77 protein-coding genes and 1 pseudogene (1 of these 78 running past the window's edge) are annotated in these 81,031 nt (G+C 62.8%); 50 read left to right on the top strand and 28 right to left on the bottom strand.

Annotation, left to right across the window (positions count from 1 at the left end; all coding sequences use genetic code 11):
* The 3 genes and pseudogenes from BX592_RS05990 to BX592_RS05980 all read right to left on the bottom strand — a co-directional run.
* A pseudogene (locus BX592_RS05990) lies at positions 1–260 on the bottom strand (alpha-ketoglutarate permease); the annotation flags it as partial.
* Positions 261–744: 484 nt separating this feature from the next.
* The gene (locus BX592_RS05985) at positions 745–1,308 is read right to left on the bottom strand and encodes a hypothetical protein (RefSeq protein ID WP_134190734.1); all 564 of its coding nucleotides are present in this window, start codon (positions 1,306–1,308) and stop codon (positions 745–747) included.
* Between the two features lie 157 nt (positions 1,309–1,465).
* Entirely contained in the window at positions 1,466–1,828 is a 363-nt protein-coding gene (locus tag BX592_RS05980; RefSeq protein ID WP_243849335.1) for a ribbon-helix-helix domain-containing protein, read from the bottom strand.
* 231 nt (positions 1,829–2,059) lie between these two features.
* Here BX592_RS05980 and sctC point away from each other — a divergent pair, with 231 nt between their 5' ends.
* From sctC to BX592_RS05910, 14 genes are all read left to right on the top strand, one after another.
* Positions 2,060–3,985: a type III secretion system outer membrane ring subunit SctC gene (sctC, locus tag BX592_RS05975; protein ID WP_243849334.1), complete on the top strand. Its 1,926-nt coding sequence runs from the start codon at positions 2,060–2,062 to the stop codon at positions 3,983–3,985.
* Positions 3,982–5,085 (top strand): FHA domain-containing protein, encoded by a 1,104-nt coding sequence (locus tag BX592_RS05970; RefSeq protein WP_134190732.1) that lies wholly within the window; start codon positions 3,982–3,984, stop codon positions 5,083–5,085. Before sctC ends, BX592_RS05970 begins: the two co-directional genes overlap by 4 nt.
* 187 nt (positions 5,086–5,272) lie before the next feature.
* Positions 5,273–5,518, top strand: a complete 246-nt coding sequence (locus BX592_RS05965; protein WP_134190731.1) for a hypothetical protein — start codon at positions 5,273–5,275, stop codon at positions 5,516–5,518.
* A gap of 115 nt (positions 5,519–5,633) precedes the next feature.
* The gene (locus BX592_RS05960; protein ID WP_134190730.1) at positions 5,634–6,041 is read left to right on the top strand and encodes a hypothetical protein; all 408 of its coding nucleotides are present in this window, start codon (positions 5,634–5,636) and stop codon (positions 6,039–6,041) included.
* The gene (sctJ, locus tag BX592_RS05955; protein WP_134190729.1) at positions 6,041–6,868 is read left to right on the top strand and encodes a type III secretion system inner membrane ring lipoprotein SctJ; all 828 of its coding nucleotides are present in this window, start codon (positions 6,041–6,043) and stop codon (positions 6,866–6,868) included. The genes BX592_RS05960 and sctJ overlap by 1 nt, the downstream gene beginning before the upstream one ends.
* The gene (locus BX592_RS05950) at positions 6,865–7,446 is read left to right on the top strand and encodes a hypothetical protein (protein WP_134190728.1); all 582 of its coding nucleotides are present in this window, start codon (positions 6,865–6,867) and stop codon (positions 7,444–7,446) included. Before sctJ ends, BX592_RS05950 begins: the two co-directional genes overlap by 4 nt.
* Positions 7,440–8,198, top strand: coding sequence for a FliH/SctL family protein (locus tag BX592_RS05945; RefSeq protein ID WP_134190727.1), 759 nt, complete (start codon positions 7,440–7,442; stop codon positions 8,196–8,198). Before BX592_RS05950 ends, BX592_RS05945 begins: the two co-directional genes overlap by 7 nt.
* A complete protein-coding gene (locus BX592_RS05940) occupies positions 8,195–9,178 on the top strand; it encodes a FliM/FliN family flagellar motor switch protein (protein WP_243849331.1) in 984 nt (327 codons plus the stop codon). Before BX592_RS05945 ends, BX592_RS05940 begins: the two co-directional genes overlap by 4 nt.
* Positions 9,175–9,822, top strand: a complete 648-nt coding sequence (sctR, locus tag BX592_RS05935) for a type III secretion system export apparatus subunit SctR (RefSeq protein ID WP_134190726.1) — start codon at positions 9,175–9,177, stop codon at positions 9,820–9,822. Before BX592_RS05940 ends, sctR begins: the two co-directional genes overlap by 4 nt.
* Complete coding sequence (sctS, locus tag BX592_RS05930) at positions 9,819–10,094, top strand: type III secretion system export apparatus subunit SctS (protein WP_134190725.1); 276 nt, start codon at positions 9,819–9,821, stop codon at positions 10,092–10,094. Before sctR ends, sctS begins: the two co-directional genes overlap by 4 nt.
* A gap of 2 nt (positions 10,095–10,096) precedes the next feature.
* Positions 10,097–10,819 carry an EscT/YscT/HrcT family type III secretion system export apparatus protein gene (locus BX592_RS05925; RefSeq protein ID WP_134190724.1) on the top strand — a complete coding sequence of 241 codons (723 nt, stop codon included), beginning with the start codon at positions 10,097–10,099 and terminating at the stop codon, positions 10,817–10,819.
* Positions 10,816–11,556, top strand: coding sequence for an EscU/YscU/HrcU family type III secretion system export apparatus switch protein (locus tag BX592_RS05920; RefSeq protein ID WP_134190723.1), 741 nt, complete (start codon positions 10,816–10,818; stop codon positions 11,554–11,556). Before BX592_RS05925 ends, BX592_RS05920 begins: the two co-directional genes overlap by 4 nt.
* A gap of 1 nt (position 11,557) precedes the next feature.
* Positions 11,558–13,648: a flagellar biosynthesis protein FlhA gene (locus BX592_RS05915; protein WP_134190722.1), complete on the top strand. Its 2,091-nt coding sequence runs from the start codon at positions 11,558–11,560 to the stop codon at positions 13,646–13,648.
* 11 nt (positions 13,649–13,659) lie between these two features.
* On the top strand, positions 13,660–14,976 hold the full coding sequence (locus BX592_RS05910; protein WP_134190721.1) for a FliI/YscN family ATPase: 1,317 nt from the start codon (positions 13,660–13,662) through the stop codon (positions 14,974–14,976).
* 552 nt (positions 14,977–15,528) lie between these two features.
* Here the strand turns inward: BX592_RS05910 and BX592_RS05905 are convergent.
* The 7 genes from BX592_RS05905 to argS form a co-directional block, all read right to left on the bottom strand.
* On the bottom strand, positions 15,529–16,404 hold the full coding sequence (locus BX592_RS05905; protein WP_134190720.1) for a hypothetical protein: 876 nt from the start codon (positions 16,402–16,404) through the stop codon (positions 15,529–15,531).
* Between the two features lie 237 nt (positions 16,405–16,641).
* Positions 16,642–18,249: an ABC transporter substrate-binding protein gene (locus BX592_RS05900; protein ID WP_134190719.1), complete on the bottom strand. Its 1,608-nt coding sequence runs from the start codon at positions 18,247–18,249 to the stop codon at positions 16,642–16,644.
* A gap of 231 nt (positions 18,250–18,480) precedes the next feature.
* Complete coding sequence (locus BX592_RS05895; RefSeq protein ID WP_134190718.1) at positions 18,481–19,308, bottom strand: helical backbone metal receptor; 828 nt, start codon at positions 19,306–19,308, stop codon at positions 18,481–18,483.
* Positions 19,309–19,344: 36 nt separating this feature from the next.
* Positions 19,345–20,118, bottom strand: coding sequence for an SDR family oxidoreductase (locus tag BX592_RS05890; protein WP_134190717.1), 774 nt, complete (start codon positions 20,116–20,118; stop codon positions 19,345–19,347).
* Positions 20,119–20,142: 24 nt separating this feature from the next.
* Positions 20,143–20,781 (bottom strand): thiol:disulfide interchange protein DsbA/DsbL, encoded by a 639-nt coding sequence (locus tag BX592_RS05885; protein WP_134190716.1) that lies wholly within the window; start codon positions 20,779–20,781, stop codon positions 20,143–20,145.
* 157 nt (positions 20,782–20,938) lie between these two features.
* Positions 20,939–21,682: an SPOR domain-containing protein gene (locus tag BX592_RS05880; protein ID WP_134190715.1), complete on the bottom strand. Its 744-nt coding sequence runs from the start codon at positions 21,680–21,682 to the stop codon at positions 20,939–20,941.
* Between the two features lie 151 nt (positions 21,683–21,833).
* Complete coding sequence (gene argS / locus BX592_RS05875; protein ID WP_134190714.1) at positions 21,834–23,618, bottom strand: arginine--tRNA ligase; 1,785 nt, start codon at positions 23,616–23,618, stop codon at positions 21,834–21,836.
* 592 nt (positions 23,619–24,210) lie between these two features.
* Here argS and BX592_RS05870 point away from each other — a divergent pair.
* Positions 24,211–24,537 carry a DUF1840 domain-containing protein gene (locus tag BX592_RS05870; protein WP_134190713.1) on the top strand — a complete coding sequence of 109 codons (327 nt, stop codon included), beginning with the start codon at positions 24,211–24,213 and terminating at the stop codon, positions 24,535–24,537.
* A 134-nt stretch (positions 24,538–24,671) separates the two neighbouring features.
* On the opposite strand, the gene BX592_RS05865 is transcribed toward BX592_RS05870, so the two are convergent.
* The 7 genes from BX592_RS05865 to BX592_RS05835 all read right to left on the bottom strand — a co-directional run bounded on the left by BX592_RS05865 (position 24,672) and on the right by BX592_RS05835 (position 32,932).
* Positions 24,672–24,866 (bottom strand): acid-shock protein, encoded by a 195-nt coding sequence (locus BX592_RS05865; RefSeq protein ID WP_134190712.1) that lies wholly within the window; start codon positions 24,864–24,866, stop codon positions 24,672–24,674.
* Between the two features lie 227 nt (positions 24,867–25,093).
* Complete coding sequence (gene metH / locus BX592_RS05860; protein ID WP_166676306.1) at positions 25,094–27,811, bottom strand: methionine synthase; 2,718 nt, start codon at positions 27,809–27,811, stop codon at positions 25,094–25,096.
* A gap of 77 nt (positions 27,812–27,888) precedes the next feature.
* Positions 27,889–28,956: a homocysteine S-methyltransferase family protein gene (locus tag BX592_RS05855; protein WP_134190711.1), complete on the bottom strand. Its 1,068-nt coding sequence runs from the start codon at positions 28,954–28,956 to the stop codon at positions 27,889–27,891.
* 210 nt (positions 28,957–29,166) lie between these two features.
* Complete coding sequence (locus BX592_RS05850; RefSeq protein ID WP_134190710.1) at positions 29,167–29,424, bottom strand: BTH_I0359 family protein; 258 nt, start codon at positions 29,422–29,424, stop codon at positions 29,167–29,169.
* 119 nt (positions 29,425–29,543) lie between these two features.
* Positions 29,544–30,332, bottom strand: a complete 789-nt coding sequence (locus BX592_RS05845) for an alpha/beta fold hydrolase (protein WP_134190709.1) — start codon at positions 30,330–30,332, stop codon at positions 29,544–29,546.
* Between the two features lie 154 nt (positions 30,333–30,486).
* The gene (locus BX592_RS05840) at positions 30,487–31,812 is read right to left on the bottom strand and encodes a DUF3108 domain-containing protein (RefSeq protein WP_134190708.1); all 1,326 of its coding nucleotides are present in this window, start codon (positions 31,810–31,812) and stop codon (positions 30,487–30,489) included.
* A gap of 244 nt (positions 31,813–32,056) precedes the next feature.
* A complete protein-coding gene (locus BX592_RS05835; RefSeq protein ID WP_134190707.1) occupies positions 32,057–32,932 on the bottom strand; it encodes an IclR family transcriptional regulator in 876 nt (291 codons plus the stop codon).
* 128 nt (positions 32,933–33,060) lie between these two features.
* Between BX592_RS05835 and BX592_RS05830 the strand changes: the two genes are divergently transcribed.
* From BX592_RS05830 to rfaE2, 5 genes are all read left to right on the top strand, one after another.
* Entirely contained in the window at positions 33,061–34,044 is a 984-nt protein-coding gene (locus BX592_RS05830; RefSeq protein WP_134190706.1) for a fumarylacetoacetate hydrolase family protein, read from the top strand.
* 189 nt (positions 34,045–34,233) lie between these two features.
* Positions 34,234–35,076 (top strand): enoyl-CoA hydratase/isomerase family protein, encoded by an 843-nt coding sequence (locus BX592_RS05825; protein ID WP_134190705.1) that lies wholly within the window; start codon positions 34,234–34,236, stop codon positions 35,074–35,076.
* Positions 35,077–35,349: 273 nt separating this feature from the next.
* Positions 35,350–36,168, top strand: coding sequence for a PhaM family polyhydroxyalkanoate granule multifunctional regulatory protein (locus BX592_RS05820; protein ID WP_134190704.1), 819 nt, complete (start codon positions 35,350–35,352; stop codon positions 36,166–36,168).
* A 701-nt stretch (positions 36,169–36,869) separates the two neighbouring features.
* Positions 36,870–37,745 carry a ferritin family protein gene (locus BX592_RS05815; RefSeq protein ID WP_134190703.1) on the top strand — a complete coding sequence of 292 codons (876 nt, stop codon included), beginning with the start codon at positions 36,870–36,872 and terminating at the stop codon, positions 37,743–37,745.
* 200 nt (positions 37,746–37,945) lie between these two features.
* Complete coding sequence (gene rfaE2 / locus BX592_RS05810) at positions 37,946–38,431, top strand: D-glycero-beta-D-manno-heptose 1-phosphate adenylyltransferase (RefSeq protein WP_134190702.1); 486 nt, start codon at positions 37,946–37,948, stop codon at positions 38,429–38,431.
* Positions 38,432–38,499: 68 nt separating this feature from the next.
* Here the strand turns inward: rfaE2 and BX592_RS05805 are convergent, their stop codons facing one another.
* From BX592_RS05805 to BX592_RS05795, 3 genes are read right to left on the bottom strand one after another with little or no spacing between them, the layout of a single operon-like run.
* Complete coding sequence (locus tag BX592_RS05805; RefSeq protein ID WP_134190701.1) at positions 38,500–38,739, bottom strand: hypothetical protein; 240 nt, start codon at positions 38,737–38,739, stop codon at positions 38,500–38,502.
* A 58-nt stretch (positions 38,740–38,797) separates the two neighbouring features.
* Complete coding sequence (locus BX592_RS05800) at positions 38,798–39,670, bottom strand: type III pantothenate kinase (protein ID WP_134190700.1); 873 nt, start codon at positions 39,668–39,670, stop codon at positions 38,798–38,800.
* Positions 39,667–40,572, bottom strand: a complete 906-nt coding sequence (locus BX592_RS05795) for a biotin--[acetyl-CoA-carboxylase] ligase (protein WP_134190699.1) — start codon at positions 40,570–40,572, stop codon at positions 39,667–39,669. The genes BX592_RS05800 and BX592_RS05795 overlap by 4 nt, the downstream gene beginning before the upstream one ends.
* A 252-nt stretch (positions 40,573–40,824) precedes the next feature.
* On the opposite strand from BX592_RS05795, the gene BX592_RS05790 reads away from it, so the two are divergent.
* From BX592_RS05790 to BX592_RS05750, 9 genes are all read left to right on the top strand, one after another.
* Entirely contained in the window at positions 40,825–41,961 is a 1,137-nt protein-coding gene (locus tag BX592_RS05790; RefSeq protein ID WP_134190698.1) for an MlaE family ABC transporter permease, read from the top strand.
* A complete protein-coding gene (locus BX592_RS05785) occupies positions 41,958–42,848 on the top strand; it encodes an ABC transporter ATP-binding protein (protein ID WP_134190697.1) in 891 nt (296 codons plus the stop codon). Before BX592_RS05790 ends, BX592_RS05785 begins: the two co-directional genes overlap by 4 nt.
* 24 nt (positions 42,849–42,872) lie before the next feature.
* A complete protein-coding gene (locus BX592_RS05780) occupies positions 42,873–43,889 on the top strand; it encodes an MlaD family protein (protein ID WP_134190696.1) in 1,017 nt (338 codons plus the stop codon).
* 18 nt (positions 43,890–43,907) lie between these two features.
* The gene (locus BX592_RS05775) at positions 43,908–44,549 is read left to right on the top strand and encodes an ABC-type transport auxiliary lipoprotein family protein (RefSeq protein ID WP_134190695.1); all 642 of its coding nucleotides are present in this window, start codon (positions 43,908–43,910) and stop codon (positions 44,547–44,549) included.
* A gap of 31 nt (positions 44,550–44,580) precedes the next feature.
* Complete coding sequence (locus tag BX592_RS05770) at positions 44,581–45,750, top strand: VanZ family protein (protein ID WP_134190694.1); 1,170 nt, start codon at positions 44,581–44,583, stop codon at positions 45,748–45,750.
* 260 nt (positions 45,751–46,010) lie between these two features.
* On the top strand, positions 46,011–46,334 hold the full coding sequence (locus tag BX592_RS05765; protein WP_134190760.1) for a (2Fe-2S) ferredoxin domain-containing protein: 324 nt from the start codon (positions 46,011–46,013) through the stop codon (positions 46,332–46,334).
* A 66-nt stretch (positions 46,335–46,400) separates the two neighbouring features.
* The gene (locus BX592_RS05760) at positions 46,401–47,027 is read left to right on the top strand and encodes an alpha/beta hydrolase (RefSeq protein WP_134190693.1); all 627 of its coding nucleotides are present in this window, start codon (positions 46,401–46,403) and stop codon (positions 47,025–47,027) included.
* A 485-nt stretch (positions 47,028–47,512) separates the two neighbouring features.
* Positions 47,513–48,733, top strand: coding sequence for a D-alanyl-D-alanine carboxypeptidase family protein (locus BX592_RS05755; RefSeq protein WP_134190692.1), 1,221 nt, complete (start codon positions 47,513–47,515; stop codon positions 48,731–48,733).
* Positions 48,734–48,821: 88 nt separating this feature from the next.
* On the top strand, positions 48,822–49,091 hold the full coding sequence (locus tag BX592_RS05750) for a DUF493 family protein (protein ID WP_134190691.1): 270 nt from the start codon (positions 48,822–48,824) through the stop codon (positions 49,089–49,091).
* Between the two features lie 45 nt (positions 49,092–49,136).
* Here the strand turns inward: BX592_RS05750 and BX592_RS05745 are convergent, their stop codons facing one another.
* Entirely contained in the window at positions 49,137–50,156 is a 1,020-nt protein-coding gene (locus BX592_RS05745; protein ID WP_134190690.1) for a transcriptional regulator GcvA, read from the bottom strand.
* A gap of 98 nt (positions 50,157–50,254) precedes the next feature.
* On the opposite strand from BX592_RS05745, the gene BX592_RS05740 reads away from it, so the two are divergent.
* The 13 genes from BX592_RS05740 to BX592_RS05680 all read left to right on the top strand — a co-directional run bounded on the left by BX592_RS05740 (position 50,255) and on the right by BX592_RS05680 (position 64,119).
* On the top strand, positions 50,255–50,581 hold the full coding sequence (locus BX592_RS05740) for a DUF2917 domain-containing protein (protein WP_134190689.1): 327 nt from the start codon (positions 50,255–50,257) through the stop codon (positions 50,579–50,581).
* Between the two features lie 118 nt (positions 50,582–50,699).
* Positions 50,700–51,518, top strand: coding sequence for a lipoyl(octanoyl) transferase LipB (lipB, locus tag BX592_RS05735; protein WP_134190688.1), 819 nt, complete (start codon positions 50,700–50,702; stop codon positions 51,516–51,518).
* Between the two features lie 13 nt (positions 51,519–51,531).
* Positions 51,532–52,536 carry a lipoyl synthase gene (gene lipA, locus BX592_RS05730; protein ID WP_134190687.1) on the top strand — a complete coding sequence of 335 codons (1,005 nt, stop codon included), beginning with the start codon at positions 51,532–51,534 and terminating at the stop codon, positions 52,534–52,536.
* Between the two features lie 301 nt (positions 52,537–52,837).
* A complete protein-coding gene (locus BX592_RS34305) occupies positions 52,838–53,119 on the top strand; it encodes a hypothetical protein (RefSeq protein WP_134190686.1) in 282 nt (93 codons plus the stop codon).
* A 2-nt stretch (positions 53,120–53,121) separates the two neighbouring features.
* Positions 53,122–53,646, top strand: coding sequence for a helix-turn-helix transcriptional regulator (locus tag BX592_RS05720; RefSeq protein ID WP_134190685.1), 525 nt, complete (start codon positions 53,122–53,124; stop codon positions 53,644–53,646).
* Positions 53,647–54,200: 554 nt separating this feature from the next.
* A complete protein-coding gene (gene ugpQ / locus BX592_RS05715; RefSeq protein WP_134190684.1) occupies positions 54,201–54,965 on the top strand; it encodes a glycerophosphodiester phosphodiesterase in 765 nt (254 codons plus the stop codon).
* A 91-nt stretch (positions 54,966–55,056) separates the two neighbouring features.
* Positions 55,057–56,169: an ABC transporter substrate-binding protein gene (locus BX592_RS05710; protein WP_134190683.1), complete on the top strand. Its 1,113-nt coding sequence runs from the start codon at positions 55,057–55,059 to the stop codon at positions 56,167–56,169.
* Positions 56,170–56,241: 72 nt separating this feature from the next.
* Complete coding sequence (locus BX592_RS05705; protein ID WP_134190682.1) at positions 56,242–57,180, top strand: ABC transporter permease; 939 nt, start codon at positions 56,242–56,244, stop codon at positions 57,178–57,180.
* Positions 57,177–57,977, top strand: a complete 801-nt coding sequence (locus BX592_RS05700; RefSeq protein WP_134190681.1) for an ABC transporter permease — start codon at positions 57,177–57,179, stop codon at positions 57,975–57,977. The genes BX592_RS05705 and BX592_RS05700 overlap by 4 nt, the downstream gene beginning before the upstream one ends.
* Positions 57,978–58,011: 34 nt before the next feature.
* Positions 58,012–59,079 carry an ABC transporter ATP-binding protein gene (locus BX592_RS05695; protein WP_134190680.1) on the top strand — a complete coding sequence of 356 codons (1,068 nt, stop codon included), beginning with the start codon at positions 58,012–58,014 and terminating at the stop codon, positions 59,077–59,079.
* A 363-nt stretch (positions 59,080–59,442) separates the two neighbouring features.
* Complete coding sequence (locus BX592_RS05690) at positions 59,443–60,723, top strand: dicarboxylate/amino acid:cation symporter (RefSeq protein ID WP_134190679.1); 1,281 nt, start codon at positions 59,443–59,445, stop codon at positions 60,721–60,723.
* A 3-nt stretch (positions 60,724–60,726) separates the two neighbouring features.
* On the top strand, positions 60,727–62,748 hold the full coding sequence (locus BX592_RS05685) for a sensor histidine kinase (protein ID WP_134190678.1): 2,022 nt from the start codon (positions 60,727–60,729) through the stop codon (positions 62,746–62,748).
* Positions 62,749–62,766: 18 nt separating this feature from the next.
* Positions 62,767–64,119, top strand: coding sequence for a sigma-54-dependent transcriptional regulator (locus tag BX592_RS05680; RefSeq protein WP_208327851.1), 1,353 nt, complete (start codon positions 62,767–62,769; stop codon positions 64,117–64,119).
* 67 nt (positions 64,120–64,186) lie between these two features.
* On the opposite strand, the gene BX592_RS34135 is transcribed toward BX592_RS05680, so the two are convergent.
* Together BX592_RS34135 and BX592_RS05665 are read right to left on the bottom strand one after the other, a co-directional pair.
* Positions 64,187–64,708 (bottom strand): M35 family metalloendopeptidase, encoded by a 522-nt coding sequence (locus tag BX592_RS34135; RefSeq protein WP_134190677.1) that lies wholly within the window; start codon positions 64,706–64,708, stop codon positions 64,187–64,189.
* Positions 64,709–66,366: 1,658 nt separating this feature from the next.
* A complete protein-coding gene (locus tag BX592_RS05665; RefSeq protein WP_134190676.1) occupies positions 66,367–66,891 on the bottom strand; it encodes a peroxiredoxin family protein in 525 nt (174 codons plus the stop codon).
* A gap of 161 nt (positions 66,892–67,052) precedes the next feature.
* Between BX592_RS05665 and BX592_RS05660 the strand changes: the two genes are divergently transcribed.
* The gene (locus BX592_RS05660) at positions 67,053–67,670 is read left to right on the top strand and encodes a hypothetical protein (protein WP_243849327.1); all 618 of its coding nucleotides are present in this window, start codon (positions 67,053–67,055) and stop codon (positions 67,668–67,670) included.
* A gap of 336 nt (positions 67,671–68,006) precedes the next feature.
* On the opposite strand, the gene BX592_RS05655 is transcribed toward BX592_RS05660, so the two are convergent.
* A complete protein-coding gene (locus BX592_RS05655) occupies positions 68,007–69,566 on the bottom strand; it encodes a YifB family Mg chelatase-like AAA ATPase (protein WP_134190675.1) in 1,560 nt (519 codons plus the stop codon).
* Positions 69,567–69,667: 101 nt separating this feature from the next.
* Positions 69,668–69,922 carry an accessory factor UbiK family protein gene (locus tag BX592_RS05650; protein ID WP_134190674.1) on the bottom strand — a complete coding sequence of 85 codons (255 nt, stop codon included), beginning with the start codon at positions 69,920–69,922 and terminating at the stop codon, positions 69,668–69,670.
* A 432-nt stretch (positions 69,923–70,354) separates the two neighbouring features.
* Here BX592_RS05650 and BX592_RS05645 point away from each other — a divergent pair, with 432 nt between their 5' ends.
* The 7 genes from BX592_RS05645 to ptsP all read left to right on the top strand — a co-directional run bounded on the left by BX592_RS05645 (position 70,355) and on the right by ptsP (position 77,895).
* Positions 70,355–70,693 (top strand): P-II family nitrogen regulator, encoded by a 339-nt coding sequence (locus BX592_RS05645; RefSeq protein ID WP_006048089.1) that lies wholly within the window; start codon positions 70,355–70,357, stop codon positions 70,691–70,693.
* Between the two features lie 27 nt (positions 70,694–70,720).
* On the top strand, positions 70,721–72,154 hold the full coding sequence (locus BX592_RS05640; protein WP_134190673.1) for an ammonium transporter: 1,434 nt from the start codon (positions 70,721–70,723) through the stop codon (positions 72,152–72,154).
* A gap of 223 nt (positions 72,155–72,377) precedes the next feature.
* A complete protein-coding gene (gshA, locus tag BX592_RS05635; protein WP_134190672.1) occupies positions 72,378–73,667 on the top strand; it encodes a glutamate--cysteine ligase in 1,290 nt (429 codons plus the stop codon).
* Positions 73,668–73,748: 81 nt separating this feature from the next.
* Complete coding sequence (gene gshB, locus BX592_RS05630; protein ID WP_134190671.1) at positions 73,749–74,705, top strand: glutathione synthase; 957 nt, start codon at positions 73,749–73,751, stop codon at positions 74,703–74,705.
* A 299-nt stretch (positions 74,706–75,004) separates the two neighbouring features.
* Complete coding sequence (locus tag BX592_RS05625; protein ID WP_134190670.1) at positions 75,005–75,493, top strand: PTS sugar transporter subunit IIA; 489 nt, start codon at positions 75,005–75,007, stop codon at positions 75,491–75,493.
* A 76-nt stretch (positions 75,494–75,569) separates the two neighbouring features.
* Entirely contained in the window at positions 75,570–75,839 is a 270-nt protein-coding gene (locus BX592_RS05620; protein WP_134190669.1) for an HPr family phosphocarrier protein, read from the top strand.
* Positions 75,840–76,140: 301 nt separating this feature from the next.
* Positions 76,141–77,895, top strand: a complete 1,755-nt coding sequence (gene ptsP, locus BX592_RS05615; protein ID WP_134190668.1) for a phosphoenolpyruvate--protein phosphotransferase — start codon at positions 76,141–76,143, stop codon at positions 77,893–77,895.
* 103 nt (positions 77,896–77,998) lie between these two features.
* On the opposite strand, the gene BX592_RS05610 is transcribed toward ptsP, so the two are convergent.
* From BX592_RS05610 to gpmA, 3 genes are all read right to left on the bottom strand, one after another.
* Positions 77,999–78,751 carry a HesA/MoeB/ThiF family protein gene (locus BX592_RS05610; RefSeq protein ID WP_134190667.1) on the bottom strand — a complete coding sequence of 251 codons (753 nt, stop codon included), beginning with the start codon at positions 78,749–78,751 and terminating at the stop codon, positions 77,999–78,001.
* A 244-nt stretch (positions 78,752–78,995) separates the two neighbouring features.
* Complete coding sequence (locus BX592_RS05605; RefSeq protein ID WP_134190666.1) at positions 78,996–80,594, bottom strand: S41 family peptidase; 1,599 nt, start codon at positions 80,592–80,594, stop codon at positions 78,996–78,998.
* Between the two features lie 348 nt (positions 80,595–80,942).
* Positions 80,943–81,031 carry the 3' portion of a 2,3-diphosphoglycerate-dependent phosphoglycerate mutase gene (gene gpmA / locus BX592_RS05600; RefSeq protein ID WP_134190665.1) on the bottom strand. It continues 658 nt past the right edge of the window, so the window shows 89 of its 747 coding nt (coding positions 659–747); its start codon lies beyond the right edge, outside the window; the stop codon is at positions 80,943–80,945.

The raw sequence follows: 81,031 nt of genomic DNA, 5'->3' as shown, positions 1-81,031 counted from the left end.
TTGTCGGCCAGACGGCCGAAGAACCAGCCGCCGATCGGGCGCATCAGGAAGCCCGCGGCAAACACGCCGGCGGTGTTGAGCAGCTGTGTGGTGGTATCGCCCTTTGGGAAAAAGGCCGGCGCGAAATACAGCGCGCAGAACGAGTAGACGTAAAAATCGAACCACTCGACGAGATTGCCCGATGAGGCGCCGACGATTGCCATTACACGGCGGCGCGTATCGCGTGCAGTTATTTCCGTGGGAATATTGAGATTAGTCATTGGCCTATGTGCTCCTACATGTTCCCCTGATTTTCTGATATGGATGCCGAATTATTAAGACGCTCTTCGGCGACTTGATTTGGCATTCTAAATGATAGGGAATTAAATGTTGGGAAAATATAGGTGCCTTTGTGAGGAAGGCGCGATCCGCATCGGACTTCAGCAACAGACTCCAATGATCTGTCGGAGCCTCTCGGGATGGTCGGCAGCATTGGAATTCTGGATGGCTTGCCGGGCGGCGTAATCCGACGATGACGTATCGTGGGCGCTCTACGCTATGTCGCGGTTCACGCGAAACGTATAAAACTAACGGGTGGGTCCGCGAACCTGCGCATGGAAGGGGCGGCAGGTACGTCACCATCCATTGCGACGGTTGCAGGCGAACGCCGACAACCGTCGGTTTGCTCAGTCGCAGTGGGCGACTGCTGGCACGTTTTCAACAATCTGACCGGCTTGGCGCCGGTCAGAGCGCGTTCCGGAGGTGTCAGCTCGATGCGCTGCCGCCAAGGCCGCCAAGCAGACCTGAAGCGGCGCCGCCGCCGCCCATCGCGCCCAACGCCTGCGAGATCATCGGGGCGATGATTCCCATCACCATCTGCATTATCTGACCGGGATCCGTCTTTTGGCCCGAGCCGCTCGCTTGCGCACCACCGCCGCCCGCTTGTCCATCGCCTCCACATCCGCCGGCACATCCTTGTCCCTGGTCTGCGGCGTCGGGTGTCCCTCCACTCTGCGACGCTTCCTCCGGAGAAATGATTTGAGGACCCGCGTTCGCGTGAGCACCGCTCATCGCATTGACTGCGTCGTATGCGCCTTGCTGCCGGCCGGAGTGATACGCGGCTTCTGTGCGATCAGCTCGTGAAAACCGGTCGCCGCCCGATGACATGAAGCTGTCGTTGCCGCTCATCGCGTTGATTGCTTCGTATGCGCCTTGCCGCCGGCCTGAATCATAGGCTGCTGCATGATTGCCCGATGCAAACCCCGCGCCGGACGACATCAAACCTGGTTGATTGAAAGAGTACGAAGTCGACGTACTTTGAACCTGCATGGATTTCTCCTTTGAAGATTGCCCTGGTTCCGCCAGGGAGAACTCGGATGGCCACGTAAGGCCACGAATGCAACGTGTATTTCTATTTACATGTAGACCTCCTGAGCGCGCGCTTCGGCAGTCTTTCGATCGGCCTTCAGGTTGTCGGCCTATCCATTCATTGAACGTCGCGCGTATCCGCCAGACCCGATGAACTCGCGGCTCCATCGACCGGCATCGACCCCGAACGCTTCATCAGCTGAACCACGCAGATCACTCGCACATAGCCTGTAAAGTTCCAGACATCTTCGTGTGCAAGATCCATCTCCAGCGCCCAGCGGGAAATCAGTTTTCCCACCGTCAGAGACTCTTCACGTGCGAGTTTTTCGATGATCGTCCAGTAGACCTCTTCAAGCCTTAGACATGTCGCGAGGCCATTGACGCGCACTGACCGCTGTCGCGGCCGCGCGAGGTCCGCGCTGAAATTGCAATACTGTGTAATGGGCATTTGAACCTGCTCAGAAATTTCGAAGCTGCTCAAAGTTATCGTTTGAATGCAAAGTGGAACTTTCTGCAATCCGGTTTCCAGCGGCAGTTAGTTAGGCATATTGATGAAATAAGCTAAAGAACATTTGCCTGCTGGTGTGTCGTCTATCGTCGCGCAGTTCGAGGCGGGCCGGTGATATATTTGTATGACCGTGATCCATGCGTGCACAACTAAAGTTTCGTCATGACGAAGCCGGCTTCTGCCGGCACAGGAGCTTCAATGTTCATGACGTGGTGCAACGCGGGCAAAGAGGGACGATGCCGTTATCGGCGGCGCTATTCGACAGGCGCCGCGGTACGTCGCCTTGCGTTTGCATGGGTCACCTTGCATGCGTGCACGACGCATGCGGGCGAGCCGCCCTGGCGCAATGCGCCGATGCATTACTTCGCACGCAACTCGCAGCTTTCAGAAGTGTTGAAGGACGTCGCAAGCGCCGGCGGCCTGACGGTCGATATCGCGAAGAATGTCAAAGGCGTCGTGAACGGCACGTTCGACGAACCGCCCGCGAATGTGTTCGCGAAGCTGACGGAGGCCTATGGCCTCGCATGGTATTTCGACGGCAGGACGCTGCATGTGTCCGCGGGTTCGGACGTGAAAACCAGAACGATCCCGATTGCGCCGATGAAGCGCGACGCCGTCGCCGGTTTGCTGCGCAGTCTCGATCTCGACGATTCACACCTGCCGGTGCGTTATTCGGACACGACGGCGAAAGCGACGGGCCCGTCGCGCTATGTCGAGTCGATTGCCGATGCAATCGAAAAGGCACGTCAGCAGGCTGCGATCGAAACGCCGTTCGATCAGACGCAGATCCGCGTATTCCGCTTGCGCTACGCGCAGGCGCAAGACATTACCTACACCAGCGGCTATCGCACGACTACGGTTCCCGGCGTTGCGTCGTTGTTGCGCAAGCTGATGGGCGATACTTTCGTGCCGCGGCCCGTCGCGCGCACGCCGCGGATGAAGGAAGCGCGCACGGCACGCAACGGTCCGCCGCCGTTGCCGAGTCTGCGTGGCCTCGGACTCGCGGGCAATGACAGTGCCGCCGAGATGCTGTCGCCTGATCCGGTTGCCAGCACGCAGGTCGAACTCACGATGCCATCGGACGTGACGTCATCGAGGCGCAACATCGTTGCAGATGCGCGCACGAATTCGGTGGTCGTCTATGACGTCCCTGAGATGATGGCCAACTACGAGCGCGCGATCGCGATGCTCGATCAACCACAGGATCTCGTCGAGATTACCGCCGCGGTGATCGATGTATCGACGGATGCGGTGCGCGAACTCGGCATTCGCTGGGGTGGGGGCACGTCAGGAAGCGATGGCGGCGCGCATGCGATGGTCAACGCGACACCCCCTGTGAGCCAGGCGGTGACCGCAGGGGTGCAAAGCGCGTTGCAGGGCGTGAGCCTGACGACGCTGATCGGCAACTCGGTGAACTACCTGTTTGCGCAGATCCGCGCGCTCGAAGAGAACGGCAAGGCGCGCATCCTGTCGCGGCCGCAAGTGCTGACACTGAACAACTCGGAAGCCGTCCTGTCTTCGCGCAACTCGGTATATGTGCGCGTTGCGGGTAATCAGGATGTGGATCTGTTCAATGTCGATACCGGACTCACGCTGAAGGTCACACCAACCGTTGAATCGGCCAATGATCCTCGCCGCAATATTCTGCTTAACGTACAGATAGAGGACGGCGGATTCGATTCGACACTGATGGTCGACGGGATCCCACGCGTCAATAACCATTCGATCGTCACGCAAGCCATCGTCGGCGACGGAGAGAGTCTGCTGATCGGCGGGTACGAGTACGAGCGTAGTGAAACGTCCCGGTCGCAAGTGCCGGTGCTTGGCGATCTTCCGTACGTCGGCGCGCTGTTCGGCAGCAATCAGACCAGGTCGCAGCGCCTCGAGCGTCTCATTCTGATCACGCCGCGTTTAAAGCGAATGGGCGGCGACGTCCCCGGCGGTGTTCCGGTCGATATGGCGTCTGCGCGGCCTGTCCCAGCGATCGAGGTTCCTGCCGGCACGCATGGGTCCGATTCCGCTGTCACGGGTGCGTTGCGATCGTTGTCGCGGCCCGGCGACGCGCCTCCACAGCCGCTGCCGCCTGACTCATCGGTCAGCGTGCCGCCTGCGCAAGGTCAGATGCGATGAGCGGAAATGCACTGATTCTCGTGACAGACGGGATTCACAAAGGAGCGAGCGTGTTGTTGTCAGACGGCCATGATCTGTCGATCGGTAGCGGCGACGAGGTCGATCTCGTGCTGATCGATGAAGGCGTCGCCGCTCATCACGCGACGATTCGCGTCGTTGGCGAGCGGCTGGCGCTCACTGCTTTGCAGGATCCTGTGACGGTGTTCGGTCATCCGCTGCACGCGGGCAAATCCACCGAATTGCGCTACGGCGGGACCTTTGTGCTGGGCGCGACGACGTTGCAGTTCGGTGGACGCGACGCGATAACGCCGCGCGCAGTGCGCAACGCCGAAACGTACTGGCTGCTCACGCATGCGCCATTGGCCTATGTGGCTAGACGCGGCGCGCTGATGCCGGTTAGCGCGAAGGTGGGCGTCGCGGCACTGATCATCGTGCTGGTGGCTGGAGCCGGTTGGCAATGGATGTCGCCGCTTTTTGGGGCGAAAGGCAAGTCCCAGGCCGACAACCCGGCGTTTCGTCTGGTGCGCACGCACGTCGATGCGAGGACCGGGGCGACGGTGTACGAAGGGTATGTGCAGAGCTACACGGATCTGGCTGCGCTTGCGATTACGGCACGCGGCACGTCGCGTACACCGGTGCTGCGCGTGATCGTGGTCGATCAGTTGAAAGACCAGTTGCATACGTTCCTGGGCAGGTACTACCGGCTTGCGGAACTTCGGCCCGGCGGCGAGGCAGGCTCGTTTGCGGTCGCGCCTCCGCCATTCGATGGTTTTCTGCAGCCGGAATCATGGGACTACGCGCGCATCGCGCGGCTCGCGCGGGCCGAGATCAACGGCTTGCAGACGCTTAGCTTCGTCGGACACGAGGTCAGCGACGGGCCTGTGCGTGTACCGCTCGAATCGATCGGAATGAACCTGATGCGGTCGTCGCACGGTGCGTGGCTGGTCGATCAGCAAGGCGGGATGTATTTCGCTGGCTCGCGGCTGCGGATTGGAAAGCTGATGAGGATTTCCGAGTGCGGCGCGGAAGTTGTGCGCGATGACGATGGTTCGGTTTACGAGTTCTTCACCAAAGGCGCGCAAGACGCGAACAGGTGTTGAGCCGTTGCGGAATCGCCGCTGACGCGCGAAGCAACGCATCTCGCCGTTTGCTGGTCGATGAACGGAAAAAACGGGTACGCCATGTCTGGCGTCCTGTTCCGCTTGCCTCGCGTGCGCGTCGCATGGCAGGCGGCAGATGGAGCACTTGCTCCGTAAAACGCGTGATCAAACTTTAAGGATCGAAATCATGGCTATAGGTGGAATTCCGGCGTACGGCGCAGGGCAAGGCGGCTACGACACCGGTGCGACGTACAACGCACTGGCGGACGCGAGCAGAAACGCCCAATCGACGGCCGCGCAATCGGCAAAGACCGGCTCCCCGCAGGACGCTCAAAAGGCGAAGCAGGCTGCCAATAAGGAGCAGGAAGCGGCGCAAACGGCAGCAATGGTTGAAGAGAAGCGTAACGGCTCAGTCATGGCGCTGCTGCGATAACCGGCTCGGGACCGCAAAGGATTGAGGCGCTTTCGACGCGCGCTTCAATGGCCCGCGCATTGGGCCAAAGTTCATGCGCGGGCCGAGTGTTCCTGTTTTCACTAAAGAACGTTACTTGAAAGAGAAGAAGATGGTGCCGCACATTTCCGCCGTCGCGATGAACATTCCGGAAGTTCAGACGGCGACGCCGCCGATTGAAGCAACGAGGTTCGTCGCAAACCGCTTTGCCGGTTCGGCTACTGAACCTTCGCCTGTTCCTGTCCCGTCTCACGAGGCCGTGTTCGCCAATGATGCGTCCTCACCCGTAACCGAGCTGATTGCACAAACCGAAGAACGCTCGAGGGCGTCACAAGCTGATCTGGATGGCGAATATGAACGTCTGCTCGGCAGCCGAACCCTTCGGCCGGCGGACACGTTCCGACTGCGTCGGCATGTGAACATACAGTCGGAGACGCTTCAGCTTTACAAGAAGGTAGCCGACCAGGTAACCAACGGCGTGCAAACCTTGGCGCGAGGCAATTGATGCGGCGCCGCTTGCTGATCGCCCTATCGTTCGTACTCGTTGCGGGCTGCAAAACGTCGTTGTTCGAAGGCCTCGACGAGGACCAGGCGAACCGCATCGTTGCCGTGCTGAGTCATCACGGCATCGAAGGTATCAAGCAACGCAACCCGGACAAAACATGGACCGTATCGGTCGACAGCAACGACGCCGTGGCCGCGACCGAACTGACCGGCGCCTACGCGCTTCCACGCAGCGGTCACGCGAACCTGGGCGAACTGTTCAGCCGGCAGGGACTGATCTCAAACCCGGACGAAGACCGCGTGCGATTTATCTTCGGCGTTTCCCAGGAGCTCTCGGACACGCTGGAGCGCATCGACGGGGTCCTCATTGCGCGCGTGCATATCGTGCAGCCGGAGCGGGATCCGGTAGTCGGTTTGATCACGCCGCCGTCCGCATCGGTGATGCTGCGCTATCGCACCGACTACAACCTCGAATTGATGCGCGACAAGATTCGCGCGCTGGTTGCGGGTGGTGTCGAAGGTCTGACACCTGATCGCGTGAATCTGACGCTGATTCCCGTCACGCCAGTGCTGGTCGCCGGCGACGCATGCAGCGGCAGCAACGCATGCGCGGACGGACGCGGACCAACCGGACACGCAAGCGCGACACTCGTGCTGGTTGCATCCGCCGTCGCGGTGATGTTGCTCACCGTCTCGGCCTGGGTTTGGCGAAGCGGCATCCGCTCGTTCTCACCGACATTTTTCAGGCGTAGAAAGCGGCGTCTCAACAATTCGCCAGGGTCAAACACCGATGCGCCGCCGGACGAAGCAAAAGGAGACACCCCGTGACCTGTCTGTCCGCACTATCGATCGGCCAATGGACGCATCACAGCTGGCTGATGCGAGCAAGGCCGGTTCGCGGCGAACGTGCGCTAGCCGACGCGAGTGCACGCCTCCTTGCCGAGTACCCGCAATTGACCCGCATCGATTTCACGAAAACGCTGCCCTGCGTAGGCGATCTGCCACGTGCCGCGTGTGCGCGGCTGTTTCGGGTCACCGCGGCGCTGGCCTGTTCCCGTTCTGTACGCCGGGTCGTGACACGGTCGGCTCATCTCGGGTTCGCGAGAAACGTCGCTCCGCACGTGCTGCGCGACATCCAGAAACATGCGCGTGGCGAGCAGGACGATCTCGCGGTGGGCGCGACGCCGAATTTCTTCGATCGCCGCGACATGACCGCGGCCGGGCTTGCGTTGGCCCTACGCGGACTGGGCGACAGCGGCGACGTGCAGCACACATGGTTGAGACTGCGCATGCCTCGCGACATCGTCGAAGCTGCCACACGGTTCAACGCGATCGATATTCCCGTCGACGCCGCACGCGCGTTGATCGACGACGCACGGCTATTGATGCGAGGTGAGCCGTGCTGATCTGCAAAAAGGGAAGCTGGCAAATTGAGTCAGATGGCTATCTGTCCGCAGCGGAACTCGTCGAACTGGAGGACTTGCGTGCACTCGATGATGAACGCGCGAAAGACGCGGCGCGTGACGCATCGCGTCTTGCCGAGCGGGTGCGCGCGATGAAGCGGCGCGCGTGGCGCCGCGGCTATGAAGCGGGACGCGCCGCCGCGGTACGCGATTTCGTGATGCCGCATGCGGCAGCGTCGTTTGTCGCGCGCTGCGTGGAGGAGCGCCTGGTGCGAATCGCGATGGATGCGCTCGTGCTGATCATCGGCAAGCTGCCGCCCGCGGCGGCGCTGCCAAATCAGTTGCGGCGCTGCATTGCCGCGTCGCGTTCGCAGCAGGTGATGTCGTTGCGCGTATCGAATGTGGACTATCACGAGGCAAAGCGGCTGATCGCCCGTCTCGAGCAGGAGCTGGCGGCACCGCTATTCACCGTATTGGCGGACGCCGGCTTACCGCCTCACTCGTGCATTGTCGAAACCGAGCGGGGCGTCATAGATGGCAGCCTCCGGATGCAATTGAACGCACTGGAGCGCGGCATCAGGGACGCGATCGACGCGATGCTCGGCGAGTATCGCGGCGTCGACGAGGCGGTCGATAGACAGTTTGCGGTGCTGGAACAGGGGCTACGCGACGTGATCGATGCGATCAACGTGCGTGCGCATGGCCCGGAGAATGCACCGGGTGCGCACGTGGCGCGCGACGGAGATACGCATTGAACCCGTGGACCGGCATGAGCCGTCTGTCGCACGCCGACGCGGAACGCCTGAACGTCGCGGCGCTTCATTTTGGCGCGCCATATCCGGTGACGGTCGGGGTGCGTCGCTATCTGCTGCAGTTTGACACGTGTCGGCAGCGCTATCCGCTAAAGCTGGCGGGCATCGCGTCGGGGCAACCGTTCACGGTCGATTGCGACGCGAGTGCGCTGCTGCCTTCGCTACCGTCGCGCGCATTGCCCCGCGAAGAGGCCGACATGCGCGAGCTGATCGAGGACGCACTCGAGGACTGGCTATCCGCGCTCGAAGGCGCATTCGGATTCTCATTCGAGCTCCAGCGGATCTTGTTCGATGCCGCGCCGACGGCCAGCCTCTACGGCCTATCGCTAACGCACGTGCAAAGCGGACGAATCGCGCATTTTGCGTTTCACTGCGAAGCGGTCGATCAATGGCTGCGGCGCCTTCCACCGCCGCCGGCCGGCGTTGACGCACTGCGACGGCGCCTGATGGTGCCGGTGCCCGTGTGCATGGCGGGCCCTTTGTTGCCGCTCGCGCGCTTGCGACGGATCAGGCCGGGCGACGCATTACTGCTCGATCGCATGTCGTACTACTTGCGCGTGCCGCTACGCGGCGGTGCGCGTCGCATATCGCTAAACCTGTCTGGAGAGCAGATCTTGGTAGACCACCCACTGATCGACGACGAACGCGATCAACCGGAAATGACAAGTGAATTCATCGCCGTCGATGCGCTGACCTTTGCGTTCGACGCGGTACTCGGCACGATTTCACTATCGGTCCACGATCTTGCGCATCTGCGAACCGGTTCGGTCCTGTCGCTGCGGATCCCGACGCGCGAGCGCGCGGTGACACTGCTATGCCACGGCGTACCGTTCGCGCGCGGCGAACTGGTCGATATCGACGATGCGCTCGGCGTGCGCATCACGGACATGACGCAGCGCACGAGTCCGGACGCCGATGCATGAACGCGCCGCTCGATCCGATCTCGATCATCGGCTTGATCACGATACTCGGTCTGATGCCGTTTATCGTCGTGATGGTCACGTCGTTCACGAAGTTCAGCATCGTGCTGACGCTGCTGCGTTCGGCGCTCGGCGTCCAGCAGGCGCCGGGCAACACCGCGATCGCGGGTCTTGCGATGGCTGCGACGCTTGTGGTGATGGCGCCGGTGATGTCGAAAATCGGCGCGGAGTTGTCGATTGACGAGCGCATTGAAAGCGGCACGATGCCCGGCCTCGCTGAGACGCTCAAGGCAGTGCGTGGTCCGCTCGGCGAGTTCCTGTTCGCCCATTCGAGACCCTCGGAGCGAGCGTTTCTCGTGAACGCGACGAAGCGGATCGACCCCACGCGCGATGCGCAGGAAACCGACTTCTCGCTGCTCATCCCCGCCTTTCTGATCAGCGAAATATCGAGCGGCTTTGAAGCAGGCTTTCTGCTCTACATCGCGTTTCTGGTGATCGACCTCGTCGTGGCGAACGTGCTCACGGCGATGGGGATGATGATGTTATCGCCGAGCACCGTGTCGATTCCGCTCAAGCTGTTCGTGCTGGTCTCGGTGTCCGGCATCTCGCGGCTGATTCACGGGCTGATCGTCAGCTACATCGCATGAACACTTTTCCGTCGCTTGCTTCGCTTTCTAGCGACGCACTATTGCTGGTGTTCTGGCTGTCGCTGCCGTCGCTTGCGGTCGCGACAGGGATTGGCCTGCTACTCGGTCTCGTGCAATCGATCCTGCAAATCCAGGATCAGAGCCTGCCGTACGGCGCGAAGATCATCGGCGTCGGCATTACGCTGATCGTCACGGCGCCGTGGGCCAGCCGCGAAGTGACGCGCTTTCTCGAACATGTGTTCGAGTTTGTTGCCGCAGGACGGATGCATTGACGATGGAAGTGTTCGGTTATCTCGAGGGGCTCGCGTTTTGCTCGATTCGTCCCGCTGTGGCACTGAGCCTCGTCCCGTTCGCATTTGGCGATTCGCTGGGTGCGAAATTGCGCGTTCCGCTGGTGCTGCTGTTTGCGGTGCTGCCGCTCAAAGTCGGCGCACCGGCGCCGCTGATTCTGTCGGCGTTCACTGAGGTGCTGATCGGTCTCGCGCTTGGATTGCTGCTTGGCGCGGTGTTTCATGTGGCATCGTGCGCTGGCGCGCTGCTCGACCAGCAAGGCGGCTACTCGATCGCGGCGGTGTACGACCCGAACTTCCAGCAGGAATCCGCGCTGTTCGAAACCTTGTTCACACAGTTCGCCGCGCTGACGTTCTTCACCGGTGCCGGCCTGCGCTTCGTGTGCGGATTTTTCGCTGACGCGTGGACACTCTGTCCGCCGGGCGCGACCCGTGTCGAGCTGTCGCAACTGTATCGGCAGATTTCCGTTGAGCATGTCGCCGAGTGGTTCACGCAAGGCCTACGCCTCGCGATGCCGCTAATCGGCCTGATGGTGATGGTGGACCTGTCTCTCGGCCTGATGTCGCGGCACGTGAAGCGGATTAATGCGTTTGCAACGGCGCGCACTGTGAAGGCGATGGTGATTTCGTTCGCGGCGATGTCCTGCGTGCCGGTTTTTATCGACCGTCTCGGCGTCATTTTCAGGCAAAGCCTGCTGCTGCGATGACTGACAAGACCGAGGCACCCACCCCGCAGCGGCTGATCAAGGCCACCCGGGAAGGCGATATCGCGAAGAGCGCGCATGCGAGCGTCTCGGCGAGCGGGCTGATCTGGTGGCTTTACCTGGTGATCGAGGCACCGCACCTGTACCAGCTCTTTCAGACATTGATCCGGGATGTCGCCGGCATCGATGAGGCGCGCACCTTCGCCGAACGCTTCACACAAGTCGTTTCGTCGTGTGGCGCGCTGCTGCCTGCGACGCTCGTGACAGTCGCGGCCGGCGTGCTGGCCGCCGCGCTGCCGGAAGTTGCGCAGACGCGAGGCGTGATTGCGTGGAATCGCGCGATGCCCGATCTGAAGCGTTTGAATCCGATGACCGGCCTGAAGAACCTGTTCAGTACGCGCGTGATCGTCGATACGCTGATCGCGCTCGCGCAGTTTGCGATTCTGCTCGCCGTGTTCTGGTACGCGTTCGTGAAATGGTGCGCGCACCTGATCCCTTCATTCACGCTGTCCCTGCCGATGATGCTCGCTGACCAAAGTGTGTCGGGCGCGTCGCTGCTCGCGATGATGTCGGCGTCGCAACTGGTTCCGGCCGTTGCCGACTTCGTGATGCAGCGCGTGCTGTGGAGGCGCCGTCTGAGGATGGACAAGGAAGAAATCAAGCGTGAATACCGCGACAGCGAAGGCGATCCTCATGTGAAGGGCCGGCGCCGCGCGCTACACCGGGAGTTGAGCCGCTAACATGAACAAACAGATTCAACGCCGTTCGATATTCGGCCGTGTGGATATTCCGGGCCTGCTCGGCCGCCATGCCGATGTCGCAGTCGGTCTCGGCATGTTGTTCGTGCTCGTGCTGCTGATTCTGCCAGTGCCTGCTTTTGTGCTCGACTTTTTCATTTGCGTCAGCTTTTGCGCGAGCTTCGTGATGCTGAGCACGACCATCTACGTGACGAAGGCCGCGGAACTGTCGAGCTTTCCATCGCTGCTGCTGGTGACGACTCTATTGCGGCTTGCGCTTGCGATCGCGTCAACCAAGATGATTTTGCTCTACGCGCATGCGGGGGACATCATCGGCGCGTTTGGCGAAATGGTGGTGGGCGGCAACGTCGCGGTCGGCATTGTGGTGTTTGTCGTGCTGTCCGCGATCCAGTTTATTGTCGTCGCGAAAGGGGCGGATCGCGTGGCCGAGGTGTCCGCGCGTTTCACACTGGACGGTATTCCGGGCAGGCAGATGAGCATCGACGCCGACTTGCGCAACGGGCTAATCGCACCGCATGACGCCGGGCGCCTGCGCGCCGAACTTGAACGCGAGACCTATTTCTATGGTTCGCTCGATGGTGCGATGAAGTTCGTCAAAGGCGACGCGGTCGCCGGGCTCGTCGTCGCGCTCGTCAATATCGCGGGCGGTCTTGCGGTGGGCATCGCACAGCGCGGCATGTCGTTTGGCGACGCGCTGCATACGTACACCATTCTTACGGTCGGCGACGGGCTGGTGTCGCAGGTTCCGTCGCTGATCGTGTCGATCGCAGCGGGTCTGCTCGTCACGCGTGTCTCGTCCGGCGGGCCGCCGACGAACCTCGGCGGCGACATTTTCCGCCAGCTTTCGCTACATCCTAAAGCGCTGGCGATGGCGGGCGTGGGCTGCTTTGCACTGGGTGCGATTCCGGGTTTCCCACATCTGCAGTTCGTGCTGGCGGGCAGCTCGTTGATCGGCCTGTCGCTGCTGATGATGCGCGAGGCGAGGAGCCGCGAGCGCATGCAACGGCCATTCATGCCCGCGATGACACGCGACGGCGGCAACTATACGCAGCGCATTCTCGACGATGTCGAACTGGGCACGAGCGCGATACTCAGGGTGCGGATCGGCAGCAAAGCCTATGAAGCATTGCGCCCGAGGCTGCTCGATTTGCAGCTTGGCAAGGTGCGTCGCGATCTGATGACCCGCCTGGGCTTACCGTTTCCCGGCCTCGCATTGCAGCGCGACGCACGCCTTGAAGAGCAGCGCTACATCGTCGACCTCGACGAGGTGCCGTATGCGAGCGGTTCGCTGGTGGCGGACCACGTGCTCGTGAGCGGCACCGACGAGCAGATCGCGGTCGAGGGCATCGCCGGTCGCAGTTCAGGTGCATCGAAGGCGGTATGGGTGAGCGCGGCCGTTGCAGCCGCGCTCGACGATCCGCAAATCGGCAAGGCAAGCGTCGAGGAAGCGCTATGCGAGCACCTCGCGGAAGTATGCGAACAGGCGGCGGCCGAATGCATCGGCACTCAGGAAACGCGCTTTCTGCTGAATCAGATCGGCATCGAGTTTCGCGAGCTCGCAGCGCACGTCGATCAGGCGGTCGGACCCGTGCTGCTCGCGAGCGTGCTGCGACGCCTGCTCGAAGAGCATGTGCCGATTCGCAATCTGCGCGCAATTCTGGAAGCCGTGATCCGGATTCCGGACGGTGAGCGCACGATCGAACGCATGGTCCGCGAAGCGCGCATCGCGCTTGGCATGCGCCTCGCGCGTCGTTACGCGGACCTCGACGCGTGGCGAATCGACGCGGCGGTCTTCGAGCCGTCGTGGGAAGCGGAACTCGAAGACCAGATCCGCGCGGGCCCGGACGGCGAGCCGTACTGCATGCCGGGTATCGACGAACTTGAGCGCCTGCAGCGAGCGTTTTCGGCAGCGTATGCGCAAGGTGTGCGATTGCTGATCACCACCGCCGTATTGCGGCCGCATCTGCGCCGGCATCTGAAGACCTTTGGCATTCGCATCGATACGCTGGCGATTGAAGAAATTCCGCTCGATACCTTCAGTGTGCGGACGCTCTTTACGCTTGCCCCGAACTGAATGGAGCGCGCATGAAAACGTTCCAGCATCTCATTCCCGTGCTGGCCGGTGAGCCGGCGCTGTATGGGCGTGTCGCGGAAGCGCGTGGCGTCGTCGTCCGCGCGGTCGGCGTGTCGCTGCGCATCGGGGAGATGGTGCGCCTTGTCCGGCCCGATACGCTCGATACGCAAATGGGCGAAGTGGTCGGCTTCACCGACGACGGCGCGCTCGTGATGCCGCTCGACGGTGTCACGGGCCTGTCGAATATCACGCAGGTTCACGGCTGTGGTCTCGCATGGGGGCAAGTCGATGCGCTCGAACTGCTCGGGCGCACCGTCGACGGATTGGGGCGCCCGCTCGACGGCGGTCCTGCATTGCAGGAAGCAGGCGGCGCGCGGCGCGCCGCGGCGCTTGCGAGCCTCAACCCGCTGGAGCGGCCGGTCATTGCACAGCCGTTTGCAACCGGTGTGCGCGCGATCGACGGCTTGCTCACATGCGGCGTCGGGCAGCGCGTCGGCATTTTCGCGCCGGCCGGCGGCGGCAAAAGCACGTTGATGGGGATGATCGCGAACGGCGCGCAGGTCGATGCGATCGTCGTCGCGCTGATCGGAGAGCGAGGCCGCGAGGTAGCCGAATTCATTCACGATCATTTGTCCGGGCGGCGCGATGCGTCGGTGGTCGTTGCGTCGACGTCGGAACGACCGGCGGCGGAGCGGCTCAAGGCGGCCGAACTGGCATGCGAAGTCGCGAGCGGGTTGCGAGCGACCGGACGACGGGTGTTGCTGCTATTCGATTCGCTCACACGTTATGCACGTGCATTGCGTGAAGTGGGGCTCGCAGTCGGTGAGCCGCCGGTGCGGCGCGGCTATCCGCCGCGCGTGTTTGCCGAACTCCCCAAGCTGATCGAATCGGCTGGATTGACCCGGCAAGGTAGCGTGACCGCGTTCTTTACCGTACTTGCCGAAGACGAAGAGCTGTCCGATCCGATCGCCGAAGAAGCACGCTCGCTGCTCGATGGGCATATTCAGCTATCGAGCAGGCTCGGCGGCGCGGGGCATTATCCGGCGATCGATATTCTGAAGAGTAAGAGCCGCGTGATGACCCGTGTGACGGATTCGATCCATCGAGCGCAGGCGGACCGTGTGCGCGGCTGGATGAGTCGTTATCAGGAACTCGAACTGTTGATCCAGATTGGCGAGTATCAGCGCGGTAGCGATCCGGCCAGTGATCTCGCGATCGAACGGCAGCCTGGCATTGTGCGATTTCTGCAGCAGCGTTATGACGAGCATTGCGCGGTGCAAGACACCCGTTCGATGCTGAATGCGCTGTGTAGTGCTCCAGTGCGATGAGTGACGCGAAGCGCAACGCGCAGTTGTGGCGACTGCTCGCGCGCGTGCGTGAGTTGCGCGTTGAGCGCAAGCGGCGCGCGCTCAACGCGGCGCGAGACGAATGGCGGCGAGCCGACGACGCGGTTGCACTGAGACAGGCGGAAATCGAACGGCATGCAGCGCAGCGCGACCGAATCCTGCAGTCGTGCGGTCACGATAGACCGACCGGGCGCCTTTGGCGTGATGCGTTGCGCTGGCATGATGTTCGCGCGATAACGATGCATCGAGCCCTCGCATCAGCGATACAGCAGCGAGGACGTGCGGCGGATGAAGTAGCCAACGCTTCGATGCAGCTGCAGCGCGAAAGTATTGGGCGCGACGACGCGCTCACGCGTGCGCGTCGCCTAAGGGCGGCGTTGACGGACATCGACTGACCAGGCAGGCAGTACGAATGGCGTTCAACCTGGCCGGTGGGTTTGGAACCTCCGGCCAGGCCTCGCTGAGTCGAAGAGATTGATCAATGCGAATACTGACCTTTCTCCTCTACCGGTCGCGTCTGCATTTAGTGCTTGCCTAGACGATCTTGGTGTCCGTCTTCAAGCCCTTTTCGGGATCCGCCTTCTGCGCGTTGTTGGCGACTTGCCTCAATTTGTCTTTCTCCTGTTTGTCTTTGACTTCGCGAAACGACACGTTGGATTTATCACTTGGGCTGAGGTGTTCACCCACAAAGACCTGCTTGGTCCCTTTCGGCTCATAGATGACCCGATCCATATGCGGCGGAGCGCCACTGCTTGACGCCTTTTGCTCCGGGTCCATCGTTACGCGCATCGAATTGGTGTCGAGACCAAGCGGTTTCGAGAAGTCAGCCTTTGTCTCTTTTCCGTCGATTTTGAGCACACCGTGAGGATCGCCCCACCCGGTGAATTCGTAGTTATGGTCACCGTCGTTAATCTTGGTCGTGGCCTTGTCTTTTGAGAGTTCGGCATGAGTGTTGCCCATGTCGACGTTTAGCTTGTTGCCGTTCTGCGACACGACTGGCGCCACCTTGTTCCGATCACACGCGTCCCACTGCGAGTCTTTGTGTGAACCGTGCGAACCCTTGCCGGGCACGTTGTTCCACGTGTTCGACGAGAATTGCTGGTAAGTCGAGTACGACGTCTTCATCGACATGCTGTCCGGCGTGCGCGAGATTTCCCGCTGAAATTGGGTCATCATGGTGCCGCTTTGCGCGCTGCCATAACCCGATTGCTTCGGCGAGTAGAAGGATGAACTCGACGGTTGCGCGATACCGCGGGACATCGACATGGACATCGGAGAATAAAGCGAAGGCGAGCCGAACGTGCTCGACGAGCCAGAAAAACTGCTCGCGCGGGACTGGTTAAACGTGTTGGCGAAATTCCATTGATTGTTGACGGTCTGAGCCGTGCGGCTGTCGAACGTAGCTTGCATGTGCGAATCCTCTAACAGGACAATGCGTTAAACGAAATTTATGATGTGCAGGACGCGCCGGCCGCACACACGTACGTACCGCCGATTCCGCAAGCAGAGTCTAGTTTTGGAGCGATGCACAAGGGCACTACATACGTAGTGCTACTGGATCGCACACGCTTTTACAAACTGAACGCACATAAAAAAGCCCGCGTTCTGGATGCGCGGGCCTGTTCTTTGGGATAGTTCGCGATTTCTCTACTGCACACTCACTGCCGCGAAATTCTGCCGCCCAAACGCGCTCACCTGATACCCGTTCACGTCTTTCGTCGTAATCGCCGTCGCAGTGGGATACCCAAGCGGAATCCACAGCGCCTCATCGTGAATGATCTGCTGCGCGGCCTCATACGCTTTCGTGCGCTTCGCCTGGTCGGGCGTGCGTTTGCCCTCGTTAATCAGCTTGTCGAGATCCGCATCGCAAAAGCGCGAGAAGTTGATGCCCGACTTCACGCCGTTGCAGCTAAAAAGCGGCGTCAAGTAGTCGTCCGGGTCGCCGTTGTCGCCGGCCCAGCCCATAAACAGCGTGTCGTGATGACCCTGCTTGGCTTCCTTGATCAGTTCGCCCCATTCGATCACCTTCACGTCGGCCTTCACGCCAATCTTCGCGAAGTCCGCCTGCAGCAGTTCCGCGCCGGCCTTCGGACTCGGATTCAATGAACTGCCAGTCGGGCGCACCCAGATCGTCGTGGAGAAGCCGTTCGGGTAACCCGCGTCGGCGAGCAGCTTCCTGGCCTTCGCGACATCGTAGGGCCACGGTTTGACCGCTTTGTCGTAGCTCCATGTATTCGGCGGATACGGGTTGGTCGCGGGCATCGCGGTATCGTTGAACACCACCTTCAGATAAGTCGCGCGATCGAATGCCATATTCAGTGCCGCACGGACTTTCTGGTTATCGAGCGGCTTCTTTTCGGTGTTCAGTGCGACAAACGCGGTCATAAAGGCCGGCGTTTGCACGATCCTGACCTTCCTGTCGTTCTTCGCGTCGGCGATATCCTGCGGCTTCGGCGACAGCGCGATCTGGCATTCGCCGGCCTTCACCTTCTGCGCGCGCACCGTCGGGTCCGGCGTGATCGCATAGATCAGCCGGTCGATTTTCGGCTTCGGGCCCCAGTAGGTCGGATTCACGTCATAGCGGATCACCGCGTCCTTCGTATAGCTCTTCAGCACGAATGGGCCCGTGCCGATTGGCTTCGCGTTCAGGTCGGTCTGTTTGCCGGCTTTGAGCAGCTGGTCCGCGTATTCGGCGGAGTAGATCGACGCGAAGCCCATCGTCATTACCGACAGGAACGGTGCGTCCGGCTCGGTCAGTTCGAACTTGACGGTATGGTCGTCCACCTTCGTGATCGACTTCACCAGCTTCGTCATGCCCATCGACTGCGCATGCGGAAAGCCGTTTGCGCCCGCCACCTTGTGCCACGGATTGCTGTCGTCGAGCATCCGGCTGAACGTGAAGACGACGTCGTCCGCGTTGAGCGGCCGGGTCGGCTTGAAGTAGTCGGTGGTCTGGAATGGCACGTTCGGACGCAGATGGAACGTGTACGTGAGCCCATCGGCGCTGACTTCCCACTTGTCGGCGAGGCTCGGCACGACCTTGCGCGACGCTTCGTCGAACGCAACGAGCGTGTTGAAGATCACGTCGGCGGACGCATTGGTCGTGACGAGCGAGTTGTACTGGACCACGTCGAAGCCGTCGGGGCTTGCTTCGGTGCAGACGGTGAGCGGCTTGGCTTGCGCGAGCGCGGGCGAAGCGAAAAGTACGGTGCCAAGTACGGCAAAAGCGGCGGCAGCGGACGGCTTGAAGCGCATGACATCTCCCGGAACGATCGTGGTCAGGTACGGCGGCGGGTGTGTTACCCGGTTCGAAGACGGTTGCGGCGACGGCTGCTAACGGTGGTGAACGGGGCGTGCGAGGCTTTTTGGCCGACACGTTGCTAATGGCGATGGATGTGCCACACCGCGTTGGCGAAAGCTTATCGAACGGTCGTTGCGGCGACAACCACGCGTTGCATATGTCGATATCGTCGCATGGCACGCCATTCAGTGCCGTGAAGCATACCGTTGCAGATAGCCGATGCCGTCGATCGCGCGCGAGCCGTACCACGACACCTGCTCGCCGTCGATCAGTTCGATTCGCTTGCCGGCCAGTCCGCCGGCGGCGCGCGGGTCCTGCGCGAGCCTGTCGCAATGCGCCTGAGTAAAGCGGTAAGGCTCGCTCGATAGCAGCACGCGGTCGACATCCGCGAGCCATTGCGCGTTCAGGTCGAACGCGGGATAGCGCTGTGCGCCCATCGGGCCGCCATCGATATCGGGCAGCGTGTGCCAGTTCACCAGCCGCAGCATCGCCGAGATATAGGTGTCGCGCGCGACCGTCATCCATGGGTCGCGCCAGATCGCGTAGAGCACGCGCTGGTGTGGCCAGTCGCGCGCGGTGACATTGTCGAGCTGCGTTTGCAGCGCATCGCTCAGGTGCTGTGCTGCATCCTGGCGGTCGAATATCGCGCCAAGCAGCGCGAATAACGCAAAGTTGTCGTCAGGTACGAGCGGATGCGTGACGACAATGTGCGGGACGTATGCGCGCAGCGCATCGACCGTCGAGCGTTCGTTTTCGTCGATGTTGACGACCAGATGCGTGGGCTGCAGCGCGCGCACGGCATCGATGCGTACCGACTTTGTGCCGCCCACTTTCGGCACCACGCGCACGCGGTCGCGCGGGTGCACGCAAAAGCCCGTGCGCCCGACGATCTGCCGGTCGAGGCCGAGCGCGAACAGCAGTTCGGTGATGCTCGGTACCAGCGAGACGATCCGGGGGCGCTCGCCCGCGCGTGGGTGTTTGACGCCTGCTGCATCGACTGTCTGCTCGCTCATCGCGGATTCCGTCGACGGTAGGAAGCTTTCAACCCTTCAATCGGTCGCCGCGCGCGGCTTGTGCGCGGCATTTTTCATCGCTGCATCGTAGAGCCAGCGCGGCACGACATGCAAGATCATCGCAACCACGCGCATCGGCCACGGCAGCACGATATAGCGCTTCTTCTGTTCGATCGCATCGGCCGCCTTGCGCGCGAAGTGGTCGACGTCCATCAGGAACGGCATCCGGTATGGGTTGCGCGCGGTCATCGGCGTGCGGATAAAGCCCGGTGCGATTGTCACGACCGCGACGCCGCGCGGCCGCATTTCGACGCGCAGCGCTTCCAGATAGGTACGTGCGGCGGCCTTCGACGCGCTGTACGCGCCAGAGCCCGGCAGTCCGCGCACTCCGGCGACGCTCGAAATGCCGACCAGTGTGCCCGCGCGCGCGGCGATCATCGCGGCCGCGAACGGCTCGAACGTCGCGACCATGCCGAAGTAGTTGATGTCCATCACGTCGCGGAAGGTCCGCAGGTCGCCGAGACCGGTGACCGCGCCGCGGCTGACGCCCGCATTCGCGATCACGACATCCGGGCAGCCGTACTGCGCGATGAAGTCGTGGGCGGCCGCCGCGAGCGCGTCGGCATCGCGAACATCTGCGGGATAGACGGAGATCAGGTGTTCAGGATGCGCTTGACGGAAGCGCTCCAGCGCGTCGCCGCGCCGCGCGACGAGGCCGAGAATCGCGCCGCGCCGCGCATATTCGGCGGCGATCGCGAGGCCGATGCCGCTCGATGCGCCGGTAATGAAGACCTTTAGCGGTGAACTCATACCGGCGCGTCGCGATGCCACGCGTTACATCTTCTTCGCGCGAACCTGGCTCACGAGGTAGTCGAGCACCTGGATCGTGCCCGGCAGCGTATTCGTCTGCGCAGGGCCGGTTTCATACTTGCCCTGGACTGCGAGGGTCGGCACGCCATCGATCTTGTAGTCGGTGATCAGCTTCGTGTCGCGCTGCAACGCGGTTTGCGTGGAGAACGAGTTGTACGCTTCCATGTACTTCTTCGGGTCCACGCCCTGCTTCGACAGGAAGGCCGTCTGAGCTTCCGGCGTCAGCAGGTAGTCCTTGTTGACGTGGATTTCGTGGAAGATCTTCGGCGTCAGTTCCTGCGCGAGACCGAGGGCGTCGATCGCGTGATACATCTTCGAATGCGGGATGAAGTCGTCGCGGAACGCAACCGGCACGCGCTTGAACACGACGTCCGGGCCCTGCTTCTTGATCCAGTCTTCGAGATACGGGTCGAATTCGTTGCAGTGCGGGCAGCCGTACCACATGAATTCGATTACTTCGATCTTGCCGGCGGGCACTTCGACCGGCTGCGGCGACGACAGCACGGTGTAGTCCTTGCCGGCGACCGGCGCGGTCGGGCTCGCGCTTGCCGCGGCGGTGATCAGACCCAGCGAGAGGCAAAGAAGGCTAAGCAGCTTTTTCATGTCTTGTGATCCCAATCGGGAAGTAGCGGTGACAGTTGAACGGCGGGCGTCATGAGCCTGTCACCGTGAACGCTGCGACGGACGGCAGGCTTTCGCCGTGCTTGAGACTGCGCGTGCGCGCCGAAGGTTCAGCGCGCGCACGATTTCGTACGGCAGATTACTGTTTGGTAAAGCGGATCACGGCGGTGTCGATGCCGGCGTCAGACAGGCGCTGACGCGTGGCGTTCATATCCTCGAACTTCGCGAACGGTCCGATCCGTACGCGATAGTACGTGATACCACCCGCATCGCGCTGCGTGACCTTCGATTCGAAACCCTGGAATGCAAGCCGCGCGCGCTGCTGCTCGGCGTCGGCGGACGTTTTGTATGCACCGACCTGCAGCAGATAGCCGGTGTTCGCATCGGCGGCCGACGGCGCCGCGGACGGCGTGCCAGGCTTGGCCGGCGGCGGAACATTGGCGACCGTCGCGCCGCTCGAAGCCGGCTTCTTCGCACCGGCGGCCGCGGCCGACGACGCATTGCTGTTCGGCGCGGGCGTGGGGCCGCTGGCGCCCGGCGGCACTTCGACGATTTGCGGTTCTTCGAGGATGCCCGACGATTGCGTCTGATTGTTGGTCTGCCCCGGCGCGGTATTGGGCGGCGCCGGCTGCGCGGCTTGCGGCACCGGCTGGCCCGGGCTCTTGCCCTGCAACGGCCGGTTCGGATCGTATTGCGGCTGGCTTGCGCCCGCGTCCGACGCGGCGGGCGGCGACACCTTCGCGACGAACGGCGTCGGCGCACGCGTGATGTACAGCGCGACCACGACGGCAATAGCCAGACCGACGATCAGGCCCAGCACGATGCCGAGAAACGTTCCCCCGGTTTGCTTCGACTGCTTCGTTGTGCGGCGTGGCTTTGCCATTGTCTGAATCACCTGCGAAAGGAAAGGCTTGAATGACGGTCGATTATAGCGACGGCAACGGGCTTTGCTGCCGCTGCCGCCGCTTTGTTACGACCGCGCGTTATGGTCGCACAAGCGAGTCGCATAAGCGAGCGCTGGGGGCGAATCGGATTTACATCTTGGCGGGGGCCGAGACGCCGATGATCGCGAGGCCGTTTGCCAGCACCTGGCGGGTGGCCGCGAGCAGTGCAATGCGAGCGTTGCGGACCGTTTCATCGTCGACCAGAACGCGCTCGGCATTGTAGAACGAGTGAAATTCGCTCGCGAGGTCGCGCAGGTAGAACGCCACCGCGTGCGGCGCGAGTTCCTCGGCGGCATGCGAAAGCATGTCGGGGAATTCCGCGAGCTTTTGCAGCAGCGCCATCGCGCGCTCGCTCGACAGCGGCGCGAGATCGACTGACGGCAACACCGCTTCGTCCGCATTGAAGCGCGATTTCCATTCGCCGAGCACCGAGCAGATCCGCGCATGCGCGTACTGTACGTAGTACACCGGGTTTTCGTCGTTCTGCTTGAGTGCGAGATCGATGTCGAATACGAACTCGGTGTCGGCCTTGCGCGAGATCAGGAAGAAGCGCACCGCATCGCGGCCGCGGCGAATCGTCTCTTCGTCGAGCAGGTCCGGCGCGCTTTCCTGACCGGGCGCGGCGCCACCCGACCATTCGATCAGGTCGCGCACCGTCACATAGCTGCCCGCGCGCTTCGAGATTTTCACTTCCTGGCCATCGCGCATCACGGTGACCATCTTGTGCAGCACGTAGTCGGGGTAGCCCTTCGGAATGCCGATGCCGAGACCCTGCAGGCCGGCGCGCACACGCGCGACCGTGCCGTGGTGGTCCGAGCCCTGGATGTTGATCACCTTCGTGAAGCCGCGCTGCCACTTTGTTACGTGGTACGCAACGTCCGGCACGAAATACGTGAACGTGCCGTCTTTCTTGCGCATCACGCGATCTTTGTCGTCGCCGTCGTCGGTGGTGCGCAGCCAGAGCGCGCCGTCTTCTTCATAGGTTTTGCCGGCGGCGATCAGCGCGTCGACCGTCTGTTCGACGCGGCCTTCCTTGTACAGCGACGATTCGAGGTAATAGTGATCGAATTCGACGCCGAACGCCTGCAGGTCCATATCCTGTTCGTGACGCAAGTACGCCACCGCGAAGCGGCGGATCGCGTCGAGGTTTTCAACGTCGCCCGCGCCTTTGACCGGCTCGCCGTCGCGTGCGGAGACCGTCTCGCCGTTCAGGTAGTCGCGTGCGATATCGGCGATGTACTCGCCGTTGTACGCGGAGTCCGGCCAGCCTGCGTCGCCGGGTTTGAGGCCGCGTGCGCGCAACTGCGTGGAGAGGGCGAGCGTCTGGATCTGCACGCCGGCGTCGTTGTAGTAAAACTCGCGATGTACGTCCCAGCCTTGCGACGCGAGCACGTTCGACAGCGCGTCGCCGAGCGCGGCCTGACGGCCATGGCCGACGTGCAGCGGCCCCGTCGGATTCGCCGACACGAATTCGACCAGCACGTGCTTGCCGGCTTCGCGCTGCGAGCGGCCGAACGCCTGCTGCTGCGCGAACACCTCGCGCACGACAGCCTGCTTCGCGGCCGGCGCGATACGCAGGTTGATGAAGCCGGGACCCGCGACCTCCGCGCCATCGATCAGACCTTGCGCCTGCGGATGCGCGAGCACCGCATCGACGATTTGCTGCGCGAGCTGCCGCGGGTTCGCGCGCAGCGGCTTGGCGAGCTGCATCGCGACATTGCACGCGATGTCGCCGTGCGCGGCGACCTTCGGACGTTCGAGCGTGATCACCGGGGAGACGAACGCGGCTTCGGACGCGCCCGCGGTGGCCGTGGCGATCTGCTTCACGGTGTCGGCGAGCAGGGTTTCGAGAGTGTGTTTATGTGCAGGCAGCATGCTTGTTGCGTGTCCAGTGAGGCAGTCGGGTAACACAAGATTGCGCCGGAATGCGGCAACTTCCAGTGCGGCAAATTGACGGTGGCTTAAGGCGGGTGGCGCGCCGCGGGCGAAACGCGTTCGATTGCCCGCGCATACGAAGTGCCGGGCCTGTATACGCGAAACCCGCGTGCTCCCGGAGCAAAACTCGCGCAAAGCCACGCGAAGTCGGCGTACCAGCGCGGATTGCAGCCCATCATGCGGTTCACAGCTTCATGTCGCGCCTCCGACCGCGTCGGCGCAGCGTGTACGCGCGCACCACGGCGGGCTTTTTCCGTCAGGACGGATTTTAGCAGGTGCTAATATGTCCAATGAGATGTCCAACGAGATGTCCAACGGGACGTGCGGTCCGGACGAGGCGGGCTGGCGCGGCCGGACTGGCTCCCCGCAACACCTGGAGCAGCGGGTGGAGCGCCCGCTGGCAAGTCCGGCTGGAAGTCGCGGTTGAGATCCCGGTCATCACTGCTGGAGTGGTCTTGAGAGCGCATTGCCGAAGGCCGCTTCGCGATTGACCGGCGAGGGAGAGGGTCAACAAAACGAAAAGGGAACAGTCATGCTGATTACTTTCAAATGTCGTGCCGCGCCGGACGTGATCATGTTGGAGAACCTGGCTCAATATCTTGTCGGGATTATTGGCAAGCGGCTGGGGCAACGCGGCGTCATCACGCATGACGAACTCGGCGACGCGATTACGAAGCTCGAAGCTGCGATCGTCACCGACAAGCAGGAACGCGCCGAACACGACGGCCATTTCCATGAGGGCGAAGAAGGGCACGATTCGCATGAAATCCCGATTGGCCTTGCGCAGCGTGCGTATCCGTTTCTCGACATGCTGCGCGTCGCGCAAAAGGCAAACGCCGATATCGTCTGGGGGGTTTGACACGCGGCGCGCGAATTATGATTCACGATTCGTGCGCGGTGTATCCGCGCTGAAGCGCAGCGGCAGTGAGTGCAATGAAGTATCGTGAGCCCGCCTTGCATACGAAGCAGGCGGGCTTTTTTGCGGCGCTCGCGCTATTGGCTCGCGCCTTGCGGCGTAGCGGCCGGCGCCGATGCACCCCGCTTCGCTTTCTTGTGTTTCTGCTTCTTCACGTGCTGCCCGGTTGGCGGCGAATACGAACTCACCGAGCTGGGCCCGCCTTGCGCAAACGCCGGTACGGCACCGGTGGCAAGCCATGCGGCCATCCACATCAGCGACAGCTTCTTCATACGATTTTCTCCGGCCGGTTGCGCGTCGACATGCCGAGCGTTCTTGATGACTGCATTCGGCGAGAGATCAGGCCGCTGCAGTTTACAAAGTCGAAATCTGCACCGCCGGAAATATTCGGCCTTTGAGTGCCGATATAGTGGGGGGAAAGAGCGGGGAGAAAGAGCGGGGCGCAAGCCGCGCCCGCTCGCGTGCTGCGCAGCGGGCGCGTGGGGAGTGGCCGCGACGGTTACAGCAGCGGTGCGAGCGCGCGTTGCGCATCGGTCTTCGATAAGGCCATGCGCCGCGCGTAGTCCTCCAACTGATCCTCGCCAATCTTGCCGACCGAGAAGTACGTGCTGTCCGGATGCGCGAGATAGAAGCCCGACACGCTTGCGGCCGGCAGCATCGCCAGCGATTCAGTCACGCTCATGCCGATCTCGCCTGCCTGCAAGACGTCGAACATATCGCGCTTCACCAGATGGTCAGGGCACGCCGGATAGCCCGGCGCGGGACGAATGCCGCGATACTTCTCATCGATCAGTTCGTCGTTCCCGAGGGTCTCGTTTGCGGCATAACCCCACAAGTCGCGGCGCACGCGAGCATGCATCGCTTCCGCAAACGCTTCCGCGAAGCGGTCGGCAAGCGCCTTCAGCATGATCGCGCTGTAGTCGTCGTGGTCCTTTTCGAACTGCTTTTCCTTCACGTCGACGCCAAGGCCTGCCGTGACCGCGAACAGGCCGATATAGTCGGCCACGCCCGAGTCTTTCGGCGCGATGAAATCGGCAAGCGACCGGTTCGGTCGCATCACGCCATCGACCACCGGCCGCTCGCTCTGTTGACGCAGGTTGCGCCACGTCATCGCGACTTCGCTGCGCGATTCGTCGGTATAGATCTCAATGTCGTCGTCGTTAACGGTGTTCGCCGGCAGCAGCGCGATCACGCCGTTCGCGGTGATCCAGCGGCCTTGAATCAGACGCGCGAGCATCGACTTCGCATCCGAGAACACGCGCCGCGCCGACTCGCCGACCACTTCGTCGTTGAGGATCGCCGGATAGCGGCCCGCGAGATCCCATGTCTGGAAGAACGGACCCCAGTCGATGTAGTTCGCGAGCTCGTTCAGATCGTAGTTCCTGAACACGCGACGCCCGATGAATTTCGGCTTGACCGGCTGATACGCGCGCCAGTCGACGGCCGTCCTGTTCGCACGCGCCTGCGCCAGCGTAACCATCGGCTGCGCCTTCTTGTTCGCGTGCTGGGTGCGGATGCGATCGTAGTCGGCTTTCAGTTCGTCGAGATACTTCGCCGCGCCTTCATCGGACAACAAGCTCGATGCAACCGATACCGAACGCGACGCATCCGGCACATACACGACCGGCCCTTCGTAGTGCGGCGCGATTTTCACGGCCGTGTGCACGCGCGACGTGGTCGCCCCACCGATCAGCAGCGGCGTCTTCCTGTCGCGGAAGTACTCGTCGCGCTGCATTTCGGACGCGACATAGGCCATTTCCTCGAGGCTCGGCGTAATGAGCCCCGACAGGCCGACGATGTCCGCGCCTTCCTCTTTTGCTTTCGCGAGAATGTCGTTACACGGGACCATCACGCCCATGTTGACCACTTCGAAGTTATTGCACTGAAGCACGACCGACACGATGTTCTTGCCGATATCGTGAACATCGCCCTTCACGGTCGCGATCACGATCTTGCCTTTCGCGCGCACATCGCCGCCGGCCGCGGCCAGTTGCTTCTTTTCTTCCTCGATAAACGGAATCAGGTGGGCGACCGCCTGCTTCATCACGCGCGCCGACTTGACGACCTGCGGCAGGAACATCTTGCCCTGGCCGAACAGGTCGCCGACCACATTCATGCCGTCCATCAGCGGCCCTTCGATCACATTGATCGGGCGGCCGCCATTCGCGGCGATCTGCGCGCGCGCTTCTTCGGTATCGTCGACGATGAAATTCGTGATGCCGTGCACGAGCGCGTGCGCGAGACGCTTTTCAACCGGCTGATTGCGCCACTCGAGGTTTTCTTCCTTCTTCGCCGCGCCGGTCTTGAACTTGTCGGCGATCTCGAGCAAACGGTCGGTCGCATCGTCACGGCGATTCAGCACCACATCTTCGACACGCTCGCGCAGTTCGGCGTCGAGATCCGCATACACGCCCAGTTGCCCCGCGTTGACGATGCCCATGTCCATCCCCGCTTGAATTGCGTGATAGAGGAACACGGTGTGGATCGCTTCGCGCACCGGGTCGTTGCCGCGAAACGAGAACGACACGTTCGACACGCCGCCGCTGACCTTCGCGTACGGCAGGTTCTGCTTGATCCAGCGCGTCGCCTCGATGAAGTCGACCGCATAGTTGTTGTGCTCTTCGATGCCGGTCGCGACCGCGAAGATATTCGGATCGAAGATGATGTCTTCGGGCGGGAATCCAGCTTCGTTGACGAGCACATCATACGAGCGCTTGCAGATCTGCGTCTTGCGCTCGAACGTGTCGGCCTGGCCCTGCTCGTCGAACGCCATCACGACCGCCGCGGCGCCGTAGCGGCGAATCAGCTTCGCGTGATGAATGAATGCGTCCTTGCCTTCCTTTAGCGAGATCGAGTTGACGATCGCCTTGCCTTGCACGCACTTGAGGCCCGCTTCGATCACGTCCCACTTGGACGAGTCGATCATGACCGGCACGCGCGCAATGTCCGGTTCCGAGGCGATCAGATTCATAAAGCGCACCATCGCCGCTTTCGAATCGAGCATCGCCTCGTCCATGTTGATGTCGATGACCTGCGCGCCGTTTTCGACCTGTTGACGCGCGACGGCCAGCGCTTCGTCGAACTGCCCGTTGAGAATCATGCGGGCGAATGCCTTGGAGCCGGTCACGTTGGTGCGTTCACCGACGTTGATGAAAAGCGTACCGGACGTGACGTTGAACGGTTCGAGGCCGGAGAGGCGCAGCGTATGATCGGTCATGACTTGCACTGGTGCGTGGGTTGGCGTCGGGTTTTGCGTGTTGAGCAATGGAAGGTGCGTGGCTGAGCGATGCAGGTTTAAGCCGCGTCGCGGTATTGCGTCGGCCACTTGCGCGGCTTGACGTCGGCCAGCGCTTTGGCGATTGCGGCAATGTGCTCCGGCGTCGTGCCGCAGCAGCCGCCGGCGATATTTACCAGCCCGGCCTGCGCAAATTCTTTCAGGAGCCCGGACGTATCGGCGGGCAGTTCGTCGAAGCCCGTATCGCTCATCGGATTCGGCAGACCCGCGTTCGGATAGCACGACACATAGGTGTCGCACAGCTTCGCAAGCTCGGCGATATACGGGCGCATCAGCGCCGCGCCAAGCGCGCAGTTCAAACCAAAAGTAAGGGGCTTCGCATGGCGCAGCGAATTCCAGAACGCTTCGACAGTCTGTCCGGACAGGATGCGTCCGGAAGCATCGGTGACCGTGCCCGAAACCATGATCGGCAACCGCTCGCCGGTGTCTTCGAACAGCTCGTCAAGCGCGAACAGCGCGGCCTTCGCATTCAGCGTGTCGAAAATCGTCTCGACGAGGAACAGATCGGCGCCGCCTTCGAGCAGCGCTTTCGCTTGCTGGTAATACGCGCTGCGCAATTCGTCAAAGGTCACGTTGCGTGCGGCCGGGTCGTTCACGTCGGGCGAGATGCTTGCCGTTTTCGGCGTCGGCCCGATTGCGCCCGCGACGAAGCGTGGCTTGTCGGGCGTCGAATACTTGTCGCATGCCGCGCGGGCGAGCTTCGCCGACGCAATGTTCATTTCCTCGACAAGGTCTTCCATGCCATAGTCGGCCTGCGCGACGACGGTGGCGCCGAACGTGTTTGTTTCGACGATATCGGCCCCCGCGGCCAGATATTGCTCGTGAATCTCGCTGATGATCTGCGGTTGGGTGATCGACAGCAATTCATTGTTGCCTTTGATGTCGCGGCCGTAGTCCTTGAAGCGCTCGCCGCGGTACTGCGCCTCGTCCAGCTTGTAACGCTGGATCATCGTTCCGGTCGCGCCGTCGAGAATCATGATGCGTGACTGAAGCAGAGCGGGCAGGGCCGCGCCGCGCGTATAGCCGGCGGCGCTGTTCGAAGCGACGGGAGAGGCAGGCTTGTTCATGGCAGAAAGACCTTGGCCGGTTTATCAGCCGGCTTATTCAGGAAACTCAACATTGTAGCCCGCGCTGTGCGGGACCGTCTGCGTGGCGCCGAAGCGACAGCATGGCGGCGCGCAGCGGGCCGGCGCGGCACGCCGCACATAATGAAAAACCCCGTCCGGCAAGCCGGACGGGGTTAGTAGAACGTTGCCTGGCGTGTCGCCGTGGGCGTTTTAGTGGAGCACGACTGGCTGGTGCATCAGACTGTCGAACTGGCCAAGGAACTCGTCCACTTCGTCGAGAGACGGTTCTTCTTCGATCAGCTTCTGTACATGCTCACGGAAGCTTGCCGCCATTGCACCATCGATGTAAATCTCACGCTGGGTGTTCTTGTCCACAATCTCGTAACCACCAGACTTCATCGCAACATGGCCGTCCTGAGGTGGAAACTCGACGACACAGTAGTTGGGGCTGTTGTAGATCATTTGCATGGCGACACTCCTTATTTCCGTTGGCTCCGGGCCAGTCCTGCACCCTACGTGGAGCGCTTGGCTTGGAATTCAAGGGGTGGGTCCGGCGTGGCGCTTGTAAATATTCCCGGACCTATCGGTTAGACCTGCGATTGCAAAAACGTTTCGAGCAACGCGGTAAAACGTTGTGACTGCTCGATCGGCGCGAGATGAGCCGCGTCCAGCACCTCGAATCGCGCCCCTCGGATTGCACCTGCTATCGCCTGTGTAGCAGCAGGAGGCGTGCCTGTGTCATGACGCCCGGCTATCGCCAGCGTAGGCGAGCGTATTTCCGCCAGTCTATCGCGCGCGTCGAAATCGCGCAGTGCGATGCACGCAAGCGCAAAGCCCTCAACGGTCGTATGGATGTACACGTCGCGAATCTGTTCGACGACTTCCGGATGCGCGTGGCGAAACTGCGGCGTAAGCCAGCGTTCGAGCGACGCCGGCATCAGCGACGCCACACCATCCCGCCGAGCCGCTTGCGCGCGTTGATCCCAGATACTGCGCGTTTCGGGCGGGGTATAAGCGAACGTATCGGCGAGCGTCAGCGTGTCTACCCGTGACGCATGATCGAGCGCGAACTGCTGCGCGATTGCACCGCCCATCGACATGCCGACCAGATGTGTGCGTTTTGCGCCAAGTGCGTCGAGCAGCGCGGCCAGATCGCTGGACAGATCGGCGATGGTGAACGGCGCGCTCGGCGCGGCGGTCTTGCCGTGGCCGCGCACGTCGTAGCGCAGCACGGTAAAGTCGTCGCGAAAGTAGCCGGCGAGCTGATCCCAGATCGACAGGTCGCCGCCCAGTTGATGGATGAAGGTGAGCCAGGGGCCACCTCCTTCGTTGCTCAGCACATAACGTGTGTCGATGCCGTTGACGTTCACTTGCATGCTTGCTCCTTTTATTCAGGTGATGCGGTGAGCGGTGCGTCGCGCGGGCCGTGCGAATTTGATATTGACGCGCGTGGCGCGGCGTGCAGAAGTTTCTAAAATCGAAACCCGATTCGACCGCGCAACGATCAGGGCCTTGTATCGGGGCTTCATCTCAGGGCCTGTTGTAATCGACGCCCGGTTGCTCTGCCGGTGCAGCCGCGGGTGGCGGGCTCGCTTGCATATCGGTTGCATCCGCGGGGTTTGGCCTCTGCGGGTTCGCATTTGCCGAGCCTGAGTCTGACGTCCCGGTCTGGCCATGCCATAGCAGTTCCACCTGCGTGCCGTTCGGTTCGGTTTGCACGAAGCGCACCGGCAACCAGCCGAGCGATGGCGCAAGCCATACGTCGATGCGACGCCGATCGCCTTCGTGGCGCGGCAAGCGCATGAAATGCCGCGCGTCGACGAAGCCTTGTTGCGTGCGCACCGTTTCGTCTCCAATCGTTTCGATCGGCCAGATTTCCCCGCTGTCGTTGTCCGTCACGTAGAACTCGCGCGTGACGCCGGAACGGTACGCGTCCGGCGCACCACGCACGAGGCTCGCGAGCTGCATGATCATGCTGAAGCGATCCTGCGCGCCGTCCTGTAGCGCGAGCGTCGCGGGTGTGCGCGTGAACGCGATCTGCTTCGTTTCGCGATTGAAAACGGTCACGTCTTCGCCGCGACGACCGCGCTTTTCGATGTATTGATCCGGCGCCAAACCGAACGCGTCGACATGGCCATGACTTTCGTAGCTGTAAGTGCCAACGAATGGCAGCGGCACCGATACGACGAGCCGATAAGTGTGGCCGTCGCTTTCCCAGTGGATCGTGCCGGGCTGATTGCGCACACCGTTATAAAACGTGTCGTATTCGAGGTCGCCGGACGGCGGAACGGAAAACTTGACACCCGGTGCCGCGTGCGCGGCATTGCCATTGCCGTTGTTTGTGCCGCTTGCCGTGCCTGCGCCGCCGGCAGCGCTCGGAACCGATGACGCCGCGCCCGCTGCGGCGCTGGCCGCAACCGCACTGGCAGCCTCGGTCGCGGCAGCGGACGCGTCAGGCTGAGCCGGCTCGGCGGTTGGTGCCGCCTGTGCGGCTGGTGGCGTTGCGGGCGGTTTCTTGCGTTTCGGCTCAGGGTTGACTGCGGTCAGCGCACGCTTATGTGGGGCCTGCGCCGCTCGTTTTTGTTGCGGCGGCGCTGTTGGTGTGGCACGCGGTGGTGTCGTGCCGGCCGCTTGCTGTTCGATGCGTTCGGGCTTCAGCAACGCGACCTGCACGGGCACCTGCATCGTGTCGACCGGTTTGAACGTGTCGCGATGGCGCTCGAACCATTGCGCGGCAACCCAGTGCGCACCGGCCACCGCAACCAGTACGGCCACCCAGCGCCAGCCCAATGAGCGGCGGGGCGCGGGCAAAGGCGGTGGGCGATTCGACGGAGGTGCGACAGACGGTGAAGACATCGAGGCGACGGGTTTGACTGGCGAAAGGTGATCAGGCAGCTAAAGTCGGGACGATTCGATACAAATGCATGCATCCCGAGTATCGCGATTCCATGAATACTGCGCGTGCGGGCCGGCGCAGTGTAATCCGGCGATAGCGTGTGCGCGCAATGGAGTCTGCACGCAATTGAGTCCGCCCGAATACGCGGCAATAGCTTTCGACTGTTCGTCTCTGACCGTGTTCCGCTGTGACCGGCAGACGACACTAGCGCGGCGTCGGACTGTAACCCAGTTCATACGACAGTTTCCTCGCGCATTCCCGTAGCGCGGTATCGACTTCGCCGCCCCAGCGAATATCGAATGCGCCTTCATGACCGAGCGCGATCAACCCGAGCGCCAGCTCGCCGGTCGAATCGAATACCGGCACGCAAAACGCGTGAATGGTCGGCAACAGCATCCCTTCAACACGCGCTGCGCGATGAACGCGTACCTCTTCCAGCAGGCGTTCGACATCTTCAGCGTCGCGCGGCCCGCCGGTTTGCGACGACCGGCGTGTATCGGCGAGTTCCCGATCGATCATCCCGGCTGTCTTGCCGCGCGGCAAATACGCGGCGAACAGCAGGCCCGTCGCCGAACTGAGCAGTGGCATCACATCGCCGAGCTTCAGCGACGCCTTCGCCGGATAGCTCGATTCCATCCAGTGCACGACCGTTGGCCCCTGATTGCCCCATACCGCGATACCGACGGTCAGATCGAGCTGGTCGCGCAACTCCGTCAACGCGATGCGTGCAAGTTTCACGCCGTCGACGCGCGCCAGACGCGCAAGACCGAGCTGCAGCGCAAAGCCGCCCAATTCGTAGCGACCTGTCAGCGGGTCTTGCGCCACCACGCCTAGTCGCAGAAAACTCACCAGATAGCGATGCGCTTTCGCGGGGCTCATGCCCGCACGTTGCGCGAGATCGCGTAGCATCATCGCGCGCGGCTCGTGGGTCAGCACGTCGAGCAGACGAAAGCCCACCTCGATCGACTGGATACCGGAACGCAGCTTTTCTTCGCCACCTTCGGGCAGATCGCCCGTGTCGTCATCGGTCATGGAATCGGGTGCTTCGGTGGACGTGCCGGAACGGGCTGCGGGTGACATGAGCGATATGCGCAATTCGGATATTGATGGGCCGCACAACCACTTGTGGATCACGGAGTTGCGGTGGCGGCGATTCACCATCGTAGAATACATTCCTTATATCGTCACCCCACACGCTTTATTTGCCCATGAAACTTGCGACGCTGAAGGACGGCACGCGCGACGGTCAGCTGATCGTCGTGTCGCGCGATCTGCAAACCGCCGCGGTTGCTGACACGATCGTCGCGACCCTGCAACGCGCACTGGACGACTGGACGTTTTACGCGCCGCAACTGCGCGATCTGTACGACGCGGTAAACCAGGGACGCGCGCGCAATGCGTTTGCGTTCGACGCAAGCGACTGCATGGCGCCGCTGCCGCGCGCGTTCCAGTGGGCCGACGCGTCTTCGTACGTGAACCATGTCGAACTGGTGCGCCGTGCGCGCGGCGCCGAGATGCCGGCTGAGTTCTGGACCGACCCGCTGATGTACCAGGGCGGCAGCGACGACTTCATCGGCCCGCGAGACGACATCGTCTGCGCGTCCGAGGAGTTCGGCATCGATTTCGAGGCGGAGGTGGCGGTCATTACCGGCGATGTGCCGATGGGCGTGAAGCCCGAGCAGGCGTTGAAAAGCGTGCGCCTCGTCACGCTGGTCAACGATGTTTCGCTGCGCAATCTGATTCCGTCGGAACTCGCGAAAGGCTTCGGCTTTTTCCAGAGCAAGCCGGCCACCGCTTTCGCGCCGGTCGCGGTAACGCCCGACGAGCTTGGCGATCACTGGCGCGAAGGCCGCGTGCATCGTCCGATGATCGTGCACTGGAACGGCAAGAAAGTGGGCCAACCGGATGCGGGCGTCGATATGGTGTTTCACTTCGGGCAACTGATCGCTCATGCGGCGAAGACGCGCAATCTGCGCGCCGGGTCGATTGTCGGATCGGGCACGGTGTCGAACAAGGATGCGAAACGGGGCTACTGTTGTATCGCGGAGAAGCGGTGCCTCGAGATGATCGAAAGCGGCGCGCCGCAAACCGAATTCATGAAGTATGGCGACACCGTGAAGATCGACATGTTCGACGAAGCGGGCAAGTCGATTTTCGGTGCGATCGAGCAGGCGGTGGCGCCGACGGCGTAGTGACCTGAGGCGTCCGCGCGATCTATCACCCGGTTTGAGCAGCATGCTGCGCGTGATCGCGCAGTGCTGCGACAGAATGCAGACTGATCAGTCGCGTTGAATCCGCGGCGGCGGTGTCGTGTCGGAACACCGCCGCCGCTCCCACCGGCGTTCCTCCGACACGACAAGCGGTACCACCGGGGTATAGCCATGTCGCACGAATCGCACGTCAGCAATCCCGCGTTTTATTCGCACTATCAGTCGCTGCGGCTAAGGCGACATCCGCACGGCATCCTCGAAATCGCGATGAGCGGCGAAGGGGCGAACCGCAGTGCGCTGTCGACCGCCAATGCGCAGATGCACCATGAACTCTCTGAAATCTGGCGCGACGTCGATCGCGATCCGGATGTGCGTGTCGCGCTGATTCGCGGTGAAGGGAAGGGCTTTTCCGCCGGTGGCGACCTGCAACTGGTCGAGCAGATGGCGACCGACTTCGCGGTGCGCACGCGAGTGTGGCGCGAGGCGCGCGATCTCGTCTACAACGTGATCAATTGCAGCAAGCCGATCGTGTCCGCGATGCACGGGCCGGCAGTCGGCGCCGGGCTGGTGGCGGGGCTGCTCGCCGATATTTCGATCGCGGCAAAAACGGCGCGCATCATCGACGGTCATACGCGGCTGGGCGTCGCGGCCGGCGATCATGCGGCGATCGTCTGGCCGCTTCTGTGCGGGATGGCGAAGGCGAAGTACTACCTGCTATTGTGCGAGCCGGTGAGCGGCGAAGAGGCGGAGCGGATCGGGCTGGTATCGCTCGCGGTCGACGAGCAGGACTTGCTGCCGAAGGCGCTCGAAGTCGCGCAGAGGCTCGCGCAAGGGTCGCAAACCGCGATCCGCTGGACCAAGTACGCGTTGAATAACTGGCTACGCTCGGCCGGTCCGACCTTCGATACGTCGCTTGCGCTCGAATTCATGGGCTTTGCGGGACCGGACGTGCGCGAAGGCGTGACATCGCTGCGCGAGCACCGCGCGCCGGATTTCCCTGCTGGCGAGATGTGACATGTATCGGTGGAGGACGCAGCAGAAGCAGCAACGTAAGCAGCCCCGGCGGAGCGGTTCTTGCTGGGCAAATGTCCAGCACCGTGTCCCGGCTGGCTCCGCACGACGCGCAGTGGACGGATACTTTTGCAATACGTTTGCTGCCCGCTTCAACGGTATGATCCGTCGGACGCTCGTCGAAGCTGTCGTCGGCGGCGGTCGGCAACTCAAATCAGTTTCGATTTTTCCCGCGCTTCGTTGTGATAGCGCCCATTACGCTGCGAGGAGATCAACATGACCGACACTCCCGGCTCCACGCCGCCCTTTCCCGGCTTTCCCGGCTTTCCGCCCGCCGAAATGCTCGACCGGATGTGGGGGATGATGCGCCTCACGCCATTCGGCGCCGCGTTTCCGGGCACGCACCCGGGCGCGGCTCAGGGATTTGTGCCATCGCTGTCGATGATGTCCGACATGATGGCGCCGCTCACCAATGTCGAAGAGCTCGACAAGCGCATTACCGACATGCGCGCGGTGGAGCAATGGCTGAAGCTGAATCTGAACATGCTGCAATCGGCGATTCAGGCGCTCGAGGTGCAGCGTGCGACCCTCGCGACGCTGCGCGCGTTTGGCGCGTTCGCGCAGTCGTCGATGTCGCAGCCGGCGCCGGACGTTTCGCCGCACGCACAACCGTCGACCGCGCAGCAGGCGGACGACACGGCTCGTTCCCGCCCGGAAGAAGCAACGGGCGAGTCCGCGCAGGACCCTGGCGACAGCGCGCCGCCGCCAGGGTTCGACGCGTCCGGGTGGTGGAATCTGCTGCAATCGCAGTTCAACCAGATCGCACAATTCGCGATGTCGCAACCGGGCATGGCGGCGGCGGGCAATGCCGCCGGCACGGACCCGAGCGACGGCGGCGAGCGTCACGCGCCCGAACCAGGCGAAGCGGCGGGCAATGCGCGCGAAGCGCACGCGAATCACGGCAGGACGAGTGACCACAGCACCGGCGCATCGCCACGGCAGCCGGCAGCGAAGCGACCGGCTGCGAAGCGCGCGCCGGCGGCCAAACGGTCAGGTGCGAGCGCACCGAGGAAGACGCCGGATCAGGCAGAGTAGGTCCGACGACGGGCTGGGGCGGAAGGCGGCGCCGGGCCGCTGCCTCCGCGGTCGTTCGTTCGAGGCGTCCGTATTCGTCATGCCGGGCGTGACCGCGCGGTTTCTGGTCGGCCAGTCGGCCGGCGATCGGGCGCTTGCGCTGGCTTGCGTCCACTTATATCTGCTTGAACTTTCCGCTTGAACCTTCGTGAGCCCGCTCAGGTTGAACCGTTTCCGCGTCGTGGGCCGCCGCATGGCGTCCCGCTCAAGCGACGCAAGCGCCCTTGTCTCAGATCAACAACTGCGTCCTTCCCCCGCTGAAATGGCATTTTCCTGCGCGGTCATACAAGGCGCGCATGTTATTATTTGACAAGTTTTTCAGCCCGCGAGTCTGCGTCGAAAACCACCATTCCAGCAGCTCGCACAGCGCCGGTCCCCGGCGCGGGGCTCGCTGCGGCGTCGCGCCGCACGCTGGCTTGACCTCAGGCACAGGGTCTCCCTCACCCACGGTTGGCCGCGAATTGTGAAATTACGCATTTCGCAGGCGCTTAAAACGCCGCTGGTACTTCTTTGCCACAGAATTTTCTGGGCGACCGATTACCGCGTAAAATCGAATGCTGCGCCGGCGAAAGCGCGGTTTTCGTTCGTCAGCAGCAAAACGGGCAATAAGTGGTTAGACAGACACAAACAGACGTCGCCTTGCGCAGAACAGGGGTGGGACTATGAACACCATGCTTTATCCGGAACTGTATAAATCGCTTGAATCCGTCCGATGGGACATGGAAAAAGACATCCCCTGGGACAAGTTCGATGCATCGCTGCTCACCGACGAGCAGGCCGCAACGATCAAGATGAACGCGATCACCGAATGGTCCGCGCTGCCCGCCACGGAAATGTTCCTGCGCGACAATCATCACGACAGCGACTTTTCGGCGTTCATGAGCGTTTGGTTCTTCGAAGAACAAAAACACTCACTCGTATTGATGGAATATCTGCGGCGCTTTAAGCCGGACCTGGTCCCTACCGAAGAAGAATTGCACGCGGTACGCTTTGAATTCGATCCGGCGCCGCCGCTTGAAACGCTGATGCTGCATTTCTGCGGCGAAATCCGTCTGAATCATTGGTATCGCCGGGCGGCCGAATGGCATACCGAACCGGTGATCAAACACATTTACGAAACGATTTCCCGCGACGAAGCGCGCCATGGCGGCGCATACCTGCGCTACATGAAAAAGGCGATGGGCAACTTCGGCGACGTCGCGCGCGCGGCGTTCGCGAAGATCGGCGTGCTGATGGCTTCGGCGCGCCGCACCGAAAAGCCGCTTCACCCGACCAATCTACACGTGAATCAGGCGCTGTTCCCGCGCGATACGATCCAGTCGCGTCTGCCGGATCCCGAGTGGCTCGAGCGCTGGCTCGACGAGCAGATCCGCTTCGATGACGGCTGGGAGAAGAAAGTTGTCGAACGGATTCTGCATAACCTGTCTATTCTGTTCGAGCGCACTTTCAACACCGCACAGGAACTGAACCGTTACCGCAAGGAAGTCACGTCGCGCCTGCAAAGCAGCGAACAAGGTTCGGCACAGCAGCCCGCCTGACGGGGCGAAACGCGCGGCAAAAACGCGCAGAATGAACGTGGGTGCGGATGATCGCGGCCCGGCAGGCGCAAGCTAGCCGGGCCGTTTTACGTCCGTCGTCTGTCATCTGACGCGGCAACCGCGCGCATCGATTCGCGTTCGTCAGAAGCCGTTGACGCGTGTATCGTTGCGGCAATCCGGGCCACTCCTATTTCCTTGTCATGACCGCTTCTTTCGAACGCAAGCTCACTACCCGCGACGCTCTAGCGCAACGCCGCCCGTCTCTGCGCGGGCCGGTGGTTTTCACGAACGGCGTGTTCGACATCCTTCATCGCGGCCATGTCACCTATCTCGCGGATGCGAAGGCGCTCGGCGCATGTCTGATTGTCGGCGTGAACAGCGACGCGTCGGTGCGTATGCTCGGCAAGGGCGACGACCGGCCGATCAATCGCGAAGACGACCGGATGGCGCTGCTCGCGGCGCTGGAAAGCGTCGACTGGGTGGTGCGTTTCGACGAGCGCACGCCGATTGCATTGATCGAAGCCGTGCATCCGGACGTGCTGGTAAAGGGCGGCGACTACGATATGGACGTGTTGCCCGAGTCGGCACTGGTGCGTGGCTGGGGCGGGCGGGCGCTGGCGATTCCATTCGAACATGAGCGCTCGACCACGGCGTTGCTGAAGAAAGTCCGCGCACAGCAGCAGTAGGGTGACTGCGCGACTTGAGGCGGGCAGAGGCGAGCGGCCGCTCGCCTCTGCTGCTTGCCGCCGCGCGGCTATTGCGCCAGCGCCGACGCCGCGATCGGCGCGACCGGCGCGGGACCACCGACGACGGCCTGGTCCGCGGCGTCCGCAGCCGACATTGGCTGCACGCGCAACCATTCAGGATGAATCTGACGGTTCAGATGAAACGGCTCGCGCGCGCCCGCGGCCGGCACGGGCCCGAACACGCCGCGCGCCGCGGCGAATGCCAACAGATTGGCAATAACGAGCAGGGTGATCAGCCAGCGCACCATCGTTGGATTCTCCGTTGTGTGGTGTCGGTCGTTGTCGGCGACAACGGGTTTTCTCTACTTATGCCACGTGTGCGCCGACGTCATCGGCGGCGATCAGCGCGAGCCCCGCGAGTACCAGCGAATCGTGTCGCGTATACGGCGCCTGCAGTGAACCGGCCACTTCGCCGGCTGCGCCGCCGCCGACCACCAGCCGCACCGGCGTCCCCCATTCATCCTGCAGACGGCGCCACATGCGCTCGATGAACGCCGCTTGCGCGAGCGCGCATCCGGCCGCGATCGCGTCGCGCGTATTTGTCGCGAAGCATAACGCGTGCGGATCGGTTGCAGCAGGTCGGACATGAGCAGCGTCACGCGGATGATCGTCCGTCAGCGGGTCTTGCGCGTCGAGCGTGCCAAGCGTCGGCAATTGCGCGGTGTGCTCGCCCAGCGAGCGCATCATCAACGACCAGCCCGGCGCAATCAATCCGCCCTCGAATGTGCCATCCTTGCGTAGCGCTTCCAGTGTGGTCGCGGTGCCGAACGTCGCGATCAGCACGTCTTCATCGGGAAATGCCGCACGTGCGCCGATCATGCCCGCCCAGCGATCGCTGCCGAGCGACTCCGGTACGGTGTAACCGTTGCGCACGCCGCATTGCCACGCAGTTGCGCGAATCGTCGTGCGCGGTAGCGCCGGCCAGTACGCGTCAAGCAGCGTGTCGATACGCCGCGCGACGGCCTCGCCCGCGACATTGGACACCCAGGCAGCGCGCGGCGCCGGCAACGCATCCCAATCGGGCTCATGCTCGGCGACCAGCGGATCGCCGACGCCCTTCACCAGCAAACCGCCATGCGTGAATGTGCCGCTGTGCGTCTGTACACCGTTTGCGTCGGCCAGCGCCCATTTGACGCGGCTGTTGCCGGCGTCGATCAGCAGAAACGGCGCGCCGTTCAAGCCGCGCCCCGCTCGACAAGCCGCAGCGATACGTCGCCGGTCGAAATCGCGGTACGACCCGTGGGAGTATCGAGCAGCAGTTGACCCCGCTCGTCGACACCCCCCGCGATGCCGCGCCCGACTTCGACGCCTTGCTCGAATAGCAGCACCTCACGGCCGGCATACGCGTGACAGGCGTTCCAGCGCGGCTGGAACGGCGCGAAGCCTTCTGCCGCGAAGCGTTTGAGCGCCGGTTCGAGGGCATTGAGTTCGGCGGCGAGCGTATCGGTGAGATTCGCGTTCGGCAATGCGCGCGACAGTGCGGTGGGCGCCGCGCCGCGCGCTTCGGGCGGGACGCCCGAATTGAGCGCGCCGACCTTCGCGGCCAGTTCCTCGGCGCCTTTCACGTTGGTGCCGATGCCGATCACGACGGCGCTTGCGTCGTCCGTGCTCCACGCGGTTTCGATCAGGATGCCGGCCAGCTTGTCGCCTTCGAGCAGCACGTCGTTCGGCCACTTCAGCGCGATCTGACCGGGGCCGGCGACCGGCAGTGAACGCAGCCCGTCGACGAGCGCGACGCCGACCGCGAGACTCAGGCCGGCGAGCCCTTCGAGCGGACACGGCAGCACGCAGGCGACCGAGAACAGCAACGCGTTGCCCGGTTCCGCATACCACGGGCGGCCGCGGCGGCCGCGGCCTGCCGTCTGCAGGTAGGCGACGCGCACGATCGGCCGTTCGAGTGCATCGGCCTTGCGTGGCAACGCTTTGACGCGGGCCATCAGATCGGCATTGGTGGAGCCGGTTTCTTCGACGATCTCGATCGGCCAGTCGTGCGCGGCCGGGCCGAACAGCGTGACTGCGCGATCGCGGTCGATGCGCCAGTCGCCGGCCTCGTGGGCATCGGATGAGGTGGGTGTAGTCATGCGGCGTATTGTAGCCACTCGCCCGTCCGCGAGACACCGCAAGACACGGCGCGGCAACGCGGTGGCGCTGTGTAGCTGATTTCTGCCGCTTTTCGACGCACGTCGCTGATTTACGCGGTTTCTTGCCGCTTCCGGCCGCTTCTTACCGGTCCGTGCCGGACACCGCCGCCAAAGGGCCGGGCATGCCCGCACGGCCGCCATGCGGCACGTTCGTTACAATGCCCGTTAATCCGATAACGACCATCCAGCGCCTTGAACCACGACACTCCGCCCGGCCTTGAAGTCACGGCAGGCAGACAGGGCAAGATCGTCCGGCTGTCCGGCCAGTGGACCGCGCTCGCGCTTGCGCGCGATCGCTCGCAGGACCGTGCGCTGCCGCGCCTGCGCGAGCTGATCGGCACCGACAAGGTCGCGCAGTGGGATCTGTCGCGCATCGAACGGCTGGACCACGTCGGCGGCCAGGCGCTGTGGCGCATGTGGGGCTATCGTCTGCCCGGTGACCTGGTCGCGTTGAATGCAACACAACGTGACATATTCGACCGGATCGCGCTGCTCGACCGCGAACGCGAGAATCCTGAGTCGGTCGCGCGCCCCGACCCGTTCACGCGGCTTGGCCTCGGGCTGTTCTCGTTCTTCGAGCATCTGTACGGCGGCGTCGCGATGTTCGGCCGCGTGGTGCTGGACCTGCTGTCGGTCGCGCGCAACCCGAAGATCATGCCGTGGAGAGAAATTTCCGCGAACGTCTACTACGCTGGAGCAAGAGCGCTGCCGATCATCGCGCTCGTCGCATTTCTGATCGGCATCGTGCTCAGCTATCTGTCCGCGCAGCAACTGCGGTTATTCGGCGCGAACCAGTTCATCGTCAATATTCTCGGGCTGTCGGTGATCCGTGAGCTGGGGCCGGTGCTGTCGGCCATTCTCGTCGCGGGGCGCTCGGGTTCGTCGATTACCGCGCAGATCGGTGTGATGCGCGTTACCGAAGAACTCGACGCGATGCGCGTGATGGGCATTCCACACGGTCTGCGGCTGATTTTGCCGCGCGTGATCGCGCTCGCAATCGCGATGCCGCTGCTCGTGATGTGGACCAACATGATCGCGCTGCTCGGCGGCGCGCTCGCCGCGAAGCTCGTGCTGCAGATCGACATGGCGTACTTCGCGCGCTCGCTGCCCGGCGTCGTGCCGGTGGCGAACCTGTGGATCGGTCTCGGCAAGGGCGCGACATTCGGCATGCTGATCGCGCTGGTCGGCTGCCATTTCGGCTTTCGCATCAAGGCGAATTCGCAAAGCCTCGGCGAAGGCACGACGGCCTCGGTCGTCACGTCGATCACGGTTGTGATTCTCGCGGACGCGGTGTTCGCGATTCTCTTTCAGAACGTGGGGCTCTCATGATTGCGCCGCTCACACATGCCGTACGGGACCAGCCGCTGCCGGAGATTGCCGAAACCGTGATCGAGGTGCGCAACCTGACGAAACGCTATGGCCGCAACGTCGTGCACCAGCACCTGAACTTCGATGTGAGGCGCGGCGAGATCGTCGCGATCGTCGGCGGCTCCGGCTCCGGCAAGACCACGCTGATGCGGCAGATCCTCGGGCTCGAGAAGCCGACGTCCGGCACGATCAAGGTGTTCGGTCAGGATACGTCGCAGATCGATCCGGAAGAGGCGCGCCTGATGCGCAGCCGGATGGGCATGCTGTTCCAGCAGGGCGCGCTGTTTTCATCGCTATCGGTGTTCGACAACATTGCGCAGCCGTTGCGCGAACTCGGCAAGGTGCCGGAAGAACTGCTGCGCGACATCGTGATGCTGAAGCTCGAGATGGTCGGCCTGCCGTGCAAGAACGCATCGAAGATGCCGGCGGCGCTGTCGGGCGGGATGATCAAGCGGGTCGGCATTGCGCGCGCAATCGCGCTCGAGCCGGAACTGCTGTTCCTCGACGAGCCGACCGCGGGACTCGACCCGCGGGCTTCCGACGAATTCGTCGAATTGATCAGCGCGCTGCATCGCGCGCTCGGGCTGACGGTCGTGATGGTCACGCACGATCTCGACACGATGGTCGCGCTGTCGTCGCGCGTCGCGGTGCTGGCCGATCGCAAGGTGCTGGTCGCCGCGCCGGTCGAGGAAGTGGCGCACGTCGACCATCCGTTTATCCGCGAGTATTTTCTCGGCCTGCGCGGGCGTCTCGCGCTGCAAGGACTGTCGCCGGAGCGCCGCGCGAAGCTGCCGTCCGAGGCGCTCGAACCCGCGTGCGATGCGATCGCGCTGCGAACCGCGATGTAAGCGGAGAACCTGGGGAACCTGACGATGGAAAACAAATCGCACGCATTCTGGGCCGGGCTGTTTACCGTGGCGCTGGCGTTGGCGATCGCGGCGGCGGTGTTTCTGTTCAACGTCGACCGGTCGGAGCGCGTGCCTTATGACCTGATTGCGCGCACCAATGTGACGGGCCTCTATCCGGACGCGGCGGTGCGCTTTCGCGGGCTCGACGTCGGCAAGGTGCAATCGCTGAAGTTCGATCCGAATCATTCTGGGCAGATCATCATCCGCATTGTGGTCGATCATCGCGCGCCGATCACGCATTCGACCTTCGGCACGCTCGCGCTGCAGGGCGTGACGGGCATCGCGTTCGTGCAGCTCGACGATACGGGCAAGAACCAGGAGCCGCTGCCTTCGTCCCCGAAAGCCGTCGCGCAATTGCCGTTGCATCCGGGCCTGTTCGATCAGCTGCAAAAACGCGGCGATATGCTGCTGCGTGAGCTCGAGCGCGTCGCGTCGGATGTCGACGACCTGCTGTCTCCGGAAAATCGCAAGCAGATGATTGCGACCGTGGCCAGCCTGCAGCAGGCGGCCGACGGCGTCACGTCGCTGACGCAGCAAATGGCGCCGGCCGCGGGCAAGCTGCCGCACACGGTCGACCAGCTGAACGCGACGCTCGCGTCGACGAACCAGTTGGTGTCGAGCCTGAATCGCGCGAACGGTCCGCTCGAAACCAATCTGAACAAGGTGGGCACGGCGGCGCAGCAGGCCGGCGATGCGTTGACCGCGATGAACACGTCATTGCAGGAGATGTCCGCGCGGGTCGGCTATGACACGCTGCCGAAGGTCAATTCGCTGGCCGACGATGTGCGCACGGCAGTGCGTTCGGTCGACCGGGCCGCGACCACGTTTAGCGACAGCCCGCGCAGCATTCTGTTCGGCGCGCCGCGCCAGGCGCCGGGGCCGGGGGAGCCGGGCTTCTCGTGGCCGGATGCGTCGGCTGCCGAGCGTCCTGCGGGTATTGCGGGTGCCGCGGCTACCCCGGGTACGGTCACGCAAAAATGATCTGAAAGGAACACGCACATGTCACGCACGATCAACCGCCTCATACCGTCCGGTGCGCTGCTTGTTCCGGTGCTGACCGTGGCGTTCGCCGTCGCCACGCTGCTGGGCGGATGCGCGAGCAGTTCGTCGCAGGCGATGTCGGAAGTCCGCTACGACCTCGGGCCGCCCGCTCCGGTGCCGAACGCGGGGCCGCTGCCGGCCATCAAGATGCTCGACGTTACCGCGCCCGAGACACTCGGCTCCGACCGTCTGATCTACCGGCTGAGTTTCGCCGATGCGCAGCGCACGGCGGCGTATGCGAATAGCCACTGGACGATGCCGCCCGCGCAGTTGCTGACGCAACGGCTGCGCAATGCGCTGTCGGCGCGCGGCACGGTGCTCTCCGGCGGCGACGGCGTGCGCGCGCCGGTGCTGCGGGTCGATCTCGAACAGTTCGAACAGGACTTCGACGCTCAGGCGCAAAGCCACGGCGCCGTGACGGCGCGCGCGACCCTCTCGTTCCAGGGTAAGGTCATCGGCCAGCACACATTCGTCGCGCGCGTGCCGGCGAGCACACCGGATGCAGCCGGCGGCGCGCGGGCGATTGCGGCGGCAACCGACGACATCGTTTCGCAGATCACCGCATGGCTCGGCGTGCAGGCGGTCGTCGCCGCGCAATGACCGACGCGCCGCATGCGCCGCGGAGCATTGCATGACTGACAAGCCGTGGCAGCGGCGTCCTTCGGCGTTTGCGAGGCAGGCGCTCGCGCTCTATGGGGCGCTGATCGTCTACGGTTCGTGGTATCCGTTTTACGGCTGGCGTTCGCTCGGACTCGGACCGCTTGCGTACCTCACCGATCCGCTGCCGCAGTACCTGACGCTTTTCGACGTCGTCACGAATGTGCTCGGCTATGTGCCGTTCGGCGCGCTGGTCGTGCTGGCCGTTTATCCGCGCGTGCGTGGCGCGCTGGCGGTGGGGCTCGGGTTCGCATCCGGCGCGCTGCTGTCGGCGCTGATGGAAGCGGGGCAGACGTATCTGCCGACGCGCATCGCATCGAATCTCGATCTGGCGGCCAATGCGCTCGGCGCGCTGCTGGGCGCGGTCCTGATGTCGCCGGCCACCGGCGCGTTGCTCGACCGCGGCATATTGCGACGCATCCGCTTCCTGTGGTTCGAACGCGATAGCACGGCAATCATCGGGATCGCTGCGCTGTGGCCGTTTGCCACGATGTTTCCGTCGCCGCGTCTGTTTGGCATGGGCGATTGGCCGCACACGCTCTGGCTGCGCTTCGACGCGGGCATGCAGGAGACGCTGCTGGCCTGGACGCCCGATGCGTGGCGCGTGCCGTCGTGGCCGGGGCTCGTGTCCGCGTGGCTGCCCGACGATGGCTGGGAGGCGCTGATCACCGCGCTCAATCTGCTGGCGGCCGGCGCGCTCGCGTCGCTGCCGATGCGCGGCCGGGCGCCGCGCCGTCTTCTGCTGGTGGCGTTCATCGTGGCGACGCTCGCGGTCAAGGCGGGCGCCACTTTTCTGCAATCGCAAAGCGGCCTCGCATTCGATTGGGCAACGCCCGGTGCGTTGATCGGACTTGCGTGCGGCACGGCTGCGGTGCTGCTCGCACTGGCGTTGCCGGTCGCATGGCGTGCGACGCTCGCGGCCGTCGCGCTGATTACCGCACTGGTATTCGTCAATTTGCTGCCGGTGAATCCGTACTTCGATGTCGTGCTCGCCGATTGGCGCCAGGGCCGTTATCTGCACTTCAACGGGCTTGCGCGCTGGCTTGCGTGGACATGGCCTTATGCGGCGCTCGTGTGGCTGGCGTTTTCGGCGGAGCGCGCATGGCTCACGCGGCGACGTAGCAGCGGTAGCCAGCGCAACTGAGGGGTGGAACGGACGGACGTAACTGGGAGAAGCAAGCGGGGGAAGCAAGCGGACAGCGCCTGGGGTGAGCCGGGCAACGCCCCATCGGAGGTGAGGCGCGTGTGAAGCGCGCGTGCAAGCCGCATCAGCGGCTGATGGAAGCGGTCGTTATAATCGACTGGATCGAAACGCAAGCGCTGTCGCTTGCACGCGCTTCGAGCCTGCATCATGGTCTGCGAAGTCCGTACTTTCAAAACCATTTCGCCTTGCCGCCTACGCCGATGGATTCATTTTTCAAGTATCACGTCTTCTTTTGCCTGAACCAGCGGGAACCCGGTGCGGCGCGGCCGTGCTGCGCGAACTGCAATGCGCAGGAAATGCAGGAATACGCAAAAAAGCGCGTCAAACAGCTGGGGCTTGCTGGGCCCGGCAAGGTGCGCATCAATAAGTCCGGGTGTCTCGATCGCTGTGAAGAAGGCCCGACCGTCGTGATTTATCCGGAAGGAACGTGGTACACGTATGTCGATTCGACCGACATCGACGAAATCATCGACTCGCACCTCGTGAACGGCAAAGTGGTCGAGCGTCTGAAGATCGATCAGTAAATCGATCAGCCAGTCGAATCATCAACCCATCAATCGATCCGTCAAATTGACCCGGAAGCGGCGCCAATGAATGCTCATACGCAAAAATTCTTGATCGACGGCCCGGTGGGCAAGATCGAGGTCGCGCTCGATCTGCCCGACGGTGAACCGCGCGGCATCGCACTGATCGCCCATCCGCATCCGCTGTTCGGCGGCTCGATGGACAACAAGGTCGCGCAAACCCTCGCGCGCACGCTGGTGCAATTGAAATACGTGACGTACCGCTCGAATTTTCGCGGTGTCGGTGCGACCGAGGGCGAGCACGACAATGGCATCGGCGAGCGCGATGACCTGCGCGCGGTGCTCGACTACATGCGCGCGCAGCCGGGTCAGGCTGACCTGCCGCTCGTGCTCGCCGGATTTTCGTTTGGCACTTTCGTGCTTTCGCATGTCGCTGCGCAACTGCGTGAAGAAGGGCGCGAGATCGAGCGCATCGTGTTCGTCGGCACCGCGGCGAGCCGCTGGGACGTCGCACCGGTGCCCGATACGACGCTTGTGATTCACGGCGAAAAAGACGAAACCGTGCCGATTCAATCGGTGTTCGACTGGGCGACACCACAGGAACTGCCGGTTGTCGTGATTCCGGACGCCGAGCATTTTCTGCATCGCAAGCTCCACATTCTGAAGCGGATCATCGTCGACGCCTGGCGGTGAGCTTCGTGCGGTTCACGCAGTTTCCGCTCAGTTGTCGCACGGTTGTCGCACAGTCGCCGGGCGCCGCGACGCGCGGATTCACGCGCAATGCCGCATCGGTTCACACGGCCGCTCACGGTGCGTGGACACAACACCGGCGCAAGAAAATCGCGGCAAAAGCAGGGCCAGGCTGGAAAAATGTGGTCTGGCGGCGCGTATAATGAGCGCTCTTTTTTTGGGCGCAGCGCGCCCTTTCCGTAGCAGGCATCGCGCAATGATCATGCATCGAACCCGCATCGATCCCGTTCGCGCCGCTGCGGATGCGACGCGCGCTGCGCGAACCGATCGTGTGACCGGCAGTCCAAAAAGCGCCGCGCTGTCCTTGCCGCTGTCCTCATGGCTGCCCTCATGCGGATGCGCACGGCGCGGTGCGACGTGCGCTCGCCGGTTTCCGCGTACTGCGCGCCGCTCACGCGTGAATGCTCATTTCTGCCCGAACCCATCCTATGCGCTTCTCGAATTCCGGCTTCCCGTCACTCGCGTCTTTCGTTCCCCAATCTATCAGCCGCGCGGTGACGCTCGGCGTCGTGCTGCCTGCAACGCTCGTCGCGAGCACCGCGTTTGCGCAAGTGCCGCCGCCTGCGGTGAACGCGCGTTCGTGGGTCCTCGTCGATGCGACCAGCAATCAGGTGCTGGCGTCGGGCAATCCGGATGAGCGTGTCGAACCTGCGTCGCTGACGAAGCTGATGACCGCGTACCTCGTGTTCCAGGCGCTGGACACGAAGAAGATCTCGATGGATCAGACGGTGATGCCGAGCGTGGCGGTGCGCCGCGTGCGCAACGACGAATCGCGGATGTTCATCGAAGCGAACAAGCCGGTAACCGTGCACGATCTGGTGTACGGGATGATCGTCCAGTCGGGTAACGACGCGGCCATCGCACTGGCGGAACTGGTCGGCGGCACGGAAACGCAGTTCGTCGCGATGATGAACGCGCAGGCGCAGAAGCTCGGCATGAAGAACACGCATTACGCCGACGTGAACGGTATGCCCGACGCGCAGCACTACACGACTGCCGGCGATCTCGCGTTGCTGTCGACGCGCCTGATTCGCGATTATCCGGACTACTACAACATCTTCTCGGTGAAGGATTTCACGTACAACAAGATCAAGCAGCCGAACCGCAACCGCTTGCTGTGGCTCGATCCGACCGTCGATGGCTTGAAGACCGGCCACACGCAGGCAGCCGGCTACTGCCTGATCGCAACCGCGAAGCGTCCGGTGCCGGGCGCGCCGGATGCGTCGCGCCGCCTCGTCACCGTGATGATGGGCGAGCCGAAGGAACACGACCGCGTGCAGGACAGCCTGAAGATGCTGAACTACGGCTACAGCGCGTACGACGTGGTGCGGCTGTACAAGGCCGGCCAGGTGATCGAAACGCCGCATGTGTACAAGGGCACGCAGGACACGGTCAAGCTCGGTGTGACGACTGATCAGTACATCACGGTGCCCAAGGGCCTCGGCGATAAACTGAAGCCGCAAGTCGAGCATGCCGATCCGCTGATCGCGCCGATCGCGGCCGGCCAGCAGATCGGCACCGCGAAGTTCGTGTCGGATGGCAAGACGCTTACACAATTCCCGATCGTCGCGCTGCAGGCGGTGCCGCAAGCGGGTATCGTCGGGCGTGTGTGGGATTCGCTGATGCTGATGTTCAACAAGAAGAAATAAGCCTGCGAGCGCAGCGGCGGCTGTCCGTTTCAAGTACCGCGCGCGTGCCGGTCGGTACGCGCGCGGTTTGCCGCAAAGAGGCGATGGTATGAGTTCCGAAAACGAGTCGTTGATTGATTTTCCCTGCGATTTCCCGATCAAGGTGATGGGCAAATCGCACCCCGAGTTTGCCGCGACGATCACTGCGGTGATCCTGCAGTTCGATAGCGAGTTCGACGCGGCACGCATTGAGACGCGTCCGTCGAGCGGCGGCAACTACACCGGTTTGACGGTGACCGTGCGCGCGCAGAATCGTGCGCACCTCGATGATATTTATCGGGCGCTTACCGGTCATCCGATGGTGAAGGTCGTTCTGTAGTTTTCGCTCGACAGCGGCATCGCGCCTTCGAGCGATGCTTCAGTTTCAATCGCCGGCCTGCAATGGGTCCGGCGCATCGTCTTTTGTGCGCGCTGCGTTGCGAGGCTGTGTCTGGCGCTGCGTTCGTCCCTGCATCGGTCCGTTCCGCCCGTTCGAGCAGACTTGCTCGAGTTCGGCCTTGAAACGTGCCGCTTCGTTGAAAATCCAGTCATGAAACGCTTCGACGCGCGGCGCATGCCGCATCTGCGGCGCGCAGACGAAAAAGTACTGCCACGGGCTCGGGCCATCGATATCGAATAGCCGCACGAGCCGTCCCGCGGCTATTTCGTGCGTCGCGAGCGCGCGCCGTGCGAGCACGATGCCCTGACCGTCCAGGGCTGCCTGCAGCAGATTCGACGAATCCTGATACAACACGCCGCGTTTCGGTTCGGGCCAGTCCAGCAGCCCTGCCGCATCGAACCAGCGCTTCCACAACTGGTCGTCCGAGCGCAGCAGCGGCACATTAGCCAGGTCGGCGGGTGTTTGGGGCAGCTTGCCGCCGTTGAAACTGGGCGCGCAGGCCGGGAAGAACACCTCTTCGAGCAGCTGCTCGACCTGCAGCCCCGGATATCGGCCGTAACCGAACCGGATCGCGACATCGACGTCGTCGCGTGCGAAGTCCACCAGCTGGTTGCTGGTCTGCAGTTCGAGATCCCACTCCGGGTGCTCTTCGATGAAGCTGCCGACGCGCGGCGTAATCCAGCGCGCGGCGAACGACGACAGAATCGAGACGACCAGCCGCCGGTCCCGCTCGCTCGCGCGAATGTCACGGGTGGCTTCGGCGAGCCCGACCAGCGCCGTGCGAACGCGTGCCGCGTAGCGCCGGCCGACGTCAGTCAAATGAAGGCGCTTGCCGTCGCGCGCAAATAGCGTGACACCGAGTTCCGCTTCCAGCGCGCGAACCTGATGGCTCACCGCGCCGTGCGTGACAAACAGTTCGTCGGCGGCGCGCGAGAAACTCTCGTGCCGCGCGGCGGCTTCGAAAGCCTTGATGGCGTTCAGCGACGGCAGGTCCCGAAGATCCATTGCCAATTTTTCTCACAAAGCCGTGAAAAATGATCGTTTGGTGCAAACCCTTGCCAAGACTAGGATTCTAGTCAGAAACATTCCTTTGTGAGGGTGTCATGCGAGAAATTTCCTCTAGCATCCGATTTGAAGTTCGCGCTGGCGAGACCGTGCCGCTACGTGTGACGGCCAGTACGCGGCTGTCGGTGCACGGTGGCGCGATCTGGGTAACACGCAGCGACGACGTCAACGATTATTGGCTCGAACCGGGCAAAACGCTGCGCTTGCGTCGTGGCGAACGGCTGTGGCTCAGTGTCGAACGCGGTGCGCAGGCCTATGTCGTTTTCTATGTGCCGAAGCGGCCTGACGAGCGGGCGATCAACTGGTTTGCGCGAGTCGGCGAGCGGCTCGGGGCGCGTCTGCGCGGCGGCTGGCGCACCGTATGACCGGCGTGTCTGACTCGTGTGACGGCTGAGCGTCGAGCAAATCCATCCCGATCCGCGCGGTTCGTCGATCGAACCATTGCCGGCGAGGCACGCAAGATTTCGGTAAACTTGCGCAATCATGTGTGCCACGCCGGTTACCCCGCCCGTCGCGCTGTCCGACTCCACCCGAGCCGCGACGGCGCTGTCTGAAACGCCCATCGTTGCGACCTCGGTTGCGCATGCCGAGGCGGTCGGCGCGCCTGCTTCAACACCCCCAATCCTCCTGCGCTGGCGCGGTGTCGAGCCCTATCAGATGAGTTTCGATGCGATGCGCGCGTTCACCGACGCGCGCACGGCTGAAACCGCTGACGAAATCTGGCTCGTCGAGCATCCGCCGGTTTTTACGCTCGGCCAGGCCGGCGACCCCGCGCATCTGCTGGCGGCGGACAGTGGCATTCCGCTCGTCAAGGTCGACCGCGGCGGGCAGATCACCTTCCACGGCCCTGGGCAGATCGTCGCTTACCTTTTGCTGGATTTGCGCCGACGAAAGCTGATGGTGCGGGAACTGGTCAACCGGATCGAGCAGGCCGTGATCGAAACGCTCGCAGCGTATAATCTGGCCGGAGAACGCAAGGCGGGCGCGCCCGGCATCTATGTTGCGCCGGGTCCAGCGGAAGCCTTCGAGACGCACGCCGGCGCGAAAATCGCCGCGTTGGGCCTCAAAATCCGCAATGGCTGCAGTTATCACGGCGTCAGCCTGAACGTGAACATGAATTTGCAGCCGTTTCTCGCGATCAATCCGTGCGGCTACGCCGGGCTCGAAACGGTAGATATGGCTACACTCGGCGCGAATGCCGACTGGAACGACGTGGCCGGTACGCTGGCCGCACGCCTCACTGCAAACATCGACGGCGTTTCGCAAGCCGCCGCCCAATCACAGGCCGGTGCCGCCGCCTGACTGGAACGAACGAATGACTGACGCTACCGCGAACCTCGCAGGTCATCCCACCTCTGACACCGCCGCGGCTCCCACCGCGTATGACGCCACCGCCAAGCAGAAAGCGCAGGCCAAGACTGCGCGTATCCCAATCAAGATCGTTCCGATCGAAAAGCTGAAGAAGCCGGACTGGATTCGCGTGAAAGCGGCCACCGGCAATTCGCGCTTCTATGAGATCAAGCAGATTTTGCGTGAGCACAACCTGCACACGGTGTGTGAGGAAGCGAGTTGCCCGAATATCGGCGAGTGCTTCGGCAAGGGCACCGCGACGTTCATGATCATGGGCGACAAGTGCACGCGCCGCTGTCCGTTTTGCGATGTCGGGCACGGCCGGCCGGATCCGCTCGATGCGGATGAACCGCTCAACCTCGCGCGCACGATCGCTGCGTTGAAATTGAAGTACGTGGTGATCACCAGCGTGGATCGCGATGACCTGCGCGACGGTGGTGCCGCGCATTTCGTCGAGTGCATCCAGAAAACGCGCGAATTGTCGCCCGACACGCGCATCGAGATTTTGACGCCGGACTTCCGCGGACGCCTCGATCGCGCGCTCGGCATTCTGAACGCGGCGCCGCCCGACGTGATGAACCACAATCTGGAGACCGTGCCGCGTCTGTACAAAGAGGCGCGTCCGGGCTCGGACTATGCGCACTCGCTGAAGTTGCTGAAGGATTTCAAGGCGCTGCATCCGGATGTCGCGACGAAGTCCGGGTTGATGGTGGGTCTTGGTGAAATGGAGGAAGAAATTTTGCAGGTGATGCGCGACTTGCGCGCGCACGACGTCGATATGCTGACGATCGGCCAATACCTCCAACCCTCCGAACACCACTTGCCGGTGCGCGCATACGTGCATCCCGACACGTTCAAGATGTACGAGGAAGAGGCGTACAAGATGGGGTTCACCCATGCCGCCGTCGGTGCGATGGTGCGATCGAGTTACCACGCCGATGTTCAGGCGCACGGAGCCGGAGTGGTCTGAAGACGCTGCGTTTTGGTTCAGATAGATCGATGCAAAAGCCCGCCAACCAGGCGGGCTTTTTTTATTTCGATCACCGACAGATGCGTAGGTACAGAATAGTTTGGACTACATCGTTTGGCATATTGATGTGACATCGCTTGCTCGGCACGATGCTTGTTCTTTGAACACGGTGCGAGGGCATTCATGGATCCTTTTGCATTCTTCGAAATTGGCGGACCGAGATCGACCGCTAAAAAATGCTGCATCTCAATAAAGTTGTCTTTTGACAACCTGTCGAAAACTCTTTAAGCTTGAGGTCAGCATGTCGCGTTCAGTTCATCCAAAGAAGGAAATCGAGCAAGCACTCAGGCACGCCGAAGCTCACGGCTGGCGGGTAGACGTTGGTGGAGCTCACGCCTGGGGAAAGCTCTACTGTCCGTACAAAGACGACGAATGTCGTTGCGGAGAATTTTGCATTACCTGTGTCTGGCGTACGCCGCGTAGCTCAGGCAATCACGCAAACGCTTTGATGCGGGTTGTCGACAACTGCACGACGCACACGAGGCACCGGTCTGTCGCAAGGCAGGTAGCGCACAAGGAGTAGCCATGGAGTACATTTTTACGCTGAAGTACCAGCTGTCGGAAACCGACACCGATATGAACGAGCTCGTTGAGCGGCTGGGCGCGGCCGGATGCGACGACGCACTGGTCGGCATCGGGCAGCCAGGGCGCATCGCGCTTGAATTTACGCGCAAGGCGAGGTCTGCCGAAGAAGCGCTCGTTAGTGCGCTGGCGAGCGTCAAGACGGCGGTTCCGTCAGCCAAGCTGATTGAGGCGGCGCCCGATTTCGTCGGCCTCACCGATGCTGCGCAAGCGGTCGGCGTGACACGCCAAAACATGCGCAAGCTGATGATCACCCACGCAACGAGTTTTCCGACGCCCGTCCATGAGGGCACTACGACGGTATGGCATTTAGCAGATATCCTCGCGTGGCTGCAGGCGAAGGGGCATTACAACCTTGAGCAGAGTCTGGTCGAGGTTGCGTCTACCGCAATGCAAATCAATCTGGCCAAGGAGGTGCGCCAGATGACACCGCGCATGCAGCGGGAAGTTCGCATGCTGGTCGCGTAGCACATGCGGCCGTTTGATCTTGCCGCGTAAGCGCAGTCATCCGGCCCAGCTTTCTTCCCGATGGTGGGAGACGCAATTCAATGACCGGCCTTTTCAGTGTGTCTTGCCTGATTGTTTGGCGCGACACGCAAAGATCCGCGCCGATGCACACGGGTTGGCTTGCGCGTCGCGCGAACGGCGAGCTATCGAAATTGCATGTCGCGGCAATGACAAATCGGCCGATCGTGTGCGCGCACACGCGTACTTTTTTGGAAGCTTGCAAGTTTGGTCTTTTGACTTTAGCCTTCGCACGTTAACGAAACGGATTCCGCAACGCCGCGTCGACGGTGCACCGAAATCTTCGCGAATCCTCAAAATTCGCATCGGGCAACGATCCACGCGTTCGCCGCACAGTAAAGGTCGTAAGCAGAGCAGGACAGGGACGCGCGCCGATATGGCTGTCTCCGTAGGGAAGACGGCGCCTGTCAGCCGTCTACAAGAAGAAAATCGAGTCTCATCCGATCAATCCGCATCGACTGATCAACCGGCATCGAATCGATCTTCGCGAACACACAATGGGAAACGGAATCGACGCCGCCCAATCCGCCGTTTGGCCGTATCCACGGCTTGTCGCGCACCGCTGCGGCGGCAAGCTCGCGCCCGAGAATACGCTCGCAGGTTTCGATGCGTGCGTGCAGTACGGTTACCGGATGGTCGAATTCGACGCAAAGCTGTCCGCTGACAATCAGACGTTTCTGCTGCACGACGACTCGCTCGGTCGCACGACCAATGGGCGCGGCGCGGCAGCGACGCACACATGGTCGCAACTGTCCGCGCTCGATGCCGGTTCGTGGTTCGATCGCCGCTTCGCGGGTGAACGCCTGCCGACGCTTGCCGATGCGGCCGCCCGTTGTGAGCGCGACGGTCTTGCCGCCAATATCGAAATCAAGCCTTGCGCCGGGCGCGACGCGCTGACCGGCGAACTCGTCGCTACCGCGGCGCTTGCGCTATGGCGTTCGCAAACGCCGCTGTTGTCGTCGTTTTCCAGCCAGGCATTGGCCGCGGCGCGCGACGCAGCACCGGCGCTACCGCGCGGCATGCTGTTCGAGGCGGTGCCGGACGACTGGCCGCGCATCGTGCACGAACTGCAATGCGTGTCGCTGCACGCGGATCACAAGCGTCTGACACAGTCCCTCGTTGGCGAGATTCGCGCTGCCGGGTTGCGAGTACTCGCGTACACGGTGAACGACCCCGCGCGTGCGCGCCAGCTCGCGCACTGGGGTGTCGACATGATTTGCACGGATCGCCTCGATCTGATCGATGATGACGCGTTGTCCTGAACGCGTCGAGCCGGGCGCCGATATAGAAAGTACAAAGTCAACAACAAGCTTTTAAAGTGCAGCACATTTTCGACAAAGTACGGAGAAAAACATGAGTTCGACCCGCTCACGTTGTTTGCTGTCACTTCCGGCGGCAGCCGTTGCGGCGATGACCGCGGCCGGCGCTGCCATCGCCGCGCCGCCCGACGCGCTGATCGCCGCCGCGAAGCAGGAGGGCCAGTTGACGGTGATCGCGCTGCCGCACGACTGGTGCGGTTATGGCCCGATGATCGCCGACTTCCAGAAGAAATACGGGATCAAGGTCAACGAGCTGAACCCGGACGCCGGTTCCGGCGATGAAATCGAAGCGATCAAGGCGAACAAGGGCAACAAGGGGCCGCAAGCGCCGGACGTGATCGACGTGGGTCTGTCGTTCGGGCCGTCGGCGAAGGCTGCGGGACTGCTGCAGCCGTACAGGGTGTCGACGTGGAAGTCGATTCCGGATTCGTCGAAGGATGCCGAAGGCTACTGGTACGGGGACTACTACGGTGTGCTCGCGTTCGAGGTGAACGGCGACATGATCGACAAGGTGCCGACCGATTGGCCGGACCTGCAAAAGCCCGAATACAAGAATGCAGTTGCGCTGGCCGGCGATCCGCGCTCGGCGAATCAGGCCATCCAGGGCGTGTACGCGGCTGGGCTGTCAGCGGCGAAAGGCGATGCAAGCAAGGCGGACCAGGCGGGCCTCAAGTACTTCGCGGATCTCAACAAAAGCGGCAACTTCGTGCCGGTGATCGGCAAAGCGGCGTCGCTCGCGCAGGGCACGACGCCGATCATCGTGCGCTGGGATTACAACGCGCTCGCCGACCGCGACACGCTCAAGGGCAATCCGAAGGTGCAGGTGGTCGTGCCGAAGACGGGCGTCGTCGCTGGCGTATACGTGCAGGCGATCAGCGCCTACGCGCCGCATCCGAACGCCGCGAAGCTGTGGATGGAATATCTGTACTCGGATGAAGGTCAGCTCGGCTGGCTTGCCGGCTACTGCCATCCGATGCGCTATAACGAGTTGGTCGCCGCGAAGAAGGTGCCGCAGGCGCTGCTCGACAAGCTGCCGCCCGCGACGGCGTACAAGAACGCGGTGTTCCCGACGCTGCCGCAGCAGGACGCGACGAAGGAAGCGGTGACGAAGCACTGGGACGCAGTCGTCGGCGCCAACGTCAAATAAACGGATGTGTGCGGCGGGGCCCAGCCGTGCAAGCACGCCGGCTCCGCTGCATCTGCGCGAGGTGTGTGGCCTATGAATGCATCATCGGACGCCGGGCGCGGCGACGCGGATCTGCGGGTGCCGCCGGTGCCGACGCCCGCGCCGCAGGTCGACGGACCGGCGCGCGGCGCGGCGCTCTGGACATGGATTGGCGTGTTGCCGTTTTTTGTGTTCGCGCTACTGTTTCTGATCGTGCCGACCGCGTTCCTGATGATCGGCGCGTTCCAGGACGCAGACGGCCGCTTTACGCTCGCGAACTTCGGCGGCCTGTTCCAGCAGGGCGTGCTCGACGCGTACTGGATCAGCTTCAAGGTGAGCGCGGCATCGGCGGCGGGCGGCGCGCTGTTCGGTTCACTGCTCGCGTGGGCGGCGGTGCAGGGACGGCTACCCGGCTGGATCCGGCCCACGCTGATGACGTTCTCAGGCGTCGCCTCGAATTTCGCCGGCGTGCCGCTTGCGTTCGCGTTTATCTGCACGCTCGGTCGCGTCGGGCTCGTCACGATGCTGCTCAAGCAGTACGCGGGTATCAATCTGTACGCGACGGGTTTCAGTATTTTGAGCTTCTGGGGACTCACGCTGACCTACCTGTATTTCCAGATTCCATTGATGGTGCTGATCGTGACGCCGGCGCTCGATGGGCTGAAGCGGGAGTGGCGCGAAGCGTGCGATTGTCTCGGCGGCACCGCGTACCAGTATTGGCGCTACGTCGCGTTGCCGGTGCTGTGGCCAGCGGTACTCGGCGCGACGCTGCTGCTTTTCGCGAATTCATTCGGTGCGGTCGCGACCGCGTATGCGCTGACCGGCAGCTCGCTCAATATCGTGACGATCCTGCTGTTCGCGCAGATTCGCGGCGACGTGATGCACAACCCGAACCTCGGGTACGCGCTCGCGTTCGGCATGATCGTCGTGACGGGGCTGTCGAACGGCGGTTATATCTGGCTGCGTTCGCGTGCCGAAAGGGGGCGTCGATGAAACATCCGTCGCGTCAGTCACGGGTTGGCGCATGGACCGCGATGATCGTCGGTGCGCTGTATTTCGTGATTCCGCTCATTGCGACCTTCGAGTTCAGCTTGCGGATGCGCCGTGGCACCTACAGCTTCGACGCCTACCGCGTCGTGTTGTCCGATCCGAATTTTCAGGCCTCGTTCGGCTACTCGATGCTGATGGCGGTGCTGACGATCGTCGTCGGTGTGCTGCTGGTCGTGCCGACCGCCTACTGGGTGCAGCTACGCTTGCCGAAACTGCGCGGCATCGTCGAGTTCATTACGCTGCTGCCGCTTGTGATCCCGGCGATCGTAATTGTGTTCGGCTATCTGCGCATCTACAACAGCAGTTCGATCCTGCCGCTCACCAGCAATGAGCGCGCGACCGACCTGCTGCTCGTGTTCGGCTACGTGACATTGTCGCTGCCGTACATGTATCGCGCGGTCGATGCGGGCCTGCGCGCGGTCGACATCCGCTCGCTGACGGAGGCCGCTGAGTGCCTCGGCGCGAGCTGGCCGACCATTCTGTTCAAGGTGATCTTCCCGAATATCCGCTCCGGCATCCTGTCGGGCGCGTTCCTGACGTTCGCGGTGGTAATCGGTGAATTCACCATTGCTAGCCTGCTCGATCGGCCCGCGTTCGGGCCTTACCTGCAGCTGATCGGCGCGAATCGCGCGTATGAGCCGTCGGCGCTCGCGATCATCGCCTTTGCGGTGACGTGGGCATCGATGGGTTTGATCCAGCTATTCGGCTCGGCGCGCGCGATGACGCCGCAAAAAACCTGACGCACTGACGACGCATGGATTGAGGCATCCGCTTATGGCCTTCCTCGAAATCGACAATCTGCACAAGACCTTCGGGTCGAACACCGCGCTGCATCGATTCGACATGCAGATCGAGCGCGGCGAGTTCATTACGTTTCTGGGCCCGTCCGGCTGTGGCAAAACGACCGTGCTGCGGATGATCGCCGGCTTCGAAACGCCGACGCGTGGCGCGATCCGCATCGACGGGCGCGACGTTACGCATCTGCGCACGCGGCAGCGCAACGTCGGCATGGTGTTCCAGTCGTACGCGCTGTTTCCGAATATGACGGTCGCGGACAATATCGGCTTTGGCCTGCGCATCGCTCACCAGCCGCCGCACGCGATTCGCAAGCGTGTCGATGAGATGCTGGAACTGATCAAGCTGCCGTCGCTCGGCGATCGTTACCCGTGGCAGCTATCCGGCGGTCAGCAGCAGCGCGTCGCACTGGCGCGCGCGCTCGCGTCCAAGCCGCAGGTGCTATTGCTCGATGAACCGCTATCGGCGCTTGACGCGAAGATCCGCATTTCGCTTCGACAGGACATTCGTGCATTGCAACGCGAACTGGGCATTACGTCGATCTTCGTCACGCACGATCAGGAAGAGGCGCTGTCGATTTCCGACCGCATCGCGGTGATGAACGAAGGGCGCATCGAACAGGTCGGCACGCCGCTCGAGATCTACAACTTTCCGCGCACACGTTTTGTCGCGTCGTTTGTCGGCACGCTGAATATTCTGTCCGGGCACGTCGTCGATCCCGCTACCGGCAGAATGGCCGTGGACGGCCAGGAACTCACGACCACCCGAAGCCTCGCTCCCGATGACGCTGGCAAGAAACGGCTGCTTGCGTTACGGCCAGAAGCGATCGTGCTGGAAGCGCCGGCGATTGGCCGCAATACGCTGCGGGCGACTGTCGAAGAGGTGAGTTTTCTGGGTGCGGTAGTGCGAATCCGGACTCGGGTCAACGACGCGGTCATTTCGCTCGACCTGTTCAACGACCCGAACCGCGTGCTGCCTGAACGGGGACAACCGGTCGCGCTCGGCTTTTCTCACGACAACCTGCTGGTGCTCGAAGAAGGCGCCTGAGCATGGCGCGCGTCGGCGCGGCCAGGGTTTTACCTTACGTTCACATTCTGGAATGTCCGACATCTCGATTCCGGATTTCCGGAAAATCGGACGCGCTCACCCGTTCGGGTGAAAAATAGCCTTGTAAATCAAAGCACAGTCCCGCATCGCGAGTTGGCATTGACCTTGCAATCGATCGGTGCGCGGACCCGCCACGGCGCCGCTCACAAATAAAGCAAGGAGACACGATGCCTGAATTCCTGTCCTGGTACTTCTGAAATCGTCGTCTTGTAGCGGCTTGTCACCGCGCACAGGCGTACGAACCCACGTCCGCATTGCGCAGCATGGCGAGCCAGTCGCTCACTCCATCGCAGGAACCACATCGTGAAGAAGCCCTTCTACAAAATCCTCTACGTCCAGGTGATCGCCGCGATCATCATCGGCATTGTGCTGGGACACTACTCACCCGCGTTCGCCGTCGACATGAAGCCGCTTGGCGATGCGTTCATCAAGCTGATCAAGATGGTGATCGGCCCGATCATCTTCTGTACGGTCGTGACCGGCATCGCCGGCATGCAGGACATGAAGAAGGTGGGGCGCGTCGGCGGCAAGGCGCTGCTGTACTTTGAAATCGTGTCGACTTTCGCGCTCGTGCTGGGCCTGATCGCGACGCACGTGCTGAAGCCGGGCGTCGGCTTCAACATCGATCCGTCGACGCTCGACGGCAAGGCGGTCGCGTCGTACGCGGCGAAGGCGCACGGCCAGTCGACCGTCGACTTCCTGCTGCACATCATTCCGGACACGATCTCGTCGGCCTTCGCGCAAGGTGAAATCCTGCAGATCCTGCTGGTCGCGCTGCTGTTCGGCAGCGTGCTCGCGACGATTGGCGAGCGCGGCAAGGTGGTCACCAATTTCATCGAAGGCATTTCGCACGTGCTGTTCGGCGTCGTGAAGATCATCACGAAGCTCGCACCGATCGGCGCGTTCGGCGCGATGGCATTCACCATCGGCAAGTACGGCATCGGCTCGCTGCTGCCGCTGCTCAAGCTGATCGGCACGTTCTACCTGACCTCGGCGGTGTTCGTGATCGTGGTGCTCGGCATCATCGCGCGCGTGGTCGGCTTCAACATCTTCCGCTTCGTTGCGTACATCAAGGAAGAGATGCTGATCGTGCTCGGCACGAGTTCGTCGGAAGCCGCGCTGCCGCAGTTGATGCTGAAGCTCGAGAACCTCGGCTGCTCGCGCTCGGTGGTGGGTCTCGTGGTACCGACCGGCTACTCGTTCAATCTCGATGGCACCAACATCTACATGACGATGGCGGTGCTGTTCATCGCGCAGGCAACCAACACCGATCTCACGCTCGCGCAACAGCTGACGCTGCTCGCCGTCACGATGCTGACGTCGAAGGGCGCGAGCGGGGTGACCGGCGCGGGTTTTATCACGCTCGCCGCGACGCTCGCCGTGGTACCGACGATTCCGCTGTCGGGCATGGTGCTGATTCTCGGTATCGACCGCTTCATGAGCGAATGCCGCGCGCTGACGAACATTGTCGGTAACGGTGTCGCGACGGTGGTGGTGTCCGCGTGGGAACGCGAACTTGACCGCTCGAAGCTGCGCGCGGTGATGCAGCGCGATGTGTCGGTCAGCGAAGCAGCTGAAGTCTAAGCGATGGAACCCAGGGCGCCGCGACGCGTAGCGGCGCCACCGGCGCCCGCCTGGCAGATGTGTCATGCGCGAGCGCCGGACGAAGACGGCGCGTCGCAATGTGCCACAATAGATGATCCCCATCGCCTTGACTCCGCCATCGTGACGCGCCGCCTGCTCGTTTTCTTCGCGCTCGTCGCCGGGCTCGTGGCGGCGTGCGGCCTGACCTGGTCGATCAGCTGGCAGCGCGGCATCGAAGCGCTGCGCGTCAACGCGGCCGCCCGCGCGGACCGCACGACGAGCGCGCTCAGAAGCACGCTCGAACGCTATGAGTCGCTGCCGTATCTGCTTGCCCAGCACCCGATCGTGCAGGACGTCGTGGTCGATCCGAACCCGGCGAACGTCGCACGCGCAAACCGCTACCTTGAAGACCTGAACCGCAAGGCGCGCGCGAACGTCACGTACATCATCAATTCCGACGGCATCTGCGTGGCGGCGAGCAACTGGCTCGACCCGGATAGCTTCGTCGGCGTCGAATATCTGTTCCGGCCGTATTTTGTCGATGCGGTGCAAGGCCGCGTCGGCCGTTTCTTCGGCATCGGCACAACGTCGCACGATCCCGGCTATTTCATTTCGCAACCGGTGAAGCTCGACGGAAAGATCGTCGGCGTCGCGGTCGTCAAGCTGAATCTCGAATGGTTTCAGGGCGCGGATGCGTCCGAGCCGCTGATCGTGACCGACGATCACGGCGTGATCTTTCTGTCGTCGGTGCCCGCGTGGAAGTACCACACGGTGCGCCCGCTTTCGACTGACGTGATCGACTCGATCCGGCAGACGCGCCAGTACGCGCAGCAGCCGATCGCGCCGCTGCCGCTGACGGTTGAACGCAAGCTGAACGACAGCGCTCAGATCGTGCGCATCGGCGGCGGCCGCTATGCGCCGCGTTTTCTCGCGTCGAGCCGCGCGCTCGGCGAACCGGACTGGCATCTGATCACGATGTCGCCCGTCGATCCGGTGAATGCGGACGCGCGCTATGCGACGATCGTCACCGGGTTCGGCTATGTGTCGCTGTGTCTGCTGCTGTTCTACTGGCGCATGCGCCGGGCGCGCGTGCGCGAAGTGATGCGCAGCCGCACGCTGCTGCAAAAAGCCTATGCGGAACTGAACCAGCGCGTTGCCGAGCGGACCGCGGACTTGTCGCAAGCCAATGAGCAGCTGAAAAACGAAGTACGCGAACGAGCGCGCGCCGAACAGGAGCTGCGCGCCGCACACGACGAACTGATCCAGGCCAGCAAGCTCGCCGCGCTTGGGCAGATGGCGGCAGGCATCACACACGAACTCAACCAGCCGCTTGCCGCATTGCGCAGCTTCTCGGACAACACGCGCGTATTCCTCGAACGCGGCGATCACGCTGCCGCACATGAAAATCTCGAAGCGATCGCCGCGCTCACGGAGCGCATGGGCAAGATCACCAATCAGCTGAAGCTGTTCGTCGGCCGGGCACGGCCGCGCAATGCGCGCACGCAGGTCGCGCGCGCGTTGCGCAATGTGCTCGCGTTGCTTCAAAAGCGTTTGCAGGGCGTGACGGTCGACCTGTCGGTGTTCGATGCGACCGCGGCACGCCCGGTTCGCGAGCGCTTCGACGTCGACGCCGAACATGCGGAATTGCTGGCCAATTGCGACGACCTGCGGCTCGAACAGGTGTTGATCAACCTGCTCGGCAATGCGCTCGATGCGGTCGCGGGCCTGTCCGCGCCACGCATCGCGATCGACATGGAGGCATCCGATGCGACGCTGACCATCACGGTTCGCGACAACGGCCCGGGCATTCCGCCCGACGTGCTGCCGCATCTGTTCGAACCGTTTTTCACGACGAAGGAGATGGGCCAGGGGCTTGGGCTGGGCCTTGCGATCTCTTCGTCGATTGCACGCGATTGCGGCGGATCGCTGGTCGCGCGCAACGCGCCGGATGGGGGCGCGGTCTTCGCGCTGACGCTGCGCCGCGCCCGCGCGCAGGTCGGTGATCCGCTCGCCGCGGGTACGTGAATTGACGTAGCGACAATCATGGTGAACAAAAGTATCCAGGTGCTGTACGTCGAAGACGACGAGCTCGTGCGGCGCGCGAGCGTGCAGAGCTTGCAGCTCGCGGGCTTCGAAGTAATGGGGCATGCAGCCGCGGAACCGGCGTTGAAGCTGATCGACCGCGACTTCGCGGGTGTGGTGGTCAGCGATATCCGGCTGCCGGGTGCGAGCGGACTCGAACTGCTCGCTCAGTGCCGCGAGCGCGCGCCGGATGTGCCGGTGATTCTCGTCACCGGGCACGGCGACATTTCAATGGCGGTGCAGGCGATGCGCGACGGCGCGTACGACTTCATTGAAAAGCCATTTGCGTCTGAGCGGCTCGTCGAGACGGTGCGGCGCGCGCTCGAGCGTCGCACGCTGTTGCTCGAGAATCTCGCATTGCGCCGCGAGCTGGCGGAGCAGAGTTCGGTCGCGCCACGCATCATCGGCCGCAGTCCGGCGATCGAGCAGGTGCGCCGCCTGATCGCGAACGTCGCGCCAACCGACGCGTCGGTGCTGATCAACGGCGACACGGGCGCGGGCAAGGAACTGATTGCGCGCAGCCTGCACGAGTTGTCGCCGCGACGCGACAAGCCGTTTATCGCGGTCAATTGCGGCGCGCTGCCCGAACAGATGTTCGAGTCGGAGATGTTCGGCTACGAGCCGGGCGCATTCACCGGCGCGGCGAAACGGCGTATCGGCAAGCTCGAACATGCGTCGGGCGGCACGCTGTTTCTCGATGAGATCGAGAGTATGCCGCTGGCGCTGCAGGTGAAGCTGTTGCGCGTGCTTCAGGATGGCGTGCTTGAACGGCTCGGCTCGAACCAGCCGATTCGTGTCGACTGCCGTATCGTCGCCGCGGCGAAGGGCGATATGACAGACCACGTCGCGGCCGGCACGTTCCGGCGCGATCTGCTGTACCGGTTGAATGTTGTGACGATCGGATTGCCGCCGCTGTCTGAGCGCCGCGAGGATATCGTGCCGCTTTTCGAACACTTCCTGCTCGACGCCGCGGTGCGCTACCAGCGGCCCGCGCCGATCCTGACCGACCGGCAACGCACGGGCCTGATGCAGCGAGAGTGGCCGGGCAATGTGCGCGAGTTGCGCAATGCGGCCGATCGGTTCGTACTGGGTATTGTCGACGATACGGTTGCGACATCGGCCGACGACGGTCAGACGCAGCCGCTCAAGGAACGCGTCGAACAGTTCGAGCGCGCGGTGATCGCCGAAGCACTCGAGCAGGCGGGCGGCGCGGTCGCGGTCGCGGCCGACCGGCTGCAATTAGGTAAGGCGACGTTGTACGAAAAGATCAAACGATATGGGCTTGTCGCGCGCGGAGACGGGGACCGCGCATGACGGCGTGCGCCGTCATGGATGGGTGATCCGATCCCGGCGCGGTGCGTGACAGGTTCGGCTGGTGCGGCTATCCGAGTAGTTTTGCCACCTGGCCCAGGAACATTCCGTAGTTTTCGGCGTTGTGCATAGCTCGACGGCTATCTGCCCTTGCGAGGGATAACGCGGTTCCGTAGCCATATACCAGGTCCCGCGTACCGGCGATGGTATTGAAATGGCTCAGCTCATGCCCGAGCGTGATCGCGGGCGTGTCTCTACCGAAAAAGTTATCCATCATGTGAGGCCGCACATAGATTGTGTGTCCGTTGTCGGCTGGGAAAACGTGCGCGGCCTCCCAGCCTCTGGCGTCCGGCGGAGTCAGCGCAATTTTGTAGTTTCCCGAAGCGAGCGTTTCGCGCATCCTCATCAGGCTCTGCTTGATTTGATCGGCGTCAGCGTTCTGACCGAACCACTGTTTAAGCTCCGGGTCGTTCGCGCCATATTTGTCGAGCCTGTCAAGGGCGACATTGAGAATCTGCATCAGTTTGTCCGGCGCACGATTCAAGCGGTCCATCGCTGACCGCGAAAAAGACCCTGCACCGCCGTTGTTCATTTCTTTAGGATCGGGAACATGGTCCGCGCGGCCTGTTGGGTCCGCCGATCTGCCGCCGATACCACCGACTCCGCCGCCCCCGCCGCCCCCGCCGCCCCCGCCGCCCCCGCCGCCCCCGCCGCCGTCACCGCCGCCGGTACCGCCAACTCCGCCGCGCCTGCCGCCACCGTCGATATGACTCCTCGGGCCTGCTGTTTCGCCACCGGGCCCACGACTCGCCGGGCCTGCGCCGCGTTGACCGCGTCGGCCTGTACCTGGGACACGCTGTCCGTGTCCAGTCGTGCGCGCAGTGCCGCGCCCCCGTCGACGTTCTTTAGCTTCGGGCTCCAGCCTGGCGCCGGTGACGTGCGGGCCTGCGTCGCCGCCATCGGTGCCCGGCGCGCGTATCGCCGGATCGTCCGCCGTCCTCGGACCCAGCGGTGACGCGGCGTCATCGCGCATTCCGGGCGCACGGCTTCCCGGATTCTGTCCGATATCGCCGACCCGATCCGCGGGTTCTCGGCCGTTCGGGGCGCGTTCGTCCCAGCTACGGCGCTGATATTCGCCTTGAGGGTTCCATGTCTCCAGCAAATGCTGCCCTCGCTCATCCCACGATGAGCGGATGTGGGCACCGTCCGGGATCCACTGGTCTCTTACATGCTGTCCATTCGCTTCGTCCCATGTGTCACGGACGTGCGTGCCCTCTGCATCCCATGCGTCGCGAGTGCGCTGGCCGGTTTGCTCGTTCCACGTATCGCGAACATGCAAGCCATTTTCGTCCCAGCGGTCACGCGCGTGGTTTGCGCTAGCCTCGCCTGTCGGGTTGGCGACTGGGTGCCATGCGTCAGGCTGTTGTGGCGATGTCGGCGACGTTTTGTCGCGCGTGGGCAAGGCATTGCGCGGGTCGCCGTAGGGTGTGCCTGAGATCGTGTTGTTCTGATCGACAGGAGGGCCCGCAATGGCTTGACTTGCGCCTCCGGCGGCAGGAAATGCGTTGCGTGCAGCCTGGCCAACCTGGGGGTCGTGTTGGGCACCCCGAGAGAAGTCGTGCGCGGCGTGCGACAACTGCCGTTGAGCGTGGGCCGCCGCGGCGATGATGTCGTGAGAAGCCTGGCGGGTTTCGGTCTCGCGTCGGGCCGCGTGATTTGCATCTCGTGCAGCCCATGCGCCACTCCCGCTGGTGGCGTTCGCACCAATGCTTGCCCGCGCCGCATTCGGGAAGGAAAAGCGATCGCTCTGATTGTGCTGACCCATCCGTTGCGGCGCTTGCGACGCAGGTGCATGCAGCCACTGCGTTGCGTGTTGCGCGGCGACACGCTCGTAGGTGTTGCGGTAGTTATTCACTGTCATCACATACCCGTCTATTGATGTCGTGGTTCGCGATGCGGGTCGGCGGATCGATGCATGCGCAACGAACTATCGCTGTGCAGGAGTCACGATCGCGTGAAGCAGACGCATCGGGTTTGAACGATTAGAGCATTGAGGCACGGGCGGCATGACATACGGGAGTCGTACGTCGGGTGGCGCGAGCGAAGACAACGATGTCCGTCGCACAGTAGGTTCCTGAGGTGGAACCGACTGGCCCTGGAAAGCGCGACGCGCAGGCTACGCGTGACGCAAGAAAAAAAGCCCGCGCATAATGCGCGGGCTTTTCGCGTGGACTGGCAAGTCAGGAGGACTCAGACCGAACCGAGTTCCTTATCGAGCAGTGCATGGAGTTCCGGGAAACTCGGCTCACCGACATATCGCTTCAGAATTGTGCCGTCACGGCCGATTACGAATGTGGTCGGCGTCAGCTGGACATTGCCGAATTGCTTGGCCGCGGACCCATCGTCCATTGCGACCTTGAACGGCAGACGGCGCGTTTCGGTGTAGTTGGCCACGTACATTGGCGCGTCGTAGTTCATCGCGACCGCCACATACTCAAGGCCTTTGCCTTTGAAGCGGTTATACGTGTCGATCATCTGCGGCATTTCCTTCATGCAGGTGTCGCAGTTCGTCGCCCAGAAGGTCACCATATAAACCTTGCCCTTCAGATCCGCGGTCGAAACCTTCTGGCCGGACAGCAGCGTGAATGTCGCATCGGGTGCATGCTGCTGGCTGCCGAACGCGAAATAACCGGCAAATGCGATTGCACCGGCAACGACCGCCATCGCAATGTAGCGAATCGGGCTTGCGCGGCGGGAAACAGTATCTTGACTCATGGGTTGGGACCTCTGGGGCGCAGCACGTGCGCGAAGGGGGCGGGCAGAGTAACGACATTGCCCCGCGACAGTCATTGTAGCCTCAATCCTGATACGCGGCAGCAGCGCGCATGTCGGCGGATAATAGGGATTTCAGCGCCATTTCGCCCTTCCTGTCATTCATGTTTCGCGTCAATTTGCATTCGCTTTCGTCCAGTCGCTTTGCTCCCCGATCCTGCCGCCGCGGCTTTGACGCACTAGCCAGGTCGCCGCTGTGCCGCGCGTTGTGCGTATGCGTTTGCACGGCGGCGCTGGTCGCATGCTCGCCGACTTACGACTGGCGCACGATCATGAACAACGACAACGGCTACACGGTCGAACTACCCGCGAAGCCAAGTGCTGACGAGCGGCAGATCGAAATTGACGGCACCCCGATGAAAATGGCAATGCAGATCGCCGAAGCCGGCGATGCGGTGTTCGCAGTAGGTACCGTGATGCTGCCGAACGACGACCCGCGCACCCAGCATGCGGCGCTCGATTTTTTGCGCGATGGCCTTGCGCGCAATCTCGGCGCGGCACCCGACGCGCGCGCGACGCCGGTGCCCCTCGCGGACGGTGGCAATGTGCAGGGCCTCGAAGTGACATTCAGCGGCCCGGCAGGACCGAAGAAGGAACCGCGGATCATGCATGCACGCCTCGTCGCGAAAGGCAAGCATGTTTATCAGGCCGCGGTGATCGCGAAGAAAGATCCGCCGCCGGAGCAGCTGGACCAGTTTTTCCAGTCGTTCAAACTGTATTAAGAATAGTAAAAAGTTTGTGATCGACCGACGGTAGAGCAAACCTCGAAGTGAAAGTTCCTTCGTAGCTAATGCAGCTAATAGTAGGATTTCGCTCAGGTTTTTTTGTTACCCACAGGACCTGTGGATATCTCTGTTGAGAAGTATGTGCGGTAGGCCTCACAAGCCCCATCTGACGGGCCTTGAGTTATTTTGCCCTCATTCTTTGCACAGAAGAAATACCAATAAAATCAATGCGCTTTGACGCTGGCCTCACAAGTACCTTTCACTTGTATCTAAATCTGTCGGAGGCCGCATCGTGTGCATAAGTCAAGTCTTGACAACGGTTTTTTGCTGAGGTCAACCGGCCGCGAATACCCGCCGGTATTGCACGGCCTCCGCGATCTGGGATGCGCTTGGCGTGTCAGTTCCAGCGAGGTCCGCGATCGTACGCGCGACCTTCAGGACTCTGTAATACGCACGCGCCGACCAGCCGAAGCGTTCGCCGGCTTCCCTCAGCAAACCTTCTCCCGCGTCGTCCGGCCGACACACATCGTCTACTTCGCGCCCATCCAGTTCACGATTGGTTTTGCCCTGGCGCGCGAGTTGGCGCTCACGAGCGCACTGCACGCGGGCGGCGATCGCGGCGCTCGGCTCGCCATTTTCAGCCGCGCGCGCCGAAAGCTCGGCGGGCGATAGCGCGGGAATTTCTATCTGGATATCAATGCGGTCCAGCAGTGGTCCAGAAAGCTTGCGCAGGTAGCGTGCGGCGATTTCCGGCGTGCACCGGCAGCGGCCGTTCGGGTCGCCGCGCCAGCCGCATGGACACGGGTTCATCGCGGCAATCAGCTGGCAGGCGGCCGGAAAGTCGGCCTGCCATGCGGCGCGCGAGATCGTAATGCGCCCGGCCTCGAGAGGCTCGCGCAGCGTTTCAAGCACGTGCCGGTCGAACTCGGGCAACTCGTCCAGAAACAGCACGCCCAGGTGCGCTAGCGTAATCTCGCCGGGCCGCGGCGGGTTGCGTCCTCCCACCAGCGCCGCCGCACTGGACGAATGATGGGGAGCGCGAAACGGCCTGTGTCGCCATTGAGCCGGCGAAAAGCCGCACATGCTCGCCGACAGCAGCGCCGCTGACGTCAATGCTTCGTCGTCGGTCATCGGCGGCAGCAAGCCGGGCAGGCGCGCGGCGAGCATCGATTTGCCCGCGCCGGGCGGTCCGACCATCAGCACATGGTGGCCGCCGGCGGCGGCCACTTCGAGCGCGCGGCGGGCGCCGCGCTGCCCGATCACGTCGGCCATATCCGGCGCGGCCGCCGATGCGTCGATGCACAGCGGTCGCGGCGCGACCGGTGACAGACGCGCATCGGCGTCACCGGACAGATGGGCGCACAGCGATGGCAGATCGGCTGCGCCGAACACGTCGACGCCCGGCACCAGCGCGGCCTCGGCCGCGCTGGCGGCCGGCAGATACAACTCGGGATTTCGGTGCGACGCCGTGCCGTCGATGTGCGATGTCGCGGCGGCGCTGCGCGCGGTGCCGCAGGCCATCGCAAACGCGCCGCGCATCGGACGTAGCGCGCCGGTCAGCGAGAGTTCGCCAGCGAACTCGCGGTGCGCGAGCGACTCGACCGGAATCTGCCCGCTCGCCGCGAGAATGCCGAGCGCGATCGGCAGATCGAAGCGTCCGGATTCTTTAGGAAGATCGGCTGGAGCGAGGTTGACGGTGATGCGGCGGACCGGGAAATCCAGCCCGCAGTTTTGCAGCGCGGCGCGCACGCGCTCGCGGCTTTCACGTACTTCGAGATCGGGCAGGCCGACAATCGAAAACGACGGTAGTCCGTTGGCGAGATGGACTTCGACGGTTACTTCGGGCGCGCGGCCAGCAGCCGGCGCGCGGCTCATGACCACGGCAAGCGACATGTTTACTCCCGTCGGAACGCGCGGGCATGGCCGCGCACTCCCCATTAATACGCTGATGAAGTCACGGCTCGCTTGCCGATGATGCGCAGCTCAGAGGGTGTTCAGGAAGATTGCGTTACCGGCAGCTTCTGTTCGAGTTCGGCGACGCGCCGCTCCAGTTCTTCGAGCCGTGCGCGGGTGCGCATCAGCACCTGGGTTTGCGTATCGAATTCTTCGCGGGTGACGAGATCGAGCTTCGAAAACCCTTGCGACAGCATCGCCCTTACGTTGCGTTCGACATCCTTGGCCGGTGAGTTCTTGAGCAGATCACTCATACGCGCCTGCAGGTCGTTGAAGATGTCGTTTGGTTGTTTCATTGCGTTCCCCTTGTGCACAAAAATTGTGCAAACGTCGTTACCTCAGTGCTTCGCGAGCGTCGATGTTCATTGATGGTGCATGCTGCTTCGACAACGCTCGCCGCATGATCGGGCCTGGTGCACAGTCATCGAGCACGGCCGTGCTGCATGCGTGCGGACACTCTAACAACGATCAACGTGCCGCGCCACCTTGCGCCGTCAACGCTGGCCATTCGGCCGAGTCAACCCGCATGCCGCCGCGAGAGCCTTGCGCGGCAAGAACTCTACCCTGTCTATGCGCAACATGGCATGCGAGTTGCTGTTGTTGGCCCGCGCAGTTTGGGCGGGACGCCGTCTATGCGCAGGCCCGCGGCTTCATGGGAGTAGCCGCCGACAGGCGCAAGGCACTTGAAAGCAGCACGCAACGGGTTGAGTCATTACAGCGAGGATTTCATGAAACTCATTACCGCAATCATCAAGCCGTTCAAGCTCGACGAGGCGCGCGAAGCGCTGTCGGCGATCGGCGTCTCGGGGATCACGGTTACAGAAGTCAAAGGCTTTGGACGTCAGAAGGGACACACGGAGTTGTATCGGGGCGCGGAATACGTGGTCGATTTTCTGCCGAAGGTGAAGATCGAAGCAGCGGTGTCCGATGACATCGTCGACCAGGCGATTGAAGCGCTCGAGCGTGCGGCACGCACCGGCAAGATCGGCGACGGCAAGATTTTCGTCACGCCGATCGAACAAGTGATCCGGATCCGTACCGGTGAAACCGGCGCGGACGCCCTGTAGAAAAACAGCGACAAGAGGAAACTGGAAATGCGCAAACTTTTGATGTCCCTGCTGATGGTCGGCTCGCTGCTCGCAGCCGGCATTGGCAACGCCGTCGCAGATGATGCGTCGGCCCCCGCCGCGGCTTCGGCCCCCGCGGCATCGGCTCCCGCGGATACGGCGGCGAGCGCGCCCGCCGACGCGTCGGCAGCCGCAGCAGCGGCCCCGGCAGCGCCTACCGCACCGTTCTCGGTCGATTCGTCGAAGATCAGCTCGGGCGATACCGCCTGGATGCTGACCTCGACCGCGCTGGTGCTGTTCATGACCATTCCTGGCCTTGCATTGTTCTACGGCGGCATGGTCCGCAAGAAAAACGTGCTGGCGATCGTCATGCAGAGCTTCGCGATCACCTGCGTGATCACGGTGATCTGGACCGTGATCGGTTACAGTCTCGCGTTCACGCCGGGTAACGCGTTCGTCGGCGGCTTCTCGCGCGTGTTCCTGTCGGGCATGAACTACATCAAGGGCGACAAGGCGACCACGCTGACCGTGAGCCACCTCGCGCAGACCATTCCGGAGTCGGTCTACTTCGTCTACCAGCTGACCTTCGCGATCATCACGCCCGCGCTGATTACCGGCGCGTTCGCCGACCGGATGAAGTTCTCGTCGATGCTGGTGTTCATGTCGCTGTGGTCGATCATCGTCTATTCGCCGATCGCGCACATGGTGTGGGAACCGACCGGCTGGCTGGCTAGCGCGGGCATTCTGGACTTCGCGGGCGGCACGGTCGTGCACATTAACGCGGGTATCGCCGCACTGGTTTGCGCACTCGTGCTCGGCAAGCGTGTCGGCTACGGCAAGGACGTGATGGCGCCGCACAATCTCGTGCTGACGATGATCGGTGCGTCGATGCTGTGGGTCGGCTGGTTCGGCTTCAATGCGGGCTCGGCGGTTGCCGCTGACGGCCGCGCGGGATTCGCGATGTTGACCACGCAAATCGCGACCGCGATGGCGGCGCTCGGCTGGATGTTCGCTGAATGGATCGCGAAAGGCAAACCGTCGGTGCTCGGCATCGCGTCGGGTGCGGTCGCGGGTCTGGTTGCGATCACGCCGGCATCAGGCTTCGTCGGCGTGGCCGGCGCGCTGATCATCGGCTTGCTGGCGGGTGTGATCTGCTTCTGGTCTGCCACGTGGCTCAAGCACAAGCTCGGCTACGACGATTCGCTCGACGCGTTCGGCGTGCACTGCGTCGGCGGTATCGTCGGCGCGCTGCTGACCGGCGTATTCGCGGTCAAGGACATCAGCGGACTCGACGCGAGCGTGCTGCTGCAGTTTAAGGGCGTGATGACGACCGTCATCTACAGCGGCGTGGTCAGCTTCATCCTGCTGAAGATTATCGACATGGTGATGGGCCTGCGCGTGACCGAAGAGGAAGAGCGCGAAGGTCTCGACGTGATCCTGCACGGCGAACACGTCGAATAAAGCAGCGCACACTTTTACCGTACTCGTTGCGTAAGCGCAGCGACTTTAGCCCGCCTCACGGCGGGCTTTTTTCTTCCCGCGCCATCTCGTAAACAGAGGATTTTGCTCGGTTTTTGCGCGCCCGGAAGAATAGTTTCACCCTCGACTTGCGATTGGAGAAAGCGTCCCCAGATGGGCGTAGCGTTTGCTCTACAATCTTCCTTCTCCAGTCTGCGAGTGATCAATGGTTCCGCATCTAGTTACGGCGTTAAACGGTCCGCTGCTCGACCTCGAGCGGAAGATCCTTGACGCGACCCCTGCTATCGAGCGCTGGTTCCGGCTCGAATGGCAGGAGCACACGCCGCCGTTCTACTGCTCGGTCGATCTGCGCAATGCCGGCTTCAAGCTTGCGCCGGTCGATACGAACCTCTTCCCGGGCGCGTTCAACAACCTGCCGGTCGAGGTGCTGCCGCTCGCGGTTCAGGCCGCGATGGCATCCATCGAAAAAATCTGCCCGGATGCGAAGAACCTGCTGGTCATTCCGGAGCGCCACACGCGCAACGCGTTTTACCTCGAGAACGTCGCGCGGCTCGCGACGATCATGCGGCAGGCGGGGCTGAACGTCCGCTTCGGCACGCTCGACGAGTCGATCGGTGGGCCGGTCACGATCGCGTTGTCCGACGGGCAGAAGATCGTGCTCGAACCGCTTGAGCGTTCGCAGCGCCGGCTCGGTCTGAAGAATTTCGATCCGTGCTCGATCCTGATCAACAACGATCTGTCCGGTGGCATTCCGGCGGTGCTCGAGAATCTGCACGAGCAGTACCTGCTGCCGCCGTTGCACGCGGGTTGGGCGGTGCGTCGCAAGTCGACGCATTTCTCGTGCTATGACGACGTCGCGAAGAAGTTCGCGAAGATGGTCGAGATCGACCCGTGGATGATCAACCCGTATTTCGCGCACGTCGAAGGCGTGGATTTCGAAGCGCGCACCGGCGAAGAGGCGCTGGCGGATTCGATCGACGGCGTGCTGAAGAAGATCGCGAAGAAGTATCGCGAATACGGTATCACCGAGAAGCCTTACGTAGTGATCAAGTCCGACGCGGGCACGTACGGGATGAGCGTGATGACGGTGCATGACGCGTCTGAAGTCGCCGCGCTGACCAAACGCGAACGCACCAAGATGGCCGCCACCAAGGAAGGTCTCGAAGTGCACGACATGCTCGTGCAGGAAGGCGTGTACACGTTCGAGCGCATCGGCGATGAAGTGGCCGAGCCGGTTGTCTACATGATCGACCGCTACGTGGTCGGCGGCTTTTATCGCGCGCACGGCAGCCGCGAACGCGACCAGAACCTGAATGCGCCGGGTATGCATTTCGTGCCACTGGGCTTCGAGCACACCGCGTTGCCCGATGCGCATGCAAAGCCGGGCGCGGCGCCGCCAAACCGGTTTTACATGTATGGTGTCGTTGCGCGGCTGGGCTTGCTGGCCGCGTCGCTGGAACTCGAACGGACCGATCCCGAAGCGATCCAGGTCTGACGCGTTGCGGCGGTCGAGCCGTTCCCGTGACGGTGAAGTGCAACGATCAACGCTAGCCCGCGTGGGCGCATCAGGTATTCCATGGACATTCTCTTTATCGCCGACCCGCTTTCCCGTTTCAAGATCTACAAGGACACGACGTACGCGATGATGGCCGAGGCCGCGCGACGCGGGCACACGCTCTACACGTGCGAACCGCATCATCTGGCGTGGACGGGCGGGGCGGTGGAAGCAGGTGCGCAGCGCTTCGAGATTGTCGGCGACCTGGCGGATAGTCATCGCGAACCGTGGTTCGCGCCACAGGAAGCCGCGCCGCGCGCGCTGACGAGCTTCGGCGCGGTGCTGATGCGCAAGGACCCGCCGTTCGATATGGAGTACGTGACGTCGACGTGGCTGCTCGAACTCGCCGAGCGCGCGGGCGCACGCATTTTCAACAAGCCGCAGGCGATTCGCGATCATTCGGAAAAACTCGCGATCGGCGAATTCCCGCAGTTCGTCGCGCCGACGCTGGTGACGCGCGATCCGGCACGTCTGCGCGCGTTTCACGCCGCGCACGGCGATGTGATCCTGAAACCGCTCGACGGCATGGGCGGCATGGGCGTGTTCCGCGTGAAGCCCGACGGGATGAATCTGGGCTCGATCGTCGAGATGCTCAGCCATGATGGCGCGCGGACCGTGATGGCGCAGAAGTTCATCCCGGAGATCAAGGACGGCGACAAACGCATCCTGCTGATCGGCGGCGAGCCGGTGCCGTATTCGCTTGCGCGTATTCCGCAGGGCAGTGAAGTGCGCGGCAACCTCGCCGCCGGTGGCCTCGGTGTCGCGCGGCCGCTGACGCCGCGCGATCGTGAGATTGCCGACACGCTCGGCCCGGTGCTGGCCGCACGCGGTTTATTGCTCGTCGGTCTCGACGCGATCGGCGACTGGCTGACCGAAGTGAATGTGACGAGCCCGACGTGTTTCCGCGAAATCATGGATCAGACCGGCTTCGACGTGGCGGCCATGTTTATCGACGCGCTGGAGCGCGCAGTCGGCTGACAGCCGGCTAAATGCTGTTCGCCTGAGCGCAGGGCGGCCGCCCCTCGGGCCTACCGGTGCGCGCATGTCCCCTGCGCATCGGCAATGTGCGCTCAATGCAAGCGCGAATCGCCCGAAGGCGCGAAAATGACGCTGTTACAATGCCCGCTCGCGCTTTGACCCGCGTATCCCCCGCGAGCGTTCCGGCCCCTTTCACAGAATGGGACAGACCGTCAGGACATGCACGGTCGGCCGAGGAGCCGGCGCATAGCGTCGCCTCCGGGTCGCGATAGCGGGCCGTTTCCAGTAGCAAGGCTGACATGGCAGGCATTCTGATCATTGCGCACGCTCCGTTCGCTACCGCGCTACGCGAGTGTGTCGAGCATATTTACGGCGGCTTGCCCGCCCGCATCGGCGTGATCGACGTGACGCCCGATTGCGATCCCGCGCAGATCGTCGCGCTTGCGCATAGCGAGATCGAGCGTCTGAAGGAAGACAATGGCGCGCTCGTGATGACCGACATGTTCGGCGCGACGCCGTCGAACATCGCGGGCCGGCTCGCAACGTTGCCCGACGTGCGGGTGGTAGCGGGCGTCAACCTGCCGATGCTGGTGCGCGCCGTATGCTACCGGGCGACGCCGCTCGATACGCTCGTCGACAAAGCGCTTGCGGGCGCAACGAAAGGCATTCATGCGGTCGGTCCGGCAACACCCCCGCCGGTCGCGCCGATTGCTAGCGACGCCGATTGCCTGCCGGCGCTGCCTCCCGATAGCGCGCTCGACGTCAGCAGCAAGGCGGACGGCCGATAAGCGTGGTCCGCTCGCCTGTCGCAGCGCTCGCGTCGGCAACACCCATAACTTCAATAACCGCTTTTCGGATGATCAGATGCTGCAACAGGAAACGACAATCGTGAACAAGCTGGGTCTGCATGCGCGCGCATCCGCCAAGCTCACGCAACTGGCCGCGAACTTCCAGGCCGAGATCTGGATGAGCCGCAACGGCAGGCGGATCAACGCGAAAAGCATCATGGGCGTGATGATGCTGGCGGCCGGCATCGGCAGCACGGTGCTGATCGAAACTGAAGGCAGCGATGAGAAAGAAGCAATGGATGCACTGCTCAAGCTGATCGCGGATAAATTCGGCGAAGGACAATAGCGCGATGCGGCGTTGTGCCCGATGTGAAAAAACGCCGCGGTCGCGGCGTTTTGTTTTGGCGCACAAGCGTTTTGCAAGCGTCGGGTCGCTGCACCTCAACGTACCGGCAGTACCCGGGGGCAATCGGCGTATGCGGCCGGCGGATTTTTCATCTCGTCTCTGCAGCATTGTTGCGTTCGATGTAAAGCATTTCTGCTGCACCGCACAGCGCGCGCGTATGCGGCGGAATCTATAATCGTGGGCGGGGTCTGAGAGCATTGCAGCGGTTTGCCGCGGCATCACACAACTAGAGGAGGTGCGCGTGTCGTTCACGCTGCATGGAATTCCCGTGTCACGCGGTATTGCCATCGGGCGGGCCTATCTGATCGCCCCGGCTGCACTCGACGTCGACCACTATCTGATCGAACCCGCCGAAATCGAAGGCGAGATCGAACGCTTTCGCTCAGCCCAACGCGTCGTCACTCAGGAACTTGATGCATTGCGCGCCGATCTGGCCGCGGATGCGCCAACCGAAATGGGCGCGTTCATCGACGTCCATTCGATGATCCTGAACGACGCGATGCTTGTCCAGGAAACCATCGATCTGATCCGCACGCGCCGCTACAACGTCGAATGGGCGCTGACTGAACAACTCGAGCGCCTGTCGCGGCACTTCGACGAAGTCGATGACGAGTACCTGCGCGAGCGCAAAGCCGATATCGAACAGGTGGTCGAGCGGGTGCTGAAAGCGTTGGCCGGCGCATCGGTGAATCTCGCGCATAACGTACATGGCGCGTGCGACGAGATGATCGTTGTCGCGCACGATATCGCGCCCGCCGACATGATGCAGTTCAAGACACAGACGTTTCAAGGCTTCGTCACCGATCTCGGCGGCCGTACGTCGCATACCGCGATCGTCGCGCGCAGCCTCGGCATTCCTGCCGCGGTCGGTGTGCAGCAGGCGAGCGCGCTGATCCGCCAGGATGACCTGATCATCGTCGATGGCGATCATGGCATCGTGATCGTCGATCCCGCGCCGATCGTCCTCGAAGAGTACACGTACCGGCAAAGCGAAAAGGCGCTCGAGCAGCGCAAGCTGCAGCGGCTCAAATTTTCGCCGACCAAGACCCTGTGCGGCACGCACATCGAGTTGTGCGCGAACATCGAACTGCCGGACGATGCGCGCGCAGCCATCGACGCCGGTGCGACGGGCGTCGGCCTGTTTCGTACCGAATTCCTGTTCATGAACCAGAAGGATGGCCGGCTTCCGGAAGAGGAAGAGCAGTTCGATGCGTATCGCCGCGCGGTCGAGTTGATGAACGGGATGCCGGTGACGATCCGTACGATCGACGTCGGTGCGGACAAGCCGCTCGAGGCGATGGGCAGTACCGGCGATGGCTACGAGACCGCGCCGAACCCGGCGCTTGGGCTGCGCGCGATCCGCTGGAGCTTGTCCGAGCCGCAGATGTTTCTGACGCAACTGCGCGCGATTCTTCGCGCGTCCGCGTTCGGCTGCGTGAAGATTCTGATTCCGATGCTCGCGCACGCGCAGGAAATCGATCAGACGCTCGATCTGATTCGCGAGGCGAAGCGGCAGCTCGACGACGCGGGGCTTGCTTACGACCCGACCGTCAAGATCGGCGCGATGATCGAGATTCCCGCGGCGGCGATCGCGCTACCGCTCTTCCTGAAGCGGCTGGACTTCCTGTCGATCGGCACGAACGACCTGATTCAGTACACCCTCGCGATCGACCGCGCGGATAACTCAGTCGCGCATCTGTATGATCCGCTGCATCCGGCTGTGCTCCATCTGATCGCATTCACGCTGCGCGAGGCGAAGCGGGCGGGTGTGCCGGTTTCGGTGTGCGGGGAAATGGCCGGTGATCCCGCATTGACGCGGCTGCTCCTCGGCATGGGGCTGACCGAGTTTTCGATGCATCCGAGCCAGTTGCTGGTGGTGAAGCAGGAGATTCTCCGCTCGAATCTGAAGACGCTCGAGAAGCCGGTTGCGGACGTGCTGGCGGCGTTCGAGCCGGGCGAGCTCGACGCGGCGCTCAAGCGGGTCGCGCAGGCCTGATAAGGCTTTTTGCGGACCGCGGATGCACGTGATGGCTGATGCCGCGCCGCTGATTCGCGCGGACGGCTGATGCGTGGGCGTGAGGGGCCGCCCGATCAGCAGTTCAATGCCCTGCGCCGCATACCGCGCAGTCCGGCTGGCGCGCAATGCGCATCGTGGTCCATTCCATCCGCAGCGAATCGAGCATCATCAGGCGGCCGACCAGCGGCGTACCGACGCCCGCGATTACGCGTAACGCCTCAGCGGCCTGCATCGCGCCAATGATGCCGACCGTCGGCGCAAATACGCCCATTGTCGAGCACGCGACTTCCTCGAATGGTTGATCCTCCGGAAACACGCACGCGTAGCAGGGTGACGCCTGGTCGCGGAAATCGAAGGTGCTGATCTGGCCGTCGAAACGCAATGCCGCGCCGGACACCAGCGGCACGCGGTGCGCGACACATGCGCGATTGATCGCGTGACGCGTCGCGAAGTTATCGGTGCAGTCGAGCACGACAGTCGCGGACGGTACAGCACGATCGAGCCACGCGTCGTCGACGCGTTCGGTGATCGCGTCCACCTTCACATCCGGATTGAGCCGCGCGATCGCATCGCGTCCCGATTCCACTTTCCTGCGTCCGATCGATGCGGTGACATGCAGAATCTGCCGCTGCAGGTTTGTCAGATCGACCGTGTCCGCATCGACGAGCGTGATATGCCCGACGCCCGCCGCCGCCAGATACATCGCGGCCGGTGAGCCAAGCCCACCGGCGCCGACGACGATCGCGTGCGCATCGAGAAAGCGCTGCTGCGCCTCGATGCCGAGTTCGTCGACGAGGATATGGCGGGAATAGCGAAGGAGTTGATCGTCGTTCATGGCCGGGCGCGTCGCGGGTACGTCGTGAGGTGCGTCGTGAGGTGCGTCGTGTTACGAGGCTGCCGGACGCTTTTGTTCTACGAGCGGGGATCCGCACGACGGCAAAGCGGGCGGCGGCGTTGCTCTTATTCTAGCCGCGTGCAGGATAAGTCCTTCGAGGCTGCAGGCCTTTGAAAGCGCTCGGGGTCTTCGCGGCGTGTCGCCGTGAAGACCCCGAGGACCTGCTACTACCGTGACGACGGTGTTACTTGCTGCTCGACGACGTCGCGGCCGACGCTGGCACCGGTGCCGTGGCGCCCGGGCCCGACGCGCCCGGCGTCACCGGCAGCGCCGGCTTCACCGCGACCGGCGCCGAAGCGGATTGCGCCGGCTTGGTCTGCGCAAGACGACGTTCCATCACCGACTTCGACTCGACCACCGTCTTGCCTTCCATCTTGTTGAGCGCCTGCTGCAGCATGAAGTCGTCGTTCGAGCCGAACTCGACCGGTTTGCGGTCACGATCTTTCTGACGCTGCTCCGGCGTCTTCTTATCGTTCTGCTCTTCAAGCAGACGCAACTGGTCCATGCGCTCCTGTTCGCGCTGTTCCTGTTCCTTCTTCTCGTTCGGATCCTGCGTGTTCGCAAGGTGATTCGAGTAGTCGACTTCACGCGTGACGAGCGCGTCGTCCGGATCGCCGTCCGCGTATTGGTCGACCGCGATATCCGGGCGGATGCCCTTGTTCTGGATCGAACGGCCACTCGGCGTGTAGTAGTACGCGGTGGTCAGGCGCAGCGCGGTGTCGGCCGTCATCGGACGCACCGTTTGCACCGAGCCCTTGCCGAACGTCGTCTTGCCGACGATCAACGCGCGATGCTGATCCTGCAGCGCGCCGGCGACAATTTCCGACGCCGAGGCCGAGTACGCATTGGTCAGCACGATCATCGGCACGGTCTTGAAGATCGGCGGCAAGCCCTTCAACGGATCGCCGTCAAATGACGACAGGCGATAGTTGTCGTACGTGTCGCGATAGACCTGCTTCGAATCCGGAATCTGGCCGTTGGTCGACACCACCACCGAATCCGGCGGCAGGAACGCGCCCGCGACGCCGACCGCGCTTTGCAGCAGACCGCCGCCGTTGTTGCGCAGGTCAAGGATCAGGCCCTTCAGGTTCGGCTGCTTGCTCGCGATGTCCTGCAGCGCCGCGGCGAGATCAGGCACCGTGCGCTCCTGGAAGCTCGTGATACGCACATACGCGTAGCCCGGAGCCAGGATCTTCGCCTTCACGCTCTTCACCTTGATGATCGCGCGCGTCACCGTAAGCGGGAACGTGCGGTCGTCGGTCTTGCGGAAGATGGTCAGCGTGACCTTGGTGCCGGGGTCGCCGCGCATCTGCTTGACAGCCTTGTCGAGCGTCATGCCGCGCACAGGCTTGTCGTTGATGCGGGTGATCAGGTCGCCCGGACGGATGCCGGCGCGGAACGCGGGCGTGTCCTCGATCGGCGAGATCACCTTGATCAGGCCGTCTTCCTGCGAGATTTCGATGCCGAGGCCCGCGAAGCGGCCCTTGGTCTGCTCCTGCAATTCTTCGTAATCAGTCTTGTCGAGATACGAGGAGTGCGGATCGAGGCTCGACACCATGCCTTTGATCGCGGCCGTCAACAGCTTCTTGTCGTCGACCGGTTCCACATATTCGTGCTTGATTTGACCGAAGACTTCGGCGAAAAGCCGCAATTGGTCTAGCGGCAGCGGACTGGACGCGGGAACGGGAGTTTGCTGGGCCGAGGCGGAAAGCTGCAGAGTTGCAAAAACGCCGGTAGCAAGGCCCGCGGCGATCAGGCCGATAGTTTTCAGGTTCTTTCGCATAGAGTCTGTTGCGGTCGGAAGCGCGTGGCAGCGTGAAGGGTAAGGACGGACAAGTATAACTTCTCGACGCCGGTACGGCCGTTTGGCCGGTTGACAGGCTTCGACAAGGTCAGGACAGCGAGGTTCTTGGGATCGTCGTGGCGGGTAGCAAATAGTGTATGTGCGTTAACCGACGCGCGGTGGTGTATCGGCACGCTTTTCAGCTTTTCGCTTTCGTCTGCCGGTTGTGCGACCCGCAACCGGGAGGCCTGACCTGCCGCCCGCTTGCGCACCGGAACACCTCAGTGTACCGGTGCAAGCGGGCATTATGCAGCACGGCCCGCGAGCGGGCTGCCAGACTGAAGTCGATCAGCCCGCCTTCCCCTGTTTGGCGACGGCGGCCTGCGCTTTCGCGATCGCGTCGGCATCTCCCAGATAGTAATGCCTGATGGGTTTCA

It is taken from the genome of Paraburkholderia rhizosphaerae, from assembly GCF_004366595.1.
GTDB classification, from domain to species: Bacteria; Pseudomonadota; Gammaproteobacteria; order Burkholderiales; family Burkholderiaceae; genus Paraburkholderia; species Paraburkholderia rhizosphaerae.
Note: the sequence above shows the minus strand (reverse complement) of the source record. Positions and strands in the feature narration are given on the sequence as shown.

Bases quoted from the DNA above. Each gene is read 5' to 3' on its own strand.
- BX592_RS05985 (WP_134190734.1), bottom strand. From the start codon at position 1,308: ATGCAGGTTCAAAGTACGTCGACTTCGTACTCTTTCAATCAACCAGGT.
- sctC (WP_243849334.1), top strand. From the start codon at position 2,060: ATGACGTGGTGCAACGCGGGCAAAGAGGGACGATGCCGTTATCGGCGG.
- BX592_RS05970 (WP_134190732.1), top strand. From the start codon at position 3,982: ATGAGCGGAAATGCACTGATTCTCGTGACAGACGGGATTCACAAAGGA.
- BX592_RS05965 (WP_134190731.1), top strand. From the start codon at position 5,273: ATGGCTATAGGTGGAATTCCGGCGTACGGCGCAGGGCAAGGCGGCTAC.
- sctJ (WP_134190729.1), top strand. From the start codon at position 6,041: ATGCGGCGCCGCTTGCTGATCGCCCTATCGTTCGTACTCGTTGCGGGC.
- sctR (WP_134190726.1), top strand. From the start codon at position 9,175: ATGAACGCGCCGCTCGATCCGATCTCGATCATCGGCTTGATCACGATA.
- sctS (WP_134190725.1), top strand. From the start codon at position 9,819: ATGAACACTTTTCCGTCGCTTGCTTCGCTTTCTAGCGACGCACTATTG.
- BX592_RS05925 (WP_134190724.1), top strand. From the start codon at position 10,097: ATGGAAGTGTTCGGTTATCTCGAGGGGCTCGCGTTTTGCTCGATTCGT.
- BX592_RS05920 (WP_134190723.1), top strand. From the start codon at position 10,816: ATGACTGACAAGACCGAGGCACCCACCCCGCAGCGGCTGATCAAGGCC.
- BX592_RS05915 (WP_134190722.1), top strand. From the start codon at position 11,558: ATGAACAAACAGATTCAACGCCGTTCGATATTCGGCCGTGTGGATATT.
- BX592_RS05910 (WP_134190721.1), top strand. From the start codon at position 13,660: ATGAAAACGTTCCAGCATCTCATTCCCGTGCTGGCCGGTGAGCCGGCG.
- BX592_RS05905 (WP_134190720.1), bottom strand. From the start codon at position 16,404: ATGCAAGCTACGTTCGACAGCCGCACGGCTCAGACCGTCAACAATCAA.
- BX592_RS05900 (WP_134190719.1), bottom strand. From the start codon at position 18,249: ATGCGCTTCAAGCCGTCCGCTGCCGCCGCTTTTGCCGTACTTGGCACC.
- BX592_RS05895 (WP_134190718.1), bottom strand. From the start codon at position 19,308: ATGAGCGAGCAGACAGTCGATGCAGCAGGCGTCAAACACCCACGCGCG.
- BX592_RS05890 (WP_134190717.1), bottom strand. From the start codon at position 20,118: ATGAGTTCACCGCTAAAGGTCTTCATTACCGGCGCATCGAGCGGCATC.
- BX592_RS05885 (WP_134190716.1), bottom strand. From the start codon at position 20,781: ATGAAAAAGCTGCTTAGCCTTCTTTGCCTCTCGCTGGGTCTGATCACC.
- BX592_RS05880 (WP_134190715.1), bottom strand. From the start codon at position 21,682: ATGGCAAAGCCACGCCGCACAACGAAGCAGTCGAAGCAAACCGGGGGA.
- argS (WP_134190714.1), bottom strand. From the start codon at position 23,618: ATGCTGCCTGCACATAAACACACTCTCGAAACCCTGCTCGCCGACACC.
- BX592_RS05870 (WP_134190713.1), top strand. From the start codon at position 24,211: ATGCTGATTACTTTCAAATGTCGTGCCGCGCCGGACGTGATCATGTTG.
- BX592_RS05865 (WP_134190712.1), bottom strand. From the start codon at position 24,866: ATGAAGAAGCTGTCGCTGATGTGGATGGCCGCATGGCTTGCCACCGGT.
- metH (WP_166676306.1), bottom strand. From the start codon at position 27,811: ATGACCGATCATACGCTGCGCCTCTCCGGCCTCGAACCGTTCAACGTC.
- BX592_RS05855 (WP_134190711.1), bottom strand. From the start codon at position 28,956: ATGAACAAGCCTGCCTCTCCCGTCGCTTCGAACAGCGCCGCCGGCTAT.
- BX592_RS05850 (WP_134190710.1), bottom strand. From the start codon at position 29,424: ATGCAAATGATCTACAACAGCCCCAACTACTGTGTCGTCGAGTTTCCA.
- BX592_RS05845 (WP_134190709.1), bottom strand. From the start codon at position 30,332: ATGCAAGTGAACGTCAACGGCATCGACACACGTTATGTGCTGAGCAAC.
- BX592_RS05840 (WP_134190708.1), bottom strand. From the start codon at position 31,812: ATGTCTTCACCGTCTGTCGCACCTCCGTCGAATCGCCCACCGCCTTTG.
- BX592_RS05835 (WP_134190707.1), bottom strand. From the start codon at position 32,932: ATGTCACCCGCAGCCCGTTCCGGCACGTCCACCGAAGCACCCGATTCC.
- BX592_RS05830 (WP_134190706.1), top strand. From the start codon at position 33,061: ATGAAACTTGCGACGCTGAAGGACGGCACGCGCGACGGTCAGCTGATC.
- BX592_RS05825 (WP_134190705.1), top strand. From the start codon at position 34,234: ATGTCGCACGAATCGCACGTCAGCAATCCCGCGTTTTATTCGCACTAT.
- BX592_RS05820 (WP_134190704.1), top strand. From the start codon at position 35,350: ATGACCGACACTCCCGGCTCCACGCCGCCCTTTCCCGGCTTTCCCGGC.
- BX592_RS05815 (WP_134190703.1), top strand. From the start codon at position 36,870: ATGAACACCATGCTTTATCCGGAACTGTATAAATCGCTTGAATCCGTC.
- rfaE2 (WP_134190702.1), top strand. From the start codon at position 37,946: ATGACCGCTTCTTTCGAACGCAAGCTCACTACCCGCGACGCTCTAGCG.
- BX592_RS05805 (WP_134190701.1), bottom strand. From the start codon at position 38,739: ATGGTGCGCTGGCTGATCACCCTGCTCGTTATTGCCAATCTGTTGGCA.
- BX592_RS05795 (WP_134190699.1), bottom strand. From the start codon at position 40,572: ATGACTACACCCACCTCATCCGATGCCCACGAGGCCGGCGACTGGCGC.
- BX592_RS05785 (WP_134190697.1), top strand. From the start codon at position 41,958: ATGATTGCGCCGCTCACACATGCCGTACGGGACCAGCCGCTGCCGGAG.
- BX592_RS05780 (WP_134190696.1), top strand. From the start codon at position 42,873: ATGGAAAACAAATCGCACGCATTCTGGGCCGGGCTGTTTACCGTGGCG.
- BX592_RS05775 (WP_134190695.1), top strand. From the start codon at position 43,908: ATGTCACGCACGATCAACCGCCTCATACCGTCCGGTGCGCTGCTTGTT.
- BX592_RS05770 (WP_134190694.1), top strand. From the start codon at position 44,581: ATGACTGACAAGCCGTGGCAGCGGCGTCCTTCGGCGTTTGCGAGGCAG.
- BX592_RS05765 (WP_134190760.1), top strand. From the start codon at position 46,011: ATGGATTCATTTTTCAAGTATCACGTCTTCTTTTGCCTGAACCAGCGG.
- BX592_RS05760 (WP_134190693.1), top strand. From the start codon at position 46,401: ATGAATGCTCATACGCAAAAATTCTTGATCGACGGCCCGGTGGGCAAG.
- BX592_RS05755 (WP_134190692.1), top strand. From the start codon at position 47,513: ATGCGCTTCTCGAATTCCGGCTTCCCGTCACTCGCGTCTTTCGTTCCC.
- BX592_RS05750 (WP_134190691.1), top strand. From the start codon at position 48,822: ATGAGTTCCGAAAACGAGTCGTTGATTGATTTTCCCTGCGATTTCCCG.
- BX592_RS05745 (WP_134190690.1), bottom strand. From the start codon at position 50,156: ATGGATCTTCGGGACCTGCCGTCGCTGAACGCCATCAAGGCTTTCGAA.
- BX592_RS05740 (WP_134190689.1), top strand. From the start codon at position 50,255: ATGCGAGAAATTTCCTCTAGCATCCGATTTGAAGTTCGCGCTGGCGAG.
- lipB (WP_134190688.1), top strand. From the start codon at position 50,700: ATGTGTGCCACGCCGGTTACCCCGCCCGTCGCGCTGTCCGACTCCACC.
- lipA (WP_134190687.1), top strand. From the start codon at position 51,532: ATGACTGACGCTACCGCGAACCTCGCAGGTCATCCCACCTCTGACACC.
- BX592_RS34305 (WP_134190686.1), top strand. From the start codon at position 52,838: ATGTCGCGTTCAGTTCATCCAAAGAAGGAAATCGAGCAAGCACTCAGG.
- BX592_RS05720 (WP_134190685.1), top strand. From the start codon at position 53,122: ATGGAGTACATTTTTACGCTGAAGTACCAGCTGTCGGAAACCGACACC.
- ugpQ (WP_134190684.1), top strand. From the start codon at position 54,201: ATGGGAAACGGAATCGACGCCGCCCAATCCGCCGTTTGGCCGTATCCA.
- BX592_RS05710 (WP_134190683.1), top strand. From the start codon at position 55,057: ATGAGTTCGACCCGCTCACGTTGTTTGCTGTCACTTCCGGCGGCAGCC.
- BX592_RS05705 (WP_134190682.1), top strand. From the start codon at position 56,242: ATGAATGCATCATCGGACGCCGGGCGCGGCGACGCGGATCTGCGGGTG.
- BX592_RS05700 (WP_134190681.1), top strand. From the start codon at position 57,177: ATGAAACATCCGTCGCGTCAGTCACGGGTTGGCGCATGGACCGCGATG.
- BX592_RS05695 (WP_134190680.1), top strand. From the start codon at position 58,012: ATGGCCTTCCTCGAAATCGACAATCTGCACAAGACCTTCGGGTCGAAC.
- BX592_RS05685 (WP_134190678.1), top strand. From the start codon at position 60,727: ATGGAACCCAGGGCGCCGCGACGCGTAGCGGCGCCACCGGCGCCCGCC.
- BX592_RS05680 (WP_208327851.1), top strand. From the start codon at position 62,767: ATGGTGAACAAAAGTATCCAGGTGCTGTACGTCGAAGACGACGAGCTC.
- BX592_RS34135 (WP_134190677.1), bottom strand. From the start codon at position 64,708: ATGAACAACGGCGGTGCAGGGTCTTTTTCGCGGTCAGCGATGGACCGC.
- BX592_RS05665 (WP_134190676.1), bottom strand. From the start codon at position 66,891: ATGAGTCAAGATACTGTTTCCCGCCGCGCAAGCCCGATTCGCTACATT.
- BX592_RS05660 (WP_243849327.1), top strand. From the start codon at position 67,053: ATGTTTCGCGTCAATTTGCATTCGCTTTCGTCCAGTCGCTTTGCTCCC.
- BX592_RS05655 (WP_134190675.1), bottom strand. From the start codon at position 69,566: ATGTCGCTTGCCGTGGTCATGAGCCGCGCGCCGGCTGCTGGCCGCGCG.
- BX592_RS05650 (WP_134190674.1), bottom strand. From the start codon at position 69,922: ATGAAACAACCAAACGACATCTTCAACGACCTGCAGGCGCGTATGAGT.
- BX592_RS05645 (WP_006048089.1), top strand. From the start codon at position 70,355: ATGAAACTCATTACCGCAATCATCAAGCCGTTCAAGCTCGACGAGGCG.
- BX592_RS05640 (WP_134190673.1), top strand. From the start codon at position 70,721: ATGCGCAAACTTTTGATGTCCCTGCTGATGGTCGGCTCGCTGCTCGCA.
- gshA (WP_134190672.1), top strand. From the start codon at position 72,378: ATGGTTCCGCATCTAGTTACGGCGTTAAACGGTCCGCTGCTCGACCTC.
- gshB (WP_134190671.1), top strand. From the start codon at position 73,749: ATGGACATTCTCTTTATCGCCGACCCGCTTTCCCGTTTCAAGATCTAC.
- BX592_RS05625 (WP_134190670.1), top strand. From the start codon at position 75,005: ATGGCAGGCATTCTGATCATTGCGCACGCTCCGTTCGCTACCGCGCTA.
- BX592_RS05620 (WP_134190669.1), top strand. From the start codon at position 75,570: ATGCTGCAACAGGAAACGACAATCGTGAACAAGCTGGGTCTGCATGCG.
- BX592_RS05610 (WP_134190667.1), bottom strand. From the start codon at position 78,751: ATGAACGACGATCAACTCCTTCGCTATTCCCGCCATATCCTCGTCGAC.
- BX592_RS05605 (WP_134190666.1), bottom strand. From the start codon at position 80,594: ATGCGAAAGAACCTGAAAACTATCGGCCTGATCGCCGCGGGCCTTGCT.